Source organism: Streptomyces sp. NPDC034049 (assembly GCF_055575575.1).
Window position 1 is genome coordinate 57,672 of the sequence record NZ_JBVISJ010000005.1, and the last position, 115,343, is coordinate 173,014.

Below are 115,343 nucleotides of genomic sequence, written 5' to 3' on the forward strand. Positions count from 1 at the left end.
ACACGCCTCGCCACAGCACCGATCTACAGGCCCACATGGGGCACTGCCCGCACTGCACCGGCGCGTACGAGGAGTTGCGCGCCCTGCGCGACAGCCCGCGCGCGACCCTCGCGGAGGGGCTCCTTCCGTGGGGCGGCACGGCGTACACGCGGAGCGCGACGGGCACACGGGCCGAGGGCGCCGGATCCGAAGCCGCGTTCGGGGCCGCGTTCGGGGCCGGGACTGGAGGCGGCGGCGAGGGTGCGGGGAGCGGCTCCGACGCCGGGGGTTCGGAGCGTGCGGCGAGCGGCGCGCAGAGCACCGCGGGTTCGTCAGGCGGGGCGGAGGCGTGGGCCGCGCCTGGCCCCGGCGTGGGCGCGCGCATCGGCGCGGGAGCCGGGGCGGAGGCGTGGCCGGGGGCCGGCGCCGATGACCGGGCCCGTGCGCCGGCCGGAGCGGAGCCATGGGCGGGTCCCGGCTTCGGTGACCGGGGTGGCGAGGGGCCAGGGCACGGGATCGCGACGGGGGTCGGTGCCGGGGCGGGAGGACCGGCCGAGGCCGGGGTCCGGTCGGTGGGCCGGACCCGGTCGTCGCGCAGGGCCGGGGCCCCGGCCGACGGGGAGGGCGAGGCCGCGGTGTCGGGGGCCAAGTGGTCGTCGTCCCGTCGGCTCGCACTGACCTCGGTGGCTCTTGGCGTGGCGCTGGCTCCGCTGTTGGCGTTCCTGGTGTTCTCGGGCTCGGTCGGCTCGTCGTCCGACGACGAGGCGGGCTCCGGCGGTACGCCCGCCGCCCCTCCCTCGGGCGCGGCGACCCCGACCGTCCCGCCGAGCCCGACGCCGTCCCCCTCGGAGACCGCGAGCCCCTCGAAGCCGCCGCGGAAGGAGGAGCCGACGAAGAGCCCGAGTCCGTCGACGCCGGGTCCGCCGAAGCCGTCACTGCCGTACGGCCCTCCGCTGAACGGGTCCTACACCCAGGTGGTGAACGTGGCGTCGGGCCTGTGCCTGGACATCCGGGGCGAGTTGGAGAAGGGCACCGACGTCGTCACGGCCACCTGCTCCTCGCGCGCCACCCAGCGCTGGCGCGTCGACTCCCACGGGGACGCCCTCCAGTCGTTCGCCGATCCCGACCTGTGTCTGGACAGCCGGGGGGCGACCGACGACGGCGTGGGCATCTGGGACTGCGACTCGCTCGACGGGGACAACGGCGACAACCTGCGCTTCGACGTCGATTCCCGGGGGATGATCCGCCCGGCGGTCGCGCCGGGGTACGCCGTGACCCCGGACGCGCTCGGCTCCGTCTCCTTCGCCGAGGCGTCCGGACGCGACGGACAGCGATGGCGCGCGGGCGCGGGGCCGGTCCACGACTGACGCCGTCAGGCGCCCGGCGCCGACACTTGTCCGGCACCGGTCCGCGCCCGGCGGCGGGTCAGCGTACGCGTACGCCCCTGCGCCACACGCCTGTGACCAGGGGGACGCCCGGCCGGTAGGCGAGGTGGACGTGGCTGGGCGCGTCCAGCAGCGCGAGGTCGGCGTACGCGCCCGGCGTGAGACGGCCGATGTCGTCGCGGCGGAGCGCCCGCGCGCCCCCGGCCGTGGCCGACCAGACGGCCTCGTCCGGCGTCATCCCCATGTCCCGCACGGCGAGCGCGACGCAGAACGGGACGGACGAGGTGAACGACGACCCGGGGTTGCAGTCCGTGGAGAGGGCGACGGTGACGCCCGCGTCGAGGAGGCGGCGGGCGTCCGGCCACTCGGCGCGGGTGGAGAACTCGGCGCCGGGCAGGAGCGTGGCGACCGTACGGCTGTTCGCCAGGGCGTCCACGTCGGCGTCGGTGAGGTGGGTGCAGTGGTCCGCGCTGGCCGCGTCGAGTTCCACGGCGAGCTGGACGCCGGGGCCGTGGGAGAGCTGGTTGGCGTGGATGCGCGGGTGCAGGCCCCTCGCCTTGCCGGCCGTGAGGATCGCGCGGGCCTGGTCGCCGTCGAAGGCGCCCTTCTCGCAGAAGACGTCGATCCAACGGGCGTACGGGGCGCAGGCGTCGAGCATCTCTCCGGTGACGAGCGCGACGTAGGCGGCGGGGTCCTCGGCGTGGTCGGGCGAGACGATGTGGGCGCCGAGGTAGGTGACCTCGTCGGTGTGCCGGGCGGCGATGCGCAGCGCCCGTGCCTCGTCCTCGACGGTCAGGCCGTAGCCCGACTTCGTCTCGAAGGTGGTGGTGCCCTGGCCGAGGGCCTCGCGGAGGTAACGGGTGAGGTTGGCCTCCAGTTCCTCGTCGGTGGCGGCGCGGGTGGCGGCGACGGTCGTACGGATACCGCCCGCGCTGTAGGCGCGGCCGGACATGCGGGCGTTGAACTCGGCGGTCCGGTCGCCCGCGAAGACGAGGTGGGAGTGGGAGTCCACGAAGCCCGGGATCACCGCCCGCCCACCGGCGTCGACCCGATTGTCAGTGGCGGGTGCTTTGCTTTGATCACCGGTCCACGCGATGCGTTCACCGTCGATGACGACGGCCGCGTCCTGGATCAGTCCGAGGGGGGAACCGTCACCGAGGGAGGGGTCATTGGTGACCAGGGCAGCGATGTTGGTGATGAGCGTGCTGGCGGTGCTCGCCGAGTGGGCGGGGCTGTCGGTCGTCGGGCTGCTCATGGCGTCCTTGGTTGCCTGGTCGGCGGTCGGTTCGGGATCGGGGGCCGGGTCGGGGGCCGGGCGCGCGGGTTTCATCCGCGCAGTGCCGCGACGGCGTCGGCGAGGGCTCTCGGCACATCCGGTACGAGCGCGTGCGCCCCGTCCCGTACGACGTGCCGACCTCCCACCACCGTGTGCGACACGTCTGCTGCCGACGCGGCGAATACAGCCGTCTCCGCACCGAGCCGTGGAAGCGGCCCCGCTGTCCTGACGGAGTCGAGCGCGATCGTCGTGAAGTCGGCGAGGGCGCCCGTCTCCAGGGCACCGGCGTCGTCCCAGCCGATCGCCGCGTGACCGTCGGCGGAGGCCGCCCGCAGGAGGGCCGCCGCCGTCCAGTGGCCGCGCGTGCGGGTGCGCAGCCGCTCGTTCAGCTCCATCGCGCGCGCCTCTTCGAGCAGGTCGACGACGGCGTGGCTGTCGGAGCCGAGGGAGAGCGGGGAGCCCGCCCGTTGCAGGGCGGCGGCGGGTCCGATGCCGTCGGCGAGGTCCCGTTCGGTGGTGGGGCACATACAGGTGCCGGTGCCGCTGGCGCCGATGAGGGCGATGTCCTCGTCGGTGAGGTGGGTGTTGTGGACGCCGGTGGTGCGCGGGCCCAGCACGCCGTGGTCGGCGAGCAGCCGGGTGGGGGTGCACCCGTGCGCCTCGTGGCAGGCGTCGTTCTCCGCCGTCTGCTCCGACAGGTGCACATGCAGCGGGGCCCCCCGCTCCTCGGCCCAGCGCGCCACCGTCGCCAACTGCCCGGCGGGGACTGCCCGTACGGAGTGCACGGCAGCACCGATCCGCGCGTGATCCCGGTCCTTGAGAACTGAACAGCGTTCGGCCCAGGCCTCGGCCGTGCCGTCGGAGAAGCGGAGCTGGTGGGGGTCGGGCGCCTTGCCGAAGCCGGCGGAGAGGTAGGCCGTGTCGAGCAGGGTGATCCGGATGCCCGCGTCGGCGGCGGCCTGGACGAGCGCCTCGCCCATGGCGTTCGGGTCGGCGTAGGGGGTGCCGCCGGGGGCGTGGTGCACATAGTGGAACTCGCCGACGGCCGTGATGCCGGCCAGCGCCATCTCCGCGTACACGGCCCGCGCGAGGGCGTGGTAGGTGTCCGGGGTCAGCCGGTCCGCCACCCGGTACATGACCTCGCGCCAGGTCCAGAAGGTGCCCGAGCCGACCTGGACGGTGCCGCGCAGGGCCCGGTGGAAGGCGTGGCTGTGGGCGTTGGCGAGGCCGGGCAGGGTCAGCCCGCGCAGGACGACCGCGCCCGGGGGCGGGGTGGGCGTCCCGGTGCGCACGGCGGTGATGCGGCCGCCGGAGCCGCCGGTGGTCACCGTGAGGGTCACGCCCGGCTCGACGTTCGTGCCGAGCCAGGCGTGTTCGAGCCAGTAGGTCGTCTCCGTCACCTGCGGGCCAGCCCTTCCAGTACGTCGGCGAGCGCGGTCACCCCGGCCAGGCAGTCGTCCTCGGCGGCGTGCTCGGCCGGGGAGTGCGAGACGCCCGTCGGATTGCGTACGAACAGCATGGCGGTCGGGACGGTCCCGGAGAGGATCCCGGCGTCGTGTCCGGCGCCGGTCCCGAGCACCGGCACCTTCAGATCGGCGGTCTCCCGGCCCAGAATGCGGGCGATCTCGTCCCGCAGGGCGTGGTCGAACTCGACGACGGGGGTGAAGGACTCGCGGACGACGTCCAGTTCGATCCCGTGCGCCTGGGCGAAGTCCCGGGCGGCCTCCTCGATGGCGCCGACGACCGTGTCCAGCGTCGTCTGGTCCTCGGCGCGGGAGTCGAGCCAGCCGCGCACGAGGGAGGGGATGGCGTTGACGCCGTTGGGCTCGACGGCGATCTTGCCGAAGGTGGCGACGGCACCGGCGAGCCGTGCCTCCCGGCGGGCGGCGAGCACGGTCTCCGCGTACGACAGCATGGGGTCCCGGCGGTCCACGAGGCGGGTCGTGCCCGCGTGGTTGGCCTCGCCGCGGAAGTCGAACCGCCACCGTCCGTGCGGCCAGATGGAGCTGGCGATGCCGACGGCGTCGCCGGACAGGTCCAGGGCCCGCCCCTGCTCGACGTGGAGTTCGACGAACGCGCCGATCCGTGCGAGCCGCTCCGGGTCCGGCCCGATGCGCTCGGGGTCGTATCCGGCGGCCTCCATCGCCCGCGGCAGCGTGATGCCGTCGCCGTCGGTCAGCCGCCCGGCCTGTTCGACGGTGAGCTGCCCGGCGGCCAGGCGTGAGCCGACACAGGCCAGCCCGAACCGGGCGCCCTCCTCGTCGCCGAAGTTGACGACGGCGAGGGGCTTGTCGAACCGGGCGCCCCGGGCGCGGAGTTCGTCGAGCGCGGCGAAGGACGACACGACGCCGAGGGGTCCGTCGAAGGCACCGCCGTCGGGGACGGAGTCGAGATGGGACCCCGTGACGACGGCGTCCCCGGCGGCGGGGTCGCCGAGCCAGGCCCACTGGTTGCCGTTGCGGTCGACCTCGTAGACCAGTTGCCGGTCGCGGGCCTGTTCCTCGAACCAGGCCCGGCACTCGGCGTCGGCGCCGGTCCACGCGAACCGCCGGTACCCGCCGGAGTCGGTGTGCCGCCCGATGGGCTCGAGGTCCCGCCACATCTCGTGGAAGGAGGCGCCGCGTACGGGCTGCCGCCCGGTCCCGGGGGCGGCGGCCCGCCCGGCCGGTGTCGCGGACGGCGCCGGATCCCCGGCCCGCGCCGGGGAGTCGCCGTGGTGTCCGCTCCCGCTGGGGGTCACGCCTCGCCGCCTTCGCGCATCGGGACCCGTACGCCCCGCTCGTCGGCGACGGACTCCGCGATGTCGTATCCGGCGTCGACGTGGCGGATCACGCCCATGCCGGGGTCGTTGGTGAGGACCCGGCGGACCTTCTCGCCGCCCAGCTTCGTGCCGTCGGCGACCGTGACCTGCCCGGCGTGGAGGGAGCGGCCCATGCCGACGCCGCCACCGTGGTGGATCGACACCCAGGAGGCGCCGGAGGCGACGTTGACCATGGCGTTCAGCAGCGGCCAGTCGGCGATCGCGTCGGAGCCGTCGAGCATGGCCTCGGTCTCGCGGTAGGGGGAGGCGACGGAACCGGAGTCGAGGTGGTCGCGGCCGATGACCAGGGGGGCGGCGAGTTCGCCGGAGGCCACCATGTCGTTGAACCGCTCACCCGCCCTGTCCCGCTCGCCGTAGCCCAGCCAGCAGATGCGGGCCGGGAGGCCCTGGAAGTGGACGCGCTCGCCGGCCATCCTGATCCAGCGATGCAGCGACTCGTTCTCGGGGAACAGGTCGAGGATCGCCCTGTCGGTCTTGGCGATGTCGGCGGGGTCGCCGGAGAGGGCCGCCCACCGGAAGGGGCCCTTGCCCTCGCAGAACAGCGGCCTGATGTAGGCGGGGACGAAGCCGGGGAAGGCGAACGCCCGCTCGTATCCGGCGAGTTGGGCCTCGCCCCGGATGGAGTTGCCGTAGTCGAAGACCTCCGCTCCGGCGTCCAGGAAGCCGACCATGGCCTCGACGTGCCGGGCCATGGACTCGCGGGCGCGGGTCGTGAAGCCGGCCGGGTCCTTCGCCGCGTACGACGTCATGTCGTCGAAGTCGACGCCCACCGGGAGATAGGCCAGCGGGTCGTGGGCGGAGGTCTGGTCGGTGACGATGTCGACGGGGGCGCCCATGGCGAGGAGCTGGGGGACGAGGTCGGCGGCGTTGCCGAGGACGCCGATGGAGAGGGGGCGGCGGGCGTCGCGGGCCTCGACGGCCAGTTGGAGGGCGTGGTCGAGGGAGTCGGCCTTGACGTCGAGGTAGCGGTGCTTGATGCGGCGCTCGATGGCGCGGGGGTCGCAGTCGATGCAGATGGCGACGCCGTCGTTCATGGTCACGGCGAGGGGCTGGGCGCCGCCCATGCCGCCGAGGCCGGCGGTGAGGGTGATCGTCCCGGCGAGGGTGCCGCCGAACTTCTTGGCGGCGACGGCGGCGAAGGTCTCGTAGGTGCCCTGGAGGATGCCCTGGGTGCCGATGTAGATCCAGGAACCGGCCGTCATCTGCCCGTACATGGTCAGGCCGAGCTGTTCCAGGCGGCGGAACTCCTCCCAGTTGGCCCAGTCGCCGACGAGGTTGGAGTTGGCGATGAGGACGCGGGGGGCCCACTCGTGGGTCTGCATGACGCCGACGGGGCGGCCGGACTGGACGAGCATCGTCTCGTCCTGCTTGAGGGTCCGCAGGGTGCGGACCATGGCGTCGAAGGAGCGCCAGTCGCGGGCGGCCTTGCCCGTGCCGCCGTAGACGACGAGCTTGTCGGGGTGCTCGGCGACCTCGGGGTCGAGGTTGTTCTGGAGCATGCGCAGGGCGGCTTCCTGCTGCCAGCCCAGAGCGCTGAGTTCCGTACCGCGCGGGGCTCGTACGGGGCGGGGTCCTGACACGGGTCTGCCTCCTCGCTTTACAGCAACTATTCACATCCTGGCTTGATGAATAGAGCTAGTCAATACAGCCGTAGGGCCAGCGGTGGCGCGCCGTCGATGTTTGGCTGGACACACTGGCCGTATGGCTTCGGACGACGACACGACAACGGGGGAAGAGATGGGAGACGTGACGAACGGGACCGAAGGGGAGCGGCCCGGCGCCCCGCAGGAAGAGGCGGACGCCGAGCGCACGCTGCGACTGTTCGACACCGACGGCGAGCGGGCCGCGCGGCGCGACGAGGCGGTGCGGGCGGCGGTGGAGCAGGGGCTGCTGGGTCCCGGCGAGCCGGTCGTCGCGCTGCTCGACGTGACCGGGATCCGGGCCTCGGCGGGGGCGCTGCGCAGGGCGTTCGACGCGGTGACGGCGCCGGGGACGCCCGTGCTGCACGCGTTCGCGGTGAAGGCGACGCCGCTCGTGCCGGTGCTGCGGCTGCTGCGAGGGGCGGGGATCGGCGCGGAGGTGGCGAGCGCCGGGGAGCTGGCCCTGGCGCGGGCGGCCGGGGTGCCGCCGAGGCTGACCGTGCTCGACTCCCCCGCCAAGACCGCGGCCGAGCTGCGGGAGGCGCTGGCACTGGGCATCGCCGTCAACGCGGACAATCCGCAGGAGCTGGACCGCATCGACGCGCTCGTCCGGTCGGCCACCACCCGCTCCCCGATCGGCATCCGGGTGAACCCGCAGGTCGGTGGGGGCGCGATCGACGCGCTGTCCACGGCGACGGCCACCTCGAAGTTCGGGGTGGCGCTCCGGGACGAGGGCGCCCGGGAGTGGGTCGTCCAGGCGTATCTGGACCGGCCCTGGCTGAGCCGGCTGCACGCGCACACCGGGTCGCAGGGGATCCCGCTGTCGCTGATGACGCGGGGGATCACGGAGACGTACGAGCTGGCGGAGGAGATCAACCGGCGGATCGGGCGGCGGCAGATCGACACGATCGACATCGGCGGCGGGCTGCCGGTGAACTTCGCGTCGGAGGCGGCGACACCGACGTTCGAGCAGTACGCGCGGCTGCTGGCGGAGGCGGTGCCGGGGCTGTTCGACGGGCGGTACGGGCTGGTGACCGAGTTCGGCAGGTCGCTGCTGGCGAAGCACGGGACGGTCGTGGCGCGGGTGGAGTACACGAAGAGCGCGGGCGGGCGGGCCATCGCCGTCACCCATGCCGGGGTGCAGGTGGCGACCCGGACGGTGTACGCGCCGGACTCCTGGCCGCTGCGGATCGCCGCGTACGACGCGAAGGGGCGGGTGAAGGAGGGGCCGATGGTGACGCAGGACGTGGCGGGGCCCGCCTGCTTCGCCGGGGACCTGCTGGCGGAGGGCCGCCCGCTGCCGCTGTTCGAGCCCGGGGACTACGCGGCCGCGCTGGACACCGGCGCGTACTACTTCGCGCACCACTACGCGTACAACTCCCTGCCCCGGCCGGGGATCTACGGGTACGCGCCCGGGGACGGGGGGATGCGGTTCGCGGTGGTGCGGCGCGCGCAGACCGTGGAGGAACTCGTGGCGGAGGCGGGGGGAGCTGAGCGGGCGGGGTTGTCGGGGCTTTGACAGTCGCCTTCCGGTTCGTGGGGGACTGTCGTGTGGCGGCTACAGCTTGATCGTGGCTGGTCGCGCAGTTCCCCGCGCCTCTTAAGGGGCTTGGTGGCGCCCCACGGTGACTGGCCGCGCCCCTTCCTGCGCCCCTCGCGCCCCCCAGAATGGTTAGCGGTCGGCGTCCCGTCCGGGCCCCGGCATGCAGGGCGGCCGCATAGGCCCACCTCAGCGCGGTCGGCCCTCTTCCGGGCCCCAACAGCGCCGAAAAGCAGGCAAGTCGACCCACCTTAGTGGCCTGCCGCATGTTCCGCTGGAAAATGCCAGATTCCTCACCCCTCGCGCACACGTTGCGTAGCGTCTGCGTCACTCAGCCGAACCGCAGGCAGGAGGGGAGCCACGGTGCCCGGAATCGACGAGTGTCTGGTGGAGGCCATGAGGCTGCCCGGTGCCTTGGGCGCCGCGGTGGTCGACTGGACCAGCGGACTGGCGTTGGGCACGGTCGGGGAGGCACCCGGCGGTGACCACGAGACGACCGCGGCGGAGGCGGCGGAACTGGCACGGCTCGCGGCGGAGCACCGGGCGTTCGCGCCGGAGGAGGGTTCCGACTGGTCCGGGGCGGATCTGCCGGTCGAGGACCTGATCGTCAGCAACCGGGACACGTACCACGTGCTGCGGTTCGTGCGGACGACGTTCGACAGCAGCGTGTTCCTGCACCTGTGGCTGACCCGTACGGACGGCAACCTCGCGCTGGCTCGGATCCGGCTCGGCGAGATGGCGGGACGGCTGGTGCTGGCATGAGCGTGATCACCACACCGGCGCCCCCGCCGCCCGTGCGCGGGGAGCACTTCCGGCAGGCCGTCTCGCCGATGCTGAGCCGGCTCGTCGCCGAGCGCGCCACCGGCGTCCTGCTGCGCGAGAGCGGGTCGCTGTACCTGTCCGAGGGGAAGGTCGTGCACGCCGAGAGCCCCCGCTCCCCGGGCCTCGACGTGCTGCTCGCCACCGGCGGCATCCTGGACTCCGACGGCTGGCGGGAGGCGGTCGACACGGCCGGGGCCGGGCTGCGGGTCGGGCGGTTCCTGGTCGACAGCGGCCGGGTCGCCCGGGGCGCGCTGGAGCTGTGCCACGCGGGGGCGCTCTTCGACGCGGCGTACTTCGTCCTCGGCCCGAGCAGCGCGCCGGCCAGCTTCCGTTACGGGGCCGCGCACTGGCTGGGGCCGATCCGGCCGGTGCCGGTGGCCACCGTGGAACGCGAGGCCCGGCGCCGCCGCGACCTGCTGCACCGCATCTGGCCCGACCCGGCGACCGACGAGGCCCCGCTGGTCAGGGCGGCCGGCCTGGACGCACCGCCGGTCCCGGCCCGGCAGGGAGCCGTACTGGACCAGGTCAACGGCCTCCGTACGGCCGCCGAGATCTCGCTGACCCTGGGCCGCCCCGCCTTCCACACCCTGGTCGACGTGCGAAGACTGGCGGCAGCCGGCCTCGTATCCACGGCCCGGCACCGTCCGGTCCCGTCCCTTCCGCTCCCCACAGGTCCGGTCCCGGCCCCACCGGTCCTCCCAGGGCCGGACCCGACCGGGCCGGACGCCGCCCCCGCCGCCCCACGGGGTCACGCCCCCGCCACCCACCCGGGCCTCCCCTCGCCACCCGGCCCGGACCGCTCCCCACTGACCGGCCCGAGCCACCTGACGCCGGTCGCCGCGCGCCACCTCGCACCGGCCGACCCCAGCCACGTCGCACCGGCCGACCCGGGGCCCTGCACGCAGGCCCACCCGGCTCACCTCGCGCCGGCCGACCCGCACCACCTCGCGGCGTCCGACACCGGCCCCTGGCCGTCGGTCGGGCCCTCGGCCGGGCTCGTGGCCGGCCCCGTCGCCGGGATGGCGGCCGGGGTCGAGGCAGCACACCCCACCCCACCTTGGCCACTCACCACCCCCGACCCCGACGTGGCTCTACTGCAAAGGCTCAGGGATGCGCTGGAGGCCCTTTGAGCGGCAGCGGGAGCGTCCCGCCGAGAGGAGACTGCTCATGGCCGCGGAGGCCGAAGTCCTCGACGAACTGCACCGGTTGAGGGCCCGAGTACCCCAGTTGACCGGCGCGCTGGCGGCCAGCGTGGACGGGCTGGTCCTCGCCCACGACACCCCCGGTGTGGAACCCGAGGGCCTGGCGGCGCTCACCGCGGCCGCGCTCGGTGTCGCCGTGCGGATGACGGACGCCGCCGACCGGGGCGAGCTCCGCGAACTGCTGCTGCGCGGCGACCACGGCTATGTGGCGACGTACGCGGCGGGTTCCTCCGCCGTGCTGACGCTGCTGGCCCAGGACCGGGTCAACGTGGGCCGGCTGCACCTGGAGGGCCGCCGCGCGGGCGGCCGGATCGGTGAACTGATGGACGCCCTGCCCCGGCCGGACGACAGCGCCGCGGCGGGCGCCCGGGCGGCCACCAGGAACCTGGCCCGCTCGGTGGCCAGGACCACGAACGGGACCCAGAACGGCGCCACGAACGGCACCCCGGACGGCGCCCCGGCCGCGACCGCGCCCCAGACGCCGGCCAAGGCCACGGTCAGGTCGACCATGCCCCGCCGGACCCCCCGCGCCACCACCCCACGACCCACCCCCCGAACCACTCCCAACGCACCTACCACCAGTGAGAGTTGAAAGGACACCGCACACCATGACCAACACCGAGACCGCGTTGAAAGAGGCCCTCGCCTCCATCGAGGGCGCGACCGGCGCCGCGCTGGTCGACTACACCAGCGGCATGGCACTGGGCACGATCGGCGGCAGCAAGGGGTTCGACCTCACCGTCGCCGCCGCCGGGAACACGGACGTCGTCCGCGCCAAGCTGCGCACCATGGAACACCTCGGCCTCAAGGGCGAGATCGAGGACATCCTGATCACCCTGACCGACGCGTACCACCTGATCCGCCTGATCACCGGGCGCGGCGGCAACGGCCTCTTCCTCTACCTGGTGCTCGACGCCAAGCGGGCCAACCTGGCGATGGCCAGGCACCAGTTGAAGCGGATCGAGGCGGAGCTGGAGGTCTGACCACCCTGATACGACGGCTCCGGCGGCGCCCCCCACCCGGGGAGCGCCGCCCGCGCGCACCTCGGCTACCGTGTCCGACTCGAACAACAAGTCGAACGGCAAGGGTCGAACGACACAGGGGAGGGTGACCGTGGGAAGAGCGGTTCGGGGGGCGGTGCTGGCGCAACTGGCGCTGCTGGCAGGGGTTCTGACGGGATGTTCGGAGTCGGCGGGGGACGGAGACACGAAGCCCTCGGCGAGCAGCACCGGGGCGGCGACCGCCGACGGGAAGGACACCGCGGAGGACTCCGGGAAAGACTCCGGGAAGGACTCCGCCGTGGACGCCGCGAAGAGCGGCGGCAGTGTCGGCGCAGCCGGTTCCGCCTGCGAACTCCCGGTCACCTTCGACACGGCCGAGAAGTGGAAGGCGGAGGCCGTCGAGACCGGCCCGCCCGCCGACGGCGGCTCCGAGGAGGACGAGCTCGCGGCCGAGCTGGCCGAGGGACTGCTACGGCAGGGCCCGTTCAGCGCCGCGTGCGAGATCGACGCCAAGCCGGCCGGGAACATCGGCTTCATCCGGGTCTGGACCGGCGAGAAGGGCGCCGCGGAGGGTGACGCGGAGGCGCTGCTCAAGGAGTTCGTGGCGGCCGAGGGGAACACGAGCGAGGCGAAGTACAGCGCGTTCACCTCGGACTCCGACGTCTCCGGCACCGAGGTCGCGTACCTCTACACCAGCGAGGCCCTGGAGGAGACCAAGAAGGAGCGGGCCTTCGTCGCGGTCACCCCGCAGGGGCCCGTCGTCGTCCATCTCGGCGGCCTGGACACCCAGGAGCACGAGGAGATGCTCCCGGCGTACGAACTGGCCAAGCGCACGCTGAACAGGGCCTGACGCCACAAGCGGTCTCCTGGCCGGCCCGCCGGCCGACCGTCCGGCCGACGTGTACGTCCGCGCGGGCGTCCTCCTGGCCATCGGCATCGCCTCGGATGCGGAGAACAAGCTGGTCCTCCGCACCCGAGGCGAATGGCTCCCAGCCGACGGCGGAACCGGTGGGCGGCGGGGCTACGCCCGTCGTCCGCCTCCGGGGGCCGCGTCGCCCGCTCCGATGCCCGTGAGCCGGTAGTCGGGCACCCGGCTGCCCGTGGGGCGGCCGGCCCGCCGGGAGAGCCGGTCCACGCGGACCCAGAAGAGGTGCCCGGCGGCGAGTTCACGGCGGCCGAGCCAGCTCGCCTTGAGACGGAGGCCGGTGCCGAGGCCGGCGAGGAGCATCCCGCCCGCCGCGGGGAGCGCGAAGGACGAGCCCAGGGCGGCCGCGAAGCCGAACAGCAGCCACCAGCGGTGGCCCCGGCGCCAGGCGCGCAGGGTCACGGCACGGTCCTGGAGGACATCGTGCTTACCGGCGCGCACGGCTCCGCGCACCGGCGTGAGATACCGGCCGCGCCCCGCCCACGCCACCACGGCCGCCGCGACGATGAACAGCACCGCTCCCGCCAGCACCCCGATACGCCGCCCGGTCAGTCCCGACGGCACCGCACCGACCCCGGCCGCGACGACTCCCAGCCACCACAACGGCGCCGCCCCGGCCCGCACCACGACGGCCACCCGAGCCAGCCCCTGCCCTCCGCGCGCCACACTCCCCGCCTTCCGTCATCACCGGTCGTACGACAGTCGCGGGCACGGTAACCAGAAAACGTGAAACGCGCCTGAGAATCGCGGATCCGCGCGGACCGGCCCCCGGCTCTCTCCCCGTCCGGCACGGCCACCGGGCCCCTCCACGACGGCTACTCGACGAACAGTCCCCTGGTCGCGGCCTTCGCGTCGAACTCCTCCAGCCGCGCCTGGGCCTCCGGCAGGTCGTCGCACATGGCCTCCAGGAGCACCCGGCCCAGCAGCATCGGGGCGCACGCCGTGTCGAAGGCGAGCCCGGTCCCGACGGCGGCCGGCAGCAGCAGGTCGGAGACCTTGGCGACGGGCGCGAACGCGGAGTCGGCGACCGTGACGACGAAGAGCCCCGCCTCCTTGGCGTACGCCAGGGTCTCGACGACCTCGCGGGGGTGGCGCGGCAGCGCGAAACAGAGCAGTGCGGTCGCGCCCCCGCGCACGGCCGCGTCGATGCGGTCGTGGAGCATGCTGCCGCCCTCGTGCAGCAGCCGTACGTCGGGGTGGACCTTGGCGGCGAAGTAGGCGAACCCGTAGGCCTGGGAGGCCGCGGCCCGCAGCCCGAGCACCGGCAGCGGCCGGGACGCGGCCAGCAGCCGCCCGGCCCGCGCCACCGGGGCGGGGTCCGCGAGCACCTCGGCCAGGTGCCGCAGGTTCTCGATCTCGACCTCGACGGCCTGCTGGTACTCGTTGTAGGCGGTGGTGTCCGGGGCCGGCTCGGCGGGCCCGACGTCGCGCAGGTGCCGGCGCAGCGCCGGGTAGCCGTCGAAGCCGAGCGCCACCGCGAACCGTGTCACGGACGGCTGGCTCACCCCGGCCAGCTCCGCCAGCTCCACGCTCGACAGGAACGGCACGTCGGCCGCCCGCCGCACCATGCTGTGGGCGATGCGCCGCTGGGTGGGCGTCAGCCGGTGCCCCTCGAAGAGCGTCTGCAGCCGCGCGGCGGGACTGTCCGTCACGCCCGGGCCGTTGTCCGCGCTCATGACGCGCTCCCCCTCAGTGGATCCGCCTGGACGTCCGTCCAGATCTCGGTGAACCGATCGAGCAGTACGGCCGCCGCGCTCACGTCCTCGGTCAGCGGCCGGTCGGCCGGGTCCGGGTCGAGCACGGCCTCGGCCAGTTCCAGGGCGCGCCCGACGGGCAGTTCCGGATCCGGCCGCAGGTCCCGCTGGCGCAACGCCCGTACCGCGGCGACGAGTTCGCAGCCGACGACGAGCCGGTACGCGCGGCACGCCCGCAGCGTCTGCCGGGCGGCGAGCGAGGCGAAGCTGGCCTGTTCCTCGACGCCCCGGGAGAGTACAGCGTGGCCGAGCGACGCGGGCGCGGAGAAGGCCCGCAGGTCACCGAGAGCGGCTCCGGCGGCGTACTCCAGGATCATCACGCCCGAGGAGGCGGGCTCGTGGTCGGCGAGGAAGGGCCGCAGCCGGGTGTACGCGGGCTCGTTGAGCGAGGAGAGCCGGGAGGTCGACAGCCGGGCCACCTGGGTCGTGGCGAGTCGGAAGTGGTCGAGGGCGAGGGCCAGTTGGGCCTGGTAGAAGCCGCCGTGGTGGTAGGCGGCCATGTCCTCCGGGACGATCAGCGGGTTCTCCGCCGCCGCGTTGATCTCGATCTCCAGGACGCCCTCCAGCGCTTCCGCCGCGTCCAGGGCGGGCCCATGGATCTGCGGCAGGCACCGGAAGCCGTACGGGTCCTGGATGCGCCCCAGCGGGGGCGTGGGCCGCTCGGCCGCCCCGATCAGCTGCCGCATGCGCCGGGCCACCTCGCGCGACCCCCGGTGGGCGCGCGCGCTGTGCACGGGCGCCGCGTACGCCTCGTGCGAGCCGTCCACAGCGAGCAGCGAGAGCGCGGCGACGACCTGTGTGGCGGCGATCAGCCCCCGCAACTCGTGCAGCGCGAGCGCGGCCTGTCCGAGCGTGAGCGCGTTGCTGCTGATCAGCGCGAGCGCGTCGTTGTTGTCGAGCGCCTGCGCCGCGGGGACCCCGAAGCCCGCCCCGCTGCCGGGACCGGACCCGCCCCCCGACCCACCCCCGGGTCCGTCCGCGAACCCGGACCCCGCCCCCGGCACCCGCCACGGGTGCTCCCCCGCCAGCGCGAGCCCCACCTGGGCCAGCGCCGCGATGTCGCCCGTGCCCACCGAGCCGAACTCGTTGACCACGGGGTGCGCCCCGCTCTCCAGCGCCGCGCAGAGCGCGGTGACCACGGTCGGCCGGAGCCCCGCGCCGCCCGCGAGCACCTGGTTGGCGCGGACGGCGAGCATGGCCCGTACCTGACGGGCGGGCAGTTCCTCCCCGATGGCCCCGGCGTGACTGCGCAGCAGACGCAGGCCGTGCCCGGCGGCCGCCTCGGTGGGCACGTCCTCGGAGCGGTTGGCGCCGACGCCGGTGGAGCGGCCGTACACCCGTCCGGCCGCGGCGATCAGCCGGGCAGCCTCCCAGGACTCCTCGACCCGCCGTACGGCCGCCCCGTCGGCCACCGGCCGTACGACACCGTCGGCGAGCCGGACCACGTCGGCGACCCCGAGCCCCCGCCCGTCGAGCACGACGAGCCCGGCGGGCACGACAAGCCCGGCGGGCACGGCCGCCGCAGTCGCCGCAATCCGCGCGGTCGCCGCGGTCTGCGCGGCGGCAGGGGCGTCCGGCGCGCCCATGATCGGTGAGGACATCGACCACACCTCCTCGGCCCCGGTGGACACCACATATTCAGTCACCGAGAACTCTGCATGAGCCTATGCAGGCCGGGCAAGGGCTTCCCGGAGGGAAACAGCGGGGGGAGCCGGAGCGTCGCCTGGGGGGCTAACCCCAGTGCCAGGCGGCTTCCGGCTCCCTACCGTGAGAGGCATGACCGGTATGGATGCCCGTGACGCACAGCTCGGGGACACCGAGCTGAAGAAGGAACTCGCCGCCACCCTGAACGCCCGCAGAGATCTGGGCGAGGACTACGAGTCCGCGCTCGTCGACTCGTTCCTGGAGAAGGTGGACCAGCGCATCGACAGCGTGGTCGACCGCCGGGTCCGGCGTCAGGTCGCCGAGCAGCAGATGGTGGTGGCCCGAGGCAGCCGCTCCCCCGACAGGTCCAGCGACACCTGGGGCGAACGCTACGGCTTCGGCGTGGTCTCCCTCGTCGCCGCCATCCCCCTGTCCGGCATCGGCGGCGGCGTGGCCGACCTCCCCGGCCTGTTCGTCACCTGGGCGGGCATCGTCGGCGTGAACGTGGCGTGGGCACTGCGCAACTCACCGACCCTGGGCCGCCGCCGGGGCGGGAACGGGGAGTCGGAGTGAAGAGAGTGACCGGGAAAGATATGCGCGGGGACCGCCGCACCCCCGTGTGACGGGGGGCGGGACGACGGCGGTCCCCGCGAGGGACGCGGGCCGGGTCGGAACCGGGCTGGCGCGTCCGTGGCGTCCATGGAGGTCCGGGAGCCGCTCCGGAGGTCCTTGGCGCCGTTTCGTTGTCGGCCGGAGCGGGGAGCCGCTCCCGCCCTGCCGACATCCACCAATGTGCCGGACCCGTGTTAAGCGGGTGCTGCGCGGACGTGACGCGCTCGTACCACTTCTGCGAAGTCAAACCCCCGACTCGGGCAGATCTTCGACGGAGAGGGGCGCTTCCCGGGATTTTTCTCCCGAATCAGACGCCCCTCCCGTCGCACCGCACGGGTCGCTCCTACTTGGCGCCGCCCTTGGCGAGGAACGCGAGCAGGTCCTGCCGGCTGACCACACCGGTCGGCTTGCCCTCGACGAGCACGATGGCCGCGTCCGCCGAGCCGAGCACGGTCATCAGGTCACCGACGGGCTCACCGGAGCCGACCTGCGGCAGCGGCGCGGACATGTGCTTCTCCAGCGGGTCGTCCAGCGAGGCGCGCTGGGCGAAGAGGGCGTCCAGCAGCTCGCGCTCGACGACGGACCCGACCACCTCGGCGGCCATGACATCCGGGTGACCCGCGCCCGGCTTCACGATCGGCATCTGCGAGACGCCGTACTCGCGCAGCACCTCGATCGCCTGGCCGACCGTCTCGTCCGGGTGCATGTGGACGAGGGACGGGATCGCACCGTGTTCCTTGTGGCTGAGGACGGCGCCGACCCGCGCGCTCGGGCCCTCGTCCTCCAGGAAGCCGTAGTCGGCCATCCACTCGTCGTTGAAGATCTTGCTGAGGTAGCCGCGTCCGCTGTCGGGCAGCAGGACGACCACGATGTCGTCCGGGCCGAGCCGCTCGGCGACCCTCAGGGCGGCGACGACGGCCATGCCGCAGGAGCCGCCCACCAGCAGGCCCTCCTCCTTGGCCAGCCGACGGGTCATCTGGAAGGAGTCCTTGTCGGACACGGCGACGATCTCGTCGGCGACGGTCCGGTCGTACGCGGTGGGCCAGAAGTCCTCGCCGACGCCCTCGACCAGGTACGGCCGCCCGGAGCCGCCGGAGTACACGGAGCCCTCGGGGTCGGCGCCGATCACCTGGACACGGCCGTCACTGGCGTCCTTCAGGTAGCGGCCGGTGCCGGAGATGGTGCCGCCGGTCCCCACGCCCGCCACGAAGTGGGTGATCCGCCCCTCCGTCTGCTCCCACAGCTCAGGGCCGGTCGAGTGGTAGTGGGAGAGCGGATTGTTGGGGTTGGAGTACTGGTCCGGCTTCCAGGCGCCGGGCGTCTCGCGGACCAGCCGGTCGGACACGTTGTAGTACGAGTCGGGGTGCTCGGGGTCGACCGCCGTGGGGCAGACGACGACCTCGGCGCCGTACGCCCTGAGCACGTTGATCTTGTCGGTGCTCACCTTGTCGGGGCACACGAAGATGCACTTGTAGCCCTTCTGCTGGGCGACGATGGCGAGCCCCACACCGGTGTTTCCGCTGGTGGGCTCGACGATCGTGCCGCCGGGCTTGAGTTCCCCGCTCTTCTCGGCCGCCTCGATCATGCGCAGCGCGATGCGGTCCTTCACGGAACCGCCGGGATTGAAGTACTCGACCTTGGCCAGGACGGTCGCCTGGATGCCCTCGGTCACGCTGTTGAGCCTCAGCAGCGGGGTGTTGCCGACGAGGCTGATCATCGAGTCGTGGATTTGCACCGTTGTCTCCGGAGCCGCAAAAGGGATGGTCGTAATGTCCCGCCAGCCTAAGCCCCGTCCTCACTGTTCTCCTCCCTGTTCACCTTCCGCCGGGATTGGCCGAGGGCCGCTACGGGGCAAGGAGTGGGTGTACGGGTACGAGGAGGTGGCGGCGACGCATGACGAGCATGTCCAGAGCAAGGGTGGCCCGCCGCATCGCGGCGGGCGCGGCGTACGGCGGTGGCGGCATCGGTCTGCTGGGTGCGGCGGCCGTGGGGGTGGTGCTGGCCGAGGTGCGGTTGGCCAAGCGGATCGTGGGCAACGGGCACAGCCCGCACCCGCCGAGCGCGGAGGGCGTGTACGGCCACACGCACGGCAGCCGGTACGGGCGCGCGTACGGCTACGGCTCGTACGGCAGTTCGTACGACGTCCCTGACGATCCCCCGCTCCGGCTCGTCATGCTCGGCGACTCGACCGCCGCCGGCCAGGGCGTCCACCGGTCCCGGCAGACCCCGGGTGCGCTGATCGCCTCGGGGCTCGCGGCCGTCGCCGAGCGCCCGGTGCTGCTGCGGAACGTCGCGCTGCCGGGTGCCCAGTCGGACGACCTCGACCGGCAGGTCGCGCTGGTCCTGGAGGACCCGGCGCAGGTCCCCGACGTCTGCGTGATCATGATCGGCGCCAACGACGTGACCCACCGGATGCCGCCGACCCGTTCGGTCCGCCACCTCTCCGCGGCCGTACGGCGACTGCGGACCGCCGGGGCCGAGGTGGTGGTGGGCACCTGCCCCGACCTCGGCACGCTGGAGCCCGTGCAGCAGCCGTTGCGCTGGCTCGCCCGCCGGGCCTCGCGGCAGCTGGCGGCCGCCCAGACGATCGGAACCGTCGAACAGGGCGGCCGCACCGTGTCGCTGGGCGACCTGCTCGGCCCCGAGTTCGAACAGAACCCCCGCGAGCTGTTCGGCCCCGACAACTACCACCCCTCCGCCGAGGGCTACGCGACCGCCGCGATGGCCGTCCTGCCGACGGTGTGCGCGGCGCTGGGCCTGTGGCCGGCGGACGAGGAGCGGCCGGACGTCAGCCGCCGCGAGGGCTTCCTGCCGGTGGCCCGCGCGGCCGCGGAGGCCGCGTCGGAGGCGGGTACGGAGGTGACGGCCGCGATGCCTACGGGGCCGCGTGGGCCTTGGGCTCTGCTGAAGCGGCGGCGTCGGCGGAGGGTGCCGGCGACGGACCCCGCGCCGACCGCTGCCGCGGAGGCGCAGCCGGGCGCCTAGTAGCTCGGGGGTGACTGTTTCGTCGGCGGGTGCGGGTGCGTGGGGGCTGATCGCGCAGTTCCCCGCGCCCCTGAAAAGCCGGGGCTGCGCCCCGTGCTTTTCACCCCGCCCAGCCGTCACCTTCCAGGCCCGCCCCAGCCGTGGTCTTCCAGGCCCGCCCCAGCCGTGGTCTTCCAGGCCCGCAGGGCCTGGTCTTTCAGGGGCGCGGGGAACTGCGCGAGAAGCCGCACCGGGCCCGCACCCGACAACGCAGCCCCACCCCCGAGTCACCAGGCGCCCAATCCAAAAAGCAAGCGCTTAGAAAAGTGCGGTCGGAGTCACACCCTCATGCCCGTGACCCGGCCCATACGTACGGGTAACTTCCCCCACAGCCCCGCTTTCCGTAACGCATGCCAATGGAGCCGTGATGCCCGAAGCCGTGATCGTCTCAGCCGCCCGCTCCCCCATCGGCCGCGCTTTCAAGGGCTCGCTGAAGGACCTGCGCCCCGACGACCTGACCGCCACCATCGTCGCGGCCGCCCTCGCGAAGGTCCCGGAGCTGGACCCGAGGGACATCGACGACCTGATGCTCGGCTGCGGCCTCCCCGGCGGCGAGCAGGGCCACAACCTGGGCCGGATCGTGGCCGTACAGCTGGGCATGGACCACCTGCCGGGCTGCACGGTCACCCGTTACTGTTCCTCCTCGCTCCAGACCTCCCGCATGGCCCTGCACGCCATCAAGGCCGGCGAGGGCGACGTCTTCATCTCCGCCGGCGTCGAGGTCGTCAGCAGCAGCGCGCGCGGCACCAGCGACATCCACACCGCCCGCAACCCGCTCTTCGCCGAGGCCGAGGCCCGCACGGAGGCGGTCTCCAAGTCGGTCGGCGCCTCCTGGCACGACCCGCGCGAGGACGGCCTGCTCCCCGACCCGTACATCGCGATGGGGCAGACCGCCGAGAACCTGGCCCGCCAGTGGGGCGTGACCCGGCAGGAGATGGACGAGTTCGGCGTCCGCTCGCAGAACCTCGCCGAGGAGGCCATCGGCAAGGGCTTCTGGGAGCGCGAGATCACCCCGGTGACGCTGCCCGACGGCACGGTCGTCAGCAAGGACGACGGCCCGCGCGCCGGCGTCACCCTGGAGGCCGTGCAGGGCCTGAAGCCGGTCTTCCGCGAGGACGGCCTGGTCACGGCCGGCAACTGCTGCCCGCTCAACGACGGCGCCGCCGCCCTGGTGATCATGTCCGACACCAAGGCGCGGGACCTCGGGCTGACCCCGCTCGCCCGGATCGTCTCCACCGGCGTCTCCGGCCTCTCCCCCGAGATCATGGGCTACGGCCCGGTGGAGGCGTCGAAGCAGGCCCTGTCCCGCGCGGGCCTCACCGTCGACGACATCGACCTGTTCGAGATCAACGAGGCCTTCGCCGCCCAGGTGATCCCCTCCTACCGCGACCTGGACATCCCGCTGGACAAGCTGAACGTGAACGGCGGCGCCATCGCCGTCGGCCACCCGTTCGGCATGACCGGCGCCCGCATCACCGGCACGCTCATCAACTCCCTCCAGTTCCACGACAAGCAGTTCGGCCTGGAGACGATGTGCGTCGGCGGCGGCCAGGGCATGGCGATGGTCATCGAGCGCCTCAGCTGACCGACCACCCGCGCGGAGCCGTGACCGCGCGGACGCGCAGCGTGATGCTGTGGCCCGGAGTCCCGGAATCCGTGGGACTCCGGGCCGTTTTGTGATCCAATCTCCCCCAGGATGTGACCTATCTCCCCCCGGAGAGCGATTTACGCAGCTCAGAGCCGTTTCACCACCAAACATCGGGGAAAGATTCCTGCCCGATTCGTGACGTTACGCACTGACAGCTGGTTAGTCCGCCCTTCAAGCTGATGTAGGAAGTCGGGGGTCGACTTTGAACCGGGAGTACGTCAGTGAGCGCCATGCCGATCGCCTTGCTGCTCACCACGGCCGCCACCGCCGCCGTGGGCGTCGCCGTCCTGCGCACCCTCGTGGGTCTGCGCCGACAGGTCGCTGCCTTGCGCACCGAGCTGGCCGAGAGCCGGGCCGCCGGGCCGCGTGCCATGGTGCCGGCCGCCCGTCCGGCAGCCGACACGGAGGAGATACGCGCCGCCGTCGCCGAGGCCCTGGCCGAGGAGCGGGAGCGTGAGCTCGCCGAGGCACGGGCCTTCTGGGCCGCCCAGGAGTCCCGCGACGTGACCGACACGCCGCCGCTGCTGGGTCTGCCGGAGAGTGACCTGTTCCTGCCCCGGCAGTCCGACTTCGCGGGCCTGGAGCACCTGGAGCCGGTGATCGAGCCCGGTCTGGAGAGCGACGAGTTCGCCGGGGACTCCGCCGAGCTGGCCGCCGCCCGCCGCCGCCACCCCTCGCACCCCGATTTCGTGCCGGTGCAGTCACCCGTCACCAACGACCACGAGCGTACGGTCGCCTGCCTGGAGGACCTCGCGGCGTCCCGCACGGAGCTGGCCGACGTCCGCCCGGGCCCCCTGGGCACCCTCGACGTCTACGTCTTCGCCGACGGCACCACCCTGTGCATGACCCCCGGCCACCGCGAGACCGCCGAGCGCCTCGCGACCGCCCTCCAGAGCGGCGACGTCCCCGTCCTCCTGGGCGGCTCGGGCATCTCGGGCGCCTACACGCTCACCTTCGAGTGCGGCGACGACATGGTCTACATACTGGCGGACCGGGTCATCGCGTCCCTGTAGGCCGACCCTTCCCGGCTCTCCGGGGGGCCGTTTCCGTCGCCGAGCGGGGCCGCGCCCTGAAGGGGCGCGGGGAACCGCGCGAGAAGCCCCACCGAGCCCGCACCCACCGACGAACGCGCGCCCCCTCCCCCGTGGGCGTCGGCGCACCCCCGTGGGCGGGGAACTCACACCCCGGCCCGCCGCTGAGCCTCCTCCACCAGCGCCACGGCCTCCGTCAGCGCCTCCTCGTCCGCCAGCACCAGCGCGAGATCGTTCCCGGCGACCGTGACCTGATCGGCCGCCGCGAACATCCCCGCGTCCGGCATCTCGTGAAACGGCCCCTCGGGCGTCTCCAGCCGCTGGGCACGCAGTGCCAATTCCCTGGCCAGCCCCAGCGCCTCCGCGGCGGCGCTCCGCTGGAGCCGGCTCTGCGGGGCCGCCCGCAACCGGTCGGCGAAATGATCCACGGCACGGGTCAACGGCGTCGTATCAAGCACGCCGCGAGAGTACGCGCCCCAGCCGGACTGTTGCCAACAGGCCGCCACTCAGGCAACGTGACCTGAAGGACCGGCTTACATTCCCTTTCGTCCGGAGGCGCCGATGTCCCAAGTCTTCTCCGAGGAGACCCATCGCAACCTGCTCGCCCGCATCCCCCACTGCACCGGTCGTGAAGTCTCCGACTGGCTCCGCAAAGTCGACGAAGGCCCCGCTCTCTTCAATTTCGAGGAGAAGGTCAGCTGGCTCCGGCACGAGTACGACCTCGCGTACGGCCACGCCAAAGCGATCATTCACGAGTACGACCTGAGGAGGGCCGCGCGGAAGCTCCTGTGAAGCCGCCGAGAACCTACGAAGGGCCCCCGAACCGCGAGGTTCGGGGGCCCTTCATCAGTGGTCCTGCGGGATCCACCGGATCCGGCGGATCCGGCTGATCTAGTCGTCGCCGCTGAAGATGGCGACCAGACGGAGCATCTCGATGTAGATCCACACGAGGGTCATGGTCAGGCCGAACGCGGCCAGCCAGGCCTCCTCGCGCGGGGCACCGTAGGCGATGCCGTCCTCGATCTGCTTGAAGTCGAGGGTCAGGAAGAACGCGCCGAGCAGGATCGCGAGGATGCCGACGATCGCGCCGAGCGGGCCCATGCTGCGCAGTCCGCCGTCGGGAGCGAGCCCGAAGACGACGAGCAGCAGGTTGACCGCCATGACGAGGATGAAGGCGATCGCGATGGTCATGCCGATGCGGGCGTACCGCGCGGTGACCCGGATCCAGCCCGCCTTGTAGACCAGGAGGGTGGCTCCGGAGACGGCCATGGTGCCGAGCACCGCCTGGAAGGGCGCGCCGCTCCACTCAGAGTTGAACATCTCGCTGAGCACACCGAGGAAGACGCCCTCGAACGCGGCGTACGCCAGGATCAGCGCGGGCGAGGCCTTGCGCTTGAAGGACTGCACCATCGCCAGGACGAAGGCGATCAGCGCGGCGCCGATGGCCAGGCCGTAGCTCGTGGGCGACACCGGCAGGAGGGCCCAGGCGAGGACCGCGCCGACGACGACCGTGCCGAGCGTCATGGCCGAGCGCATGACGACGTCGTCCATGGTCATGGCGCCCGTGCGGGCCGGAGCCTGCGGCGGGGTGCCGGGCTGCACGCCCTGCTGGGCGTACGGGTTGGTCGCGTACGGGTTGCCGCCCTGCTGGGCGTAGGGGTTGCCCTGCGTGCCGACAGCTGCTCCCCCGGCCTGCGGCGCGGTGTTGAAGCCCGCGTAGCCGTTGTCGCGGCTGAACCCCCGTCGCGAGAAGACCGGGTTGCTGCTCCTCATTTCACTCCTCCATGGCCACCCTGCGTGGCCTTGGCTCAAGAGTAATAGGTAGGCAAAGGATTGACCCTAGTGCTTGGGGAGGATCTTTCCCCTGCCCTGACACCGAACACGCTACGCGTCTCCCTGATTCCCCGCCCCACCCGCCTCAACCCATGACCAACCCGGTACGCTCCCGCGATCTCCCGGAGATCACCCCGCCCCCACACCCGTCGTCCGACCCGCTCCCAGCGGCCCGAGCGTGTGGCAGGGGTGCGCGAGGCGCCCCCCGAAGGTGGGGGTGATGTGGGGGTGTGGGAAGGAATGTGCTGGTTTGATCGGAGGTGCCCGGAACCGGACTTGAACCGGTACGCCCGCGAGGGGCAGCGAGGTTTAAGCTCGCCGTGTCTGCATTCCACCATCCGGGCAGGCCATGGGCTCCGCGCTGAGGTCCCGAGCCTATCGGGACGCTTCCCCCGAACAGTCGAAGAGCGGACCGATGTTGTCTTATTTTATTGACGTCTGAGGGTGCATCAGCCCACGGAACACGCCATCCGCACTTGCCAATAGCCTTACGGACGGCACGACCGGCCGCGTGCGGAATGACGGAATTTCACCGTCCGAACGAGCGGTCCCCCACGGATCGCGCGCGGTGACGCGCTGACTCGTGTCGATCGCGCGCCCCACACTCCGGTCGGATCCCCTCGTCATCCCCAGGTATGACGGGCCCTCCGCCGGTCCGTCAGAAGTCTGCCCCCGGAACCGGAACAGCGGCTGACTACACGGCGCCCCTCCGCCGAGACCATGGAGCCATCCACAAACGACAGACGTACGGCCCCGGCATGCCCACGGCAGTTCCGCGGGACCCCTCGGTCGTTCTCGAACACCCCAAACGCCGTCGCCCCGACAGGAGTTCCCACCCGTGACCACCACTCCCCTCGCCGACCGGTCCACCGCCGTGGCCGCCCGCGCCACGGAACTGTCGAAGGTCTACGGACAGGGCGAGACCCGGGTGGTCGCGCTGGACCAGGTCACCGTCGACTTCCGGCAGGCCCAGTTCACCGCGATCATGGGCCCCTCGGGGTCCGGCAAGTCCACGCTGATGCACTGCGTGGCCGGCCTGGACACCTTCTCGACCGGCTCCGTCCGCATCGGCGACACCGAGCTGGGCTCGCTGAAGGACAAGCAGCTCACCAAGCTCCGCCGGGACAAGATCGGCTTCATCTTCCAGGCGTTCAACCTGCTGCCGACCCTGACCGCACTGGAGAACATCACCCTCCCGATGGACATCGCCGGCCGCAAGCCGGACAAGCAGTGGCTGGACACCGTGATCCGCATGGTGGGCCTCGCCGACCGGCTGAGCCACCGGCCCGCCCAGCTCTCCGGCGGCCAGCAGCAGCGCGTCGCCGTGGCGCGGGCGCTCGCCTCCCGGCCGGACATCATCTTCGGCGACGAGCCCACCGGAAACCTGGACTCGCGTTCGGGCGCCGAGGTGCTGGGCTTCCTGCGCAACTCCGTAAGGGAGTTGGGGCAGACCGTGGTGATGGTGACGCACGACCCCGTGGCCGCAGCCTACGCGGACCGGGTCGTCTTCCTCGCTGACGGACGCATCGTGGACGAGATGCACGAGCCGACGGCGGACCTGGTGCTGGACCGGATGAAGAGGTTCGACACCAAGGGGCGCACGAGCTGAGGGGGTTCACCACCCCACCCCTGCCTCCGCTCCCCCCTGCCCCGACGCGCACTCCGGCGCCTTGCCACCCTCTCCGCCCCGACCCCGAAACAGGGACCCCTTCATGTTCCGTACCGCCCTGCGCAACGTGCTCTCGCACAAGGCCAGGCTTCTCATGACCGTGCTCGCGGTGATGCTCGGCGTCGCCTTCGTGTCGGGCACGCTGGTCTTCACGAACACCATCTCGGACGCGCTCCAGAAGAGCTCGGCCAAGGGCTTCGACCACGTGGACGTCGCGATCCGGTCCGGTTACCGACCGGACGAGGGCGACACCGTCGCCGAGCAGCCGAAGCTCACCCCGGAGGTGCTGAAGAAGGTCGAGCGGGCGCCCGGCGCCGAGTCGGCGATCGGCGTGGTGAGCGGGTTCACCGCCCTCGCCGGCAAGGACGGCAAGCTGATCGGCGGCGGCTTCCAGTCGCAGGGCGGGAACTACTGGGGGACGGACGACCCCCGGTACCCCATCCAGGACGGCGGCCGCGCGCCTGAGGGCGCGGACGAGGTCGCGATCGACTCGGAGACCGCGAAGCGGTCCGGGTACGAGGTGGGCGACACCGTGCGACTGTCGGTGGACGGCCCGGTCCTCACCCCCACCGTCAGCGGGATCTTCACGACGGACGACGGCAATGTCGCCGCCGGCGGCAGCCTCACCCTGTTCGACACGGCGACCGCGCAGACGCTCTTCCACATGAAGGGCGAGTACGACACGATCAACGTGACGGCGGCGCCGGGCACCAGCCAGGCCCAGCTGCAGAAGGCCGTCGACGAGGTCCTGCCGAAGGACTCCGCGTACACCACCACCGGTCAGCAGCTCGCGGACGACCAGGCCACGCAGATCGCCGCCGAGATGAGCGGCCTGAAGAACGCGCTGCTGGTCTTCGCCGGGATCGCCCTGTTCGTGGGCACGTTCATCATCGCCAACACCTTCACGATGCTGGTGGCCCAGCGCACCAAGGAGCTGGCCCTGCTGCGCGCGGTCGGCGCCTCCCGCCGCCAGGTGACACGGTCCGTGCTGATCGAGGCGTTCGTGGTGGGCGCGGTCGCCGCCGTCACCGGTCTCGCCGCCGGTGTCGGCATCGGCGCCGGGATGCGGGCCCTGATCGGCACGCTCGGCGAGACCGTCCCCGCCGGTCCGCTGGTGGTCTCCCCCGGCACGGTCGCCACCGCCCTGCTCGTGGGCGTCCTGATCACGATGCTGGCCGCCTGGCTGCCGGGCCGCCGCGCGGCGAGGATCCCGCCGGTCGCGGCGATGAGCAGCGTGCACGCGAAGGCGACGACCAAGTCGCTCGTCGTGCGGAACACGATCGGCGCGCTGTTCGCCGGCGCGGGCGTGGCCACCGTGCTGTACGCCACCACGCTGGAGGGCTCGGACGGGCAGGCACCGATGGGCATCGGCGCGGTGGTGCTGATCATCGGTGTCTTCGTCCTCACCCCGCTGCTGTCCCGCCCGCTGATCGCGGCCGCCGCCCCCCTCATGCGGGTCTTCGGGATCTCCGGCAAGCTCGCCCGGCAGAACTCCGTACGCAATCCGCGCCGCACCGCCGCGACCGCGTCGGCGCTGATGATCGGACTGACGCTGATCACCGGCATGACGGTGATGGCGGGCAGCCTCCAGAAGTCCATCGGCAAGATGGCCGCCGACGCGATCAAGGCGGACTACGTCGTCTCGATGGCCAACGGCAACTTCCTCTCCCCCGACGTGGAGAAGAAGCTCTCCGCCGCCGAGGGCGTCACCGCCGTCTCGCCGCTGCGCAACGCCGAGTCCCGGATCGGGGGCGAGACCGAGTACCTCACGGGCGTCAACGGCGCGGCCATCGGCGAGCTCACCGACCTGCCCCTCGACAACGGGACGTTCGAGGTCGGCGGCGGCCAGGTCGTGGTGGACGCGGAGACCGCCGAGCGGCGCGGCTGGGAGGCCGGTTCGCAGTTCAGCGCCGGGTTCGAGGGGGGCCGGAAGCAGAAGCTGACGGTCGCCGGGGTGTACGAGAGCAACGAGCTGATCCGGGGCATCCTCCTGGACGACAGGACGCTCGACGCACGGCTGCCCGCCGACGTCGACCCGGCCGACATGATGGTCATGGTCAAGACCTCGTCCGGCGCCTCGGACGCCACCAAGGACCGGCTGGAGAAGGCCCTGGGCGAGAACCCGGCGATCAAGGTCCAGAGCGGACAGGACCTCTCCGACGACATCGCGAAGATGTTCACGCTGATGCTGAACATGCTCTACGGCCTGCTGGCCATGGCCGTGATCGTCGCCGTCCTCGGCGTCATCAACACCCTGGCCATGTCGGTGTTCGAGCGTTCGCAGGAGATCGGCATGCTCCGGGCGATCGGTCTCGACCGGCGGGGCATCAAGCGGATGGTCCGTCTGGAGTCCCTGGTCATCTCCCTCTTCGGCGGTGTCCTCGGCATCGGCCTGGGCGTCTTCTTCGGCTGGGCCGCCGGTGAACTCGTCGCCAGCCGGATGCCGACGTACGAACTGGTCGTCCCCTGGGCCCGGATGGCCGTCTTCCTCCTGCTCGCCGCCACCGTCGGCATCCTGGCCGCGCTGTGGCCGGCCCGCCGCGCGGCGAAGCTGAACATGCTGGCGGCGATCAAGTCGGAGTAGCCGCGCGGGAGGCACGGGGCCCACGGGACGGGGACGCGTACATGGCCGTACGCGTCCCCGTCCGTGCGTTCAGGCGCCCCAGGTCCGGGCCCTCAGTGGGAGGCCCGACGCACCCCCTTCCGGGGGCCGTACGGCCAGTACCTGGTTGACACCGAGGCGGTTGCGTTCGAAGCCGAGGGCGGAGGCGGCCATGTAGAGGCGCCAGACGCGGGCGCGGCCGGGGCCGACCAGGGCGACCGCGTGCGCCCAGTGGGCTTCGAGGTTGGTGACCCAGGCGCGCAGGGTGAGGGCGTAGTGCTCGCGCAGGGACTCCACGTCGCGGACCTCGAATCCCGCGCGTTCGAGCTGGGTGACGGTGGTGCCGATCGGGGCGAGTTCGCCGTCCGGGAAGACGTACGCGTCGATGAAGCCGTCGACGGAGTACGCGTTCTCGTCGCGTCGTGGGCGCCGGGAGATCTGGTGGTTGAGCAGCCGGCCGCCGGGGGCGAGCAGCCGGTACAGGTCCTCGGCGTACGCCAGGTACCGGTCCGCTCCGACGTGTTCGGCCATGCCGATGGAGGAGATCGCGTCGTAGGGCCCGTCGGTGACGTCGCGGTAGTCCTGGACGCGGATCTCGACGCGGTCGGTGAGGCCCTCCTCGGCGACGCGTTTGCGGGCGTGGACGGCCTGTTCCTGGGAGAGGGTGACGCCGACGACATGGACGCCGTACTCGCGGGCCGCGTGCACGGCCATGGAGCCCCAGCCGCAGCCGACGTCCAGGAGCCGCTGCCCCGGGGTCAGGCCGAGTTTGCGGCAGATGAGGTCGAGCTTGTCGTGCTGGGCGGCTTCGAGGGTGGTGGTGCCGTCGGCGGCGGACCAGTAGGCGCAGGAGTACACCATCGACGGGCCGAGGACGGCCTCGTAGAAGTCGTTGCCGACGTCGTAGTGGTGGCTGACCGCCCGTCTGTCGGTGCGTCTGGTGTGCCGGTGGCGGGTGCGGACCTCCTCGCGCGGCGGTTCGGGCGGGACGAGGACGGCGGGGCCGGCCAGCTTCAGCAGGCCCTTGACGGCCGCCCGGGCCCGTGGGTCGCGCAGGGTGTCGGCGAGGCTTCGGGCGTCCTCGTCCCGCTCCCACACCTGGTCGGCCACCAGGTCCAGTACGGCGTACAGATCGCCCTCGACACCGAGGTCACCGGCGACCCAGGCGCGGGCGAGGCCCAGTTCGCCCGGCTTCCACAGCAGTCGGCGCAGGGCCCTGCGGTTGCGTACCACCAGGGCGGGTGCCTCCGGCGGTCCGGCCGTCGAGCCGTCCCAGGCCCGCAGCCGGACCGGGAGCGGGGCCCCCGACAGTTGCTCGAACAGGGTCTTCAGCCGCGACGCGGCGTCCTGCATGGCGCACACCTCCGTGACAACAGATCCCGGAATGTCCAACGCCACGGTAATCACCTGCGGGGCTGTGCCGTATTCCCGTGGGGAGGTGTGTTCTTCGAGTGCGGCCCGGTGGGGCTTCTCGCGCAGTTCCCCGCGCCCCTAAGGGCATCAGGCCCTGCGGGCCTGAAGAGCTCGGGGCGCAGCCCCTGCTTTTCGGGGGCGCGGGGAACTGCGCGACCAGCCCCCACGCACCCGCACCCGCCCACGAACCGAACCCCCCGCCCCCTCCCGCGCACGCCGAAGGGCCCCCCGCACCACGGATGGCGGGAGGCCCTTCGGACGGGTCAACAGGTCAGGAGGCCTTGGCCTTTTCTCCGGTCTTGCTCGCGGCAGCGACCGGCGCCGGCTTCGCCGCCTCGTAGAACTCCTCGCGGGGAGTCTCGATGGCGCCGAGGGAGACGACCTCGCGCTTGAGGAACATCGCGAGCGTCCAGTCCGCGAAGACCCGGATCTTGCGGTTCCAGGTCGGCATCGCGAGACCGTGGTAGCCACGGTGCATGTACCACGCGAGGCGACCGCGCAGCTTGATCTTCATCTTGCCCATGACGATCATCGCGACGCCCTTGTGGAGGCCGAGACCCGCCACCGCGCCCTTGTTGGAGTGCGCGTACTCCTTCTGCGGGAAGCCCCGCATGCCGGAGACCACGTTGTCGCCGAGGACCTTGGCCTGACGCAGCGCGTGCTGCGCGTTCGGCGGGCACCAGGCGTTCTCGATGCCGGCCTTGCGGGCGGCGACGTCCGGGACCTGGGCGTTGTCGCCGGCGGCCCAGATGTAGTCGGTGCCGGTGACCTGGAGGGTCGGCGACGCGTCCACGTGGCCACGCGGGCCGAGAGGCAGGCCGTAGCGCGAGAGGACCGGGTTCGGCTTGACGCCGGCGGTCCAGACGATCGTGTTGGAGTCGACCTCCAGGCCGTTCTTCAGCACGACGTGGCCGTCGACGCAGGAGTCCATGGAGGTGTTGAGGTAGACCTCGACCCCACGGCCCTCCAGGTGCTCCTTGCCGTAGAGGCCGAGCTTCGGGCCGACCTCGGGGAGGATCTTGTCGGCGGCGTCGACGAGCACGAAGCGCATGTCCTCACGGGACACGTTCTTGTAGTACTTCGCGGCGTCGCGGGCCATGTCCTCGACCTCGCCGATGGTCTCCGCGCCGGCGAAGCCACCGCCCACGAAGACGAAGGTCAACGCCTTGCGGCGGACGTCCTCGTCGGTCGTGGAGTCGGCCTTGTCGAGCTGCTCGAGGACGTGGTTGCGCAGGCCGATGGCCTCCTCGATGCCCTTCATGCCGATGCCCTGTTCGGCGAGGCCGGGGATCGGGAAGGTGCGGGAGACCGCGCCGAGCGCGATCACCAGGTAGTCGAAGGGCAGCTCGTACGCCTCGCCGACCAGCGGGGCGATCGTGGCGACCTTGCGGTCCTGGTCGATGGTGGTGACCCGACCGGTGAGGACCTCCGCCTTCGGCAGCACGCGTCGCAGCGGGACGACGACGTGCCGGGGGGAGATGCTGCCGGCGGCGGCTTCGGGGAGGAAGGGCTGGTAGGTCATGTACGACCGGGGGTCGACGACCGTGACGGTCGCCTCTCCGTAGCGCATCTTCTTGAGGATGCGCCGAGCTGCGTACAGGCCTACGTACCCACCGCCTACTACGAGGATCCTGGGACGCTCCGTGGTGCTCATGCCATCGAGTATGTACCCGCCATACGGGGGTCGCTCGTGCGCCCCTTCACAAGCTTCCCCACCCCCTCTGATACACTGCGCGGCCCTCTTGGCCGGGGGCACGGTCCACCAGGGGACCGGCCGGGAGGTTTGACCGTTGTCAAGGCCGCGTGAACTGCCGTTCCGGTCTGTTGAGGGCCCTGGACCACTCTTCGGTTTCACACGGACGAGACCCCCGCGAAACCCCGCCGGGGACGCCCTGTTGACCCCCGGGAACCCCGGAACGCTCTGTGGAGCCTCAAAACATCGCTCAACAGGGGCGATTCTCTTGTGAAGAACTTCACGAAGTTTCTCGGCGCCGGGTCGACGAGGGGGGCGGAAGCACCCCTCGGACGCGCTCATACGTTATCCGAACAGCTCAAGCGAGGCTACCGGCGAGTAGTAAACACTCCCTCACAGACGCGGGCGGACCGCCGGGAGAACCCCCGGCGGTCCGCCCGCGAGCCCGTTCTCTAGGCCACGGACCAGGCGATGCCGTCCAGGATGTCGTGTTCGCTCACCACGACCTCCGTCGCGCCGATCCGTTCCATGATCGACAGCAGGACGAGGGCGCCCGCCGCGATCACGTCCACCCGGCCGGGATGCATCGACGGGACGGCCTCCCGCTCCGCGTGCGTGGAGCGCAGCAGCCACTCGGTGATCTCCCGGACCCGGTCGTACGGGATCCGGGAGTGGTGGATGGCCGCCGAGTCGTACGCGGGCAGGTCCTGGGCGATCGCGGACAGCGTCGTGACCGAACCGGCCAGCCCGACCAGGGTGTGCGCCTCGCGGAGCGGCACATCGCGCTCGGCGAGGTCGAGGGCCGCCTCGATGTCCGCGCGGATCGCCGCGATCTGCTCCGGCGCGGGCGGGTCGACGACCGCCCCGTCGCGGACGAGGTGCCGCTCGGTCAGCCGTACGCAGCCGATGTCCACGGAGCGGGCGCCGCGCACCTGGTCGTCGCCGACGACGAACTCGGTGGAGCCGCCGCCGATGTCCACGACCAGGTACGGCCGGGTGAGGTCGGTGCGCCCGGTCAGTTCCCTGGTCGCGCCGGTGAAGGAGAACTCGGCCTCCCGGTCGCCGGAGATCACCTCGGGCTCGACGCCGAGGATGTCGAACACCCCGCGCACGAACTCGTCCCGGTTCTCCGCGTCCCGCGAGGCGGAGGTGGCGACGAAGCGGATCCGCTCGGCGCCCAGTTCCTTGATGACGGCCGCGTACTCGCGGCAGGCCGCGAAGGTCCGCTCCAGCGCCTCGGGGGCCAGCCGGCCCGTGCGGTCGACGCCCTGGCCCAGCCGCACGATGATCATCCGCCGGTCCAGCTCGACGAGTTCACCGGTGGCCGGGTCGGCGTCGGCGACGAGGAGCCGGATGGAGTTCGTACCACAGTCGACGGCGGCGACCCGGGTCACTGGGCGTCCCCCTGCTCGCTCCGCCCGGCGTTCTCGGGCTTCTCGGGCGCCGACGCGGGCACCACGCACGGGCCCTTGGCCCACCACTCGGGAAGCATCGCGATCGCCTCGTCGCCGAGCGGGTTGACGCCGGGACCGGCGGCCAGCGAGTGGCCGACGAGGACGTGCAGGCACTTCACGCGGTCCGGCATGCCGCCCGCGCTGGGGAAGCCCTCCAGGACCTCGATCTCGTCGCGGCGGGCGATGTAGTCCTCGTGCGCGGCCCGGTAGGCGGCGGCCAGCTCGGGGTCCGTCGCCAGCCGCTCCGTCATCTCCTTCATCACGCCGTTCGCCTCCAGCGTGCCGATCGCGGAGGCCGCACGCGGGCACGTCAGGTAGTACGTCGTGGGGAAGGGCGTCCCGTCCGGCAGGCGCGGCGCCGTCTCGACGACGTCCGGCTGTCCGCAGGGGCAGCGGTGCGCGATGGCACGCAGGCCGCGCGGCGGGCGTCCGAGCTGCTGCTGGAAGGCCTCGACGTCGGCGTCGGTGGGCTCGGTGCGCGGGGTGGGCGGCGGAGGGGTCTGCATAACCTGCTACTCAAGTCCTCGGTGTGGCTCATCGGTTGACGGTCACGAAGGTGGCCGTTCAGCTGTCGGCGGCGTCGGCCTTGTCGACCCCGTCCCAGACATTGGTGTACCAGGGGCGGTCGGCCGCCCCCTGTGTCGTACGGGACTGCTTCGCCGCGTCCGGGTCGATCATCGTGTAACCGGTCTCGCCCGGCATCACATAGTGCAGCCGCTCCCGGATGCGCTGCTCGGCGTACGCGTCGTCCTGCCAGCGCGCCTTGAGGTCGCGCAACTCCTCGACCCGCTCGCGCGCCTCCTCGCGCTGCCGCTGCATGTCGGCGATGTCGGCGCGCTGGGAGACGTACTGCCTTATGGGATAGGCGAGCGCCACGATCAGCGAGCAGAGGACGAGGGCGAGCAGCGCGGCCCGGCCGGTCAGCCGGGAGCGGCGGGCCTGGCGCTTGGTCTGGGAGCGGTAGACCCGGGCGGCCGTCTGCTCACCGAGCACCTTCAGCCGGGTCGCGGTGGAGAAACGGTCCCGGTCCCGGTCCTTCACGGCCATGTCCCGCTTCCCCTTCCGCTTCTGTCTTCTCCTGTGCGCAACGCACGTACGTCCCCGCACACGGTACGGGACCGGTACGGGGACGTACGTACGACTGGCTAAGCCTTAACCCTGTACGGGTCAGCCCTTGAAGCGGGGGAAGGCCGAGCGACCGGCGTACACCGCGGCGTCGTCGAGGATCTCCTCGATGCGCAGCAGCTGGTTGTACTTGGCGACGCGGTCCGAGCGGGCCGGGGCGCCGGTCTTGATCTGACCGCAGTTCACGGCGACGGCGAGGTCGGCGATGGTGACGTCCTCGGTCTCGCCGGAGCGGTGGGACATCATGCACTTGAAGCCGTTGCGCTGGGCCAGCTCGACGGCGTCCAGGGTCTCGGTCAGCGAACCGATCTGGTTGACCTTGACGAGCAGGGCGTTGGCGGAGCCCTCCTCGATGCCGCGGGCGAGGCGCTCGGGGTTGGTGACGAAGAGGTCGTCGCCGACGATCTGGACCTTGTCGCCCAGCTTCGCGGTGATGGTGTTCCAGCCGTCCCAGTCGTCCTCGAACAGCGGGTCCTCGATGGAGACGAGCGGGTACGCCTCGACGAGGTCGGCGTAGTACTCGGTCATCTCGGCGGCGGAGCGCTCCTTGCCCTCGAAGACGTACACGCCGTCCTTGTAGAACTCGGAGGCGGCGACGTCGAGCGCCAGGGCGATCTGCTCGCCGGGGGTGTAACCGGCCTCCTTGATGGCCTCGATGATGAGGTCGAGGGCGGCGCGGTTGGACTCCAGGTTCGGGGCGAAGCCGCCCTCGTCGCCGAGGCCGGTGGACAGGCCCTTGGTCTTCAGCACCTTCTTGAGGGTGTGGTAGACCTCGGCGCCCCAGCGCAGCGCCTCGGAGAAGGACTCCGCGCCGATGGGGGCGATCATGAACTCCTGGATGTCCACGTTGGAGTCGGCGTGCGAGCCGCCGTTCAGGATGTTCATCATCGGGACGGGCAGCAGGTGCGCGTTCGGGCCGCCGAGGTAGCGGAAGAGCGGCAGGTCGCTGGCCTCGGAGGCGGCGTGGGCGACGGCGAGGGAGACGCCGAGGATGGCGTTGGCGCCGAGGGAGCCCTTGTTGTCGGTGGCGTCCAGGTCGAACATCGCCTGGTCGATCAGGCGCTGCTCGGTGGCGTCGTAGCCGACGAGCTCCGGGCCGATCTGCTCGATGACGGCGAGGACGGCCTTCTCGACGCCCTTGCCGAGGTAGCGGTTGGGGTCGCCGTCACGGAGCTCGATGGCTTCGAAGGCACCGGTGGAGGCGCCGGACGGAACGGCGGCACGACCGGTGCTGCCGTCGTCGAGGCCGACCTCGACCTCGACGGTGGGGTTGCCTCGCGAGTCGAGGATTTCCCGGGCTACGACGACGTCGATGGACGGCACGAGCATCTCCTTCATGGGATGTGACGCGGAAGTGCGGGGCCCGCGGGCCTTGCGACTAGAGCCTAACCGCCCCGGGCTCGTCGGCAGCCGACCGACCGTCCCGTGGACAGACAGACCGTACCCATTGTTCCAGTCCGGAACAAAGGGGGGTCGGCCAGAAAGTGAACAGAAAGAAGGAGCGGACATGAAAAAGCCCCGCCCCGGTGCGTACGGGGGAATGCGCACCGGGGCGGGGAGCCCGTGGGGGACGGGGGGACGGCCCTCACGAGGTCTTCACCATGGAGGACACGGATGTGAGCGGGCTGTGGTTCAGCTGGGAAGCGGCCCGATTTCTCGGCCCAGCCGAACCCGCCCCGCCTGCCCGGCCGTGGGGGCGGCCGTGGGGGACGGCAGACGCGTGGCGACCGTCGCCTTCGTCGCGGGTCAGCTCAGGTGGAGCTGCTGGCCCGGGTAGATGAAGTCGGCGTCGTCGATGATGTCCTTGTTCAGCTCGAAGAGCTTCTCCCAGCCACCCTTGACGTTCTTCTTCGCGGCGATGCCGCTGAGGGTGTCGCCGGTGACGACCTTGTACTCGCCGTCGCCCTTCTTGACCTTCTTGCCGGTCGGGGTCTCGACGGTGGCGCGCTCGGAGGAGCGGGAGGCGCGGGTGTCCTCGGTGCTCTTCTTGGTGCTCTCCTGCGTGCTCTGCTGCGAGGAGCCGGAGTTCGAGGAGGAGGCGGCGGCGCCGTCGTACGAGGCGCCGGACAGGCCCTTGCCGCAGACCGGCCAGGCACCCTTGCCCTGGCCCGCGAGGACCTTCTCGGCGATCGCGATCTGCTGGGCCTTGGTCGCCTGGTTCGCGGTGGAGGCGTACTGCGTACCACCGTAGGCGGCCCAGGTGGAGGCCGAGAACTGCAGACCGCCGTAGTAGCCGTTGCCCGTGTTGATGGACCAGTTGCCGCCGGACTCGCACTGGGCGACGGCGTCCCACTCGGAGGCGGTGGCGGCCGAGGCGCTGCCGGCGGCCATCAGCGGGGCTGCGATGGCGGCGGCGCCGGTGACGCCGGCGACGGCGATGGCACGAGCGGCCTTGGACGGACGGCGGTGCTTGCCCTTGCTGGAAAACAGCATGGAGAGATCCCCTCACCGACGCCTGCGAGGTGAGCTGTCGGGTTCGGGCCGGTTGAGTTGCCCGGCCGCGCCCGCTCGCCTCTCGGCTCACGTCGCGCGGCTTCACCCCGAGCCGGTTCCGGACGTACGCCCCCGAAGGGCCGCAACCACCGGACCCGGCACTTACCTTGGGTCCCCCGCTCCTGCCTACGGCGCTTGACGCGACGACTGTTCCTTGCGGCCGTTGGCAGGATTCGGCGTACCGACCGCAGGGGCCCGCTGTGGCGAGCGGTCACGACCGTAAACACGTGATTGCCCGGATTTCAAAGACGATCAGGGGGTCTGTGATTCATCTCCCACCTAGATCAAAACGGGCATTCAGGGGCGAAAAGTGACGCGAACTGTCGCTACTTTTCGCCCGTTTCGGCACCGACTTCAAGGGTCTGACCGGGAAGGATGAGGTCCGGGTCGGTTCCCACGGTGCTCTCGTTCTCGGAGTACAGCTCGCGCCACCCGCCGTTCAGGTCGAGCGAGTTCGCGATCCGCGTCAGACTGTCGCCCGCACGGACGGTGTAGGCGCCGTCCACGGCCTCCCGCGCCGCGTCGCCGCCGCGGGAGGCGTGACGGCCCGAGGGGGCGGGGTCGGCGGTGCGGGAGCCGTCGGCCGCGTCCGTGCCGGCCTCCGCGTCGGCGGTGTCCTCGTCGGCGCTGGCGCCACGATGGCGACCGGTACCGGCTTCGCTCCCCCCGGCCGAAGAGTCGTCACTCTGTGACGACTTGTCCGCATTCGCACCCTCGGAGTCCGTGGAATCGCCCGAGTCGGCGTCGGCCTTGGCCTTGGTGGACCCCTCGACGGCCTCGGGGGTCGAGTCGGCGGACTTGGCCGAGTCGGACCCGTCGACCTCTTCGGCGGAAGTGGAGGAATCGTACGAACCAGAAGAGTCAGAGGAATCGGATGAGTCCGAAGAGCCAGACCTATCGGATGAATCAGGAGAACCGGACGTTCCGGAGGAACCGCCCGCCTTCGTCGAGTCGTCCGCGACGCCCGTGTCCACGTCGGCGGAACCGGAGTCGCCGTCGAGGTTGTGGAGCAGGCCGCAGGTGGCCCAGACGCCTACGCCCTGGTCGGCGAGGACCTTCTCGGCGACGGCTATCTGCTGCGAGCGGCTGGCCTGGTCGGCGCTTGTCGCGTAGTCGAGGCCGCCGTACTTCTCCCAGTTCGCCTGGGTGAGCTGGAGGCCGCCGTAGCGTCCGTTCCCGGTGTCCGCGCTCCAGGAGCCACCGCTCTCGCACTCCGCCACCTGGTCCCAGGTGGTTCCGCTGGCCGCGCTCGCGCCGGTGGCGCCGAGCAGGGGGATCGCGATGGCCGAGCCGGTCACTCCGGCGGCGACGAGGAGAGCGGGAGCCTGACGGGGGCGACGGTGTCGACCGTTCCCGGAGAGCATGCGGTTGCCTTTCACGCGACAGCAGTGGCCGGTGCGAAGGGTGTGGGGTGACCCCTTCGCACTGACGTGTGAACGTAGCGGGAGTCGATCAGTTGTCACAAGTTAATGCAGCGCAGATCACGTGAAGATCACGGACTTGAGGGAGTGTCACTTTCCGTCGCGGAATGCGGTAGTGCTACGGGCTGCCCGGGTACTACTACGTACCGCTCATGACCCGGGTCACGAAATGCCCTCGGACCGCCCCTGCGGGGTGAATTGCACCGGAAGCGTGCGCAATCCGCGCATGATGAGCCCTCCCCGCCATCTCAGATCGGCCGGTTCCACCGCCAGTCGGAGGTCGGGGAGGCGGGTGAGGAGGGTGGCCAGGGCGGTCTGGCCTTCGAGGCGGGCGAGGGGGGCGCCGAGGCAATAGTGGATGCCGTGGCCGTAGCCGAGGTGCTGGTTGTCGCGGCGGGAGAGGTCGAGGGTGTCGGGGTCCTCGAAGCGGGCCGGGTCGCGGTCGGCGGCGGCGAGGACGACGAGGACGGGGTCGCCCTGGGCGATGTCCTGCCCGCCGATGGTGAGGGGGCGGGTCGCGAAGCGCCAGGTGGCCAGCTCGACGGGGCCGTCGTAGCGCAGGAGTTCCTCGACGCCGGTCTCGAGCAGCGCGCTCTCCCCGGCGGTGAGGGAGGTCTGGAGGCGGGTGCGCTGGTCGGGGTGGGTGAGCAGGGCGTAGGTGCCGTTCCCGATGAGGTTGACGGTGGTCTCGAAGCCGGCGAAGAGCAGGATGAAGGCCATGGCCGCGGCCTCGTTCTCGGTGAGGTGCTCGCCGTGGTCGGAGGCGCGGATGAGGCCGGAGATGAGGTCCTCGCCGGGGGCGGGGTGCTCGGTGAGGCCTTCGCGCTTGCGGTGGATGAGGTCGGCGAGGTAGCCGCGCATCTTCTTCACCGAGCGCGCGACGCCGCCCCTCGGGCCGCCGCCGTGACGGATCATCATGCCCGCCCAGTCCCGGAAGTTGTCCTGGTCCTCGCGGGGCACGCCGAGGAGGTCGCAGATCGCGTAGATGGGCAGGGGGAAGGCGAAGTCGTGGATGAGATCGGCTTCGCCGGTCTCCGCGAAGCGGTCGATGAGCTGATCGGTCAACTCCTGGACCCGGGGGGCGAACTCGGCGACCCTGCGGGGCGTGAACGCCTTCGACACGAGTCGGCGCAGCCGTGTGTGGTCCGGCGGATCGATGTTGAGCAGATGGGTCATCAGCTCGGCCTTGCGCTCACCGGGGATACCGGTCTTCCCCTTGGCGTGGGCGGGCTCGTCGTGATGTGCGGGGTTCTTCGACAGACGCGCGTCGGCGAGGGCCTGCTTGGCGTCGGCGTAACGGGTGACCAGCCAGGCCTCCACACCACTGGGCAGCCGGGTCCGGTGCACCGGGGCGTGCTCCCGGAGCCAGGCGTACGCCGGGTAGGGGTCGGTGGCGAACTCCCAGGTGAAGAGGGAGGGCGCGGGGCTGGGGGACGAGGGACGATCGCTCACCCGTCGACGGTAGCGGGCCCCCCGACGACCGCCGTCACGGCCCGGCCTCCCTCGCACCGGGGCGGGGGTCTTCTCGCTCCGGGGCTTGTCAGCGCTCGTCCAGGCCCTCCGCGGAGCGGATCGCGTCGCGGTAGGTGCGGGCCGCCGCTCTCAGGGCCGCTTCCGGGTCTGTGCCCTCCGCTTCGGCTCGGGCGGCGAGGGTGAGGAGTTCGTAGCCGATGCCGTGGCCCTGGGGTATCGGGACGGGGAGGCCGGCCGTGCGGACGCGGGAGGAGAGTTTGGCGGCCAGGGCGAGGCCGGGCTGTCCCAGGGGGACTCCGTCGGTCACGGACTCGCGGCGTTTCTCCACGGCCTTCGTGCGCAGCCAGTGCGCCTTGACCTCCTCCGGGGTGGTGGCCGTGGCGTCGCCGAAGACATGGGGGTGGCGGTGGATGAGCTTGGTGATGATGCCGGCGGCGACGTCGTCGACGGAGAAGGGGGTGTCGGGGTCGTCCTCGGCGATGCGGGCGTGGAAGACGACCTGGAGGAGGACGTCGCCCAGTTCCTCGCGGAGTTCGTCGCGGTCGCCCTCCTCGATGGCCTCGACGAGTTCGTACGCCTCCTCGATGCCGTACTTGGCGAGACCCTTGTGGGTCTGCTGCGAGGACCAGGGGCATTCGGCGCGGATGCGGTCCATGACCTGCACCAGGTCGAGGAGGCGGGCACCCGGGAGGTCGTACGACGCCGGGAGCAGCTCCAGGGACGGCATCCGGACGCGGCCCGAGCCGGCGAGGCGGGCGAGGCCGTCGGTGAGGTCCGGTTCGCCCTCGGCCGTGGCCACCACGACCACCGTGCGGTCGCCGGCGCAGGCGTCGACCAGTTCCTCGGCCGTCGGGGTCGCCCGCTCGACCGTGACGCCGGCCTCGCGCAGATACGGGAGCTGGGGGTGCGCCTCGTCCGCGCACAGGACACGGTCCGCCCCGTGCAGTGCCTGCCAGGCGGGCCAGGACAGCAGGCCGGGTGCCACGCGGTGGCTGGTGGTGAGCAGGACGACCCGGCCGGGGTCGGAGGACGACGTCTCGGGGGTCGTGGGGGCGGGGTCGCCGCCGGGGCGGTGTGCGTTCACCCCACGAACGTAACCCACGTCACCGACGACCCCCGAAGTTGTCCACAGCCCCTGCGGAAAGGGCGAGCAAGTCAGAGCGGACCGGCCCGGGGGGACCGGTGAGGGCGGGTCGGCCGGGGGCACCGGTGGCGGCGAAGCAGCACCGCTCCTGCGGCGCCGCCGCGCCGGCGAGACGGGAGGGTCTCGACCGTCCTGGCGCCGCACCGGTTCGGCCCGGCGCCCCGTCGGCTCCCTCGACCGCCGGGCCCGGCGCCACCCCGGCTGCCGTGCTCAGCGCCCGCCACCCCGGCTGCCGTGCTCAGCGCCCGCTACGTCGGCTCCTGGGCCCCCGCCCCCGTGACCTCCTTCAGCCAGGGGGTCTTGGCCTCCAGGAGTCCCACTCGGCCGGAGGCCTTGTCGACGCCCCAGCTGCCGTAGCGGGGGTTGAGGTCGACGTCCAGTTTCCTGGAGGCCTCCGAGAGGGCCTTCCAGAAGATCGCGCCGCCTTCCTGGCTGTTCAGGTCGGCGCCGAGGGCGGTGGCGAGTTTCTGGACCTCGACATCGCTGCGGAGGCTCTCCTCCAGCTGCTCGGGGGCGACGCTGTAACGCTGTAGATAGGCCGTTTCCAGGGCCTCGGCACCACCGGCGTCGGCCTCCAGGCCGGAACGGTACTGCTGGACCTCCTTGCGCGTGACGGTCACGCCCGCGTCCTCGAGCGCCTGGTCCAGGACCTTCTCCAGGACCATGCCGTTCAGGGTGTTGCGGGTGAGGGCGCTGCTCTGGGCGACGGCCTGCTCGTACTGGCGCTCGTCCGTGATGGCGGCGCGCTGGGCGGCACGCACCTCGTTCACCCGGTTCTCCAGCTGCGCGACGGTGATCCGGTCGTCGCCGACGACGGCCGCCGCGCCGGGATGGGCGTCGCCCCCGCAGGCGGTGAGGAGCGGGGCCGCGGCGGTGAGCGCGGCGGAGAGGAGGAGCGCGGTGCGACGGCGGCGGTGCAAGTGGGCCTCCCGAGGAGATTGTGCGGCGGTGCACAAAGTCTTGCGGTGATCGATGGTAGGCAGTGGCCCTGCTCTCGGCCAGCCATTCGACCAACGATTCACGCCGACTTCCGGCACTCCCGCGTGCCACGTCCGGCTCAGCCCCGTACCTGGCCCAGCCACTGGAGCGTGCGCCGGATCTCGCCCGCGAGGGGATGGCCCGGTCCTCGCAGCCGTTCCACGTCGAGCAGCAGTCGGCCCAGGGTCTCGTGGGCGGCGCCGCGGTCGCCGAGGGCGAGGAGCAGGTGGCCTATGCGGCGGCGGACGTCGAGGGAGAGTTCGGGGTCGCCGCCGACGTACTGGTTCTCGTAGTACGGCAGGAGGGATCGGTACTCGGCGAGGGCCGCGGCCGGTTCGCCGAGCTGTTCGAGGCACTGGGCGGAGTCGTAGCGGTAGCGCAGGGCCTGGGTGTCGGCCTGGCCCGCCTCGGCGGCGCGCTCGTCGGCGAGGCGGCGCAGCTCGGGCAGGGCGCGGCGGTACTGGCCGTCGTCCATGAGGGTGGCCGCGTACTGCTTGCGCAGGGTGCGGACGACGGGTGAGTGCTCGCCGTGCTGGGCGGCGGCGGCCGGGAGGATCGCGCCGAGGATGTCGACGGCCTGGGTGATGCGGCCCTCGCCGAGGAGCCGCTTGACCTCGTCGACGGCGCCGGCCACGTCGGGCTTGTCGACGGCGGGCGCGGGGTCGGGGGCGGCGGACGGCTGCGGCGCGGGGATGCGGGCGCGGTCCGGCCAGGGGGCGTGCGGGCGCAGGAAGGGACGTGTGGGGTCGAGCGGGGAGCCGGTGGGCATGCCGCGCGCGGGGAGCAGCGGGAGGAGCTGTTCGTAGGTCTCCTGCGCGGAGGACGGGCGGTGCTGCGGGTCCTTGGAGAGCAGCCGCAGGACCAGGGTCTCCAGGTTCTCGGGGACCTCGGGGCGCAGTCGGCGGACCGGGACCGGCGGCTCGTAGAGGTGGCGGTGGAGGACGCCGAGGGCCGTGGAGCCGGTGAACGGGACGTTCCCGCTGAGCAGTTCGTGCATCAGCACACCGAGGGCGTACAGGTCGGTGTACGGGCCGACCGCGCCGCCCATGGCCTGCTCGGGGGCCATGTAGGCGGGGCTGCCGATGGGTGAGCCGGTGTGGGTGAGGCGGGTGGTGTCGGTGTCCATGACGGAGGCGACACCGAGGTCGAGGACGGTGACCGTGCCGTCCTGCTTGACCATGACGTTCCGCGGCTTGAGGTCGCGGTGGATGATCGGCACCGCGTGCACGGCGGAGAGCACGGCGCACAGCTGGGCGGCGACCGAGACGGTCCACTGCCAGGGGTACGGGTCGTGCTCGGCGAGGTGGTCGGCGAGGTCGGCCCCGTCGACGTACTGCATGACGAGGAACAGCTCCTCTCCCTCGCTGCCGGCGTCGTGCACGGTCACCAGGCCGGGGTGGTCGACCTGGGCCGTGACGCGGCACTCGCGCACGAAGCGGCGGCGCAGTTCGTCGGCCTCCTGGCCCGCGACCTTGTCCGGGCGCAGCAGCTTGACCGCCACGCGCCGGTCGAGGCGCTGGTCGTAGGCCGTCCACACCTGGCCCATGCCGCCCTGTCCGATGAGCGTGGACAGTTCGTAGCGGCCGGTGATCAGGCGTCCGGGCCCCTGCCCCTGGGTCACCTGTCTCCCTCGTGGTTGCGGAGATAGTCACTCAGCTCGTCCAGCTCGGCGCGCACCTGGTCGATGCGGGCCGGACCGGGGCGCTGGGGGTCCGGGGTCTGCTGGTGCTGCGGCGGGGGCTGCTGCTGCACGGGCGGCTGCGGGACCGGCGGAGTGGGGGTGCTGGGGGTGTAGGGCTGGGGGACCTGGACCGGCGGGTAGCTGTACCCGGACTGCTGGGGGGTGTAGCCGGACGGCTGGGTGGAGTACCCGGTCTGCCCCGAGTACAGCGTGGTCTGGGCGTACGGCGACGGCGGGGCGGTCCGGGCGGCGCCGAAGTGACGTATGTCGGCGTACAGGTAGTACGCGACGATCGCCACGAGTCCGCCGAGGAGCAGCCCCATGCCGACGTCACCGCGCCAGGTGGTGAACTCGTCCTTGCCCGGGTCGGTGCCGATGATGTAGAGCGTCACGATGATGTGGATGATCGCCAGGGCGAACAGCCACCAGTCGCGGGGCCTGCGGGTCACCGAGGCGAGCCGCAGCAGGCAGGCCCAGGCGAGCAGACCGCAGCTCATGACCGCGACCACCACGAAGATCACACGGAGTGTGACCTGGCCCCCTTGATCGGGGCCGGGGGGCGGTGTCGGCGCGTAGCCGTGGCCTTGCATGGCTGCTCCTGAGGGCCTGGTGAGAGCGGATGTGCGATGTCGTCCCGAGGGTATCGGTCGACCACGACATGAGGTCCAGGGTTGTGGACAACCGTTGTAGTACCGCAGTGCTGGTCACGCCGCCTCCGGGCGGAGCGGTTCCGTCCGGTAGGCGTGAGGGCGGGGCGAGTTGGGGGCGGGGCCGTCGCCCGCGGGTCACTCCGGGGCGACCGTGCCGTCCGTCAGACCGTCGTACATGCCGCGCACCAGGCGTTCGCCGAGGCGGCCGGCCCGGCGCAGGGCGTCCTCGAAGGCGGCCAGGGCGCGGAACCGTTCGCCGTAGCGGCGCTGCTGGTCCAGGGGCAGACGGGGCAGTTGGAGGCGGCGGACGTCGAGCCGGGTCGCGGTGGAGGCGTAGCTGCTGGCCTGGCGGCTGTTGGCGGTGGAGCGCAGGAATCCGGCGATGAACCAGGGGTCGAGCGCGGCCGCGTCGGGGCGCAGCAGGGTCAGGTTGCGGCCGAGGGCGGCGCCCGCGGTCTCCTCGTCGACCACCCGTGCGATGCCGCCGCCGCCGAGGACGGGGACGACGACGTCGCCGGGCTCGACGAGCACGGGAGGCTCGCCGCCGGTGTCCGGCAGTGTGCCCGAGGGTGCCGTGCCGGCCAGGACGTCGTGGTCGGTGAGCACGCGCGCGTGCGGGCCGTTCCCGCCGGTGCGCAGCACCAGGGCTCCCCCGCGCGCGAGTTCACCGACCGTGGTGAGCGGCCAGCGCACGGGCCGGGCCTCCTCGGCGAGCGGGGGTGTGAGGTCGGCGGTCAGCCGGAGGGTCTCGCCGAGGCGTTCGCGTACGGCGGTCAGTTCCGCGGCGCCGCCGGCGGCGGGGGGCGGCAGATGCCGGGCGGGGGCGAGGTCCACGTCGTCGTCGAGCAGGTCGATGACCGGCAGCGCGCGGCTGAGTCCCGGCCGCTGGGCCGTCTCGCCCGAGCGGTCGAAGGGCCGCCAGGCGTCGAGCACGGCGGTGCGCACCGCCGCCCAGTCGAACCCGCCGCGCCCCTCGGGCCCCAGCCGCCCGGTGTCGACGAGCAGCAACCGCGGCGGCACGACCGCCTTGCCGGGCCTGCGCAGCACCCACAGGTGCAGCGGGATGTTGTACGGGGGTGCCGCGCCGACCGGCAGGGCGATCACGGCGCGCAGGGCGCCCCGCCGCAGCAGGTCGGCGCGGATGCGGCGCCCCGAGCGGCGGCTCGCGGCGGCCGGCGGCATCAGCAGCACGGCGGTGCCGCCGTCCTCCAGGCGGGCCAGCGCGTGCTGCACCCAGGCGAGTTCGGACTCCGTGCGGGCCGGGAAGCCGTACTCCCAGCGCGGGTCGTAGGCGAGTTCGTCGTGGCCCCAGTTGCGCTCGTTGAACGGCGGGTGACACAGGACGGCCTCGGCCCTGAGGTCCTCGTAGGCGTCCGCGCGGAGGCTGTCCCCCGGGGCGGTGCGGACGGTGCCGCCGGTGCGCAGGGCGAGGCGGAGCGCGGTGAGGGCGGCCAGTTCGCGGGAGCTGTCCTGGCCGTAGAGCTCCTGGTCGGGGCGGGGGGCGACGGCGCGCAGGAGGGCGCCGGTGCCGCAGGCGGGGTCGAGCACCGAGCGGGCGGGGCCGGCGAGTTCGGCCATCAGCTCGGCGAGTTCGCCCGGAGTGAGCGTGTACTGGCGCGGGTTGGCGTCGAGGTGCCGGGCGAGCAGGAACTCGAAGGTCTGCCGTGCGCCGAGGTCGGCCGCGAGTTCGGTGGCGCCGCGCAGCAGCGGGACGGTCGGCCGGATCTCGTCGGGCCGCGGCGCGGGCACGGCGGGCTCGCTCGCCGGGCCGAAGCGCGGGGCGAGGACCTCCCGCAGCGCCCCGGACAGCATGCGGGCCAGTTCGCCGTCGTCGGGGACGGCGCTCAACTCCAGCCAGGCCAGGGGCCGTTGATGGAGGAGGAGCAGGGCGCAGCCCGTGTGCACCAGGGCGGCGACGGGACCCTCCGGGTGGCCGGTGACCTGCTGCCAGACGCGCTCCTTCAGGGGCACCTCGGCGAGTTTGCCCTGGTCGCGCAGCCATGCCTCGACCTCGCCGAGCGCGAAGGCCGGGCTGGTCTCGGTGCCGCCGACCGGTTTGGGGAAGTCGGCGTGCCGACGGCGCCAGTTGCTGACGGCGGCCCGACCCACCCCGGCGAGCCGCGCGATGTCCGCGGCCGTGACCTCTGTCCCGTTCCCCTGCACGCGCCCGGCTCCCCTCGTACCTGGTGGTGTGACGTCGAGCATAACGCCGCACGCAAGATCTACCCCTTCACGCCGTGAACACACCAGGTTCCGTGAACCGTGTTGACTCGGTTCACAAGGTCTGCTGTCATTGACCCATCGAACGACGGGCCGCCCTAATCGGATGGCCACACGTCCGCTGCGCTGTGTACCGGCGCACGCCGACCGCACCACTCATCGATTCCCAGGGGGGAACTCCCATGCGTCGCACCGCTCTCGCCGCTCTCTGCATCGCCGCCGCGGCCACGTTCTCGCTCACCGGCTGCCTGCCCGGCGAGGACAAGGCCGACGGTCCCTTCCCGGGCCTGACCGGCGGTGAGATCGCCGACAAGGCCGTGAAGGCCACCTCGGACGCCGAATCGCTCCGGATGAAGGGCGAGATCCAGGACGAGGCCGCCGGCGGGACGGTCCAGATGGACATGGCGATGAACAAGAAGGGCGACTGCGCCGGCACCATGAGCATGGGCGGCGAGGGCCAGGCCGAGCTGATCAAGGTCGGCGACACCCTGTACATGAAGTACGACGAGGCCTTCCTGCGCGCCCAGTCGAAGGACTCCTCGAAGGAGGAGGCCGACATGGTCGTCGACATGCTCGCCGGCAAGTGGACCAAGACGTCCGCGAAGTCCGCGGACTCCAAGGACATCGCGAGCTTCTGCGACCTCGACACGGTCCTCGCCGACTTCGAGGACGTCGACTCCGACGCCACGCGCGGCAAGGCCGCCGAGGTCGACGGCACCCCCGCGCTCACCCTCGCGGAGAAGGACGGCAAGGACAGCTACACGCTGTACGTCGCCACCGAGGGCAAGCCGTACCTGCTGCGGGTCGTCAGCAAGTCCGCGAAGGAGCCCGGCGACCTCGTCTTCACCGACTTCGACAAGCCCGTGCCGGCCAAGGCCCCCAAGGGCAAGGTCATCGACCTCGACGAGGACTTCGGCTGACCCGCACGGCCGCCGCGCGGCGGCTAGGACGAGGCGTCAGTCCGCGTGGAAGCGGGAGGGCGCCTCGGTCGGGTTGCCGCCGGTGGGCAGCTTCTGGTCGGGGCAGGTGCTCAGGACGCGCTTCATGGCGTCCTGTTCGGCGGAGGTGACCCACAGGCCGTACTTCGTCTTCACGGCGACCTGGGCGGCCACGTACGTACAGCGGTAGGCCTTGTTGGGCGGCAGCCAGGTGGCCGTGTCACCGTCGCCCTTGCCGCGGTTGGTGCCGGAGTCGACCGCGAGCAGGTTGAGCGGGTCGTTGGCCAGGGCGATGCGCTTGCTGTCGTCCCACTGCTGGGCGCCCTTCTGCCAGGCGTCGGAGAGGGCCACGATGTGGTCCACGTCGATCTTGCTGCGGCCCCGGACGTACGGCACGTCCTCCCCGGTGTACGGGTCCGGGTCGAGCACACCGGAGACCACCGTGCAGTCGTCGGCCCGGAACTTCACCTTGTCCAGGTCGCGCTTGAGTATGTCGTCGCGGGTGTCGCAGCTGTTGGAGTCGGTGTCGGCCCAGGGACTGCCGAACTCACCACGGTCGTAATTGTTCTTGGGCGCCCGCCCCTTGACGGTCAGCGCCTCCGCCGCGGCGTACGCGGCACCGCCACCGCCGGGAGGCTCCACCGGCCCGGCCGCACCGCCCGCGTTGTCCAGTTCACAGCCGGTCGCGGCGACCAGCACCAGAGCGACGGTGGCTACCCCACCCCTCAGACGCACCACGCGACACCCCTCTCATCTGCTCGTGCTCGCACGCGGTCCTGCGTGGGTTCCCCGTCTCCCCTGCTCAACACCGTAGCCCCCAGGGACGGGAGAAGATCGAGGCGTGACGGCCGACTCGCGGATCGCCGGTCGGCACCCGCTCGCCGCAGAGGGCGCCGAGGCCAGGCCGAAACGCGACGCTGGGGAGCCGAAACTTCGAACAGAAATCGACTCGCCCAAACATTCCGCGAACCGGTCCTCCATGAGCATTCGACCTGCCAAACAGCCCCAGGTCGGCCAACTTGCCAGTACAGGCAGGACAATTCAGTACTTTGCGGCGCTTGGATGACATCCGCGCGATTCAACACGTTCACACTCTTGACACGCATCTACCGCAAGCATTCTCATGCTGCACGTTGGTTTCAGCCAGCTTTTGGTTGTTCTCGTGCTGTCCTGTCGTGAATGGAAACACCCGATGCGTCGTGTCTGGCTCTTCCTGCTTGCCGTGCTGATAGGTCTCCTCCCGCAAACCCTTCTGATGGGCACCGCGCACGCGGCCACCGTCACCATCCCCAACGCCACCCAGTTCACGGACACCACAGGTGCCGTCGTGCACGCGCACGGTGGTGGCGTCATCAAGGTCGGCTCGTACTACTACTGGTTCGGGGAGAACCGCAACGAGGACAACTCATTCCGGTACGTGTCCGCGTACCGCTCGACCGATCTGAAGACCTGGGAGTTCCGGCGCCATGTCCTGACCCAGGCCAGTGACCCTGAGCTCGCCTCGGCCAACATCGAGCGCCCCAAGGTCATGTACAACGCGTCCACCGGCAAGTTCGTCATGTGGATGCACAAGGAGCTGGCCACCGACTACACCCAGGCCCGCGCCGCCGTCGCCGTCTCCGACACCGTCGACGGCGACTACACCTACCAGGGCAGCTTCCGCCCGCTGGGCCACATGTCCCGCGACATCACCGTCTACACGGACGACGACGGCACCGGCTACATGATCTCGGCCGCGCGCGAGAACCGCGACCTGCACATCTACCGCCTCAGCCCCGACTACCTCACCGTCGAGACCCGTGTGCAGCTGCTCTGGCCCGGCCAGCTGCGCGAGGCCCCGGCCCTGTTCAAGCGCAACGGCGTCTACTTCCTGCTCACCTCCGGCGCCACCGGCTGGCGGCCCAACCAGCAGATGTACGCGACCGCCTCCAGCATCACCGGCACCTGGAGCGCCCTGCAGAACGTCGGAGACGCCACCGCGTACGGCTCGCAGACCACGTTCGTCCTTCCCGTCCAGGGCAGCACGGGCACCGAGTACCTCTACATGGGTGACCGTTGGGGCAACTCCTTCAACCAGAACGTCAACGCCTCGAAGTACGTCTGGCTGCCGCTGGAGTTCCCCACCGACACCACGATGACCATGGACTGGTTCGCGCAGATCAACATCGACACCGCGGCCGGGAAGGTCGACGGCGTCGGCGGACCCTGGGAGACGATCACCGCCCGCCACAGCAACAAGTGCCTCGACGTCCCCAGCCGGTCCCAGGACGACGGCACCCAGATCACCCAGTACACCTGCAACGGCGGCATGAACCAGGCATGGTGGTTCAAGGACATGGGCAGCGGATACGTCCAGGTCGTCGCCCGGCACAGCGGCAAGTGCCTCGACGTGGCCAACAACTCCACCGCCGACGGCAATCCGATCATCCAGTGGACCTGCGGCACCGGCAGCAACCAGCAGTGGCAGCTCCAGGACGCCGGCGACGGCTGGCTCCGCCTCGTCTCACGGCGCAGCGGCAAGTGCCTCGACGTGTTGGACAAGTCCACCGCCGACGGCGCCAAGCTCATCCAGTGGGGCTGTGGCAGCGGAACCAACCAGCAGTTCAAGCGCGGCGCCTGATCACGCGCGCAGCCCTCACGTTCCTGCCCGCGGCCCCGACCGGACTTCTCCGGCCGGGGCCGCGGCACGGGATACCGGGTCGTTCCGCGAGCGATCGACGCCGGACGCCCGGCGGCGCCCGGCGAACGCCCTCACGACCCCAGGATCGACGCCAGGAACTCCCCGGTCCAGCCCAGCAGATCCCGCCCGACCAGCGGCTTCCCGCCCACCTTCGCCGTCTTCGGGCGCGGCACCAGCACCTGGTGCGCGGCCGGCTTGATGACGGTGCCCGGGTACAGCCGCTTCAGGCGCAGCTCCTGCGACTCCCGCAACTCCACCGGCGCGAAGCGGATGTTGGTGCCCTGGAGGACGATCTCGCCGACGCCGCAGGCACGGGCGAGCATGCGCAGCCCGGCCACCAGCAGCAGGTTCTCCACCGGCTCGGGCAACTTGCCGTAGCGGTCGACGAGTTCCTCGCGCACGGAGGCGATGTCGGCCTCGGTGTTCACGGAGGCGATGGCCCGGTAGGCCTGGAGCCTCAGCCGCTCGCCCGGCGCGTAGTCGTGCGGGACGTGCGCGTCGACCGGCAGCTCGATCTTCACCTCGAGCGGCGGCTCCTCCTCGATCCCCCCGGTCTCCAGCTGGCGCCGGTAGTCCGCGACCGCCTCGCCGACCATCCGCACGTACAGGTCGAAGCCGACGCCCGCGATGTGCCCGGACTGCTCGCCGCCGAGGAGGTTGCCCGCGCCCCGGATCTCCAGGTCCTTCATCGCCACGTACATGCCCGCGCCCATCTCGGTGTGCTGGGCGATGGTCGCCAGACGCTCGTGGGCCGTCTCCGTCAGCGGCTTCTCCGGCGGGTACAGGAAGTAGGCGTAGCCCCGCTCCCGGCCTCGGCCGACCCGGCCCCTGAGTTGGTGCAGCTGCGACAGGCCGAAGGTGTCGCCGCGCTCCACGATCAGCGTGTTCGCGTTGGAGATGTCGATGCCCGACTCCACGATCGTGGTGGAGACCAGGACGTCGAACTTCTTCTCCCAGAAGTCGACGACGACCTGCTCCAGGGCCTGCTCCGACATCTGGCCGTGGGCGGTCGCGATCCGCGCCTCGGGCACGATCTCCCGCAGCCGGGCCGCCGCCCGGTCGATGGACTCCACCCGGTTGTGGATGTAGAAGACCTGGCCCTCGCGCAGGAGTTCACGGCGGATCGCCGCGCCGATCTGCTTCTCCTCGTAGGGACCGACGAAGGTCAGGACCGGGTGGCGCTCCTCCGGAGGCGTCGTGATCGTCGACATCTCGCGGATGCCCGTGACCGCCATCTCCAGCGTGCGCGGGATCGGGGTCGCGGACATCGTCAGCACGTCCACGTTGGCGCGCAGCTTCTTCAGCTGCTCCTTGTGCTCGACGCCGAAGCGCTGCTCCTCGTCGACGATGACCAGGCCCAGGTCCTTGAACTTGGTCTCGGAGGAGAACAGGCGGTGGGTGCCGATGACGATGTCGACCCCGCCCTCGCGCAGGCCCTCCAGGGTGCCCTTGGCCTCGGTGTCCGTCTGGAAGCGGGACAGGGCCCGGACGTTCACCGGAAACTGCGAGTACCGCTCGCTGAACGTGCCGAAGTGCTGCTGCACCAGCAGGGTCGTCGGCACCAGCACCGCCACCTGCTTGCCGTCCTGGACGGCCTTGAAGGCGGCCCGCACCGCGATCTCCGTCTTGCCGTAGCCGACGTCGCCGCAGATCAGGCGGTCCATCGGGACCGTCTTCTCCATGTCCTCCTTGACCTCGGCGATCGTCGTCAGCTGGTCGGGCGTCTCGGCGTACGGGAAGGCGTCCTCCAGCTCCCGCTGCCAGGGCGTGTCCGCGCCGAACGCGTGACCGGGCGCCGCCATCCGGGCGGAGTACAGCTTGATGAGGTCGGCGGCGATCTCCTTGACCGCCTTCTTCGCGCGCGCCTTGGTCTTCGTCCAGTCGGCGCCGCCGAGGCGGTGCAGCGTGGGCGCCTCGCCGCCGACGTACTTGGTGATCTGCTCCAGCTGGTCGGTGGGGATGTAGAGGCGGTCGCCGGGCTGGCCGCGCTTGGCGGGGGCGTACTCGACCACCAGGTACTCGCGGGTCGCGCCCTGCACGGTCCGCTGCACCATCTCGATGTAGCGGCCGACGCCGTGCTGCTCGTGGACGATGTAGTCGCCCGCCTCCAGGGTGAGCGGGTCGATGGTCTTGCGGCGGCGGGCGGGCATCCGGGCGCCGTCCTTGCCGGCCGCCTTCTGGCCGGACAGGTCGGTCTCGGTGAGGACCACGAGCTTCAGGGCGGGGTCGATGAAGCCGTACTCGATCGAGCCGCACGCCACATGCACGACCGACGGGGAGATCTCCCCCAGCTCGGCCTCCAGCCGGGCCGGGACGCCCTCGCCGCCGAGCACCTCCACCGTGCGGGCGGCCGGGCCGTGGGCCTCGGTCACGAACACCGTGCGCCAGCCGTCGGCCAGCCAGCCCTTGGTGTCGGCGAGCGCCTTCGCGGTGTCGCCGCGATAGCTCTCGGGGGCGTGCATGCCGAGCTTCAGGGTGTCCGCGTCGAGCTCTTCGTCGGCGGCGAACGGCGACACCGACCACCACATCATGTCCAGCTCACGGGCCCGGTCGCGGACGTCCGCGATGGACCACAGGGAGGCCGCGCCGACGTCGATGGGGGCCTCGCCGCCGCCGGCCGTGGCCGCCCAGGACGCCTGGAGGAACTCCTGCGAGGTGGCCACCAGGTCCGCCGCGCGCGTGCGCACCCGCTCCGGGTCGCACACGACCGCCATCGAGCCCTTCGGCAGGACGTCGATCAGCAGCTCCATGTCGTCTACGAGGACCGGGGCGAGCGACTCCATCCCCTCGACGGCGATGCCCTCGGCGATCTTGCCCAGCAGTTCGCCCAGCTCGGGGTGGCGTTCGGCGAGGTCGCGGGCGCGGGCGCGCACGTCGTCCGTGAGGAGGAGCTCACGGCAGGGCGGGGCCCACAGGCCGTGGTCGGCCACCTCCAGCGATCTCTGGTCGGCGACCTTGAAGTACCGGATCTCCTCGACGTCGTCACCCCAGAACTCCACCCGCAGGGGGTGCTCCTCGGTGGGCGGGAAGACGTCCAGGATGCCGCCGCGCACGGCGAACTCGCCGCGCTTCTCGACCAGCTCGACCCGGGAGTACGCGGCTGCCGCCAGCGCCTCGACCGTACGGTTCAGATCAGCCGTCTCGCCGGTGCGCAGGGCGACCGGCTCCAGGTCGCCCAGGCCCTTGACCTGCGGCTGGAGGACCGATCGGATCGGGGCGACCACCACCGACACCGGGCCCGTCTCCGGGTCGTCCGGACGGGGGTGCGTCAGCCGGCGCAGCACGGCCAGGCGGCGGCCGACGGTGTCGCTGCGCGGGCTGAGGCGCTCGTGCGGGAGGGTCTCCCAGGCCGGGTACTCCACGACGCCGTCCGGGGGCAGCAGGGAGCGCAGGGCCGCCGCCAGGTCCTCGGCCTCGCGGCCCGTCGCCGTCACGGCGAGTACGGGGCGGCCGGCGTCGCGGGCGAGGGCCGCCACGGCGAAGGGGCGGGCCGCCGGGGGGCCCACCAGGTCGATGTGGGTGCGGTGGCCGTCGGACGCCGCCCTGATCGCTTCCGCGAGGGGGGCGTCCTGGACTACGGCGTCTAGCAGGCCGTGGAGGCTCATTCGGGGCGTTTCCCGTCCGGGTGGGCAAGGTGGGAGGGCTGGTGGGTGCGGGTGGCTCGGGGCTGCTGGGGCAACACGAACGCCCGGACTCGTGTGAAAGGCCGGGGGTGTCCAGGGTACGACGAGCGGTGCGGGGGGTGCGGGCGGGTTTTGGTCTCGCCCCCGTCCCATCCTGAAGGGGCTGCGCCCCTTCGACCCCCAGGCGTCCGTCCGGTGGGGGCCGGTCGCGCAGTTCCCCGCGCCCCTGAAAAAAGCGGGGCTGCGCCCCGGCTTTTTTCAGGTCCGCCTAGTCTCTATGGGCATCCTCCGCCTCCATCCGAACGTGAGTCCCCATGCCCTCGTCGAGCACTCAGCCCCCGGCACTCGCACCGGCGCCTGTTCCGGCGGCGGCTTCGGTGCCGCCCCGTGGCCGGCGGATCTCCCTCGCGGGCCGGGAGCCGTATCTGATCGCGTTCGGGCTGTTCGTGGCGTACGCGGTGGTGTCCGTCGGGCGGTATCTGCGGCTGGGGACCCGGTCGTACGACCTGGGGATCTACGAGCAGGCGGTGCGGGCGTACGCGCACCTCCAGGCGCCGATCGTCGAGCTGAAGGGGCCCGGCTACAACGTGCTCGGGGATCACTTCAGTCCGGTCACCATGCTGCTGGCGCCCCTCTACCGGGTGTTCCCCACCCCCATCACGCTGCTCGTCGTCCAGGCGGCGCTGTTCGCGCTGTCGGCGGTGCCGGTGACGCGGGCGGCGGTCCGGGCGCTGGGGCGGGCCCGGGGGCTCGCGCTCGGGGTCGCGTACGGGCTGTCGTGGGGGCTGCAGAACGCCGTGGACTTCGACTTCCACGAGATCTGTTTCGCGGTCCCGCTGATCGCGTTCTCCCTGGAGGCGCTGCTCCGGCACCGATGGCGGGCGGCACTGCTCTGGGGCCTGCCGCTGGTGCTGGTCAAGGAGGACCAGGGGCTGACCCTGGCGGTCGTGGCGGCCGTCGTCGCGCTCCGGGCCCGGCGGCACGGCGCGTCCCGGGTGGTGCCGTACGCCGTCGCGGTCGCCTCGTTCGGCGCGGTCGCCACGCTGCTCGCCTTCACCCTGATCATCCCGTCCTTCAACACCGCCGGTGCCTCCGACTACCTCACCAAGGTCGGCGGCGCGAGTCCCCTCGACGGCCTGGACGTCAAGATCCGTACCGTCCTCTGGCTGCTGATACCGACCAGCGGACTGCTCGCCCTGCGCTCCCCGATCCTGCTCGCCGTGGGGCCCACGCTGGGCTGGCGGTTCGTCTCCGCCGACGACAACTACTGGGGCACGGCCTGGCACTACAGCGCCGTCCTGATGCCGATCATCACCCTCGCGCTCGTCGACGCGCTGCCGGCCGCCCGCCACAGCCCCAGGCCCTGGCTGCGCTCGTACGCGCTCCAGCTGCCCGCCGCCGTCCTCGCGGCCTCGCTCGCGCTGACGACGGCGCTGCCGATGGCCAACCTGACCAGGGCCGACGCCTATCGGGTGCCGGACCACGTCAAGGCCGTGGACCGGCTGATCGCCACGATCCCCGACGGGGCGACCGTCGAGGCCAACGTCGGCCCCATCGCCCGGCTGACCTCCCGCTGCCGGGTCTTCTGGATCGGCCGGACCAAGGGCCTCGCCCCCGACTACATCGTCTTCAACAACAACTCGCGCTGGGTGAAGGACGTCCCCGCCTTCGCCCGGCAGCTGCATCCGCACGACACGTACGTCCTGCGGGGTGTCATCCAGGGGTATGTGCTCCTGAAGCGCGCCGCTCCCGCCGCCGACGAGCCCGCGTCGCCTTGAGCACGGGTGGAGCCCGGCGCCCGGAAGCCTCCGCTTCCCGACGCCGGGCTCTCCCCCGTTCCCCCGTGTCCCCGTTCCCCCGTGTCCCCCGTGGTCGGTGGCGGCCGGTGGCCGGCTACTCGGTGGCGATCGCGTTCAGGACGTTCATACGGCCCGCCCGGAACGCCGGGACCAGCGCGGCGAACAGGCCCACGAAGGCCGAGCCGATGAAGACCCCGATGATCGTCGGCCACGGGATGTCGAGGACCTTCAGGCCCTCCAGGGCGAGGAGCTGCTGCGCGGTGGCGCCCCAGCCCATGCCCAGCCCCAGGCCGAGGAGCGCGCCGAAGAGGGCGATGACGACCGACTCCAGGCGGATCATGCGGCGCAGCTGACGGCGGGAGAGGCCGATGGCCCGCATGAGGCCGATCTCCCTGGTCCGCTCGACGACCGACAGGGCCAGCGTGTTCACCACTCCCAGGATCGCGACGATGATCGCGAGGGCGAGCAGGCCGTAGATCATGTTCAGGAGCTGGTCGATCTGTCCCTTCAGGGCCTCCTTGTAGTCCGTCTGGTCGCGGACCTCGTACTGCGGGTAGTCGTGCAGCGCGGTCTTGAGGGACGTGTACGCGGCCGCGTCCTGGCCCTCCTTCGCCGAGGCGAAGAGCAGCTGGTCCAGCGGCATCTTCTCGGCGGGGACGTACTTCGCCATCGTGTCGATGGAGGTGTACATGGCGCCGGCGTCGATGACGACGTCGCTGCTGGTGATGGCGCGGACGGTCAGGTCGGCCGTGCGGCCGTCCTTGAAGGCGACGGCGATCTTCGAGCCGAGCCGGATGTCGTGGTCCTCGGCGAACTTCTCGTGGACGGACATCGAGTCGGGCTTGTAGGCGTCCGGCAGCTTGCCCGCGACGACCTCGGTGGCGAGGTCGGTGGCGTAGCTCGGGTCGGCGGCGGTGATCGCCGTGTCCTTGAGCGTCCTGCCGTCGGGGGTGGTGAAGTCGGCCTGGGTGTACTTGTACTCGGTGACGCTCTTGATGCCGTCGGCGGAGCGCGCGGCCTCGACGGCCTGCGGGGTGATCAGCTGGCCCGTGTCGGACTGGATGATGAAGTCGGTGCCGACCGTCTTGTCGAGCTGGTCCGTGGCTGAGGCGACCATGGAGGAGCCGACGACGGAGAGGCAGGCGACCAGCGCGAGACCGATCATCAGGGCGGCGCCGGTGGCCCCCGTACGGCGGGGGTTGCGCAGCGCGTTGCGCTCGGCCATCCGGCCCACGGGTCCGAAGGCCCGTAGGACGACCGCCCCCAGCACCCGCACCACCGCGCCGGCCAGCAGCGGGCCGATGACGACGAAGCCGATGAGGGACAGGACGACCCCGCCGCCGAGCCACATCGAGCCCTCGCTCGCCTTGTCGGCGGCGGAGGCCAGGTACAGGCAGTAGCCGCCGGCGCCGGTCAGGAGCAGTCCGATCACGGCCCGGACGAGGCCGGCCTTGGCGTCCAGCGGGGCGCCGGCGTCGCGCAGGGCGGCCATCGGGGAGACCTTGCCGGCGCGCCGGGCCGGGACGTACGCGGCGAGGACGGTGACGACGATGCCGAGGAGCAGGCCGACCGCCGGGGTGGTCCAGGCGACGGTGAGGTCGTCGGTGGACAGGTTCATGCCGGTGGCGCTCATCAGCTTCATCAGGCCGATGGCGAGGCCGACACCGCCGGCGACGCCGAGGATCGAGCCGAACACCCCGAGGAGCAGGGCCTCGACGAGGACCGACCGGTTGACCTGGCCCCGGCTGGAGCCGATGGCCCGCATCAGGCCGATCTCTCGGGTCCGCTGGGCGACCAGCATCGAGAAGGTGTTGATGATCAGGAAGATGCCGACCAGGAAGGCGATCCCGGCGAAGCCGAGCATGGCGTACTTCATCACGCTCATGAACTCGCCGACGTCCTTGGCGTTGGCGTCCGCGACCTCCTTGGCGGTCTGCACCTTGTAGCCGGCGCCCAGGTCGGCGGCGACGTTCTTCTTCACCTGCGCGTCCGTGAAGCCGTTCGCGGCGGTGACGTTGACGTTGGTGTAGACGCCGGTCTCGCCGACGAGGGTCCGCTGCGCGGTCTCGGTGTCGAGGTAGAAGATCGCGGCGCCCGGGTTGGTGACCTGGAAGTCGGCGATGCCGGAGATCTTCGCCTCGTGCGTGCCGACGGCGCTGATCACACCGATCTCGTCGCCGAGCTTCAGCCCGTGCTTGTCGGCGGTGTCCGCGTCGACCATGATCTGGTCGGGCCCGCGCGGCGCGTTGCCGGAGGAGATCTTCATGGTGCGGGCGTCGTTGGCGTTCCAGTTGCCGACGATGGTCGGGGCGCCGCTGGTGGGCGAGAGGTTGTCCTTGTCGGCGTCGACGACCGTGACCGAGGTCGAGAAGACGGTGCCCTCGGCCGACTTCACGCCGTCCGCGCCGGCCACCTGGTCCACGACCGACGCGGGCATGACCGGGGGCTTGCCGTTGTCGGACTGGGTCTCCCCGCTGTCCGAGGCGCCCTTGGCGCTGACCGTGACATCGGAGGAGGTGGCCGCGAACAGCTTGTCGAACGTGGTGCCCATCGTGTCGGTGAAGACCAGGGTCCCCGTCACGAACGCCACCGACAGCATGACCGCGATGGCGGAGAGCGCCATCCGTCCCTTGTGCGCGAAGAAGTTGCGCATCGAGGTCTTCATGACACTCATGACGTACGCCCCCGCGCGTCGAAGTCCTTCATGCGGTCCAGCACGGCCTCGGCGGTCGGCTTCAGCATCTCGTCGACGATGCGGCCGTCGGCCAGGTACAGCACCCGGTCCGCGTACGAGGCGGCCACCGGGTCGTGGGTGACCATCACGATGGTCTGGCCCAGCTCGTCGACCGACCTGCGCAGGAAGCCCAGCACCTCGGCGCCGGCCCGCGAGTCCAGGTTGCCCGTCGGCTCGTCACCGAAGATGATCTCCGGCCGGGCGGCGAGGGCGCGGGCCACGGCGACGCGCTGCTGCTGGCCGCCGGAGAGCTGCGTGGGCCGGTGCCTGAGGCGGTCGGAGAGCCCGACGGTGTCGACGACCCGCCCCAGCCACTCCTTGTTCGGCTTCCGTCCCGCGATGTCCATGGGGAGGGTGATGTTCTCTATCGCGTTCAGCGTGGGCAGCAGGTTGAACGCCTGGAAGATGAACCCGATCCGGTCCCGGCGCAGCTGCGTGAGCTTCTTGTCCTTGAGGCCGGTGATCTCGGTGTCGTCGAGGTGGATCTGGCCCGAGGTCACGGTGTCGAGTCCGGCGAGGCAGTGCATGAGGGTGGACTTGCCGGACCCCGACGGGCCCATGATCGCGGTGAACTGGCCCCGCGCGATGTCCACGTCCACGTGGTCGAGGGCGACGACGCGGGTCTCACCGGACCCGTACGCCTTGACGACCTGCCGCGCCCGCGCGGCAACGGCCGTAGTCCCTCCAGTACCCCCGTGCCTGGTGATGGTCACAGCCGATGTCACGGTATGTCTCCTAAGTCGGGCAGCGGATGCTGCTGGGTCGCCCTGTGCGTAGCGGCGTGCCGTGCGGTACGCGGCGTGCCGTGCGGTACGTCGATGAGTCTGGTCCCCGGAGGGGGTCCGGCGCGCTGGTGCCCAGCGCAGTCTTCTGCTGGGGAAAACCCCACCCCCACCGCTCCGGTGCACCGCCCCCCAGCGGCGTAAAGCCAGGTTAAGGACGGGAGGCCCGCCGTCTCGTCCTCCGGCGGTACGAACCCGCCCCCGGCCGTAGTACGGAGGTACCCCTAGGGGATCTCGCCCACCGGGAGGAGACGGCCTCGGGGTTCCCCTCCTCCTTCCGGTGCGACCAGGCTGCACCCTGCCGTGGCGTCAGGGTCAATGGCATGGTGGTCGGCGGCGGATAGGTGCAAGGGGAAGGCATCCGGTGGAGGACAGACGAGCCGAGGGCGGTCCGGCGGAGAGTGCGAGAGCCGTCGCACCGGACTCCGTGCCGCGCACCGGGTCCGGCCGCCGGCGAGCCGTCACCGCCGCGCTGATGCTGGCCATGGGGCTGGCCGCGCTGGACGCCACGATCGTCTCGATCGCCGTACCGCAGATCGTCGCCGACCTCGGTGGTTTCTCCGTCTTCTCCTGGCTCTTCTCCGGCTATCTGCTCGCCGTCACCGTCACCCTCCCCGTCTACGGCAGGCTCTCCGACACCTTCGGCCGCAAACCGGTCCTCGTCGTGGGCGCGGCCCTGTTCCTGCTGGGCTCGCTGCTGTGCGCGCTGGCCTGGAACATGGCCGCCCTGATCGCCTTCCGGGTCGTCCAGGGCCTGGGCGGCGGCGCCCTCGCGGGCACGGTGCAGACGCTGGCGGCGGATCTGTATCCGCTCGAGGAACGGCCCCGGATCCAGTCCCGGCTGTCCACGGTGTGGGCGGTGTCGGCGGTGGCGGGCCCCGGAGTGGGCGGGGTCCTCGCCGCGTACGCGGACTGGCGCTGGATCTTCCTCATCAACCTGCCGCTCGGCGCGGTGGCGTTGTGGCTGCTGGTCCGTCATCTGCACGAGCCGCCGAGGGAGTCGACGGGCGGCCGGCCCCGGATCGACTGGGCGGGCGCGGGGACGATCCTCGCCTGCGGCGGGGCCCTGCTGACGGCGCTGGTGCAGGGCGGGGTGGCCTGGCCCTGGCTGTCCTGGCCGTCGATCACCCTGCTGGGTACGGGACTCGCCCTGATCGGCGTGCTGGTGCTGATCGAACGCCGGGCCGCCGAGCCGATCATCCCGGGCTGGGTGTGGCGCCGGCGCACGATCGTGGCGGTGAACCTGGCGCTCGGCGCGCTGGGTCTGCTGATGGTGGCGCCCACGGTCTTCCTGGCGACGTACGCGCAGTCGGTGCTGGGGCTGGCGCCGGTGGCCGCCGGTTTCCTCGTCTCCGTCTGGACGCTGACCTGGCCGCTGTCGGCGGCGCTCAGCCAGCACGTCTACCGCCGTATCGGCTTCCGGAACACGTCGATCCTCGGCATCACGGGTGCGGCGCTCGTGCTCTTCGCGTTCGCCTTCCTCCTCCCGTACCCCGGCGAACCCTGGCAGCCGACGCTGTTGATGCTGTTGCTGGGTGCCGCGCTGGGGCTGTTCCAGCTGCCGCTGATCATCGGTGTGCAGGCGTCGGTGCAGTGGGAGGAGCGGGGGACCGCCACGGCCTCCATCCTCTTCTGCCGCCAGACGGGCCAGACGCTGGGCGCGGCGGTGTTCGGCGCGGTCGCGAACGGGGTGCTGGCGTCGCGCCTGGGCGGCTCGGGAAACCTCGACGCCGTGACTCACGACCTGGGTTCCGGCCCGGCCCCCGAGCCGGTCCGCGAAGCGATCGCGGACGCGGTCCACACGGTGTACCTGGGAGCGGGCTGCGCGGCGGTGACGGCCCTGCTGGTGCTGCTGGTGGTGGCGCCTCGGAGGTTTCCGGTGCTGAAGGGCTGAGCGGACGAAGAAGCGGGCCCTGCCAGGAATCCGGCAGGGCCCGCTTCTTTCCGCTGCGACCGGTCAGTTGCGCGGCTCGGTCGGCACGATTTCCCAGGTCACCGCTTCACCCGACCTGATCGTCATCCGTCCTGAGGGAAACTGAAGCACGGCTCCAGAGGTCTCCGCCATCTCGTTCGTTGTCTCCGAGAAGGCGACGATCTCATCGAGACCGGGAGCCCCGATCTCGTCGATCCGCTCGTACCGCCACGACTCGGCGGGCCAGCACCAGTCCGGCAGGTCGGGCCACCGGCCCGTCGAGACCTTCAGCGTCCAGTCCGTGCCGCTGGAGAGCACCACGGAGCCACCGTCGGCAAGCAGCAGTTCGATGCCCTCGGCAGAGGGAACACCAGTGGGCCCTGCGGCGGCCCCGCCCCCCGCCGCATCTTCCTCAGCGACATAGCGGATCGCCCGCGCGGACGTCACCCGCTGTCCGGCGTGTGGTGTCGCCATCTCTCGTCCGTCCACAATCATTCCTTGCACTTGCACGAATAGGGCTTGGCGTCCTGGAACCAGCCGTTGGGTTTCCCGTCCATGGGGAACATGGTGACGAACTGCCCGTCGCCCTTGGTCACCAGCAGGTCCTTCCCTCTCCGGTAGAAGAAGTAGTCGTTGCCTCCGCCGTTGTTGGGGTTCCAGGGACCTTGCCGTACCTCGTCATGGGAGCCGCGCACCTCCGAGATCTTGTCCCGGAACCACTTCCGGGCCGAGGCGTCGCCAGGGTTGAGCCCGTAGTCCTGCGCGTGCTTGCCCCACTTCTTACCGAACTGACCTTCGTTGATGTTCAGTTCCGGCCCGCAGTCGCTGTTGTGGACCAGAACGGGGGTCTTCCCGGCCAGCACGTAATACGTGTGCAGTTCCGCGACCGTGAAGTTGTACGTGCGGGCGTGCCGCTCGAAGGCGCGGTTGGCGGTGACGGCGACCGTGTCGCCCTCGTCGGTCCGCAGGGTCATGCCCGGCCGGAGGTCGCGTGCCTCGATCCAGTCCCGCTCGGACGGCGACCAGAAGGGGTGCTCGTGGGTCGCCGTGAGCTTCTCGACGCCGTCCTCCGTGGCGATGGACAGCTCGTTGAAGTGCTTGTCGTCCTCCGTGACGATGAGCCGGGTGACCTCACGGGCGCCTGTCTCGCCCGTCTCCGGGTCGGTGGCCAGAACCTCGTCACCGACCTCGACATCCTCGATGTCCTTGGTGGACCCATCGGCCATGAGGACATCGGTGCCGGCGAGGAAGCACTGGGTGCAGCCGATCTTCGGCGCGTCCGCTTCCTTGGCCGCCTTCTTGCTGGTGTTCTTCACCAGCTTCTTGGCCAGTGACTTGAACACGCCTCCGAAGCCGGTGAGCCAGCCCAGCACCTCGGCCGTGTCGTCGCCCGCGTCGTACGCCTGGGAGTCTTCGTCGACGCCCTTGCCCTCGACGAAGTCGTCGTACATGTCGGTGGCGCCGCTGCAGTCCTCGAACCAGCAGCCGGGGCTGAACTCTGACATGGCCTCGATGCCGGAGAGGACGTTGTGGCCCGCGCCCGCCAGGAAGTCCTTGAAGGATCCCTCGGCTCTCGGGTCCTCCGGCTCCTTGTTGTCGCAGATGCCGTAGTTCCGCTGGATCAGCGAACAGTTGCCGCCCCCGCCCGACGAGGAGGCGTAGTTGGCGCTGCCCATCGTGGACATGCCGCCGGAGCCGCTGGAGCCGGAGGACCTGTTGCTGACGTAGTTGCTGTACGCCACGATCAGCGGGACGACGGCCACGATCAGCGCGATCAGGGCGAAGAAGAACTTGCCGTCCGGGTCCGCGAAGGTGACCGGGTTGTTGTTGCTGTAGGCGTAGCCGTTGATCTGCTGCGGGTCCTTGAGGTCCGCGACCGGGTCGACGCTGAGGAACCGGCCCGTGGTCGGGTCGTAGTCGCGGGCGCCGAGGTGGGTGAGGCCGGTCGGGTCCTTGATACCGCCCACGAAACCGCGTTCGCCGACCCACGCGGGGGCAGCGGTGCCCCGGTCCTCGCCGAACGGCTTCGTCTGCCGCCGGGTGACCCGCTGCGTGGCCGCGTCGACCTGGACGTTGGCCGTGCCGTTGTGGTCACCGGCGATCCAGGACAGACCCGCCGTGGTGCGCACCGCGACGCTCTCGGCGCCGTGGGTGTAGTAGCGGGTGGCGGACACGGCGCCACTGGTCCTGTCGAGCCGCAGCTCGGTCTCGCCCAGGTAGAGGGTCGTGCCGGTGGCGTCGCGGCGGATGAGCCGGTTGCCGTCGGCGTCGTTGAGGAATTCCGTGGTGGCCTTGTCCGCCCCGGTGACCTTCTCCAGGCTGCCCTCGGCGTTGAAGTCGAGGTCCTGGGTCTTGCCGCCGACGGTCCTGAGGTCGGTGTTGCCCGCCTTGTCGTAGGTGTAGCCGGTGGTGGCGGTGACCTTGCCGTCCTTCTTGGTCTCGGTGGAGGCCAGGGCGTGCGGGCGGGTCTGGTCGGCCGTCTTGTAGACGTACGACGTGGTCTCGGCAGTCAGGTGGTCGGTGGCCGTCTTGCGGTTGCCGGCGCTGTCGTAGGTGAACGACTGCCAGTACTTGCCGGGGCCGCCCACGTCGGCCGTGGCCGGCGTGGTGGCACAGTCGGCCGTGGCCGTCCAGGCGGACTTCAGACGGCGGTGGCCGTCGTAGGTGAAACACTGCCGGTCGCTGGGGCTGGTGGCCTTGTCCTCGATCTCGACGGGGTTGCCGGCGGGGTCGTAGCGGTAGTACACGTCCGCGTCGGTGCCGGTGTGGGTCTCGGAGACCACGTTCTGGCGGGCCAGCCGCTTGGTGCCGGTCTCGTAGGACCGGTTGATCTCGGTCCAGTCGGCCGCCGAGGAGACGCCCAGCGTGGTGCGGATCTGCTCACCGGCGGGGAGGTAGTCCGTGTTCTGGACGATGCCGGTGAGGCCCTCCAGGGTGTCCGGCATCCGCTGCTCGGTGTAGCCGTACTTCAGGACCTCCTGCCCGAGGCCGCCCATCGCGGGGATGGTGCGCTTCTGGAGGGTGCCGTCGAGGTTGTAGGCGTTGGCGATGGTCCAGGTGCCGTTGGCACCGGACAGGGCACCTTCGCTCTTGCTGATCGTGTACTGCTCGTTCAGGACCCGGTAGACCTTGTCGTACTTGGCGTTGGTGAGCGCGTACACGCTGCCCGCCTTGCCGCCGACGTACCGGATGGCCGAGGTGAGCCGGCCCTTGGCGATCGAGTCGTACGTCCAGCGCGCGAGGTACTTGGCGTCCTCCGGCGCGGGCGCGCCGTTCACCACCGGGACCTTGCCGTCGAGCTTGCCGGTGGTCCGGCCGAGCAGGTCGTAGGTGAATCCGATGGACTTCTGCCGGGCGTCGGTGGCCGCCACGACCTGGTCGAGGTCGTTGTACTCGGACGTGCTGGCGCCCGCGTCGGGGTCCGAGGTGCTGGTCTGCCGGCCCAGCAGGTCGAAGCCGTACGACCAGGCGTTGCCGTCGTCGTCCTTGACGGAGGTGAGCCGGTCGGCGTGGTCGTAGCCGTAGGAGAGGCGGCTGAAGGAGCCGGTGGCCTTGTTGCCGTCGTACTCCAGCTTCTCGGTCAGCCGGCCCCGGGCGTCGACCTTCTCGCGTACGGCGGGGGCACCGGTGGGCGGCTCCACGGTGGTGGTGTCGCCGGTGTAAGTGTGCGTGGTGCGGGAGAACTCCTTCTCGTTGGTGAGGATCTTCTCGATCACCGGCCGCCCGGCGCCGTCGTACACCGTCTCCGTACCGGCCGGGGCCGCCGTCAGCAGGTCGGCGAGCTTGCCGGAGGGCGCGGTGGTGTCGATGTAGTCGGCCGACGAGGACACGGCGAGGCCGCGGGTGTCGTACTTGGTCTCGGTGATGACCCGGCCGGTGCCCGAGGCGGCGGGTGTCTGGGTCTGGCGCGGCCGCAGCAGCGCGTCGTAGATGGCGTACTCGGTGCGGTAGGTGGTGCCGTCGTTGTTCAGCGACTTGGTGGCGACCCAGGACGCGTCCGTGTTCTGGATCTTGTACTCGAACTTGTGCGTGGGCGACTGGTCGGCGCCCCGGTCACGGTCGGCGAGCCACACGTCGGTGAGCCGGCCGAAGGCGTCGTACGCCAGTTCCGTACGGTTGCCGTTCGGGTCGACGGTCGCGGTCCGCACACCCCAGTCGGGCGCGTACTCGGTGGTGGTGGCGTGGTCGAGGGCGTTGATCTCCGTGAGCTTGGTCAGCGGGCCGCCCGCGGCCGGGGTGTACTCGGCGTGGTTGGTCCGGGTGCCCTTGGTGTCCCAGCTGTCGGTGAGCCGGCCCAGCGCGTCGTACTTGGCGGTGGTGACGGTCTGGAGCTGGGCGGTGCCGTCGGCGGCGTAGCCGGTGACGCGCTCCTGTCGGGTCGAGTCGCCCTTCGTCGGCGCCTTCCCGTACGCCTGCCCGTCGTACGACACCCGGACGTCCGAGATCACGTCGGTCGTCTTCGGGTCGTTCGTTCGTTTCGGGGTGGCGTCGCAGCCGGTGGACACACTCTCCACCCGCTTGGGCAGGGACAGGATCCATGCCGTCTCGTTGACGGCGTACTCCGTGACGACGCAGTCCTTCTCGCCCGCCGCGTCGGTCTCCTCCTTCAGGGCGAGACCGCTGGTCGGGTCGTACGTCGTGGACTTGGTGGAGGTCAGCGTGGTGCCGCCGGCCACCGGGGTGCGGGTGACCGTGGAGGCGGTGCGGACCAGGTACGCGTTGACCGTGCCGTAGGAGTGCTTGTCCGTGGCGGTCGTGCGGGACCAGGGGGTGTTGATCGTGCCGCTGGTCTCGGCGCCGTCGACGCCGTTGTACGTGATCTGCTCACGGGCCTGGCCGGCGAACTGCTCGGAGTCCGTGACCTCCTTGCCCGTGGAGTCGGTGACCGTCTCCTTGCGGGTGGTGTCGCCGGACTGCTTGTCGCCGTCCATGCCCCGGTAGTAGAGGGTCGTCGACTTCGAGCGGGTGCCGGAGGGCTCGCCGGTGGTCGTGGTGACCTTCTGGTAGCCGCGCCAGATGCCCCAGGTGCGGTATTTCGCCTGGGTGATGGGCGACTCGTCGTCGTACGCCCACGCGCCGCCGCCGCTGTAGGTGTAGTCCGTCTGCTTCAGCGGGGCGCCGCCGTAGGGGTCGGACTCGGTGACCTGGGTGACGACGTACTTGTGGAAGAAGTCCGTGCGCGGCTTGGGGTCGGTGCCCGGCGTCGGGTTGGACGGCGGGATCCACTTGACCGGGTAGCAGCGGCGGGTGTTGGAGTCCAGGTCGGAGGGGACGTCCGAGCCGGCGACGCAGTCCTCCTTGGAGTAGTTCACCGTCAGCTTGGAGCCGGTCTCCGAAGTGACCGTACGCACGCGCCACTTGATGAAGGGGGCGACGTCGTCGCCGGTGCGGTCGACGCGGTTGTGCAGCTGGACGCCGCTGAAGGTGACCGAGGGCAGGGAGGCGTCCCCGCCGACCTTGCCGGTGCGCTTGATGGAGTCCAGCCACAGGCCGGCGTCCGAGCCGTCGCCCGGGTCGGGGAAGGTCTGCCCCAGGTGCCAGGCGTTGACCGCGCGGTAGTCGCTCTCGGCGCTGCCCGCGCCGTCGTACACCTGGGTGGTGACGTCGGTCAGGCGCTTGCGGGTGAAGAACGACGGGCTGGGCTGGTCGGTGCAGGGCTTGTCGGCGGCGCAGATCTGGTCGAACGGCACGTCCGGCCAGGCATTGCGGTTGGACGAGGTCAGCGAGCCGCAGCTCTCGCCGCCGGAGACGGGCAGACAGCGCTCGGCGACGGTGAACTTCACCCGGGCCGCGGCGGGCTGGGTGGTGGAGAAGACCGTGTCGGTGCGCTGGCCGTAGTCGATGCGCTTGAGCCAGCCGCCGCGCACGTACTCGGTGCCGTTGCCGGTGGTGCCGTTCTTGGCGTAGTGGTTGAGCTCCTTGTCGTACCAGTACGTCATGACGTTGCCGTGCGGGTCCACGACGTAGTCGAGATTCCACCGCCAGGCCTGCGTCTTGGCGCGCCCGGAGAAGGAGTCACCGGAGGAGTACCCGGGCTCGCCGGAGTCGTCACCGAAGACCGGCAGCGTCCACACCGAGTTGGTCTCCGCCTTGCCCGAACTCCAGCCGGGCAGGCGGTTCTTGCCGAAGACGTACTGGGTGCCGTCGGTCGCGGTGACCGTCCAGAACTCGCCCTTGTCGCCGCTCTCCCCGGCGTCACCGTCGTCGCCGTTGACCGCGCCGGTGTCATGGACGACCCGCTCGCCGTCGTCGCTCTTGGGCCGCCACTTGCCGCCCTCCTTCACCAGGGGCGTGGACTTGCCGTTGAGGACGAGGGAGGCGTTGTCCTCCTTCCAGCACTGGTCGTACTTCTTGTCCTGGCCGTCGTCCTCACAACTGCCGTACGCCCGCTCGACGTACGAGGTCGACAGGTCGAAGCCCTCACCGATCCACGACGGCTGCGCGCTGGTGGAGGAGGTACGGCCGTCCACGCTCTGCGCGGAGTAGCCGATGGACAGGTTCGGCGCCGGGCCCGCCGGGGCCGGCGGGGTCTCCAGGGGGTAGTTCCAGGTGAAGTCACCGTTGGAACCGCCGGCCGACCAGGTCGACGAGGCCGCCAGCGGCGTCGCCTCGTAGGTGCCCTGGTCCGAGCCGGCCGCGGCGGACAGCGCCAGCACCATCGCGGCGGGCCTCGCGGCCTGCGCCGTCCTGGTCTTCGAACCGGCCGCGGCCGACTTCGGGGTCGTGAGCTGCGCGGTGACCGTCTCGGCCTCACCGTCGTTCTCCGACGCCACCGGAGTGGTCTTACGACACTCCGCCTTCTCCGGCGTCGTCAGCGCGCACGCGGGAAGCTGCACGAGACGCAGCCGGGAGGACCAGTTGCCGCTGTAGGCGTCGGCGAAGGAGCTGTAGTCGATGGTGGCGCCGATGCTCGCGGCCCCGGTCCCGCCGTCGGCACGGGCGACCGTGAAGACGAGGCCGTCGATGCCGAGTCGGCCGGTGGTCTTCCGGTCGAGGACGCGGACCCTGGCCTCGTCCGGGGCCTCGGCGGCCTTCGCGGACCCGGCGGCGGCCTTCGCGGCCTTCACCGCCTTGGCACTGGGCTGGGCGAGCGTGATGGGCAGCCCGGCGGCCTTGACCGACTTCTCGCTGTTCTCCGGCGGCAGATCGACCGTCACCGCCGACGCCCCCGGCCACGTCACCTTCGCGCGGGCCTTGGCGAGCGTCTCGCGCGCGGCGGCCTCCGTCGGGTCCTTGACCCTGGTGACCTTCGGGTCGAACGGCCGGGCCTTGCCGTACTTCGCCTTCTGCAGGGCGGTGTGGTCGCGCTCGTCGTCGGCGGCGAGGGCCGGTGCGGCGCTGAGCAGTGTGGCGACGATCGCCGTGGACACGGGCAGAACGACGGACGCCAGTCGGCGTCGGCCCGCCCTGCTCCATGCCCAGCTTTTGGGCAGCAGTGAGCTGTTCCTGGACAACACGTGGGGAGTTCTCCCGGATCGTGGGACGAGGGTGTGCCGGGCCGGTGGCCCGGCACACCGCTGGAAGAGGAAGGAGGCGGTCGGCTACTCGATCGGCACCGGCGGCTCGTCGACCGTCGCCAGCTGGGTGATCTCCGCGTCGGAGAGCACGCCCGCGTAGACGCGCAGGTCGTCGAGGCGGCCGGGCAGCGGGTTGCCCCACTCGCCGTTGTCGTGGCGGCGCGAACCGCCGACCATCAGGGGACCGGCGGGCTGGTAGGTGTCCTCGCTGAGCACACCGTCCTCGTCGCCCTGCCGCTGCCCGGAGACATACAGCTTGATGGAGCTGTTCACCGAGTCGAAGACGGCGACGACGTGCACCCAGCCGCCGGGCGCGTTGACCTCGTCGGAGGTGACCGTGGCGGCCGGGCCGAGCAGGACGTCCGTCTCGTAGCGCCCGAAGTTCCAGTCGCCGACGCTCTGGCCCTCCGGCTGCCGGTACCAGAGGCGGAAGGAGTTCCGCTCGGCGCCCGGGTGGGAGAAGACGGTCGGCGAGTGCGCGATGGAGGTGTTCTCCAGCCGCGACTGGGCGGCCAGGTCGACCCAGCCGGCCAGGGTGTAGCTGCCGGACTCGTCCAGGGACACGGGCGAGGTGGCCCGCGAGTACTGGGCGGCGTCGAGCTCCAGGACGCTGCCGTGGGCGGGATCGTCGGTGGTGGCGAAGGCCGCGCCCTGTTCGAGGGTCAGGCCGTGCCCCCGGCCGGTGGCGTCGGCGGCGACGGTGCCGGAGGTCTCGTCGAAGCCCCAGTTGGCGAGCAGCGCGGGCTGCGTGTGCCCGGTGGCCGGGTTCTCGGCGTTGGCGACGGCGCCCATCTCGTTGTCGAAGACGACCCGGTTCCAGACCTGGATGTGGTCGAGGTCGCCCTCGAACCACGAGGAGTACCGGCCGCTCGCCTTCATCCGGCCGACCTCGAAGGTGCCCTTGGCCGCCCACGGGGTGGTGAACTCGGTGGCCGCCTGGAGCTGTCCGTTGACGTAGAGCCGGATCTGCTTCTTGTTGTGGTCGTAGACGCCCATGACATGGGTCCACGCACCCACCACGGGCGGCTTCTTGGACTGGGCGCGCACGATCACCGGCTCGTCGGCGTCGGTCGCGTACCGGTTGAAGACCCAGCGGTCCAGCGACTGCGAGAAGTACAGCTGGAAGGCGCCCGCACGGGTGCCGCTCTGGGTGGCCACGGTGGAGATGTGGTCCTTGGAGGTCAGCCGCACCCAGCCGCCGACGGCGAAGCTGTTGGTGGTGTCGAGCACGGAGGCCGCGGTGACCCCGCCCTGTCCGCTGACGTTGGCGGTGCGCAGCGCGCCGCCGAGGCGGGCCTTGTCCGTCCAGGTCGTCGACGTGAGGGTGAGCGTGCGGTTGTTGCCGGAGGAGTCCGCGGCGGTGGTGCCGCCGCCCTCGTCGAACTTCCAGCTCGCGACCGGGTCGGAGCCCTTGGCCACGCGGAACTGGTAGTCGGCGTGCGGGCTGGCGTTGCCCGCCCCGTCGTAGGTCTGCACGCGCAGGGTGTTGGTGAGCCGCTTGTCGGGCGCGGCCTCGATCTCGTACGTGGGGGTGTTGGCGGTGAACGACTTGCTGCCGAGCTTCACGCCGTTGAGCCACCAGTCGTAGCGGCGGACGTCGCCCGCGCCGCCCTCGATCTTGAAGCCGGCGGTCATGCCGACGCTGCCCAGCTCCGGGTCGGCGGCGTCACAACTGGTGCCCGCGCACTCCCGGTAGACGGTCGAGGAGACCTTCGGCAGCAGTGGGCCCTTGGAGTCCACCGTGAAGTAGCAGTAGCCCGACCACGGCCCGTAGAGGGAGTGGGTGTCGCCCTTCCAGGTGTACTTGTACTCGGTGCGGGCCCGGAACTTGTACGTGACCTTCTCGTCCAGGGTCGCGGTGACGGAGGTGCCGGCCGTGCCGCTGTCCGTCCAGGTGGTCGGCTTCAGCGAGGTCGCCGTCGTCGAAGTGCCCTTGTACAGCTCGAAGTTGGGGCGCAGCGAGGCGTTGGAGGCATCGCTCGACGTGGGCGTCGCGGTCAGCCGGGGCGTGGCGTCCCGGATCTGCGCGGGTGCCGAGGAGGCGGAGCAGGCGATCTTCGGGTCGGACATCTTCACCGAGGACGGCTTGCTGTCCGGCGGGGTGACGTAGGTGATGGACAGCCGGGGCTTGCGCGCGGAGGTGGCCTCCGGGTCCAGCGGCGACATGAACTGCTTCCAGGCGATCGGGTCGCCCTCGTCGGCCCGCAGACCGAGCGTGGTCAGCGTGTCCTTCGCCTTCGCGGTGTGCGCGACGGCCGCGGTGGCGTCGAACTCGATGTCACCGTCCTTGCAGTCCGCGGAGTGGCCCTTGGCGGCGGAGACCGTGTCGACCTTCGCGTGCCACTTGAGCGACCTCTCCTGCGAGTTCCAGGTGGTGGACGAGGAGATCTGGCTGGTGCGGTACAGGTCGACGTCGCGCTTGTCGCAGTTGGCCGACCAGATCGCGTACGCCGTGAAGGTGGCGTCGATGATCTTCTTGCCGGCCACCCTGCGGGTGTCGAACTGGAACAGCGAGCGGGACTTCTTGTTGTCCACGTACGCGTCGTAGCCCACACCGAGGGCGTGCTTGGTCTTCCAGAAGCTGGTGCCGGGCGAGTCCGACCACAGCGCGGTCCAGCCCGTCAGGGTCGCCTTGACCGCGGGCGGGTCGATGACCACCGGGTAGGTGGTGGCGGTGTCGGTCAGGAAGTCCCGGTCCGGGACTACGGTCAGGGTGTCGTCGGTGAACGCCGTGTCCATGACGGCCGTACGGGAGGTGGCGTCGACGCCGAGGGAGTCGGCGACGGCCTCGACGGTGGCCGAGGGCGACGCGGGCGCGGACTTCCTCCCGGTGGCCGGCACCGACGACGAGGCCTTCCTGGCCGCGGTGTTCGCGGAGGGCGCGGCCCCGGTGCCCGCGTCCCACATCAGTGCCGAGCCGCTGGAGACGACCGCGTGTCCCGAGGCGTCCACGAACGAGGCCGCGCCGGAGTCGTCCGTGCGCACGGAGAGCCCCTCGGTCTCGACGGGGAAGGTCACCTTCCGCAGGGCCGGGTCGGCGGCGGCCTCGCGGCTGTGGACGACCAGGTGGTACGTGAAGCCGTCGGGGTGGGCCTGCACGGCGAGGTCCACGTCCGGGAGCACCGAGCGGTACACGGCCGACGAGCCGTCGACCTCCGGTTCCGGCAGCGCCCACGGGGACGACACCGCGTACTCCTTGCCCGCCAGCACCATCCGGGCCAGCGGTTCGTCGGTGCCGCCGCCGGAGAAGCGGATGTCCTCGGCGGCGCGCGGCGCGAGGCCGCCGTCCGGCCCGGCGACGAGGGTCGTGTCGATGTCCGTCCACGCGCCGTCCTTGCGGACGCGTTCGGGCGACGTCGCCGTCTCGGCGGTGAACGTGCCGTCGGGATTGGCGACGACCCTGCTGGTCGACGACGTCAACTCGTCGACAGCGACGGGCTTTCCGGATGCGACGGCCCGCTCGGAGGCGCGCGCCTCGGCCGTGGCGGCCGGCAGCTCGTCGTCCTCCCAGAAGTCCTTGCCCCGTGCCCCGTCGTCGGCCGTGCGGCCGGTGTTCCCCGTGTCCTGATCCGTGCCCGCCGCCTGCACCGGCGCGGCCTGTACGCCGGCGGCCAGCACGAGCACCGCGGCAGCGACGGTCATCGCTCCGCGCATGGCTCGACTGCGACTGTGTGGTCGCACTCTTCCCCCCGCTTTTTTATTTTTTGGTTATTCGTTGGTCGAAGGGAGGGTAACCAGTGCCGTTTTGTTGACCAAGTGGCGATCGGTGAGGCACATCTCACACACTGCACACAGCAAGCCCACAACTCCCTTCTGACCCTCGTTCAAAAAACCTGAGTTAATCCCGGTAACACCCCAGGTCAGCGGCAGATCCTCCAAGTAAGCGCATACCGACCGATCAGTTTGCGGAAAGCCTCGCGCTTCGCCGAACCCACGAGTAGCGTTCACGCCCGCCCCCCTCCCTGCGGTCCGCACCCGGACCCGAGCCGCGCAAGGAGACCAAGGGATGACCGACCCGTACTCGTCACCCCCGCACCGATCGCCGTACCCGCCGCCCACCTCGTCCCCCTCGTACCAGACCTACCCCTGGGCCCCCCGGGAACCAGAACCTCAGCCGACGTCAGACACCCCCCGACATCCCTCCCTCGGTCACCACAGCGACCTGCGGGTGCTGCGCGGCGCCTACCGCTGGCAGCGGCGGGTGGCGACACTGACGGCCCTCGGCTACTTCGTGCTGTTCCTCCTGCTGTCCGCCTTCTCCCCCTCGTTCATGACGGGCGAGGTCAGCGGCGGACTCTCCGCGGGCCTGCTGCTCGGCCTCCTCCAGGTACCGGTGACCTGCCTCGCCATCTGGCTCTACGAGCACACCGCCCGTCTGCGCGTCGACCCACTGGCCGACCGCATGCGCGACCTGGCCGCGGTCGACGCGAGGCGGGGGACCGTCCGATGAACCTCGGCACCACCATCGTCCTCACCGCCGGCGCCCCCTCGACCACGGCCGCGGGCGGACTCGCCGAGTTCAGCGGCTCGGCACGGGCCATGTCGCTCGTCGGCTTCACGGCGGTCGCCACCATCACGCTCCTGCTGTGCGTGATGACGGGCCCCGACCGGGACGACCTCGACGAGTTCTACACCGGCTACGGCTCGCTCTCCCCCATGCGCAACGGCCTCGCCATCGCCGGCGACTACATCTCGGCGGCGACCGTGCTGGGCACCGGTGGAGTGATCGCCCTCTTCGGCTACGACGGTGTCGTCCTCGCCCTGAGCACCGCCCTGTCCCTGATGCTGCTGATGTTCCTGCTGGCCGAACCCCTGCGCAACGCGGGCCGGTTCACGATGGGCGACGCGCTCGCCCGGCGGATGCCCGGCCGCTCCGTACGCATCGTCGCCTGCGTGGTCACGATCGCCGCGCTGATGCCGATGATGCTGGTCCAACTCGCCGGTACCGGTGACCTGTTGGCGTTCATCCTCGGCTTCTCCAACGCCAGCCTGAAGACCGGTGTCGTGGTGGTCGTCGGCGCCCTGATGATCGGCTACGCGGCGATCGGCGGCATGAAGGGCACCGCCCTCATCCAGATCCTCAAGATCGTGATGCTGCTCGGCTCGGGCGCGCTCGTCGCCGTGCTGATCCTGCACAAGTTCGACTGGGACCCCGGCCTGCTGCTCGGCGCGGCGGCGGAGAAGAGCGGCGTCGGCACCGGCTACCTCAGCTCCGGCCTCCAGTTCTCCGGCGGCCCGTACCCCGAACTCGACATGATCAGCGCCCAGTTGACGGTCGTCCTCGGCGGTGCCTGCCTCCCGCACGTCACCATGCGCATGTACACCGCGAACAGCGCCCGCCAGGTCCGCCGCTCACTGTCCTGGGCGGTCCCCTCCGTGGCCCTCTTCGTCGTGATCATCTCGGTGATCGGCTTCGGCGCGACGGCCCTGATCGGCCGTGAGGTGATCGCGGCGGTCGACCCCCAGGGCAACACGGCCTATCTGCTGGGCTCGATGGCGGCGTTCGGCACGGAGGTGTCCACGGCGGAGACACTGCTCCTCACGACGGTGACGACGGCGGTCTTCCTGACGCTGCTCGCCTCCGTGGCCGGCATGATCCTCGCCTGCGCCAACTCCCTCGCCCACGACGTCTTCGCGGCCCACGCGACCAGGCCGCTCACGCCCCGCCGCGAGATGACGATCGCCCGGCTGTCGGCGGGCGCGGTCGGCGTCACGGCGATCGTCCTCGCCACGATGGTCCAGCACCGCAACCTCCAGCCCCTGGTCACGCTCTCCTTCTGCCTGGGCGCCTCCGCCATCGCGCCCGCCCTGGTCTACGGCCTCTTCTGGCGCCGCTACACCCGGCGGGGCCTGATGTACACCCTCGTCGGCGGCACCCTCTCCGTCCTCGTCCTCATGACCGGCACCAACCTGGTCTCCGGCTCCCCCCACTCCGCCTTCCCCGGGGCCGACTTCAACTGGTTCCCCTTCACCACCACGGGCCTGCTCTCCATCCCCCTCGGCTTCGCCTTCGGCTGGCTGGGCACGGCCCTCTCCGGCCGCACCGAGGCGGAGGAACACCGCAGGCAGTACGAGGCGGTGGAGGGCTGGATCCTGGCAGGCGCGACAAGAAGGGGCGACTGACACGTCGTGGCCGGGGGCCCGGGACCGCCGAAGCGGCACCCGGGCCCCCGGCCACGCTGCATCCGCTGGGCACCGGGGCTTTTCAGCAGCGCGGGGAACTGCGCGAGAAGCCCCACCGGACCCGCTCCCGACAACGCACCGACCAGACCCCTCGCGCCCCTGTCTCCCCCACTCACCCCTACTCGGTCAGCGCCGACAGACTCTCCCGGATGCAGTCCATGTGCGCCCGCACGTCGTCCCACCGCTCCCCGTGCTCCCGCAGCACCCGCTCGGTCTCCCGGGCCACCCACTCCTCCCGCCGCTGCGCCTCCGCCAACGCCTCGGCGGCCCGCTCCTCCGCCTCCTCCTGCATCCGGGCCGCATCGGCCTCCGCGTCGGCGAAGGCGCGCTCGGCAGCCAGCAGTTCCGCCTCCGCGCGAGCGACCCGTTCGGCCAGCCCCTCGTCGAACGCGGCCTCCCGTTCGGCGACCTCCCGCTCGATCCCGGCCACCCGCTCGTCGTACTCCTTCTGGAGTTCCGCGAGCATGCCCTCCGTCCGCTCCCGCGTCTCCCGCAGTGCGGCCAGCGCCTCGCCCCGCCCCTCCTTCACCCCGCGCCGGGCCTCGATCCGCAGCTCGTCCGCCTCGGCCTGGGCCGCCAGCACCACCTGCCGGGCCCGCTCCTCGGCCTCGCCGCGCAGCTTGTCGGCGTACGCCTGCGCGGCCCCCCGCAGCCGCTGCCCGGCCTCCTCCGCGTCCGCGACGATCCGCCGGGCGTCCTCGCGCCCGCCCTCGCGGACGGCCTCGGCCTCCTCCACGCCGAGCTCGAACAGCTCCCGGGCGCGCCCGCCGAGCGCCTCGTACGTCTGCGGGGTGAGCCCGGCGACCGTCTCGCGCAGCAGGGCCAGGTCCGCGCCCATCTCCCGGGCCAGCACGGTCAGCCGGGCGGCGCGCTCCCAGGCGGCGTCCCGGTCCCTGGAGAGGGCCGCCGCGTGGGCGTCGACCTCCTCGGGACGGTAGCCACGCCGTACGACGTCGAACTCGAAGTCATGGGGTGCCGTCGGTGCGCTGCTCATGCTGGGCCCTCTCCGCCGGACGCACACGAAATGATGATTTCGCGCCACATCTTGATGGATCGGACCAAAGGGTTCATAACGCGACACTCCGTGCGAGGTCACGGGAGCGAGCGGCCGGACACCCGCAGGGCGCACCCGCACCCGTTTCGGGCCTCGACCCAGACACACGCGAGGGCCCGGCCCGGATCACTCGCGTGTCCGGGCCGGGCCCTCGCGTCCTGCGTAGACGGGCGGCCGACGTGGAGGTCAGCCGCGACGGGTCACAGCAACCCGTCCCACATCTGCTCCAGCAGCACCGACCACCAGCTCTCCGGCGAGGCGAGCGCCGCCGGGTCGAGCCCGGCGAGCTGCGCCTGGAAGTCGACGGTCCAGCGGCCCGCCTGCTCCTGGTTGAGGCCGAAGCGCAGTCGCCACATCCTGCCGAGCAGCGCCAGGCAGCGCGCGAACTCGGGCAGCCCCGTGTTCACGAACTGCGGCGGTACGGGCGCACCGCCCGGCCCCGCCTCCACCGGCACGGCCACGATGTTCGCCGTGCCGTACTGCACACAGAGCGCCTTGCCGAAGTCGCTGCCCATCACCAGGTACGAGCCCGCGTCGGCCGCCGGCTGCACCCCGCGCTCCTGCGCCAGCTCCGCCAGCGTCGGCACCGGACGGCCCGGCTGGGCCTGCGCCCAGAAGAAGGGACCCATGTCCACCGGCAGTCCGGCGACGACCAGGGTGTGCGCCACGATCGGCGGAACGCCCTGCCGCGACACGGCCTGCTGGTCGAACCGGAACACCCCCGGCCCGAACGCCGCCGCCAGCTCCTGCCCGATCAACTCCGGCGGGACCGGCGGCGCCGGCTGCGCCGGCTGCAACGGCGCACGCACCGGCGCGGGCCGCGCCGGACCGTCCGCCACCTGGTGCAACTCGCCCTGGTGGGCGAGGAGCTGGGCCATGCCCTGCTGCCGGCTCGCGTGGTCCTTGCCGTAGGGGGCGATGGAGGTGATGCGCGCGTTCGGCCACTGCTCACGGATCATCCGCGCGCAGTACGCACCCGGCAGCTCGCACGACTCCAACTCGGTGTGCAGCTCCAGCACGGCCTCCGGCGGGATGTTCATCCCGCGCAGCTCGTGGAAGATCTGCCACTCCGGGTGCGGCGTCCCCGGCGCCGAACGCCGGATCACCTGCTGCTCGGACCCGTCCGGCGCCCGGAAGCGCAGCACGGCCTGGTAGCCGGGGCCCACGGTCGGCTGCCCGGCGGGCGGCTGCGGATAGCCGTACGCCGGCGGAGCCCCCATCGGCGGCCCCGGCTGACCGGGCATCGGCTGACCGGGCATCCCGTGCGGAGCCCCCGGCGGCATCCCGGGCGGCCCGGGCGGCTGCGGGGCCCCGGGCGCACCGGGACCACCGAGCGGCGGCCCGGCCAGCATCGTCTCCGCGTGGTGCACGGGACCGGGGGCACCGGGCGGCGCACCCGGAGCACCGGGCGCACCGGGGCCGCCCACGGCCGGGCCGGCCAGCATCGTCGCCGCATGGTGCACCCCACCGGCGGGCGTACCCCCCGGCGGATTCGGCCCACCAGGAGCACCGGGAGCACCCGGGGCGCCGGGGGCCTGCGGTCCGCCCGGCTGGCCCGGAGCCCCAGGAGGCCCCGGAGGCAGCGGCGCACCCGGGCCGCCCACGGCCGGGCCGGCCAGCATCGTCGCCGCATGGTGCACCCCACCGGCGGGCGTACCCCCCGGCGGATTCGGCCCACCAGGAGCACCGGGCGCACCCGGGCCCCCCGGACCGTCCGGCCCGAGGGAGGAGACCAGTTGGGTCGGCACATACCCGCCCGCCGGGGTGCCCGGAGCGCCGGGACCGGACGGCGGCGGAGGCGTGGCGCCCGGCCGGGCGCCCGGCGTCCCCGGGGCCCCGGGCGGAGCCGGAGGCGGCGGCGTACCGGCCCCACCGCCCCGGCGCGGCGGCGGCGCGGCCTTGCTCGTGGCGGCGTCCGCGATGTCGCCGGCGTGGGGCGCCGGCGGAGCCCCCGGAGGCGGCGTACCCAGGCCCTGCGGACCACCCGGGCCCTGCGGGTAGCCGTACGACTGCGGCGCGCCGGGCGGCGGCGTGCCGGGGCCCTGCGGTCCACCGGGGCCCTGCGGATACCCGTACGACTGCGCGCCCGGCGGCGGGGTCCCCGGGCCGGACGGAGGCTGCTGCTGCGGCTGCGCGGGGCCGCCCGGTGCGCCCGAGTCGGGGCCGGGGGCGCCCAGGGCGGGCGCCACCGCCGTACGCGGGAGCTGGCTGCCGCCGGAGATCAGCGCCGTCTTGGCCTCCGGCAGCGCGCTGGGCGAGGGGGCGTCGTCGGTGTCGCTCGCCTCGGACAGCTGGGGCGCGAACACCGTGTCCGGCAGCGGCACCGAACGGTCGTCCTCGGCCTCGGCGTTGGTGTCCGTCCCGGCCCACGGGGTCGCCCCGGCGGGCACCACGTCGTGCGGTTCGGCGTCCCGCGGCGGCGGCACCGCGTCCCGCACCTCGTCGTCCGCGGCGGCGGCCGGCCACGGCGTGGCGTCGGCCGGGGCGTCGGGCACCCCACGGCCGGCCGACGGCGACTGCCCGACCGGCCCCGCCATCGTCTCGGGCAGCGAACCGCCGCCCCCGGACGCCCCGTTGACACCCGGAGAACCGGAACCACCCGTACCGCCACCGGAACCGGCATCGGCGGCAGTGGCAGCAGCAGCGGGACGGGACCCGGCACCGTCGGACGCACCGGCACCGGCACCGGAGCCGGACCCGGCCCCCGCACCCGTGCGGTGGTCCGGAATGCCCATCCGGTCCGCCGCGTCCTGCAACCACTCCGGCGGAGTCAGCAGGAACGACGTCTGGTTCAGGTCCACCCGGGCCGGAGGCGCCGGCGCGGCGGCCGGAGCCGCCTCCGTACGGCCGTACTCCTCCTCGAACCGGCGGATCACCTCACCCACCGGCAGCGACGGCCACAACGTGGCCTCCCCGCTGTCCCGGGCGATCACCAGCCGCTGCGCGCCACCGTCGGAACGCGGACCGTCCGCCCGGTCCTCCGCCCACACCACGAACCCGAGCTCGAACTCCCGCACCCGCACCTCACGGTGCTGATAGCCCGGCAGATCGCCGTTGATCCACTCCTCGGCGCGCTCCTGCGCCTGAGCGAACGTCACCATCGAAAACTCACTCCCCCACCGAGGACGCCGAGGACGCCGAAGACGCCGCGACCGGCACGGCACGCGCGAAGCCACCGTCCACCATCAGGTTGGCCACCGTCTCCAGTTCCGGCGGATTGCCCGCCAGCCGGGACAGGAACGCGTCGAAGTCCTCACCGGCGGGGAGCAACAACCGCTCCACCCGCTCGGCCGGCGGCCACGACGGATCGACGTCACGGGCGTCGTCGTACGCGCAGAACCACACCGACCCGATCCGGTCGCCCTTCACCTTCACCGCGAGGATCCCGCCCTGCGCGAACGCCACCGCGAGATAGTCCTTGGTGAGGTGGTCCCGCAGACACTTGTTGACGTACACCAGGTCGTTCACCGCGGCCTCGTCGCGCACCGTGAAGAACGGCTGGTCGACCAGCAGCCCCAGCTCCGCGTCCAGCGCCGCCCCCACGGGGGCGCACCCGCCCGCCGCCTTCAAAAACGACCGGTACGCGCCCGGCAACCGGTACCCGAGGTCCTCCTCGACCCCCTGCACCTGCGTCTCCGTCACCGCCACCGCCGACGACTTCGGCAGCCCGAAGTGCGCAGGCCGGGTCTCCTGCAACGGCCGCGTGCCCCGCTTGTGCTGGTCCACGCGCGCCGTCGCGATCCCACCGTGGTGCCGCAGCAGCGCCTTCACCTCGACCGGCACCAGCTCCAGCCGCCGACCGCCCGGCGCGTGGTGCCACGTCCAGCCGTGCGGCGTCGCCACCGGCGGGATCGTGTCCCACAGCTCGTGACCGGACGCCGCCAGCGCCGCGTTCGCGGACACGTAGTCCGTCAACCGCAGCTCGTCCACCCCGAACCCCTCCGGGGGATCGGCGATCTCCGCCGCGGCACGCGCATAGGGCGAGAAGTCCGGATAGCCGTGCGCGTCAACACGGACACCCCTCGGGTGACGCGCCGCCCGGACCGGGTCCGGAAACTGCACGACCTGCCCGGCGTAGGCCGCGTTCGGCGGCGCGGCTTGCTGCCCGAGCCGACCTGTCGTCATGGCGGTAGCCCCCTGCGGCGTTCTGTGAGACCTGTTTCTGGCTGCGTTGTTGCTGTGTCGACTGCTCTCCGACAGCAGAAAAGGCCCTGGTACGGCCTGTTCTGTCCGCCCTCGATCGCAAGACCGAACGGATCGCGGTTGTCGACAGCCTATGCGGTACGGCGACACCGGTCATCGGGCCTCCGCTTCCGTGACCAGCCGTCACACCACCCTCACGCAACGCCGAAGCCCGGGCGTGTCGTACCGCCCCAGCTTCCGCACCGGCCACGCCGTTTGGCACTCTGTGTCCCCTGGCGGGGGATGCAACAGGAGGGGATCACGACCATGAGCGCGACGCAGGCGGGTCCTTCGGGCGACCCTCGCATCGGCTGGAGCACCGCGGAGCAGCCGCACGCCCCCGCCCTCCTCCACCGCCGCGACGGCATCCTGCCGACCGTGGCCGCCGCCCTCTCCGTACGCGGCGAGACCCTCACCGGCACCGCCGCCCGCGGCGACCAGGCACCGCCCCTGCACCCGCTGGTCCAGGAGTTCCTCGACTCCCTCGCCACCGACCGGCGCGACCGGTTCACCGGACGCTGCGCCGAGGCCATCCTCATCTCCCGCCACATCACCGGCGCCGACGCGGCCCGCAGCAAGCGCGCCGCCCGCAGACCCATGTCCAACGGCGAGGCCCGCAAGGCCCTCAAGCAGGCCAAGCTCACCACCCGCCACATCCGCGAGGACGGCGACCCCCTGCACGGCGCGTTCGCCACGCCCTGCCGCTCCTGCACGGCCCTCAGCACCCACTTCGGCGTACGCATCGTGGACCCGACCCAGGAGAACTAGGAACCCCGGCGCCCGGAGAACACGTCAGTCAGGTCGGGCCCCGCGGAGGACGACCCGCGGAACACGACCCAGGCTCGGCCGGGCGCCACCGACGCACACCTACGAACCACCGACGAACAAAGGGCAGATGCACACAGACCGCACCTCCACCACGCGCTTCTCCGTTCCCGTCGACGCCGCCCTGCGCGCCGCCGGGTGGCAGCCGGGCCGCTGGGACATAAAGCAGGCCGAGATCTGGGCCGACGCCCTGCGCGAGCACACCTCCCCCGCCGGACACCGCCACGCGGTCTTCCCGGCCGCCGTCGAGGCCTGGGCCGAGTTCGGCGGCCTGCGCCTCACCGCCCAGGGCCCCGGCCGCCGGCTCGCCCCCGCCGACCTGCACCTCGACCCGCTGCACGGCCTCCACATGGCCCGCACCCTCGGCGACCTCGGCCGCGCCCTCGACACCGAGGTCTGCCCCCTCGGCCACGAGATCGCCACCCGGGCCCTCATCGCCATCGACACCGAGGGCCGTACGTACGCCCTCGACCACACCGGGGACTGGTACCTGGGCCCCACCATCGACAGCGCCCTCACGACGCTGCTCACGGGTTCGGCGCCGGTGCGCCTGACGGCGGGCTGAGCGGGTCACTCCATGGGTTCGGCCGGTGAGGCCCGGCCGGGGTGGGGGTTCGACCGGTGAGGCTCGGCCGGGGTGGGGGTTCGGCCGTGGGGGCTTCGGCCGTCGGCCGCCATCCGCGTCGCGTCCTGGGCCGTTCCACCGTAGGGCCGCACGGAGGGGACGGTCGTCCGTCGTGTGGGGCTGCTCGCGCACTTCCCCGCGCCCCTGAAGGGGCTGCGCCCCTTACGGCGCGGCCGGAAGCACCGCCGACACCCGGAAACCCCCGGCGTCCGTGGGCCCGGACACGAAGACACCCCCCAGCTCCGCCACCCGCTCCTTCATCCCGAGCAGACCGTTGCCTCCGCTCGGCAACCGCGCGGCCGCCGCCGCACCCGGCTCCGGCGGGGGGCCGTTCTCCACCTGCATCGCGATCTCCGCCTCCCGATGCGCGAGCCGCACCCGCGTCTTCGCCCCCGCCGCATGCTTGTGGACGTTGGTCAACGCCTCCTGCACCACCCGGTACGCCGTCTGCTCCACCTCGGCCGCATACACCCGCACCTCCCCCTCCACCGACAGCTCGACGATCATCCCCGCGGCCGCCGACTGCCCCACCAACACCTCCAGCTCGGCCAGACAAGGCCCCTCCGCCGCCTCGTCCTCGGCCCGCGAAGCCGCCGCCGCGGCCGCCGCCCCCACCGCCGCCAACGGCACCGGCGCGGGCGCGGGCGCGGACACCGACCCCGGCCGCGCCGACGCCATCGACGAGAACCCCTCCCCCGACCGCAACACCCCGAGCATCTCCCGCAACTCGGTCAACGCCTGGCGCCCCATGTCCCCCACCAACGCCGCGTTCCGCACGGCCTTCTCCGGATCCTTCCGGGCCACGGCCTGAAGAGCGGCCGCGTGCACGACCATCAACGACACCCGGTGCGCGACCACGTCATGCATCTCCCGCGCGATCCGGGTCCGCTCCTCCCCCCGAGCCCACTCGGCCCGCTCCTCCGCCCGCTCCGCGAGCAGTTGCAGCTCCCGCTCCAGCGAATCCGCCCGCTCCCGCAGACTCTCCATCAGCCGCCGCCGCGCCCCGACGTACAGCCCCAGCAGCACCGGCGGCGCGGTCAGCCCGATCGCCATCGTGGACGCGAGGAACACGGCGAACACGTCCCCGCCGCCGACCGCCCCGTCCCCCTGGAGATTGCTCCGGGTCGCCTCCACGAACCACACGATGAACACACCGGCGAACGCCATCCCCGACAGCGCCCCGATGATCCGTCTCGGCGCCTCCGAGGCCGCGAGCGTATAGAGGCCGACGAGCCCCATCAGATACCCCATCTGGGCGGGCGCGACGGCGATGAAGACCAGCACGACGGCGACGGGCCACATCCGCCGCACCAGCAGCACGGACCCGGCGAGCACCCCGAAGACGACCCCCACGGCCTCCGGCAGCGCTGCGTTCCGGGCGAACTCGACGCCCTCGATCGAACACTCGACGGCCGACACCAGCGCCAGCCCGCCGTCGAGGGCGGCGCTCCGCCACCGCTCCCACCACCACGGTCCGGCCCCGTCCCCCGTCCCGGCCGCGGTGTGGTCTTCCCCCGTCGTGGTCATACACCCAAGCCTACGTTCGAGCGCCCCCGCTTTTCCGGCGAGTTTCCCGTACCGCCCGACACCACACGGCACATTCGAACAGAAGCGAAACCGCCCGGTATCCCTCGAACAGCTGAATCGCCCACCGTTCGACCCCGGAACGGCCCATTCCGCCCGGACGGTATGCCCATGGCACATCCACACAGCAAGTACGCCGACTTCGAGGGGCTGCGAGAGCGGGCGGTCGCGCTGCGCCGCGAGGGCTACAGCCTCCGGCAGATCCGCGACGAGCTTCAGGTCCACAACAAGGAGATCCTTCAGCGCCTGGTCGAGGGCGAGCCACCCCCGGAGTGGACGAAGCGCCCCAGGGCCAAAGATGACCTCCGCGAGAGAGCACGAGACCTACGACAACAGGGCTGGACGTACAACCAGATCCAGGCCGAGCCGGGCTGCTCGAAGAGCTCAGTCTCGCTCTGGGTGCGGGATCTCCCGGCTCCGACGCCACAGTGCACGCCCGATGAGCAGCGCGCACGCATGAACGCGGGACTCGCACGACTGCGAGCCGCACAGAACCTTGAACGCGAGGAAGCCAAGCGGGCTGCAGCAGCCGCGGTCGGTGCCCTTTCCGACCGCGAGTTGTTCCTTGCGGGAGTCGGCTTGTACTGGGCCGAGGGCACGAAGGACAAGCCGCACACCCGCCGCGAATCCGTGGAGTTCGTGAACAGCGACCCCAATATGATCGCCATGTTCCTCGCCTGGCTGGACCTCGTCGGCGTCGAGCGCGATCGCCTCCACGTCCGCGTCATGATCCACGAGACCGCCGACGTGGAAGCCGCCGAGCGCTACTGGGCCCACCTCGTCGGCATCGACAGATCCCTTCTCGGCAAGACGGTGCTCAAGAAGCACAACCCGACGACGCATCGCAAGAACGTGGGCGAGGCCTATCGAGGCTGCTTGGGGATCAAGGTTCGCCGGAGCGCAGAGTTGTACCGTCGCATCGAAGGGTCTTGGTACGGCATAGTGTGTAGTGCCACTCGGCGAGCCGACTAAATGTCCGGTTTAGGCGAGTTTGATCCCCTGTGGTGTAATTGGCAGCACTGTGGCTTTTGGTGCCATATGTCCGGGTTCGAGTCCTGGCGGGGGAGCCAAGCTCAGTTCGGGTCCTGACCCCAGCAACACGGGTCAGGACCCGCTCACATTTCCCCCTCACAACGCCCCGGTATCCTGCGGATGTCAACCCCCACCGCACCCACAGCCGAAGGGCATCCCCGTGAGCGCAACCCGCCCGGCAGCCGTCGTCGTCCTAGCAGCGGGTGAGGGCACCCGTATGAAGTCGGCCACACCCAAGGTTCTGCACAGCATCTGTGGCCGCTCCCTGGTGGGCCACGTCCTCGCCGCCGCGCGCGAGTTGGAGCCCGAGAACCTGGTCGTCGTCGTGGGGCACGCCCGCGAGAAGGTCACCGCGCACCTCGCCGAGGTCGACCCCGGCGTGCGTACGGCGGTCCAGGCGGAGCAGAACGGCACGGGCCACGCCGTACGGATGGGCCTGGAGGAGCTGGGCGGCGTCGTCGACGGGACCGTGGTCGTCGTCTGCGGCGACACCCCGCTGCTCACCGGCGCCACCCTCCAGGCGCTCGCGGCCACCCACTCGGCCGACGGCAACGCCGTGACCGTGCTGACCGCCGAGGTCCCGGACGCCACCGGCTACGGCCGCATCGTGCGGGACGGCGCCTCCGGTGCGGTGACGGCCATCGTGGAGCACAAGGACGCCACCGAGTCGCAGCGCGCGATCCGTGAGATCAACTCCGGGGTGTTCGCGTTCGACGGCCAGCTGCTCGCGGACGCCCTCGGGAAGGTGCGGACCGACAACAGCCAGGGCGAGGAGTACCTGACGGACGTGCTCGGGATCCTGCGGGAGGCGGGGCACCGGGTCGGCGCCTCCGTCGCGGGCGACCACCGGGAGATCGCCGGGATCAACAATCGTGTGCAGCTCTCCGAGGCCCGCCGCATCCTGAACGACCGGCTGCTCACCGAGGCCATGCTCGCCGGGGTGACCGTGGTCGACCCCGCCACCACCTGGGTCGACGTCACCGTGACGTTCGAGCAGGACGCCGTCGTCCACCCGGGCACCCAGCTCCTCGGGGCCACGCATCTCGCCGAGGGCGCGGAGGTCGGTCCGAACAGCCGGCTGAAGGACACCACGGTCGGGGCCGGCGCGCGCGTCGACAACACCGTGGCGGACGGCGCCGAGGTGGGGCCGCAGGCGACCGTGGGGCCGTACGCGTACCTGCGTCCCGGCACGCGGCTCGGGCTGAAGTCGAAGATCGGCACGTACGTCGAGACCAAGAACGCGACCATCGGCGAGGGGACGAAGGTCCCGCACCTGTCGTACGTCGGTGATGCGACGATCGGCGAGTACTCGAACATCGGTGCGGCGAGCGTGTTCGTGAACTACGACGGTGAGAACAAGCACCACACGACCGTCGGCTCGCACTGCAAGACGGGCTCGGACAACATGTTTGTGGCGCCTGTCACGGTCGGGGACGGCGCGTACACCGCCGCCGGGTCCGTGATCACGAAGGATGTGCCGCCCGGTTCGCTGGCCGTCGCCCGTGGCCAGCAAAGGAATATCGAGGGTTGGGTGGCCCGTAAGCGGCCGGGGAGCGCGTCGGCGAAGGCTGCCGAGGCGGCGTCCCGGGAGGGCGAGAGCGAAAGCTGACTGGAAACAGGTGCGCCAAGGACGTCGTACCGTGATAAGTGCACACCCGCACCCCAGCTGAGCGGCTTTTCCGTGCCCGGCTGAGAAACCTCTGAGGAGACAGTGCTGTGACCGGGATCAAGACGACCGGCGAGAAGAAGATGATGTTCTTCTCCGGCCGCGCCCACCCCGAGCTTGCCGAGGAGATCGCCCAGCAGCTGGGTGTCGGGGTCGTCCCGACGAAGGCCTTCGACTTCGCCAACGGCGAGATCTATGTCCGCTACCAGGAGTCGGCGCGAGGTGCGGACTGCTTCCTGATCCAGAGCCACACGGCTCCGATCAACAAGTGGGTCATGGAGCAGTTGATCATGATCGACGCGCTGAAGCGTGCCTCCGCCCGCTCGATCACCGTCATCGTGCCGTTCTACGGTTACGCGCGGCAGGACAAGAAGCACCGTGGTCGTGAACCGATCTCGGCGCGTCTGATCGCGGATCTGATGAAGACGGCGGGTGCGGACCGGATCCTGGCCGTGGATCTGCACACGGACCAGATCCAGGGTTTCTTCGACGGGCCCGTCGACCATCTGTTCGCGCTGCCGCTGCTGGCGGACTACGTGGGCGCGAAGGTGGACCGGAACAAGCTCACGGTGGTCTCGCCGGACGCGGGTCGCGTGCGGGTGGCGGACCGTTGGTGCGACCGTCTGGGTGCGCCGCTGGCCATCGTGCACAAGCGGCGTGACAAGGACGTGGCGAACCAGGTGACCGTCCACGAGGTCGTGGGTGAGGTCGAGGGCCGGGTGTGTGTCCTGGTGGACGACATGATCGACACCGGTGGCACCATCTGTGCGGCGGCGGACGCGCTGTTCGCGCACGGTGCGGAGGACGTCATCGTGACGGCGACGCACGGTGTGCTCTCGGGTCCGGCCGCTGATCGGCTGAAGAACTCGAAGGTGAGTGAGTTCGTGTTCACCAACTCGCTGCCGACGCCGAGCGAGCTGGAGCTGGACAAGATCACGGTGCTGTCGATCGCGCCGACGATCGCGAGCGCGGTGCGTGAGGTGTTCGAGGACGGTTCGGTGACGAGCCTCTTCGACGAGCAGTGACGGCGTTGCTCTAGCTTCGTCTAGATCGATTTCTTGTACGGCCTTCCCGCTGCGTAAGCTGTCACAGTTGCTCGGCGAGGGAGGCCGTACCTGCGGGTACGGCGGTCCGTTATCGACGCGCTCTTCGTAGCAGGCCGATGGTTTGGCCGGGTGACCACGTTTCCCCAGTTCTCTACGAGGAGTGATCATGTCCGAGGTGAAGCTCGCCGCGTCGACGCGTACCGAGTTCGGCAAGGGTGCCGCCCGTCGTATCCGCCGTGACTCCAAGGTTCCCGGTGTTCTGTACGGTCACGGTTCCGACCCGATCCACCTGACGCTTCCGGGCCACGAGCTGCTGCTCGCGCTGCGTACGCCGAACGTCCTGATCTCCCTGGACATCGACGGCAAGTCCAACGAGCTGGCGATCCCGAAGTCCGTGCAGCGCGACCCGATCAAGGGCTTCCTGGAGCACGTCGACCTTCAGCTCGTCAAGCGCGGCGAGCAGGTCAACGTCGAGATCTACGTCCACACCGAGGGTGACCTGGCCCCGGGTGCCTTCCTGCTGGAGCACGTCCTGAACGCGCTTCCGGTCGAGGCCGAGGCCACCCACATCCCCGAGTCCGTCACCGTCTCCATCGAGGGTCTGGCGGCCGGCGACTCCATCCTCGCCAAGGACATCCCGCTGCCGAAGGGCACCAAGCTGGCTGTCGAGGAGGACACCGTCGTCCTGCAGGTCCTGGCCGCGCAGGCGGAGGAGCCGTCGGAGGAGTCCGCCGAGGGTGACGAGGCCGCGGAGGCCTGAGCCCCGGCTCTGTCATCGGTTCGTCAGCCGCTGCTTCCCTCCGGGGGGCGGCGGCTGGCGCGTATCCGGGCATCCGCCCGCGTATCAAGGAGACATGCACGTGACGACCGATCCGAGCGCCCCCTGGCTGATCGCCGGGCTCGGCAATCCCGGGCCCGAGTACGCGGCGAACCGGCACAACGTGGGGTTCATGGTGGCCGATCTGCTGGCCGAGCGGATCGGGGGGAGGTTCAAGCGGGCCGGGAAGGCGCAGGCGCAGGTCGTCGAGGGGCGGATCGGGCCGCCGGGGCCGGGGAACCGTCGGGTGATCCTGGCCAAGCCGATGTCGTACATGAATCTGTCGGGCGGGCCGGTGACCGCGCTGCGGGACTTCTACAAGGTGCCGGTGGCGAACATCGTGGCGATCCATGACGAGTTGGACATCGACTACGGCACGTTGCGGCTGAAGCTCGGTGGTGGTGACAACGGTCACAACGGGTTGAAGTCGATGACGAAGGCGATGGGGTCGGAGTACCACCGGGTGCGGTTCGGGATCGGTCGTCCGCCGGGCCGGATGCAGGTCGCGGACTTCGTGTTGAAGGACTTTTCCTCCACGGAGCGCAAGGAGTTGGACTACTTCGTGGACCGGGCGGCGGACGCGGTGGAGTGTCTGGTGATCGAGGGGTTGGAGCGGGCACAGGGGACGTACAACTCCTGAGCTTTTTCCCGTGAATGTTCCGTTTGGTCCGCTGTCGTGCGCCGGCCAGGGGGAGTTGACCGACCGCAGTGTCATGGCCAATGATCCCCGCCATGCCTGACAGCAAAGCCCCCGCTCACCGTTCGCGGCGCCGTGCGCGCCCGAGCGGCGTCGGCGCGTCGGCCGCGCTGCGGTACGGGCGGCTGGCGGCCATGGGTGCGATCGCGGTGGTGATCCTGATCGCCGGGGTGTGGGGGTCCTGGGGCTGCGCCCAGCACGTGATGCTGAGCAAGGGGCGCGAGCAGGGCACGATGACGGTGTCCCGGTGCCAGGGCGAGACCTGCTGGGGTCCCTACGAGCCGGTGTCGACGGGGTCGCGGGCCCGGGACCGGGTCGACATCGAGCGGTCGGTGGCCGTGGAGACCGGTGAGACGTACACCGTGGTGGTGAAGCCGGGCAGCGGCGATGTCGTACGGACGGGTCCGGCGGGCCTGCTGCACGCGTGGGTGCCGTTGGGCGGCGCGCTGCTGCTCGCCGCGGTGGTCGTGGCCGGGGGGTTGCGGATGGTGCGGTCGGCGTGGGTGCTGGGCGGGTTGGGGTTCGCGCTGATCACGGCGGCGTGGGTCGCGCTGTGAGCCGGTTTTCGGCTGACGGCCGGTGGGGCTTCTCGCGCAGTTCCCCGCGCCCCTGAAAAGCAGGGGCTGCGCCCCGTGCTTTTCAGGCCCGCAGCCCCGCCGCTTTCCAGGCCCGCAGGGCCGTGGTTTTTCAGGCCCGCAGGGCCTGGTCTTTCAGGTGCGCGGGGAACTGCGCGAGAAGCCCCACCGGGCCGTCAGCCGCCATCGAAGCCCACGAAGTCAGCCCGTATTGCGCAGACCCGCCGCCACCCCGTTGACCGTGAGCAGCAACGCCCGCGCCAGCAGCGGATCCGCCGCCTCCCCCGCAGCGGCAGCGTCCCGCTGGCGCTTCAGCAGCGCGACCTGGAGGTAGGAGATCGGGTCGAGATAGGCGTCGCGGATGGAGAAGGTCTGCTGCAGGACGGGGTTGGCGTCCAGCAGCTTGTCCTCGCCGGTGATGCGGAGCACCTCGCGGACGGTCAGCTCGTGTTCCGCCCTGATCCTGTCGAAGACGTGCTTGAGCTCGTCGGGGACGAGCGTGTCGACGTAGTGCTGGGCGATCCGCAGGTCCGTCTTGGCCAGCGTCATCTCGACGTTGGAGAGGAAGTTGCGGAAGAAGTGCCACTGCTCGTGCATCTCGTCGAGCACGGTGTCCAGGCCCGCTTCGCGCAGCGCCTTCAGGCCGGAGCCCACGCCGAACCAGCCGGGCACGATCTGCCGTGACTGGGTCCAGCCGAAGACCCAGGGGATGGCGCGCAGGCCGTCGAGCGAGACGCCCGAGCCGGGGCGGCGGGAGGGCCGCGAGCCGAGGTGCAGGTCGGCGAGCTGGTCGACCGGCGTGGAGGCGAGGAAGTACGTCGGCAGGTCGGGGTCCTCGACGAGCTTGCGGTAGGCGGCGTGGGCGGCGTCGGAGACGACGTCCATCGCGGCGTCCCAGCGGGCGAGGGCGTCCTCGGACTGGCGGGGGGCGGTGTGCAGGGCGGAGGCCTGGAGCGTGGCGGCGACCGTCAGTTCCAGGTTCTCCCTGGCCAGGGAGGGGACGAGGTACTTGTCGGAGATGACCTCGCCCTGCTCGGTCACCTTGATCTCGCCCTCCAGGGTGCCCCAGGGCTGCGCGAGGATCGCGTCGTGCGAGGGGCCGCCGCCGCGGCCGACGGTGCCGCCGCGGCCGTGGAAGAGGCGCAGACGCACGCCGTAGCGGTGGGCGACGTCGCGCAGACGGCGCTGGGCGCGGTGGATCTCCCACTGCGAGGTGGTGATGCCGCCGAACTTGGAGGAGTCCGAGTAGCCGAGCATGACCTCCTGGACGTCGCCGCGCAGGGCGACGAGTCGCCGGTAGGAGGGGTCGGCGAGCATCTCCTCGAGGATGGTGTCGGCGGCCTTGAGTTCGTCGGTCGTCTCCAGCAGCGGGACGATGCCGATCTTGGCCCAGCCGGCGTGGAGGTCGATGAGGCCGGCCTCGCGGGCGAGGACGGTGGCGGCGAAGACGTCGTCGGCGCCCTGGCACATCGAGATGATGTACGACTCGATGACCTCGGGGCCGAAGACGGCGAGCGCCTTCTTGACGGTTTCGAACACGCCGAGGGTCTTGGCGCCGGCGGCGTCCAGCGGCGCGGGCGTCGGGGCGAGGGGACGCCGGGAGCGCAGTTCGCGGGCGAGCAGCTTGTGGCGGTACTCGCGGGGCATGTCCTCGTACCGCCAGGACTCCTCGCCGAGGCGGTCGAAGAGCTGGCCGAGGGCGTGGTGGTGGGCGTCGGCGTGTTCGCGGACGTCCATGGTGGCGAGCTGGAGGCCGAAGGCGGAGAGGGTGCGGATGGTGCGGTTCATCCGGCCGTCGGCGAAGAGGCCGCCGCGGTGCTCGCGCAGGGAGGTCTGGATGAGGGTGAGGTCGTGGAGCAGTTCGGCGGTGCCGAGGTAGTCGCGGCCGTCCTCGTGGGGGGTGCCCTTGGCGAGGCGCTGCTTGGTGTTCTCCAGCTTCTGCCGGATGCAGGTGGCCTTGAGCCGGTAGGGCTCCTCGGCGTTGAGGCGCTTGTAGCGGGGGCTGATCTCGGGCAGCGCCTCCAGGTCGGCCTGGAGCGAGGTGAGCAGTTCCTCCGTGGCACCCGTGTAGCGGATGGAGTTGGAGAGGAAGCCGCGCAGTTCGTCGATGAGTTCGAGGGCGTCGTTGATGCCGTGCTCGTGCTGGAGGATCAGGACGTCCCAGGTCACCTGGGGGGTGACGTTGGGGTTGCCGTCGCGGTCGCCGCCGATCCAGGTGCCGAAGGTGAGGGGGCGGGTGGCGTCGGGGATCGTCACGCCGACGCGCTCCAGCTCGGCGGTGAGGTCCTCCAGGACGTCGCCGACGGCGTTCGCGTGCAGCTCGTCGAGGTAGTAGATGGCGTTGCGGGCCTCGTCGGCGGGCTCGGGGCGGACGACGCGGAGTTCGTCCGTCTGCCACACCAGGTCGATGTTCTCGGCCAGCCGGATGTCGTAGCGGCGGCGGTCGGACTCGATGACCGGGGTCTCCAGCAGCGCGGCGATGCGCCGGAGCTTGTTGAGGACCGAGCGGCGCGCGGCCTCGGTGGGGTGGGCGGTGAAGACGGGGCGGACGTTGAGGTTCGCGACCGTCTCGCGCAGGTGTTCGGGGTCGGCGTCCTTCAGGCGATCGGCCGTACGGGCGAGGAGGCCGCCCTCGGCGGCACGGCGTGCCCTCAGCTCGCGGCCGCGGTGCACCTGTTCGGTGACGTTGGCCAGGTGGAAGTAGGTGGAGAAGGCGCGGACCAGCTTGGCCGCGGTCTCCAGTTCGGTGCCGCGCAGCAGGTCGGCGGCGGCTTCACCGTCCTCGCGGGTCAGGTGGCGGACACGCTCGACCAGCTCCAGGAGTTCGGGGCCCTCCTGGCGTACGAGGGTCTCGCCCAGTAGGTCACCCAGGCGCCGGATGTCGGCGCGCAGCTCGCTGCTGACCGTGGTGGTCTGGTCGTCGGCACTGCTCACAGGTGCGGCTCCTTGCAGTGTTGAAGCTCGGCTGAGGGGAACCCGGGTGGGGGCCCGGCGGTCTGGGCCGCGGTGTGTGGCCCGGCGGCCGGGCAGGATTCAGAGCGGACCGCGCTGTCCGAACGAGTCCAGGATAGGCGTCCACCTGGGCGCCCCCCGCGACAGGTGCCACTTTCGCGGCACTGAGTGCCACCTGTCCACCGTGCCCGCCCGCTACACCTGGACGCGCTGAACAGGGGGACCCTTGCCGCCCGGCACCGCGCTGCCATACTTACGATGCCGTAGGTTACGGAACCGTAGGGAGTGCCGACAGGTGACCCCCGCACGCTGTCGCCGTAGGCACCTCCCCCTCTCCTCACCCTCGACCCCCCAGGGGACGCCCCATGAGCTCAAGGTCCGATGTGATCGAAGACGCACCGAATGCGACCGGCCATCCCGACTCCGCAGCGACCGACTCCTCCGCCCCGTCGGCCACGCTGGGCGGCGAGCAGAAGCGTTCGATCGAGCAGATCACCCTGCTCCTCTTCATCACCGTCCCGTTCCTCGCGGTCCTCGCGGCGGTGCCGCTGGCCTGGGGCTGGGGCGTGAGCTGGCTGGATCTCGGCCTGCTGGTGTTCTTCTACTACCTGGGCTGCCACGGCATCACGATCGGTTTCCACCGGCACTTCACGCACGGTTCGTTCAAGGCCAAGCGGCCGCTGAAGCTCGCCCTGGCGATCGCCGGTTCGATGGCGGTCGAGGGTCCGCTGGTGCGCTGGGTGGCCGACCACCGCAAACACCACAAGTTCTCCGACGCCGAGGGCGACCCCCACTCGCCGTGGCGCTACGGCGAGACGGTCCCCGCGCTGATGAAGGGCCTGTGGTGGGCCCACATCGGCTGGATGTTCGACGAGGAGCAGACCTCGCAGGAGAAGTACGCGCCGGACCTGATCAAGGACCCGGCGCTCCGGGCGATCTCCCGCCAGTTCATCTTCTGGACGATGCTCTCCCTCGCCCTGCCGCCGCTGATCGGCGGTCTGGTGACGATGTCCTGGTGGGGCGCGTTCACCGCGTTCTTCTGGGGCTCCCTCGTCCGGGTGGCCCTGCTGCACCACGTGACCTGGTCGATCAACTCGATCTGCCACGCCGTCGGCAAGCGCCCCTTCAAGTCCCGCGACCGCTCGGGCAACGTGTGGTGGCTGGCGGTCCTCTCCTGCGGCGAGTCGTGGCACAACCTCCACCACGCCGACCCCACCTCGGCCCGGCACGGAGTGGAGCGCGGCCAGTTGGACTCCTCCGCTCGGCTGATCCGGTGGTTCGAGGTGTTCGGCTGGGCGTACGACGTCCGCTGGCCGTCACGCTCGCGTATCGATTCCAGGCGCAAGACGGGTGAGGACGGCTCCGGACACCGGAAGGCGCCCGCCGAGGCGGCATGATTGACGCCGTGGCGACCGACTCCAGCAGCACCCCGAGCAATGACAAGCCGCGGCGTGTTCGCCGCACCCGGATGACGGGCGCCGAGCGCCGGGCGCAGCTGCTGGAGGTCGGGCGGGCCCTCTTCGCCGCGAAGGGCTTCGAGGCCACGTCGGTGGAGGAGATCGCGGCGAAGGCCGGGGTGTCGAAGCCGGTGGTGTACGAGCACTTCGGCGGCAAGGAGGGGCTGTACGCGGTGGTGGTGGACCGTGAGATGAGCCGGCTGCTGGACATGGTGACCAGTTCGCTGACGGCCGGGCACCCGCGTGAACTCCTCGAACAGGCCGCGTTCGCGCTGCTGGACTTCATCGAGGACCACACGGACGGTTTCCGCATCCTGGTCCGTGACTCCCCGATCCCGCAGTCCACGGGTTCCTTCGCGTCCCTCATCTCCGACATCGCCACGCAGGTGGAGGACATCCTCGGCCGTGAGTTCAAGAGCCGCGGCTTCGACCCGAAGCTCGCGCCGCTGTACGCGCAGGCGCTGGTGGGGATGGTCGCCCTGACCGGTCAGTGGTGGCTGGATGTGCGCCGGCCGAAGAAGGCGGAGGTGGCGGCGCATCTGGTGAACCTGGCGTGGCACGGTCTGGACGGGCTCAACCAGAAGCCGCGCCTCATCGGCCACCGGAAGTTCTGAGCCGGGGGGTGCGTGGCGGGGTGCCGGTTTCGTCGCCGGGTGCGGCCCGGCGGGGCTTCTCGCGCAGTTCCCCGCGCCCCTGAAAAGCAGGGGCTGCGCCCCGTGCTTTTCGTCTTTTAGGGGCGCGGGGAACTGCGCGAGCAACCACGAAGCACCCGCACCCGCCGACGAAACAGGCACCCCCACCCCCTAGGCGTCCTCCCCCTACGCGCCCTCGCCCACATCCTTCGCACTGAGCGCCAGTTCGTTGTTCACGGTGAAGTACGGCCGCACCCGCGTCCACCCCCGCTCCCCGTGCTCGAACTCCTGCCCAGGCACCAGATCGGTCTTCCGCCGCTCCACCACGTCACCCCCGATCCGGCCCACCGGCACCTCGCCCAGCCGCAGATCCCACAGATCGTGCTCGACACTCCGCCGAGCCATGAGCTCGCCGTACGGCACGGTGAACCGGAACCCCCGCTCCCCCACAGCCGACGCGGCCACGGTGAAGTCGTACGCGCTGTCGGCCCGGGACACCACCCGCACCACGGCCCCGGTGGCGACGGACTCGGCGCCCCCGAGGAGCGTGCCGGTCACGGTCACCGCCCCCTCCCCCACCTCGACGGCGTCGATCTCCGCGTGCGCGGGCCGCAGCCACGTCCGCAGGGCGAGGAACCCGTCGACGGTCGGGTACGGGATCCACGCCCCGACCCCCCGTTCGTCCACCCGCGGCGCCTGTCCGACCAGCGCGGCCTGCTCCACCAGCCGTGCGCGCAACCGCATCCGCTTGTTCGAGCCGCGCGGCGCGACGTAGCAGTCCCAGCGCCCCTCGGCGAGGGTGTGCTCGCCGGGGTTCACGGTCGCCCGCAGCACGCCGCCCGGCGCGCCGGCGCTCGGCAGCGCCGGCACCCTGACCTGCCGCTTGCCGGGATCGCGGCGCAGCCGGGCGACGAAGTCGAGGTCCCCGGAGGGCAGCTCGGCCGGGTCGAGGAGGACGGTGAGGCCGCCGTCGCCGGTGGCACGGGCGTGCGCGGCCGCCGTGGGAGCGCTCCCGTCGGCCTCGGCGGCGGGGGTGACGGCGGCCTTCGTGGGGCGGGGCCGGACGGCACGGGCGGCGAGCCGCTTCAGCCGGGCGGCGCCGTCCCAGCCCCGGCGCCGGGATGCGGTCAGCTCCTCGAAGAGGCTCTCGTAGCGCCGCGCGATGACGGCGGGGGCGTAGGTCTCGGCCTTGATGAGGGCCTGCTTGCCGAGCCGGGCGCGCAGGGCCTCGTCGCCGACGACACGGTTCAGCGCGTCGGCGTAGGCGTCGACGTCCCCGTCGAGCGGGACGAGGATGCCGTCCTCGCCATGGGTGATGATCTCGCCGGGGCCGTGGGGGCAGTCCGTGGCGACGACCGGGACGCCGCAGTGCATGGCCTCGACGATGGTCATGCCGAAGGACTCCATGTCGGAGGAGACGGCGGCGACGGCGCCCTTGGCCCATTCCGTCTCGATCGGGGAGACCGCCCCCATGAGGAACACCCGGTCGTGCAGCCCGAGCCGGTCGATCAGCTGGCGCAGGTTCTCCTTCTGCGGGCCGCGTCCGTAGATCCGCAGGGTCCAGCCGGGGTGGTCGGCGGCGACCTTGGCGAAGGCGTTCACCAGTCGGTCGTACCGCTTGATGGGGATGAGCCGGCCGGCGGCGACGATGACCCGGGAGTCGAGGGTGGAGCGTTCGACGGCGGGGGCCTGGACCCCGTTGGGGACGCAGACGATGGTGGTGGTGACGTCGGGCAGGGCGGCGCGGTACTGGGCGGCGTCGGCCTCGGAGACGGTGACGTAGGCGTCGAGTCCGCCGATCGCGCGGTTCTGGTCGCCGCGCAGCGGTTCCCGGTACTGGTCGAGGCTGAGGTGCTCCTGGCCGATCCGCAGGTAGCGGCGTCGGCCGTCGCGGGCGAGGTAGCCGTTGAGGTCGGGGCGGGTGGCGATGACGACGTCGGCCTCGGTGTCGGTGAGGAAGCCGCCGATGCGTTCGTCCTGGAGCCCGGTGTAGGGCAGGTTCCCGGTGGCCCCGGTGTACGGGAACATCGTGCCGGGCCGCTGGGTCAGCGGGTGGTCGCCCTCGAATCCGGGGCTGTCCTCGCGCAGGTCGATCAGCGAGGTCAGACGCACGCGCGGGTCGAACGGGAGGGCCGGTTCGTCGCGGGAGCGGTGGACGCTGACGACCTCCACGTCGTGCCGGTCGGCGAACGCGGCGGACAGGTTGGCGGTCGATCGGATGGTGCCTCCGATACCGAAGGCATTGTTGATCAGGAACGCGATCTTCATATGTTTTTCCCCCTGGTGACCCGCCCGCGGGCGGGCGGCATCGCACCCGCACCCCCTGGCGGTCAGGCATGGGGTGCGCGCGGGCGCGGCTATATACGCGATATGCGGTCGACAATCAAGAAATGAATGATTCGGCGCAGCGGAAATCGGCCGACCGGGGAATCCGCGCGGAGATACGCGGGAAGAAATCCCGACCGGGACGACAAAAAGCCTATGTGGCGCGCGTCACAAACCCCGTCAAGCGCGCCGAGTGGCTCAGCAAGTACTCACTGGCCCAGATCCCCCCTGGTCACAGCACGAACTCCCGCTTCCCCGAACTGCCGGCGGGAGACATCAAAAGTGAACCGAGAATATATCCTTAACAAAGGAAAGACAAAGAACAATATCGGCCACACCTGCACCAGAAGCACCGCCGAGGGCCCCGGAAGCGCCGGGGAGCGGCGAGTGGGCGCGGAATGCAGAAATCCGTTTCGGCTACGGCATTTCGTCTGCGACGGGACGCAGCGGGATCGTTTCCAGTACGTCCGCGGCCATCCGTCCGGCCGGTCCCGCCGTCTGCTCGGCGAGGCGCCGGAACGTGTCCTGGGCCTGCCGCGCGGGCCAGTCGGCCGGCAGGTGCTGCACGGGCAGGCGCGGGTCGGTACGGATGATGCGCAGCCACTCGGCGACCAGGCGCAGCCGGGTGGCGATCGGGTCGGCCTCGGCGACCTCTGCGGTGGTCCACCGCTTGTCGAAGGTGACGTAGCGCGCGGCGAGGGTCTCCAGGTCCCAGCTCTCGCGGATCATCAGGCCGACGTCGGTGAAGGCGTCGGCCCGGGCGTGGAACACCTTCACATGCGCGTCCAGCCCCAACTCCGAGACGATCTCCCGGACGTCCACCCGCCCCGGGGCGATCCACAGCCCGCTGTAGAGGGCGCCGAAACCGGACCAGGTGAGCCGGGAGCGCAGGTCGTGCCGCTGGCGCTGCCAGGACTCGGGGAGGGAGAAGCCGAGGAGGGTCCAGGTGCCGTCCCAGTCCTCGTTCACGGCGCCGTCGCGCCAGATGCGCTGGCCGCCGTCACGCAGGATGTCCTCCGCGTGCGGGGTGAGGGCGAAGAACATCCGCCGGCCCTCGCGCTGGCGGCGCAGCAGCCCCCGGTTGACCATGCGGGTGAGCGTCGACCGCACGGCCTGCTCGCCCGTGCCGACCCGCCCGAGCACGTCGATGATGCTCCCCGAGTACACCCCGAGGCCGCGCTCGCCCCGGTCCAGCACGTGATTCCCGAAGAAGGAGAGCACCAGCGACTGCGGCCGCGGCTGCGGCACGCCGACCACCTCGACACCCAGGATCTCGTCCTCCACAGCGCAAGAGTACGGGCGCGGCCGCGGCCCGTCAGGGGCGCGGGGAACTGCGCGAGAACCCCCACCGACCCGCGGCCGGGACACAACCCCGCAGCCCCCACCCCCCACCCGACGGCCCCCCGACCGGAGGTCACCGCTAGGACGCCACTTCCTCCTTCGCGGCCCCCTCGGCCCCCTCGGGGACAACCGCCTCTCCCAGCGACTCCCGATGGGTCTCCCGTACGAACCACACGGTCACGGCGGTGATCACCGCGCCCGCGCAGATCAGCAGCGAGACCGGCGTACCGGACCCCCCGTTCGCGGCGACCAGGCTCCCGGCGATCATCGGGGAGAACCCGGCCCCGATCAGCGTGGCGAGCTGGTAGCCCAGCGAGGCCCCGGTGTAGCGGACCCGCGTGCCGAACATCTCGGTCAGCAGCGCCCCCAGCGGCCCGTACATCACCGACTGGGCGATGCCGTGTCCCAGCACGACCGCGAGGATCAGCAGCCCCGGCGAGCGGGAGTCCACCAGCGCCAGCACGGGGAAGGCCAGGACGGCGGAGGCGACGGCACCGGCCAGGACCACCGGGCGGCGCCCGACGCGGTCGGAGAGCGCCGACGCGCACGGCAGCACCACCAGCGCCACCGCCGCGGAGACCGTCAGCGCGGTCAGCACCTGCGGCCGGGGATACCCGATCCCGGTGGCGTACGCGATCAGATAGCTGGTCAGCAGCGACTGCGCGGTGAACGCGCCGATGCCCACGCACGCCGCCAGCACCAGCGCGCGCGGCCTGCGCACCACCTCCAGCAGCGGCAGCCGGGCCTGCGCGCGGTCCTTGCTGACGCGGGTGAACAGCGGGCTCTCCACGACCTTCAGCCGCACGAACAGGCCCACACCCAGCAGCACCACGCTCAGCAGGAACGGCACCCGCCACCCCCACGCGGCGAACTGCTCACGCGGCATCGCCACGACCATCGTGACGACCAGCGAGGAGAGCAGGGAGCCCAGCGGCGCTCCCATCTGCGTGAAGCTGGACCACAGGCCGCGCCGCCGCTCGCCCGCGTGTTCGACGACCATCAGCGTGGCGCCGCCCCACTCACCGCCGATGGCGATGCCCTGCACCACCCGCAGGGTGATCAGCAGTACGGGCGCCCACACGCCGATGGTGTCGTAGGTGGGCAGCAGGCCGATGAGGAAGCTGGCGCCGCCCATCAGTCCCATGGTCAGCAGCAGCATCGACTTGCGGCCCAGCCGGTCGCCGAAGTGCCCGAACACGATTCCGCCCAGCGGGCGGGCGAGGTACCCGGCGGCGAACGTGCCGAACGCGGCGATCGTGCCGACCGCCGGATCCGCGCCGGGGAAGAACAACTCGCCGAACACCAGTGCGGCGACCGTGCCGTAGACGAGGAAGTCGTAGAACTCGACGGCGGTACCGAGCAGCCCGGACAGCGCCACACGACGCAACTGCCTGGTCCGCCGGGCCTGGTCGGCCTGCTCGGCGGGGTCGGGGAGGGGGGACGACGGTGACATACGGCTCTCCCTGGAGCTTCGGGGGACGAGGGAGGAACACCGCGAAGGTAGGCGTCTATCTATCCGCAGTCAATATTCTGCACAACATCAAACCTCGCTCGGCCGTAGGCCCCCCGAGGCCCCTCAGCCCGGCTCCAGGAACTCCAACCGGTTCCCCACCGGATCCTCGGAGTAGAACCGCCGACACCCCGGCAGGCCGTCGTCCCACGTCACGAGGGCCCCGCGCCCGGCCAGCCGGCCGGCGAACGCGTCGATGTCCCGCACGCGCAGGCCGGGGTGGGCCTTCCTCTGCGGCCGGAAATCCGCCTCCACCCCCAGGTGCAGCAGCACCGCCCCCGCCGCGAACCAGCAGCCTCCCCGGACGGCGAGTGCGGGCGGCTTCTGGATCTTCGCCATGCCGAGGACACCGGCGTAGTACGCCCGCAGCCGGTCCTCCCGTCCCGGGTGGGGCGGCGAGCAGGACGTGGTCGACGGCGGTGATCACCGGGCGGTCTCCGGCTTGTGTGCGACGACGAAGATGCGGCGGAACGGGAACGGTGTGCCGTGCGCGGTGGGCGGATACGCCTCGCGGAGTGCGGCGCGGTACTCGGCGACGAAGGGGTCCGCGTCCGGCCCCAGTTCGCCGAGGACCGGACGCAGCCCCGTCCCCTTGACCCAGTCGAGCACCGGGTCCTCGCCCTGGAGGAGGTGGACGTACGTCGTCTCCCACGCGTCGACCTCGCAGCCCAGGTCGGCGAGGGCCGCGTGGTAGCCGACGGGCGTGTGGACCGCGTCGTCGTGGCGGAGGGTGTCGCCGAGGCGGTCCTTCCAGCGGGCGGAGTGCGCCAGTTCGCGCATCAGGCGGTGGCTGGGCGAGTCGAAGTTCCCCGGGACCTGGAAGGCGAAGGTGCCGCCGGGTGCCAGGGCGTCGACCCAGGCGGCGAAGCGGTCGAGATGCCCCGGGACCCACTGGAACGTGGCGTTGCTGACGATCAGGTCGTACGGCTCCGGGGGCACCCAGGTACGGACGTCCGCCGCGGCGAAGTCGATGCGGCCGCCGCCCGGGGTGGGCCCCTCGTGGTCGGTGCGGGCCCGGTCGAGCATCTCGGGCGAGTTGTCGTACCCGGTGACGCGCGCGGTGGGCCAGCGGTCGGCGAGGAGGCGGGTGACGTTGCCGGGGCCGCAGCCGAGGTCGGCGACGCGGGGGTGGGCGGCGGGTGGGTCGGGGATGTGGGCGAGCAGGTCCACGAAGGCACGGGCGCGGTGACCGGCGTGCCGCAGGTATTGCTGGGGGTCCCAGGTATGTCCGGTGGGGCTGGTGGGGCTGGTGGGGCTGGTGGGAGTCATGGGGGACGTCCTCCTCGTCGTCGCTCGGTCGCCCCTGCCGCGGTCGCCGTCACTGCCGCCGTAGCCGTCATCGTCGCCGTCGCCGTCGCAGGGCACTCCCACTCTCGGACGGCATTATCTCGATGTCAAGAGACTTGCCTCTAATCATCTTGATCTCAAGAGACTTCACATCGACACAACCACTACACTGATCGCCATGGAGGACGAGGTCGATCGGCTGGTCGCAGCGTGGCGCCGGGAGCGCCCCGACCTCGACGTGGAGCCGCTGGAAGTACTCAGCCGGGTGAGCAGACTGGCCCGGCACCTGGACCGCGCGCGCCGGCTGGCGTTCGCGGAGCACCAGCTGGAGCCGTGGGAGTTCGACGTGCTGACGGCGCTGCGCCGGGCCGGCAACCCGTACCAGCTCTCGCCCGGTCAGCTGCTGACGCAGACGCTGGTGACCTCGGGCACGATGACCAACCGGATCGACCGGCTCACGAAGAAGGGCCTGGTCGAGCGGTTGCCCGACCCCAGTGACCGCCGGGGCGTGCTCGTCCGGCTCACGGACGAGGGCCGGGACCGGGCGGACCAGGCGCTCGCCGGACTCCTCGACCAGGAACGCGCGATCCTGGCCGAGCTGTCCCGCGCCCAGCGGGGCGAACTGGCGGGCCTGCTACGCCAGTTGACCGCCCCGTTCGACAACATCCCCGGCTAGGGGCCGGCCCAGGTCGACGGGCCCCACACCCGCCCGGCGGGCGAGGGCCACGGCGGCCAGGGTGGAGTGGACGCCTAGCTTTCCGAGGACGTTCTGCATATGGGTGCGGACGGTGTGCGGGGAGAGGAACAGGCGCTCGGCGACGGCCTTGCGCCCCAGCCCCGCGACCATGCACCGGAGCACTTCGCGCTCACGCGGGGTGAGGGACTCGACGAGCCGCTCACTCTCCGTGCGGTGCTTGCGGGCGGCGGTCAGCTCGCGCAGGACGCCGGTGAGCAGCGCGGGCGGCAGATGCGTCTCCTCGCGCAGCACGCCCCGGATGACGGTGAGCAGCCGGGAGAGCGAGCAGTCCTTGGCGACCCAGCCGGACGCGCCCGCCTGGAGGGCCAGCGCGGCCCTGCGCGGATCGTCCTTCTCGGCGAGGACGACGATCCGTACGCTCGGCTGTCCCGAACGCACACCCGCGACGAGCGATATCCCGTCCACGAGCCCGTCCTCGTTGCCGTCCGGCACGGGTACGGCGGTCGGCCGCGCGCCGGGGACCTGGGCGTGACCCCCCAGGTCGGCGTCGACCAGAAGCACGTCGAACTTGCGGCCCTCCGCCGCCGCGCGGTCCAGACAGCGCAGCGCGGCGGGGCCGCTGCCGGCCGCGGACACGTCGACATCGGGCTCGGCGGCCAGTGCCGCCGCGAGCGACTCGGCGAAGATGCGGTGGTCGTCGACGACCAGGACTCGGATGCGAACCACTGAAACCCCCACTGGTCGGGGGACGACCGGCGCGAGCACGACGCCCGGAGCGTGCCCCGGTTTACACCTGGGACGGGGCGTCGCAGCCGCACGGCCGCCGCCGTGCTGAACCGCTACCCCCACTCCGGGCGTCGTACCCGACTGTCTCGCCCCCTGATCAGCACCGGCCCCCACCGGCGCTGTTCATCAGAGTAAGGCCGGGGGGCAGGAGCGGAAGCTCATTTGCAGAACTGGTTGTCCAGCGCGTTTATGGTGTGCCGCATGTTTCGTATGGAGACAGAAGTCGACAGGGAACGAAGCCAATTGCTGCTTTCGCGACTGCGCGCCAGCAATACCGCCGCGTCGCCGGTCCTGCGTGACCTGCGGGGAACCCCGGACGCGCGAGAGGTCCCGCTGCATGTGTGGGCCCTGGACGAGGCGGGCGAACTGGCCGGGGGCCTGGTCGGTCACACCTGGGCCACCTGGCTGCACGTCGTCCACCTCTGGGTCGACGAACGCCACCGGGGGGCGGGCCTGGGCTCGCGCATCCTCTCCCGGGCCGAACACCTGGCCGCCCGCGAACGCGCCTGCCGCTCGGTCCGGTTGGAGACCTGGGACTTCCAGGCGCCGGAGTTCTACAAGCGCCTGGGCTACGAGGTGGTGTGCGTGATCCCCGACTATCCGCCGGGGATCACCGAGTACACCCTGACCAAACGGCTCGGTTAGGGCCGCGGGGATCCATCAGGAGGGCCCCGGTCAGACGACCCGTCGTGCTCCGGCCGACGGGACCGCCACGAAGACGCGCGGGGCCGTGAAGGCGGCCTCGGTGAAGGCCTCCTCCACCGCCTTGGTGACCGCGTCCGCGTCGGCCGCGTCGACGAGGACGATCGCGGAGCCGCCGAAGCCGCCGCCGGTCATCCGGGCGCCGAGGGCGCCGGCGGCGAGGGCGGTGTCGACGACGAGGTCCAGCTCGGGGCAGGAGATGCGGAAGTCGTCGCGGAGCGAGGCGTGGCCCTCGACCAGGACGGGACCGATCGCGCGGGTCTCGCCCGATTCGAGGAGGGAGACCACGCGCTCGACGCGCTGGTCCTCGGTGACCACGTGGCGGACCAGACGGCGGACCTCCTCGTCGTCGCCGAGGCGGTCGAGGGCCGCGTCCAGCTCGTCGTAGGCGACGTCGCGCAGCGCGTCGACGCCGAGCAGGGCCGCGCCCTTCTCGCAGCCGGCCCGGCGCTTGCCGTACTCGCCCTCGCTGTGGGAGTGCTTGACCTGGGTGTCGACGACCAGCAGCTGCATGCCCTCGGCGGCCAGGTCGAAGGGGATCTGCCGCTGGGACAGGTCCCGGGTGTCGAGGAACAGGGCGTGGCCGGTCTCGCAGCACGCGGAGGCCGTCTGGTCCATGATCCCGGTCGGGGCGCCGACGTAGACGTTCTCCGCGCGCTGGCACAGGCGGGCCAGCTGCCAGCCCTTGAGGCCCAGGTCGTAGAGGTCGTTGAGGGCGAGGGCCACGACCACTTCCAGGGCCGCCGAGGAGGAGAGGCCGGCGCCCGTGGGGACCGTGGAGGTCAGATGGACGTCCGCGCCGGTCACCGCCGTGTGGCCCGCCTCGCGCAGGGCCCAGAGGACGCCCGCCGGGTACGCCGTCCAGGCGCGGTCGGCCTCCGGGGTCAGCGCGTCGAGGGACAGCTCGACCACACCGCCCTCGACGTCGTCGGAGTGCAGGCGCAGAACGCCGTCCGTGCGGCGGGAGACGGCCGCGACGGTGGTGTGCGGGAGGGCGAAGGGCATGACGAAGCCGTCGTTGTAGTCGGTGTGCTCGCCGATGAGGTTCACCCGGCCCGGCGCGGCCCACACTCCCTCCGGCGCCGCCCCGTAGAGCTCCTCGAACCGCTCGGCGACGACGACAGCCTCGCTCATCCCCTGCCCTGACCTTTCCGTACTCGACCGACGAACCGGCTCGGCCGACGAACTGGCCGAGCCGGCACACTACTGGGCGCGAACGGGCGCGAACCCGCGCCCCTGGGACCTGCGCGCCCTACGACGCGCTACCGCGCGCTGCTGAGCCCTACTGCGCCCGCTCCTGGGTGAAGCGCCACGCGTCCGCCACGATCTCCGCGAGGTCCGCGCGCGACGGGTTCCAGCCGAGCCGTTCGCGGGCCGTGGCGGCGGAGGCCACCAGGGTGGCGGGGTCGCCGGCCCGGCGCGGGGCGACGACCTCGGGGATCGGGTGGCCGGTGACCTGGCGGACGGTCTCGATCACTTCGCGCACCGAGAAGCCGTTGCCGTTGCCCAGGTTGCAGATGAGGTGCTCGCCCGGCCGCGCGGCGTCCAGTGCCAGCAGGTGGGCGTCGGCGAGGTCGGCGACGTGGATGTAGTCGCGGACGCAGGTGCCGTCGGGGGTCGGGTAGTCCTCGCCGAAGACGGAGATCGCGTCCCGCCTGCCCTGCGCGACCTGGAGCACCAGCGGGATGAGGTGCGACTCGGGGTCGTGGCGCTCGCCGCAGGAGCCGTACGCCCCGGCGACGTTGAAGTAGCGCAGCGAGACGGCGCCCAGACCGTGGGCGGCGGCCTCGCCGGTGATCATGTGGTCGACGGCCAGCTTGGAGGCGCCGTACGGGCTGGTCGGCCTCGTCGGCGCGGACTCCACGATGGGGGTGGTCTCCGGCTCGCCGTAGGTGGCGGCCGTGGAGGAGAACACCAGCCTGCGGACGTTCGCCTCGCGCATCGCGGCGAGCAGCGCCATGGTGCCGCCGACGTTGTTGTCCCAGTACTTCTCGGGCTTCACGACGGACTCGCCGACCTGCGAGAACGCGGCGAAGTGCAGGACGGCGTCGAAGGAGTCGTCGAGCCACTTGCCGGCGTCGCGGATGTCGCCCTCGATGAAGGTGGCGCCGGCCGGGACGCCCTCGCGGAAGCCGGTCGAGAGGTTGTCGAGGACGACGACCTCGTGGCCCGCCTCCAGCAGGTGCTGGGCGACCACGCTGCCGACATACCCCGCGCCACCGGTGACCAGGTACTTACCGCTCATGAACTCGCTACCTCTCGCAGTCGCTCGGCCGCGCGCTCCGGCGGCACGTCGTTGATGAACACGTTCATGCCGGATTCGGAACCCGCGAGAAACTTCAGCTTGCCGGTGGTGCGGCGAATGGTGAAGAGCTCCAGATGCAGCGCGAAGTCCTCGCGCTGGACACCCTCGAACTCCTCCAGCGTGCCGAACGGGGCCTGGTGCCAGGCCGCGATGTACGGCGTCGGGGGCTCACCCTCGCCGAAGATCCGGTCGAAGCGCCTCAAGAGTTCCAGATAGACCTGGGGGAATTCTGTGCGGGCGTCCTCGTCGAGCGCGAGCAGGTCGGGGACCCGGCGCTTCGGGTAGAGGTGCACCTCGTACGGCCAGTGCGCCGCGAACGGCACGAAGGCGGCCCAGTGGTCGGTCTCCAGGACCATCCGCTCGCCCGCGAGCTCGCTCTGCAAAACGGCGTCGAAGAGGTTCTCGCCGCCGGTGGCGTCCTTGTGGGCGGCCAGCGAGCGCAGCATCAGCGCGGTACGGGGTGTGGTGAAGGGGTACGCGTAGATCTGCCCGTGCGGGTGCCCCAGGGTCACGCCTATCTCGGCACCGCGGTTCTCGAAGCAGAACACCTGCTCGACGGAGGGGAGATGCGACAGCTCCGCCGTGCGGTCGGTCCACGCCTCCAGGACGAGGCGGGCCTGCTCCTCGGTCAGGTCGGCGAAGGACGCGTTGTGGTCCGAGGTGAAGCAGACGACCTCGCAGCGGCCGGAGTCGCCGGCGAGCGAGGGGAAGCGGTTCTCGAACACCACGGCGTCGTACGACGAGTCCGGGATCTCGCTCAGCCGGTCGCCCTCGGAGGGGCAGAGCGGGCATTCGTTCGCCGGGGGGTGGTAGGTGCGGCCCTGGCGGTGCGAGGCGATCGCCACGGAGTCGCCGAGCAGCGGGTCCCGGCGTACCTCCGAAGTGGTGACGGTGCGCTCCAGGGGCCGCCTGTCCACCGCGTCACGCACGGTGTCGTCGCGCAGGTCGTAGTAGATCAGCTCACGACCGTCGGCCAGCCGGGTCGAGGTCTTCTTCACGCCGGACTCCCCATCCCACCCATCAAACAGAACCAAACACATCAAAGCACAAGTTCCGACGTTCGTCACCATCACAATCAAACAAAGATCACCAGATGCCAACTGAAGTGAGCTGCGCATGGAGAATCTCGCGGATGCCTCCGGCACCGCCGCCTCCGCTGTGGCTGGCTGTGGCTACGGCCGGTGGCTCCGCCGGCGGAGGGGGAGCGGTCGAGGGAGGAGCGGTCGAGGGAGGAGCGGGACTCCGGATGACGCCGGGCGTGAGGGCCGGGGGCGCTCCGGCCCTTGCGCCTTGCCCGCCCGCGGCTAGGGTCGTGGCTGGTGACGGTCGCCGAGGAGGGGGATCCGAGGGTGTACGGGACAGTGACGGCGGTCAGCAGCAACGGTGAGTACTCGTTGACCAAGCCGAACCAGGACAGCATCACGCTGCTCGCCGGACTCGGGGTGGAGGGTGATGTGCACGCCGGTGTGACGGTCAAGCACCGTTCGCGGGTGGCACAGGACCCCACACAACCGAACCTGCGCCAGGTCCACTTGATCCATGAAGAACTCTTCGCGGAGGTCGGGGCGGAGGGGTTCGCGGTGGCTCCCGGTGACCTCGGCGAGAACATCACCACCACCGGCATCGATCTGCTCGGGCTGTCGGTGGGCACGCTGCTGCGCATCGGGGACGAGGCGGTCCTGGAGGTGACCGGCCTGCGCAATCCCTGCTTGCAGATCGACAACTTCCAGGCCGGGTTGCTGAAGCGGGTGGTCGGCCGCGACGCGGCCGGGAACGTCGTGCTCAAGGCGGGAATCATGAGCATCGTGAAGGAGGGTGGCACGGTGCGGCCGGGCGACACGATCAAGGCGGTGCTTCCGAGCGGTCCGCACCGCCCCTTGGAACGGGTCTGACGTCCCACCGCGCTCCCGGTGGGACGCCCTGGTCAGTCCTCGAACAACTCGGCCGCGTCGGTGACGTCGTAGGCCCGGTCCACCCAGATCTGGAGGATGTCAGGGTCGGTGCAGGCGCGTACCCGCCGACGGACCGCGTCGGGCACGTCGATGTGGCGGCGGTCCAGGGTACGCAGGACGCTCGCGATCCGCTCCGCGATCCGTTCCTCCACACGCCCTTCCTCTCGCAGCTTCACCGCGACCGGGTTCTTGAAGAAGTAGTTGACCGGCATCATCAGTTCCTTCCACGTCTTCTTCGCCTGGGCGTCCACCAAGCCCGACTGCGGATCATGCCCTCGGTGCCCTTCTGGCAGATCTGATGCAGCGCCTCGTGCGGCGAGCCGACCATCGGACCTCCTTTCTTTCGGGATGGTCAACGAGCTACGCGGCCATCAGTTCGCACCACACGTATTTGCCGCGACGGCCGAAGCGGGACGACGGCTGCCAGCCCCAGATGTCCGTGCAGGCGCGCACGAGGGCGAGCCCTCGGCCCGTTTCGGTGTCGGGCTTCGCCAAGTGGTCTGGGGGCTCTGGGGGTTCGGGGTCGGCGTCCCAGGCTCCGATCCAGAGCGTGCCGTTCGACCAGCGGACGCGCAGGGCCGCCGGGCCCTTGGTGTGCAGCACGGCGTTCGCGATCAGTTCCGTGGCGAGGAGTTCGGCGGGGTCGAGGAGGGCGGCCAGGCCGTGGGCGGTGAGGATCAGGCGGAGGGTGCGGCGGGAGACGGTGACAGCTCGGGGGTCGTGGGGGATGTGGAGGACGTACTCCCAGGGTTCGGAAGCCACTTCGGGCATGGGTGAACTCCGTTCGGTGTGGGGGTCGGGGCGATCCGGTGGCATTGCCTCAGCCGTCAGGGCGTGACGGAGTGGTGCACTTCCGGGGGCCCGGAACTCCGCAGGGTGCGCGGTGCGTCACTGACAGTAGGGTAGAAATTCATACCCTCGCAACAGGCTGCCGTAATCTGACACCCGTAAGAGGCGTCAGGGAGAGGCAGTTACTCGGATGACCATGCGGAACCAGCCCACAGCACGACAGGTGCGCCTGGGGTCCGAGCTGCGCAGGCTGCGGGAAGCAGCAGACAAGCCCGCCAAGGAGATCGCCGGGCTCCTCGGAGCGAGTTCGGCCCACATGAGTCAGATCGAGGCCGGGAGTTCGGCGATCAGCGAGGAGCGGCTCCGGAGGCTGGCGGCTCACTGCGCCTGCACAGACGCGGAACTCATCGAGGCACTCGTGGCGATCGCGACCGACCGCACGCGCGGCTGGTGGGACGACTATCGAGGCGTCCTGCCCCAGGTGAACCTGGACGTCGCCGAGGCCGAGCACCATGCGAGGTTCCTGGACGAGGTTGCCATCGCCTATGTGCCTGGACTGCTCCAAACCGCCGACTACGCACGAGCGGTCTTCAGTTACACGCGCCCCGAGCTTCCCGAGAGCGAGCTGACTCCTCGGGTGGAGTACCGGATGCGGCGGCGCACGGTCATCGAAGGCGACCATCCGCTGCCGTACGAGACGATCGTCCACGAGTTCACCCTGCGGATCCGAGTGGGCGACCGGCAGACCTCGCTCGCCCAACTCCGCCGCATCTTGGACGAGATCGAGCGCGGACACGTGACGGTGCGTGTCATCCCCACCGACCAGGACGGATTCGCCGGCGCCGCCGCCTCGATGATGTACCTGGGCGGTCCGGTGCCCCGACTGGACACCGGGCTTCGCGATTCGCCGACCGGCGTCCTGTTCATCGACGCCGAGGCTCAGCTGAAGCAACTCCGAACGCTCTTTTGTAAGGTGAAGGAGGCGTCGCTGGAACCCACAACATCACGGGACTTCATTCACCGTCTGACGAAGGAGCTGTGAGGACACAATGGACCGCGCTCCGCACTGGCAGAAGTCCACGTACTCCGGCGGCGGCGAAGGCGACACCTGCATAGAACTCTGCGCAGCCGCCGGAGGCATAAGCCTCCGCGAATCCACCACCCCCGCCACCCACCTCCGCACCACCCCCACCCCCCTCGCCGGCCTCCTCCACCACATCAAGGCCCGCGGGGTTCGTGCAGCGAGCTGAGGAAAGCCCCCGGTGGCATACGGGGGCGTGCCGCATGGCTGGTGGGGGCGGGCGTTTCTACGGTGGCTCCATGCGTACCCCCCACAGCCGCCGCACCGCCTCGGCCACCGTCGTCGCCCTTGCTCTCGCCCTCCTCGCTCCCCTCTCCCCGGCCCGCGCCCACGCCGCGGCGGACCCCCTCCAGCGGGACGCCGACGCCCTGCGGGACACCGGGGTGACCGGTGTCTCCGTGCGGGTCGACCGGCCTCGCGGGGCGCGGACCGTCCGTAGTGGGGTCGGCGATCTGCGGACCGGTGTGCCCGTGCCGCACGGTGAGAACATCCGGATCGGCAGCACCACCAAGGCCTACGTCGCCACCGTTCTCCTCCAACTCGTCGGTGAGGGGCGGCTGTCGCTGGAGGACCGGGTGGAGCGGTGGCTGCCGGGGGTGGTGGAGGGGAACGGGAACGACGGCCGACGGGTCACCGTGCGGCAGCTCCTCCAGCACACCAGTGGGCTGCCGGACTACATCGGCGACGTCGTCCCGGAGCTGAGCGCCGCCGGGTATCTGAAGCACCGGTCGACCACGTACACCTCGCGGCAGCGCGTCGCCTTCGCCATGACTCATCCTCCCGTCTTCGAGCCGGGCGCCCGCTGGGAGTACTCCAACACCAACTACATCCTCGCCGGGATGGTGATCGAGGCGGTCAGCGGGAGGACATGGGATCAGGAGGTGCGGGAGAGGATTCTGCGGCCGTTGAGGCTCACGCGGACCTTCACTCCGGGCAACGATCCCGGTCTCCCCCGGCCCCACGCCCGTAACTACCAGCAGTTCGAGCCGGGTGGCGAGGGTCCGATGACCGACACCACCCTCGCCTATCTCCCCTTCGACGGGGACGCCGACGGATCCATGATCAGCACCACCGCCGACACCAACCGCTTCTTCTCCGCGCTGCTCGGCGGCAGCCTCCTCGCCCCCGCCCAGCTCGCCGAGATGCTGCGTACCGTCGCCGTGCCCGACACCCCCGGTGAGGTGCCGGGCTCGCGCTACGGGCTGGGCATCGGCTGGACGCCCCTGACCTGCGGCGGCGGCTACTGGGGCCACAGCGGCAGCGGCTTCGGCTTTCTGGCGTGGCCGGGGACGACACGGGACGGCCGTACCTCCGTCACCGTCGCCGTGCACAGCCGGCCGGGCGACGAGCGGACCGCCGTACGGCAGATCGGGGCCCTCACGGACCTGGTCGACCACGCCCTGTGCGCGCGGCCGGGGCAGTAGCCACCCGGGCCGCGCAGCGGCCCTACCCCTCAGCCCCGGACGCCCCCGGCAACCCCGACGGCCCCTGCTGGACCGGCCCCGCCCGGTCCAGCAAACCCGTGCGGGCCGCGAGCGCCGCCGCCTCCAGGCGGGAGCCGACGCCCAGCTTCATCAGGACCCGTTGGACGTGGGTGCGGGCCGTCGACGGGGCGATGCCCATGCCCGCCGCGATGAGGCGGGTGTCCTCGCCGTCCGCGACGCGGACCAGGACCTCGACCTCGCGCGGAGTCAGCATCTGGAGCAGACGCTGCCCCTCGTCGTCCGGCTGGGCGGCGGGGTTCAGCAGTTCAGCGAAGGCGCTCTGGAGGAGTTGGGGCGCCACCGCCGCCTCGCCCGCTCGGGCCTTCATGATGGCGCGTTCGACGCCTTCGATGCGTTCGTCGTGGCGGACGTAGCCGGACGCCCCGGCTGCGAACGCCGCCGCGATGCCGCGCGGGTTGGGCACCGGTCCGAGGACCAGTACCGCCACCTGCGGGCGTTCGCGCTTGATCTTCACCACCGGGTCGAAGATCCCCGGCTCGGCCGGTGCCGCCGTGCCGATCAGGCACACCTCCGGTGCCCTGGAGATCACCAGCTCGGCCGCGCCCGCGGCGGGCGCCGCCGCCGCCAGCACCCGGTGTCCTCGCAGCTTCAAGGCCGAGGCCAACGCCTCGGCCAGCAGTCGGTGGTCGTCGACCACCATGAGCCGCACTCCCATCGAGCCACCCCACCCCCCAGTCCCCCACAGTCCCCCAGATGGTTGCCCACTATGGCTGCCCACCGGACCTCGCGGACAGAAGCCCCCCGACTTCCCGTCGACTCACCCGTCGACGCCCGCTCTTCATGCCCCCGGAAGCTACACGCTTGTTCGACGTTGCGCTCCCCCTACGGGAGAGAAGTGCCCCGGATTACCGAAATTCCCTCCGATTCGAGCGTGATGAGGGATACGTCCACGGCCCCGCCCCTGAGCTGGGGCGGGGCCGTGGAACGAGGCCGAGGGGGCGCGTGGGGTTACTTCGCCCCGAAGCCGAGCGCCGTGTACTCCTTCTCGTCGTCCGAGTACGGCTTGCTGACGAGTTCCGAACCGATGAACCAGCGTCCGTCGGTGTAGAGCATCTCGCTCATCGTCGGCGTCATGGCGCTGATCGCGCGGAGCACCGACTCGGAGGCCGGGGTCTCCAGGAGCTTGGTCTGCTTCAGCGTCTTGCCGTCGATGGAGACGATCTGGGCGCCCTTGTCGTACGGGCCGTCCTTGTAGGCGATGATGTTCGGCCCGTCCATCCGGATCGGGAACAGCTCGTGGTCGTCGCCCGCGTCCACGCGGTCACCGGTGGGCTTCCCCGTGGCCAGGGAGAAGGAGACGATCTCGTTGGTGGAGCTATAGGAGCCGGTGCCGTCGTGGCTCTTGGTCGGCATGTACACCTTGTCGTTGCCGACGTAGATGCCCCGGCAGGCCCAGACACCGCGGACCGGGCACTCGTAGTCGTACTTCTCGTCCGGGATGGAGATCTTGGCGCGCAGCTTGCCCTTCTCGTCGAGGGAGAAGATGTCGGTCGTGCCGGTCAGCGGGACGTCGCTGCCCGTCACCACGCCGAAGACGACCGGGTTGGTGGAGATGACCTTGGCGCGCTGGATGCCGGAGGGGACCTTGTACGTCCACTTCACGCTGCCCGACCTGGGGTCGAGCAGCTGGATCTCGAAGGTCTCGCTGCCGTAGTCGCCGCACTTGCGGACCGCGATCAGCTGGGCGCCGCCCGCGTAGCCCTCGTCGGTGCACGCGCCGGCCTTCGGCGACCACAGCACCTTGCCGGAGTTGACGTCGAACGCGGCGCCGCCGGAGTAGCCGCCGGCCGCGGCGACCGTCGTACCGGAGATGGTGACCTCGCCGAACGGCACCTTGCTGCCGCTGAGGTCGGCGCTCTTGGTCCACACCTCCTTGCCGGTCTCGACGTTGAACGCGGTGACCTCGGTGCAGGGCTGGCGGTCGTCGTTGTTCTTGCGCTTGGCCGACTCGGTCACCACGACGGCGATGCCCTCGGTGGTGATCTCACGGGAGCCCGCGCAGGTCTGGCCGGCCAGGTCCAGCGTCCACTTGGTCTTCCCGCTGTCCGGCTCGTAGCCGACGATCTTGTTGAGCGCGGACTTGGCGTACGTGGTCTTCGTCAGCCAGGAGCCCTTGACGCTGTCGATCTGGAGCTTTTCCTTGACCTCGTGCGCGGGCACCTGGAAGAGGATCTTCGCACTGGGGCTGGCCGGGGCCTTCTCCTGCGCCGTGGTCGGGATCTCCACGCCACCGGACGACGAACCGCCGGACGAGGAGCCGCCGTCGTCGTCGCCCTTGGTGTCGTCCTTGCCGCCGGAGGTGCCCTCCGAACTGGCGGTGTCCTTCTTGCCGTTGTCGTCGTCGCCGCTGGAGGTGGCGATGTAGACGCCGCCGCCGACGATGAGCGCGATGGCCGCGACCGCCGCGGTGATGATGATCGCCGCGGAGTTCACCTTCTTCTTGCCGCCGGGACCGCCGGGGCCGCCGGGGGCGTGCCCCACCTGCGGCTGCATCGGCATGGTCTGCGGCTGATAGCCGTACGGCTGCTGCCCGTAGGGGCCGGGCTGCTGCGGCTGGCCGTACGGGCCGGGCTGCGGCTGGCCGTAGGCACCCGGCTGGCCGGGCTGGCCGGGCTGGCCGGGGTAGCCGTAACCGGGCTGCGCCGGCGGGGGCGTCTGCGGGTAGCCGTAGCCCGGGGCCTGCGCGGGCGGGCCCTGCGGCGGGGGCGTCGGGGCGCCGAAGCCGCCGGCCGGCGGGGGCGTGGGCGCGCCGAAACCACCCTGCGGCGGCGGGCTCTGCGGGGGCTGCTGCCCCGGGGCGGGCGGCTGGGCGGGCGGCTGGCCCTGCGCCGGGGGCTGGTCCTTGGACAGCGACGGGGCGGGCGGCTGGTTCGGGGGCGGGCCCGGCGGCTGGTTCGGCGGGGGCGGCGGCTGCGTCATGACGTGGATACCTCGGAGCGGATGTCGGTGGTCGGGTGGAGGACGAGCGGGGCTGTCACTTGCCGTAGGCCAGCATCAACTTCTCCTTCGCGTCGTCGGCACCGTTCAGCAGGGTCGAGGAGATGTAGAAGCGTCCGTCCACGTAGTCGATGGCCCTCGAGTAGAAGGAGCTCTCGATCTCCGCGGCGCTCGCCGGCATCCGCAGCAGCTCGGTGGCCGCGGGGCTGCCGCCCGTGGTCGGGAACGACACGATCCGGCCGCCCGCGTCGGACGACGGCTCCACGTACGCGATCAGCTTGCCGCCCTCGGTCCGCACCGGCTCCATCGTCGCGTCGGCGGAGGGCGACTTGACGCGCCACTTCTCCTTGCCGGTGGCGAGGTTCAGCGCCACGATCTGGTTCGTGCCGTCCTTGTCCTCGGTCGGCAGGTAGAGCGTGTTCGCGTCGCTCGCCACGCCGGTGCAGCCGGCGAGATTCCCGGTGAGGATCCCGCCGTCGCACTCGGGTGCGAACGAGGCGTCGGAGTCGACCTGCGAACGGGTCGATCCGTCGGCCTTGAAGGTGGAGATGTTCCAGGTGTTCTCTTCCTCGTTGGTGAGGTAGAGGACGAGCGGGTCCACGGAGTACGCGTTCTCGACCTCCCAGCCCTTGGGGATCTTCCGCGTCCACTTGGCCTTGCCGGTCTTCGCGTCCAGCTCCTGGACCTCGTCGTGCTCCTTGTCGGTGGTCACCGCGCAGGAGGAGACGACGACCAGCCTCGCACCGCCCGCGAACCCCGACGGGTAGCAGGACTGGCCGTAGGTCTTCTTGTCGAACAGCTTCTTGCCGCTGTCGATGTCGTACGCCGTCCCGGACTGCGAGCGGCCCACCATGAGCGTGTCACCGGCGACGGCGAGGGAGACGCTGCTCGCGCTGTCGAAGAGATCGCCCTTCTCCAGCTGGGCGGACCACCCCTTCTCACCGGTGTTCAGGTCGATCTGCTGGAGCTGGTCGCACTCGGCGTTCTTCGAGGTGCTCTTCTGGTACGCGACGACGGCCCGGTCGCCTGCGGTCTTCGGGGTGACCGAGCAGATCTTGCCGGGGAACTCGATCGGGTCCCACGCCGGGTCGCCGTCACCCACGTTGTACGCGAACAGCTGCTTGTACGCCGGCTTCACGGCGACCTTGTCCGTGACCCACAGGCCGGGGGCGGACGCGCCCGAACCGGGGGCGTCGGGCGCGCTCTTGTACCAGAGGACCTTCGCCTCGCCGTCCTTGCGGTCGGCGTTGAGGTCGGAGATGTCGAGGTCCTCGCCGCCGTCGCCGCTGCCGTCGCCCGGGTTGACGGGCGCGGAGGGCGCGTCGGACGGCTTGTCGTCCTCGGACGGGCCGGTGCTCTCCTTGGCGACCGGCTTCTTCTCGCCGTCGTCCCCGAGGGTCGTCACGGCGAACACGGCACCGCCCACCACGAGCAGCGCGGCCACGGCCGCGCCGACGACCATCGCGGGCCTGCCCTTGAACGGGTTCTTCGACCCGCCGCCACCGCCGCCGACGGGCGGGGGCGTGGGCGCGCCCGCGTACTGCGACTGCGGGTAGCCGTAACCGGCCTGCGACGCCGGGTTGTACGGGCCGGGCTGCGCGTACGGGCCGGGCTGCTGCGGCTGGCCGTACGGGCCGGGCTGCTGCGGCTGGCCGTACGGTCCGGGCTGGGTGTACGGGCCCGGCTGCGCGGGTGGCTGCTGCTGAGGGGGGTAGCCGTAGCCGGGGCCCGGTGCGGGCGGGCCCTGCGGCGGGGGCGTCTGCGGGTAGCCGTACGGCTGCTGCGGCTGTTGCGGCTGCGACGGCGGTGGTGGATTCCGCGGATCTCCGTAACCGCCGTACGGCGGTTGATCGGGCGGCTGAACCATCAGCGCTTTCCCCCTGTTCGCTGCTTTCGAGCCACCCGTGACCACGCGTGGTGTCGCTTCTCAGACTGTTCTCAGACGGCTCTTTCTATCACTGCGACGCAGTCATGCACGGGGCCGGTCGCTCCCCTGTTCCCAAGGGAGAACCGGCCCGTGATGCGCCCGTTACGCTCCTTCACGCCCCCTTCACGGGACGTGCGCGCGGGCTCGATACGCCCATCAGAGAGCTGGGCAGCGCCCCGAAGGGGAGCGGGGTGCCGCCCTCTGCGGCTCAACCGCTACGCGTCATCCGCCAGTTCGAGCCACCGCATCTCCAGCTCTTCCTTCTCGCCGAGCAACGCCCGCAACTCGGCGTCCAGCTCCCCCACCTTCGAGAAGTTCGTCGCGTTCTCGGCGATCCGCGCGTGCAACGTCGCCTCCTTCTGGGAGACCTTGTCCAACTGCCGCTCGATCTTCTGGAGTTCCTTCTTCGCGGCACGGACGTCGGCGGCGCTCTTCTGCGACGCGGTCTCGGCGGCGGGCTTCACGGCGACCCCGGCGGACGCCGCCGCGGCCTCCTCCATCGTGTGGCGCCGCTCGATGTACTCGTCGATCCCGCGCGGCAGCATCCGCAGCGTCGCGTCACCGAGCAGCGCGAACACCTTGTCCGTGGTCCGCTCGATGAAGAACCGGTCGTGGGAGATCACGATCATCGACCCGGGCCACCCGTCGAGCAGGTCCTCCAGCTGGGTGAGGGTCTCGATGTCGAGGTCGTTCGTCGGCTCGTCGAGGAAGAGGACGTTGGGCTCGTCCATCAG

At 71.4% G+C, this 115,343-nt stretch carries 86 protein-coding genes, 2 tRNA genes, 2 pseudogenes and 1 riboswitch (2 of these 91 cut by a window edge); of the genes and pseudogenes, 38 read left to right on the forward strand and 52 right to left on the reverse strand.

Annotated features, from left to right (window positions below; translation table 11 throughout):
* On the forward strand, positions 1–1,346 hold the 3' portion of the coding sequence (locus ACZ52C_RS16535) for a ricin-type beta-trefoil lectin domain protein (protein WP_469075389.1). It extends 703 nt beyond the left edge of the window; only the last 1,346 of its 2,049 coding nucleotides appear in the window; its start codon lies off the left edge, out of view; its stop codon occupies positions 1,344–1,346.
* 58 nt (positions 1,347–1,404) lie between these two features.
* On the opposite strand, the gene hutI is transcribed toward ACZ52C_RS16535, so the two are convergent.
* The 4 genes from hutI to hutU form a co-directional block, all read right to left on the reverse strand.
* A complete protein-coding gene (gene hutI / locus ACZ52C_RS16540; RefSeq protein ID WP_469075390.1) occupies positions 1,405–2,694 on the reverse strand; it encodes an imidazolonepropionase in 1,290 nt (429 codons plus the stop codon).
* Positions 2,691–4,040 (reverse strand): formimidoylglutamate deiminase, encoded by a 1,350-nt coding sequence (locus tag ACZ52C_RS16545; RefSeq protein ID WP_469075391.1) that lies wholly within the window; start codon positions 4,038–4,040, stop codon positions 2,691–2,693. Before ACZ52C_RS16545 ends, hutI begins: the two co-directional genes overlap by 4 nt.
* Entirely contained in the window at positions 4,037–5,242 is a 1,206-nt protein-coding gene (locus ACZ52C_RS16550) for an allantoate amidohydrolase (RefSeq protein WP_469075744.1), read from the reverse strand. Before ACZ52C_RS16550 ends, ACZ52C_RS16545 begins: the two co-directional genes overlap by 4 nt.
* 134 nt (positions 5,243–5,376) lie before the next feature.
* Positions 5,377–7,041 carry a urocanate hydratase gene (hutU, locus tag ACZ52C_RS16555; RefSeq protein WP_469075392.1) on the reverse strand — a complete coding sequence of 555 codons (1,665 nt, stop codon included), beginning with the start codon at positions 7,039–7,041 and terminating at the stop codon, positions 5,377–5,379.
* Positions 7,042–7,198: 157 nt separating this feature from the next.
* Here hutU and ACZ52C_RS16560 point away from each other — a divergent pair, with 157 nt between their 5' ends.
* The 7 genes and pseudogenes from ACZ52C_RS16560 to ACZ52C_RS16590 form a co-directional block, all read left to right on the forward strand.
* On the forward strand, positions 7,199–8,620 hold the full coding sequence (locus ACZ52C_RS16560) for a type III PLP-dependent enzyme domain-containing protein (protein WP_469075745.1): 1,422 nt from the start codon (positions 7,199–7,201) through the stop codon (positions 8,618–8,620).
* A gap of 384 nt (positions 8,621–9,004) precedes the next feature.
* Entirely contained in the window at positions 9,005–9,403 is a 399-nt protein-coding gene (locus tag ACZ52C_RS16565) for a hypothetical protein (protein WP_045556318.1), read from the forward strand.
* Complete coding sequence (locus tag ACZ52C_RS16570) at positions 9,400–10,593, forward strand: hypothetical protein (protein ID WP_469075393.1); 1,194 nt, start codon at positions 9,400–9,402, stop codon at positions 10,591–10,593. The genes ACZ52C_RS16565 and ACZ52C_RS16570 overlap by 4 nt, the downstream gene beginning before the upstream one ends.
* Before the next feature lie 37 nt (positions 10,594–10,630).
* Positions 10,631–11,257: a roadblock/LC7 domain-containing protein gene (locus tag ACZ52C_RS16575; RefSeq protein ID WP_469075394.1), complete on the forward strand. Its 627-nt coding sequence runs from the start codon at positions 10,631–10,633 to the stop codon at positions 11,255–11,257.
* A gap of 16 nt (positions 11,258–11,273) precedes the next feature.
* A complete protein-coding gene (locus ACZ52C_RS16580) occupies positions 11,274–11,648 on the forward strand; it encodes a roadblock/LC7 domain-containing protein (RefSeq protein ID WP_045556315.1) in 375 nt (124 codons plus the stop codon).
* Positions 11,649–11,778: 130 nt separating this feature from the next.
* Positions 11,779–12,516, forward strand: coding sequence for a lipoprotein (locus ACZ52C_RS16585; RefSeq protein WP_469075395.1), 738 nt, complete (start codon positions 11,779–11,781; stop codon positions 12,514–12,516).
* 4 nt (positions 12,517–12,520) lie between these two features.
* Positions 12,521–12,643 (forward strand): annotated as a pseudogene (locus tag ACZ52C_RS16590) (amino acid permease); the annotation flags it as partial.
* A 44-nt stretch (positions 12,644–12,687) separates the two neighbouring features.
* On the opposite strand, the gene ACZ52C_RS16595 reads toward ACZ52C_RS16590, so the two are convergent.
* The 3 genes from ACZ52C_RS16595 to ACZ52C_RS16605 all read right to left on the reverse strand — a co-directional run bounded on the left by ACZ52C_RS16595 (position 12,688) and on the right by ACZ52C_RS16605 (position 15,946).
* Complete coding sequence (locus ACZ52C_RS16595; protein ID WP_469075396.1) at positions 12,688–13,257, reverse strand: hypothetical protein; 570 nt, start codon at positions 13,255–13,257, stop codon at positions 12,688–12,690.
* 149 nt (positions 13,258–13,406) lie between these two features.
* Positions 13,407–14,267: a MurR/RpiR family transcriptional regulator gene (locus ACZ52C_RS16600; RefSeq protein ID WP_469075397.1), complete on the reverse strand. Its 861-nt coding sequence runs from the start codon at positions 14,265–14,267 to the stop codon at positions 13,407–13,409.
* Positions 14,264–15,946 carry an aromatic amino acid ammonia-lyase gene (locus tag ACZ52C_RS16605; protein ID WP_469075398.1) on the reverse strand — a complete coding sequence of 561 codons (1,683 nt, stop codon included), beginning with the start codon at positions 15,944–15,946 and terminating at the stop codon, positions 14,264–14,266. Before ACZ52C_RS16605 ends, ACZ52C_RS16600 begins: the two co-directional genes overlap by 4 nt.
* Positions 15,947–16,130: 184 nt before the next feature.
* Here ACZ52C_RS16605 and ACZ52C_RS16610 point away from each other — a divergent pair, with 184 nt between their 5' ends.
* A complete protein-coding gene (locus ACZ52C_RS16610; protein WP_469075746.1) occupies positions 16,131–16,562 on the forward strand; it encodes a hypothetical protein in 432 nt (143 codons plus the stop codon).
* A gap of 382 nt (positions 16,563–16,944) precedes the next feature.
* Here the strand turns inward: ACZ52C_RS16610 and ACZ52C_RS16615 are convergent, their stop codons facing one another.
* Positions 16,945–18,336: a cystathionine beta-synthase gene (locus ACZ52C_RS16615; RefSeq protein ID WP_045556311.1), complete on the reverse strand. Its 1,392-nt coding sequence runs from the start codon at positions 18,334–18,336 to the stop codon at positions 16,945–16,947.
* Positions 18,337–18,494: 158 nt separating this feature from the next.
* Between ACZ52C_RS16615 and ACZ52C_RS16620 the strand changes: the two genes are divergently transcribed.
* The 3 genes from ACZ52C_RS16620 to ACZ52C_RS16630 all read left to right on the forward strand — a co-directional run bounded on the left by ACZ52C_RS16620 (position 18,495) and on the right by ACZ52C_RS16630 (position 22,286).
* A complete protein-coding gene (locus ACZ52C_RS16620) occupies positions 18,495–19,586 on the forward strand; it encodes an SGNH/GDSL hydrolase family protein (protein WP_469075399.1) in 1,092 nt (363 codons plus the stop codon).
* 406 nt (positions 19,587–19,992) lie between these two features.
* Positions 19,993–21,210, forward strand: a complete 1,218-nt coding sequence (locus tag ACZ52C_RS16625) for an acetyl-CoA C-acetyltransferase (protein ID WP_469075400.1) — start codon at positions 19,993–19,995, stop codon at positions 21,208–21,210.
* Positions 21,211–21,503: 293 nt separating this feature from the next.
* A complete protein-coding gene (locus tag ACZ52C_RS16630; protein WP_469075747.1) occupies positions 21,504–22,286 on the forward strand; it encodes a hypothetical protein in 783 nt (260 codons plus the stop codon).
* A 164-nt stretch (positions 22,287–22,450) separates the two neighbouring features.
* Here the strand turns inward: ACZ52C_RS16630 and ACZ52C_RS16635 are convergent, their stop codons facing one another.
* Entirely contained in the window at positions 22,451–22,762 is a 312-nt protein-coding gene (locus tag ACZ52C_RS16635; RefSeq protein ID WP_469075401.1) for a hypothetical protein, read from the reverse strand.
* Between the two features lie 103 nt (positions 22,763–22,865).
* Between ACZ52C_RS16635 and ACZ52C_RS16640 the strand changes: the two genes are divergently transcribed.
* The gene (locus ACZ52C_RS16640; RefSeq protein ID WP_045556307.1) at positions 22,866–23,096 is read left to right on the forward strand and encodes a DUF4287 domain-containing protein; all 231 of its coding nucleotides are present in this window, start codon (positions 22,866–22,868) and stop codon (positions 23,094–23,096) included.
* A 99-nt stretch (positions 23,097–23,195) separates the two neighbouring features.
* Here ACZ52C_RS16640 and ACZ52C_RS16645 read toward each other — a convergent pair whose 3' ends face one another.
* Positions 23,196–24,077, reverse strand: coding sequence for a Bax inhibitor-1/YccA family protein (locus tag ACZ52C_RS16645; protein WP_469075402.1), 882 nt, complete (start codon positions 24,075–24,077; stop codon positions 23,196–23,198).
* 321 nt (positions 24,078–24,398) lie between these two features.
* Positions 24,399–24,481: transfer RNA gene (locus tag ACZ52C_RS16650), tRNA-Leu, on the reverse strand.
* A 494-nt stretch (positions 24,482–24,975) separates the two neighbouring features.
* On the opposite strand from ACZ52C_RS16650, the gene ACZ52C_RS16655 reads away from it, so the two are divergent.
* Positions 24,976–25,746 (forward strand): ABC transporter ATP-binding protein, encoded by a 771-nt coding sequence (locus ACZ52C_RS16655; protein WP_469075403.1) that lies wholly within the window; start codon positions 24,976–24,978, stop codon positions 25,744–25,746.
* A 103-nt stretch (positions 25,747–25,849) separates the two neighbouring features.
* Positions 25,850–28,390, forward strand: coding sequence for an ABC transporter permease (locus tag ACZ52C_RS16660; protein WP_469075404.1), 2,541 nt, complete (start codon positions 25,850–25,852; stop codon positions 28,388–28,390).
* Positions 28,391–28,459: 69 nt separating this feature from the next.
* Here ACZ52C_RS16660 and ACZ52C_RS16665 read toward each other — a convergent pair whose 3' ends face one another.
* The 14 genes from ACZ52C_RS16665 to ACZ52C_RS16730 all read right to left on the reverse strand — a co-directional run bounded on the left by ACZ52C_RS16665 (position 28,460) and on the right by ACZ52C_RS16730 (position 46,096).
* Positions 28,460–29,761 carry a class I SAM-dependent methyltransferase gene (locus ACZ52C_RS16665; RefSeq protein WP_469075405.1) on the reverse strand — a complete coding sequence of 434 codons (1,302 nt, stop codon included), beginning with the start codon at positions 29,759–29,761 and terminating at the stop codon, positions 28,460–28,462.
* A 331-nt stretch (positions 29,762–30,092) separates the two neighbouring features.
* A complete protein-coding gene (locus ACZ52C_RS16670) occupies positions 30,093–31,475 on the reverse strand; it encodes an NAD(P)/FAD-dependent oxidoreductase (RefSeq protein ID WP_469075406.1) in 1,383 nt (460 codons plus the stop codon).
* Between the two features lie 491 nt (positions 31,476–31,966).
* Complete coding sequence (locus ACZ52C_RS16675) at positions 31,967–32,908, reverse strand: Ppx/GppA phosphatase family protein (protein ID WP_469075407.1); 942 nt, start codon at positions 32,906–32,908, stop codon at positions 31,967–31,969.
* Positions 32,905–33,474, reverse strand: coding sequence for a DUF501 domain-containing protein (locus tag ACZ52C_RS16680; RefSeq protein WP_469075408.1), 570 nt, complete (start codon positions 33,472–33,474; stop codon positions 32,905–32,907). Before ACZ52C_RS16680 ends, ACZ52C_RS16675 begins: the two co-directional genes overlap by 4 nt.
* 58 nt (positions 33,475–33,532) lie before the next feature.
* Positions 33,533–34,015 carry an FtsB family cell division protein gene (locus tag ACZ52C_RS16685; RefSeq protein ID WP_469075409.1) on the reverse strand — a complete coding sequence of 161 codons (483 nt, stop codon included), beginning with the start codon at positions 34,013–34,015 and terminating at the stop codon, positions 33,533–33,535.
* A 120-nt stretch (positions 34,016–34,135) separates the two neighbouring features.
* The gene (gene eno / locus ACZ52C_RS16690) at positions 34,136–35,416 is read right to left on the reverse strand and encodes a phosphopyruvate hydratase (RefSeq protein ID WP_469075410.1); all 1,281 of its coding nucleotides are present in this window, start codon (positions 35,414–35,416) and stop codon (positions 34,136–34,138) included.
* A 423-nt stretch (positions 35,417–35,839) separates the two neighbouring features.
* Positions 35,840–36,526 (reverse strand): transglycosylase family protein, encoded by a 687-nt coding sequence (locus ACZ52C_RS16695; protein WP_469075411.1) that lies wholly within the window; start codon positions 36,524–36,526, stop codon positions 35,840–35,842.
* Positions 36,527–36,530: 4 nt separating this feature from the next.
* A riboswitch (cyclic di-AMP (ydaO/yuaA leader) is annotated at positions 36,531–36,730 on the reverse strand.
* A gap of 182 nt (positions 36,731–36,912) precedes the next feature.
* A complete protein-coding gene (locus ACZ52C_RS16700; protein ID WP_469075412.1) occupies positions 36,913–37,950 on the reverse strand; it encodes a transglycosylase family protein in 1,038 nt (345 codons plus the stop codon).
* Positions 37,951–38,169: 219 nt separating this feature from the next.
* Positions 38,170–39,459 (reverse strand): cytochrome P450 family protein, encoded by a 1,290-nt coding sequence (locus ACZ52C_RS16705; protein WP_469075413.1) that lies wholly within the window; start codon positions 39,457–39,459, stop codon positions 38,170–38,172.
* 88 nt (positions 39,460–39,547) lie between these two features.
* On the reverse strand, positions 39,548–40,564 hold the full coding sequence (locus ACZ52C_RS16710) for a nucleoside triphosphate pyrophosphohydrolase (protein ID WP_469075414.1): 1,017 nt from the start codon (positions 40,562–40,564) through the stop codon (positions 39,548–39,550).
* Between the two features lie 308 nt (positions 40,565–40,872).
* Entirely contained in the window at positions 40,873–41,544 is a 672-nt protein-coding gene (locus ACZ52C_RS16715) for a SurA N-terminal domain-containing protein (RefSeq protein ID WP_469075415.1), read from the reverse strand.
* A gap of 137 nt (positions 41,545–41,681) precedes the next feature.
* Positions 41,682–43,175: a protein kinase domain-containing protein gene (locus tag ACZ52C_RS16720; RefSeq protein WP_469075748.1), complete on the reverse strand. Its 1,494-nt coding sequence runs from the start codon at positions 43,173–43,175 to the stop codon at positions 41,682–41,684.
* 44 nt (positions 43,176–43,219) lie between these two features.
* Positions 43,220–43,873: a hypothetical protein gene (locus ACZ52C_RS16725; RefSeq protein ID WP_469075416.1), complete on the reverse strand. Its 654-nt coding sequence runs from the start codon at positions 43,871–43,873 to the stop codon at positions 43,220–43,222.
* A 195-nt stretch (positions 43,874–44,068) separates the two neighbouring features.
* Entirely contained in the window at positions 44,069–46,096 is a 2,028-nt protein-coding gene (locus ACZ52C_RS16730; RefSeq protein ID WP_469075417.1) for an N-6 DNA methylase, read from the reverse strand.
* Between the two features lie 239 nt (positions 46,097–46,335).
* On the opposite strand from ACZ52C_RS16730, the gene ACZ52C_RS16735 reads away from it, so the two are divergent.
* A complete protein-coding gene (locus tag ACZ52C_RS16735; protein WP_469075418.1) occupies positions 46,336–47,073 on the forward strand; it encodes a hypothetical protein in 738 nt (245 codons plus the stop codon).
* Between the two features lie 36 nt (positions 47,074–47,109).
* Here ACZ52C_RS16735 and ACZ52C_RS16740 read toward each other — a convergent pair whose 3' ends face one another.
* Positions 47,110–47,829, reverse strand: coding sequence for an HNH endonuclease family protein (locus ACZ52C_RS16740; RefSeq protein WP_469075419.1), 720 nt, complete (start codon positions 47,827–47,829; stop codon positions 47,110–47,112).
* A 454-nt stretch (positions 47,830–48,283) separates the two neighbouring features.
* Here ACZ52C_RS16740 and ACZ52C_RS16745 point away from each other — a divergent pair, with 454 nt between their 5' ends.
* Complete coding sequence (locus tag ACZ52C_RS16745; protein ID WP_329895476.1) at positions 48,284–49,711, forward strand: RICIN domain-containing protein; 1,428 nt, start codon at positions 48,284–48,286, stop codon at positions 49,709–49,711.
* A 131-nt stretch (positions 49,712–49,842) separates the two neighbouring features.
* On the opposite strand, the gene mfd is transcribed toward ACZ52C_RS16745, so the two are convergent.
* Entirely contained in the window at positions 49,843–53,376 is a 3,534-nt protein-coding gene (mfd, locus tag ACZ52C_RS16750) for a transcription-repair coupling factor (RefSeq protein WP_469075420.1), read from the reverse strand.
* Between the two features lie 332 nt (positions 53,377–53,708).
* On the opposite strand from mfd, the gene ACZ52C_RS16755 reads away from it, so the two are divergent.
* Positions 53,709–55,172, forward strand: coding sequence for a DUF2079 domain-containing protein (locus ACZ52C_RS16755; RefSeq protein WP_469075421.1), 1,464 nt, complete (start codon positions 53,709–53,711; stop codon positions 55,170–55,172).
* 115 nt (positions 55,173–55,287) lie between these two features.
* On the opposite strand, the gene ACZ52C_RS16760 is transcribed toward ACZ52C_RS16755, so the two are convergent.
* Positions 55,288–57,867 carry an ABC transporter permease gene (locus tag ACZ52C_RS16760; protein ID WP_469075422.1) on the reverse strand — a complete coding sequence of 860 codons (2,580 nt, stop codon included), beginning with the start codon at positions 57,865–57,867 and terminating at the stop codon, positions 55,288–55,290.
* Positions 57,864–58,652, reverse strand: a complete 789-nt coding sequence (locus ACZ52C_RS16765; protein ID WP_086802756.1) for an ABC transporter ATP-binding protein — start codon at positions 58,650–58,652, stop codon at positions 57,864–57,866. The genes ACZ52C_RS16760 and ACZ52C_RS16765 overlap by 4 nt, the downstream gene beginning before the upstream one ends.
* A 484-nt stretch (positions 58,653–59,136) precedes the next feature.
* Between ACZ52C_RS16765 and ACZ52C_RS16770 the strand changes: the two genes are divergently transcribed.
* Positions 59,137–60,603, forward strand: coding sequence for an MFS transporter (locus ACZ52C_RS16770; RefSeq protein WP_469075749.1), 1,467 nt, complete (start codon positions 59,137–59,139; stop codon positions 60,601–60,603).
* Between the two features lie 63 nt (positions 60,604–60,666).
* On the opposite strand, the gene ACZ52C_RS16775 is transcribed toward ACZ52C_RS16770, so the two are convergent.
* From ACZ52C_RS16775 to ACZ52C_RS16785, 3 genes are all read right to left on the reverse strand, one after another.
* The gene (locus tag ACZ52C_RS16775; RefSeq protein WP_469075423.1) at positions 60,667–61,068 is read right to left on the reverse strand and encodes a hypothetical protein; all 402 of its coding nucleotides are present in this window, start codon (positions 61,066–61,068) and stop codon (positions 60,667–60,669) included.
* 44 nt (positions 61,069–61,112) lie between these two features.
* Positions 61,113–67,991 (reverse strand): polymorphic toxin-type HINT domain-containing protein, encoded by a 6,879-nt coding sequence (locus ACZ52C_RS16780; RefSeq protein WP_469075424.1) that lies wholly within the window; start codon positions 67,989–67,991, stop codon positions 61,113–61,115.
* Between the two features lie 171 nt (positions 67,992–68,162).
* Complete coding sequence (locus tag ACZ52C_RS16785; protein WP_469075425.1) at positions 68,163–71,780, reverse strand: LamG-like jellyroll fold domain-containing protein; 3,618 nt, start codon at positions 71,778–71,780, stop codon at positions 68,163–68,165.
* Positions 71,781–72,144: 364 nt separating this feature from the next.
* On the opposite strand from ACZ52C_RS16785, the gene ACZ52C_RS16790 reads away from it, so the two are divergent.
* Both ACZ52C_RS16790 and ACZ52C_RS16795 read left to right on the forward strand, forming a co-directional pair.
* Positions 72,145–72,588 (forward strand): DUF485 domain-containing protein, encoded by a 444-nt coding sequence (locus ACZ52C_RS16790; RefSeq protein WP_469075426.1) that lies wholly within the window; start codon positions 72,145–72,147, stop codon positions 72,586–72,588.
* An 89-nt stretch (positions 72,589–72,677) separates the two neighbouring features.
* Positions 72,678–74,261 (forward strand): sodium/solute symporter, encoded by a 1,584-nt coding sequence (locus tag ACZ52C_RS16795; protein ID WP_469075750.1) that lies wholly within the window; start codon positions 72,678–72,680, stop codon positions 74,259–74,261.
* Positions 74,262–74,439: 178 nt separating this feature from the next.
* Here the strand turns inward: ACZ52C_RS16795 and ACZ52C_RS16800 are convergent, their stop codons facing one another.
* The 3 genes from ACZ52C_RS16800 to ACZ52C_RS16810 form a co-directional block, all read right to left on the reverse strand.
* Entirely contained in the window at positions 74,440–75,315 is an 876-nt protein-coding gene (locus ACZ52C_RS16800) for a cellulose-binding protein (protein ID WP_469075427.1), read from the reverse strand.
* A 260-nt stretch (positions 75,316–75,575) separates the two neighbouring features.
* A complete protein-coding gene (locus tag ACZ52C_RS16805) occupies positions 75,576–78,476 on the reverse strand; it encodes an SUKH-4 family immunity protein (protein ID WP_469075428.1) in 2,901 nt (966 codons plus the stop codon).
* Positions 78,477–78,483: 7 nt separating this feature from the next.
* Complete coding sequence (locus tag ACZ52C_RS16810; RefSeq protein WP_469075429.1) at positions 78,484–79,500, reverse strand: SMI1/KNR4 family protein; 1,017 nt, start codon at positions 79,498–79,500, stop codon at positions 78,484–78,486.
* A gap of 324 nt (positions 79,501–79,824) precedes the next feature.
* Between ACZ52C_RS16810 and ACZ52C_RS16815 the strand changes: the two genes are divergently transcribed.
* Both ACZ52C_RS16815 and ACZ52C_RS16820 read left to right on the forward strand, forming a co-directional pair.
* On the forward strand, positions 79,825–80,325 hold the full coding sequence (locus tag ACZ52C_RS16815; protein ID WP_469075430.1) for a YwqJ-related putative deaminase: 501 nt from the start codon (positions 79,825–79,827) through the stop codon (positions 80,323–80,325).
* A gap of 127 nt (positions 80,326–80,452) precedes the next feature.
* Positions 80,453–80,947 carry an SUKH-3 domain-containing protein gene (locus ACZ52C_RS16820; RefSeq protein WP_469075431.1) on the forward strand — a complete coding sequence of 165 codons (495 nt, stop codon included), beginning with the start codon at positions 80,453–80,455 and terminating at the stop codon, positions 80,945–80,947.
* Between the two features lie 222 nt (positions 80,948–81,169).
* Here ACZ52C_RS16820 and ACZ52C_RS16825 read toward each other — a convergent pair whose 3' ends face one another.
* Positions 81,170–82,534: a sensor histidine kinase gene (locus tag ACZ52C_RS16825; protein ID WP_469075432.1), complete on the reverse strand. Its 1,365-nt coding sequence runs from the start codon at positions 82,532–82,534 to the stop codon at positions 81,170–81,172.
* 168 nt (positions 82,535–82,702) lie between these two features.
* On the opposite strand from ACZ52C_RS16825, the gene ACZ52C_RS16830 reads away from it, so the two are divergent.
* The 7 genes from ACZ52C_RS16830 to ACZ52C_RS16860 all read left to right on the forward strand — a co-directional run bounded on the left by ACZ52C_RS16830 (position 82,703) and on the right by ACZ52C_RS16860 (position 88,406).
* A complete protein-coding gene (locus tag ACZ52C_RS16830; protein ID WP_469075433.1) occupies positions 82,703–83,563 on the forward strand; it encodes a hypothetical protein in 861 nt (286 codons plus the stop codon).
* Positions 83,564–83,586: 23 nt separating this feature from the next.
* Positions 83,587–83,661, forward strand: a tRNA-Gln gene (locus ACZ52C_RS16835).
* A gap of 122 nt (positions 83,662–83,783) precedes the next feature.
* Positions 83,784–85,232, forward strand: a complete 1,449-nt coding sequence (gene glmU, locus ACZ52C_RS16840; protein WP_469075434.1) for a bifunctional UDP-N-acetylglucosamine diphosphorylase/glucosamine-1-phosphate N-acetyltransferase GlmU — start codon at positions 83,784–83,786, stop codon at positions 85,230–85,232.
* 107 nt (positions 85,233–85,339) lie between these two features.
* Complete coding sequence (locus ACZ52C_RS16845; RefSeq protein ID WP_045556270.1) at positions 85,340–86,314, forward strand: ribose-phosphate diphosphokinase; 975 nt, start codon at positions 85,340–85,342, stop codon at positions 86,312–86,314.
* A gap of 187 nt (positions 86,315–86,501) precedes the next feature.
* Positions 86,502–87,095, forward strand: a complete 594-nt coding sequence (locus tag ACZ52C_RS16850) for a 50S ribosomal protein L25/general stress protein Ctc (protein WP_469075435.1) — start codon at positions 86,502–86,504, stop codon at positions 87,093–87,095.
* A 94-nt stretch (positions 87,096–87,189) separates the two neighbouring features.
* A complete protein-coding gene (gene pth / locus ACZ52C_RS16855) occupies positions 87,190–87,792 on the forward strand; it encodes an aminoacyl-tRNA hydrolase (RefSeq protein ID WP_469075436.1) in 603 nt (200 codons plus the stop codon).
* An 80-nt stretch (positions 87,793–87,872) separates the two neighbouring features.
* The gene (locus ACZ52C_RS16860) at positions 87,873–88,406 is read left to right on the forward strand and encodes a hypothetical protein (protein ID WP_469075437.1); all 534 of its coding nucleotides are present in this window, start codon (positions 87,873–87,875) and stop codon (positions 88,404–88,406) included.
* Positions 88,407–88,625: 219 nt separating this feature from the next.
* On the opposite strand, the gene ppc is transcribed toward ACZ52C_RS16860, so the two are convergent.
* The gene (ppc, locus tag ACZ52C_RS16865; RefSeq protein WP_469075438.1) at positions 88,626–91,358 is read right to left on the reverse strand and encodes a phosphoenolpyruvate carboxylase; all 2,733 of its coding nucleotides are present in this window, start codon (positions 91,356–91,358) and stop codon (positions 88,626–88,628) included.
* A gap of 383 nt (positions 91,359–91,741) precedes the next feature.
* Here ppc and ACZ52C_RS16870 point away from each other — a divergent pair, with 383 nt between their 5' ends.
* Both ACZ52C_RS16870 and ACZ52C_RS16875 read left to right on the forward strand, forming a co-directional pair.
* Positions 91,742–92,773, forward strand: coding sequence for an acyl-CoA desaturase (locus ACZ52C_RS16870; RefSeq protein WP_469075439.1), 1,032 nt, complete (start codon positions 91,742–91,744; stop codon positions 92,771–92,773).
* Positions 92,770–93,447, forward strand: coding sequence for a TetR/AcrR family transcriptional regulator (locus ACZ52C_RS16875; protein ID WP_086799083.1), 678 nt, complete (start codon positions 92,770–92,772; stop codon positions 93,445–93,447). Before ACZ52C_RS16870 ends, ACZ52C_RS16875 begins: the two co-directional genes overlap by 4 nt.
* A gap of 204 nt (positions 93,448–93,651) precedes the next feature.
* On the opposite strand, the gene ACZ52C_RS16880 is transcribed toward ACZ52C_RS16875, so the two are convergent.
* From ACZ52C_RS16880 to ACZ52C_RS16900, 5 genes and pseudogenes are all read right to left on the reverse strand, one after another.
* Complete coding sequence (locus ACZ52C_RS16880; protein ID WP_469075440.1) at positions 93,652–95,733, reverse strand: glycosyltransferase family 4 protein; 2,082 nt, start codon at positions 95,731–95,733, stop codon at positions 93,652–93,654.
* A gap of 474 nt (positions 95,734–96,207) precedes the next feature.
* Entirely contained in the window at positions 96,208–97,074 is an 867-nt protein-coding gene (locus ACZ52C_RS16885; protein WP_469075441.1) for a PaaX family transcriptional regulator, read from the reverse strand.
* Positions 97,075–97,210: 136 nt separating this feature from the next.
* Positions 97,211–98,584, reverse strand: a complete 1,374-nt coding sequence (locus tag ACZ52C_RS16890) for an MFS transporter (RefSeq protein WP_469075442.1) — start codon at positions 98,582–98,584, stop codon at positions 97,211–97,213.
* 123 nt (positions 98,585–98,707) lie between these two features.
* Positions 98,708–99,068, reverse strand: a pseudogene (locus ACZ52C_RS16895) (VOC family protein).
* Entirely contained in the window at positions 99,065–99,910 is an 846-nt protein-coding gene (locus ACZ52C_RS16900; RefSeq protein WP_469075443.1) for a trans-aconitate 2-methyltransferase, read from the reverse strand. Before ACZ52C_RS16900 ends, ACZ52C_RS16895 begins: the two are co-directional and overlap by 4 nt.
* Before the next feature lie 196 nt (positions 99,911–100,106).
* On the opposite strand from ACZ52C_RS16900, the gene tamR reads away from it, so the two are divergent.
* Positions 100,107–100,604, forward strand: a complete 498-nt coding sequence (tamR, locus tag ACZ52C_RS16905; RefSeq protein ID WP_045556258.1) for a MarR family transcriptional regulator TamR — start codon at positions 100,107–100,109, stop codon at positions 100,602–100,604.
* Here the strand turns inward: tamR and ACZ52C_RS16910 are convergent.
* A complete protein-coding gene (locus ACZ52C_RS16910; protein WP_469075444.1) occupies positions 100,563–101,351 on the reverse strand; it encodes a LuxR C-terminal-related transcriptional regulator in 789 nt (262 codons plus the stop codon). The genes tamR and ACZ52C_RS16910 overlap by 42 nt on opposite strands.
* A 249-nt stretch (positions 101,352–101,600) precedes the next feature.
* Here ACZ52C_RS16910 and ACZ52C_RS16915 point away from each other — a divergent pair, with 249 nt between their 5' ends.
* Positions 101,601–102,056 carry a GNAT family N-acetyltransferase gene (locus ACZ52C_RS16915; RefSeq protein WP_469075751.1) on the forward strand — a complete coding sequence of 152 codons (456 nt, stop codon included), beginning with the start codon at positions 101,601–101,603 and terminating at the stop codon, positions 102,054–102,056.
* Between the two features lie 30 nt (positions 102,057–102,086).
* On the opposite strand, the gene galK is transcribed toward ACZ52C_RS16915, so the two are convergent.
* The 3 genes from galK to galT all read right to left on the reverse strand — a co-directional run bounded on the left by galK (position 102,087) and on the right by galT (position 105,416).
* Complete coding sequence (galK, locus tag ACZ52C_RS16920) at positions 102,087–103,247, reverse strand: galactokinase (protein ID WP_469075445.1); 1,161 nt, start codon at positions 103,245–103,247, stop codon at positions 102,087–102,089.
* Positions 103,248–103,395: 148 nt separating this feature from the next.
* Positions 103,396–104,358, reverse strand: coding sequence for a UDP-glucose 4-epimerase GalE (galE, locus tag ACZ52C_RS16925; RefSeq protein ID WP_469075446.1), 963 nt, complete (start codon positions 104,356–104,358; stop codon positions 103,396–103,398).
* The gene (gene galT, locus ACZ52C_RS16930) at positions 104,355–105,416 is read right to left on the reverse strand and encodes a galactose-1-phosphate uridylyltransferase (RefSeq protein ID WP_469075447.1); all 1,062 of its coding nucleotides are present in this window, start codon (positions 105,414–105,416) and stop codon (positions 104,355–104,357) included. Before galT ends, galE begins: the two co-directional genes overlap by 4 nt.
* Positions 105,417–105,779: 363 nt before the next feature.
* Between galT and ACZ52C_RS16935 the strand changes: the two genes are divergently transcribed.
* On the forward strand, positions 105,780–106,310 hold the full coding sequence (locus ACZ52C_RS16935) for an MOSC domain-containing protein (RefSeq protein WP_469075752.1): 531 nt from the start codon (positions 105,780–105,782) through the stop codon (positions 106,308–106,310).
* A gap of 32 nt (positions 106,311–106,342) precedes the next feature.
* Here ACZ52C_RS16935 and ACZ52C_RS16940 read toward each other — a convergent pair whose 3' ends face one another.
* Together ACZ52C_RS16940 and ACZ52C_RS16945 are read right to left on the reverse strand one after the other, a co-directional pair.
* The gene (locus tag ACZ52C_RS16940) at positions 106,343–106,624 is read right to left on the reverse strand and encodes a hypothetical protein (RefSeq protein WP_469075448.1); all 282 of its coding nucleotides are present in this window, start codon (positions 106,622–106,624) and stop codon (positions 106,343–106,345) included.
* Between the two features lie 106 nt (positions 106,625–106,730).
* Positions 106,731–107,141: an ATP-binding protein gene (locus ACZ52C_RS16945; protein WP_469075449.1), complete on the reverse strand. Its 411-nt coding sequence runs from the start codon at positions 107,139–107,141 to the stop codon at positions 106,731–106,733.
* 208 nt (positions 107,142–107,349) lie between these two features.
* On the opposite strand from ACZ52C_RS16945, the gene ACZ52C_RS16950 reads away from it, so the two are divergent.
* From ACZ52C_RS16950 to ACZ52C_RS16960, 3 genes are all read left to right on the forward strand, one after another.
* Positions 107,350–108,201, forward strand: coding sequence for a helix-turn-helix domain-containing protein (locus tag ACZ52C_RS16950; protein ID WP_469075450.1), 852 nt, complete (start codon positions 107,350–107,352; stop codon positions 108,199–108,201).
* A 7-nt stretch (positions 108,202–108,208) separates the two neighbouring features.
* Positions 108,209–108,409, forward strand: a complete 201-nt coding sequence (locus tag ACZ52C_RS16955) for a DUF397 domain-containing protein (protein WP_469075451.1) — start codon at positions 108,209–108,211, stop codon at positions 108,407–108,409.
* Positions 108,410–108,479: 70 nt separating this feature from the next.
* Positions 108,480–109,664 carry a serine hydrolase domain-containing protein gene (locus ACZ52C_RS16960; RefSeq protein WP_469075452.1) on the forward strand — a complete coding sequence of 395 codons (1,185 nt, stop codon included), beginning with the start codon at positions 108,480–108,482 and terminating at the stop codon, positions 109,662–109,664.
* 22 nt (positions 109,665–109,686) lie between these two features.
* On the opposite strand, the gene ACZ52C_RS16965 is transcribed toward ACZ52C_RS16960, so the two are convergent.
* From ACZ52C_RS16965 to ACZ52C_RS16980, 4 genes are all read right to left on the reverse strand, one after another.
* Entirely contained in the window at positions 109,687–110,400 is a 714-nt protein-coding gene (locus ACZ52C_RS16965; RefSeq protein WP_469075453.1) for a helix-turn-helix transcriptional regulator, read from the reverse strand.
* A 293-nt stretch (positions 110,401–110,693) separates the two neighbouring features.
* The gene (locus ACZ52C_RS16970; RefSeq protein ID WP_469075454.1) at positions 110,694–112,664 is read right to left on the reverse strand and encodes an outer membrane protein assembly factor BamB family protein; all 1,971 of its coding nucleotides are present in this window, start codon (positions 112,662–112,664) and stop codon (positions 110,694–110,696) included.
* Between the two features lie 55 nt (positions 112,665–112,719).
* Positions 112,720–114,549 (reverse strand): outer membrane protein assembly factor BamB family protein, encoded by a 1,830-nt coding sequence (locus ACZ52C_RS16975; RefSeq protein ID WP_469075455.1) that lies wholly within the window; start codon positions 114,547–114,549, stop codon positions 112,720–112,722.
* 275 nt (positions 114,550–114,824) lie between these two features.
* Positions 114,825–115,343 carry the final stretch of an ABC-F family ATP-binding cassette domain-containing protein gene (locus ACZ52C_RS16980; protein WP_469075456.1) on the reverse strand. It continues 1,296 nt past the right edge of the window, so the window shows 519 of its 1,815 coding nt (coding positions 1,297–1,815); its start codon lies beyond the right edge, outside the window; it ends in the stop codon at positions 114,825–114,827.

Excerpts from the sequence above, each read along its gene's own strand:
- ACZ52C_RS16645 (WP_469075402.1), bottom strand. The coding sequence starts at position 24,077 with ATGAGGAGCAGCAACCCGGTCTTCTCGCGACGGGGGTTCAGCCGCGAC.
- ACZ52C_RS16950 (WP_469075450.1), top strand. The coding sequence starts at position 107,350 with ATGACCATGCGGAACCAGCCCACAGCACGACAGGTGCGCCTGGGGTCC.
- ACZ52C_RS16605 (WP_469075398.1), bottom strand. The coding sequence starts at position 15,946 with ATGTCCTCACCGATCATGGGCGCGCCGGACGCCCCTGCCGCCGCGCAG.
- ACZ52C_RS16870 (WP_469075439.1), top strand. The coding sequence starts at position 91,742 with ATGAGCTCAAGGTCCGATGTGATCGAAGACGCACCGAATGCGACCGGC.
- ACZ52C_RS16790 (WP_469075426.1), top strand. The coding sequence starts at position 72,145 with ATGACCGACCCGTACTCGTCACCCCCGCACCGATCGCCGTACCCGCCG.
- galE (WP_469075446.1), bottom strand. The coding sequence starts at position 104,358 with ATGAGCGGTAAGTACCTGGTCACCGGTGGCGCGGGGTATGTCGGCAGC.
- ACZ52C_RS16755 (WP_469075421.1), top strand. The coding sequence starts at position 53,709 with ATGCCCTCGTCGAGCACTCAGCCCCCGGCACTCGCACCGGCGCCTGTT.
- ACZ52C_RS16960 (WP_469075452.1), top strand. The coding sequence starts at position 108,480 with ATGCGTACCCCCCACAGCCGCCGCACCGCCTCGGCCACCGTCGTCGCC.
- ACZ52C_RS16700 (WP_469075412.1), bottom strand. The coding sequence starts at position 37,950 with ATGCTCTCCGGGAACGGTCGACACCGTCGCCCCCGTCAGGCTCCCGCT.
- pth (WP_469075436.1), top strand. The coding sequence starts at position 87,190 with ATGCACGTGACGACCGATCCGAGCGCCCCCTGGCTGATCGCCGGGCTC.
- ACZ52C_RS16560 (WP_469075745.1), top strand. The coding sequence starts at position 7,199 with ATGGGAGACGTGACGAACGGGACCGAAGGGGAGCGGCCCGGCGCCCCG.
- ACZ52C_RS16970 (WP_469075454.1), bottom strand. The coding sequence starts at position 112,664 with ATGACGCAGCCGCCGCCCCCGCCGAACCAGCCGCCGGGCCCGCCCCCG.
- ACZ52C_RS16805 (WP_469075428.1), bottom strand. The coding sequence starts at position 78,476 with ATGGTGACGTTCGCTCAGGCGCAGGAGCGCGCCGAGGAGTGGATCAAC.
- ACZ52C_RS16880 (WP_469075440.1), bottom strand. The coding sequence starts at position 95,733 with ATGAAGATCGCGTTCCTGATCAACAATGCCTTCGGTATCGGAGGCACC.
- ACZ52C_RS16695 (WP_469075411.1), bottom strand. The coding sequence starts at position 36,526 with ATGCTGTTTTCCAGCAAGGGCAAGCACCGCCGTCCGTCCAAGGCCGCT.
- ACZ52C_RS16600 (WP_469075397.1), bottom strand. The coding sequence starts at position 14,267 with ATGAGCGCGGACAACGGCCCGGGCGTGACGGACAGTCCCGCCGCGCGG.
- hutI (WP_469075390.1), bottom strand. The coding sequence starts at position 2,694 with ATGAAACCCGCGCGCCCGGCCCCCGACCCGGCCCCCGATCCCGAACCG.
- ACZ52C_RS16630 (WP_469075747.1), top strand. The coding sequence starts at position 21,504 with ATGCCGATCGCCTTGCTGCTCACCACGGCCGCCACCGCCGCCGTGGGC.
- ACZ52C_RS16625 (WP_469075400.1), top strand. The coding sequence starts at position 19,993 with ATGCCCGAAGCCGTGATCGTCTCAGCCGCCCGCTCCCCCATCGGCCGC.
- ACZ52C_RS16760 (WP_469075422.1), bottom strand. The coding sequence starts at position 57,867 with ATGAGTGTCATGAAGACCTCGATGCGCAACTTCTTCGCGCACAAGGGA.
- ACZ52C_RS16785 (WP_469075425.1), bottom strand. The coding sequence starts at position 71,780 with ATGACCGTCGCTGCCGCGGTGCTCGTGCTGGCCGCCGGCGTACAGGCC.
- mfd (WP_469075420.1), bottom strand. The coding sequence starts at position 53,376 with ATGAGCCTCCACGGCCTGCTAGACGCCGTAGTCCAGGACGCCCCCCTC.
- ACZ52C_RS16890 (WP_469075442.1), bottom strand. The coding sequence starts at position 98,584 with ATGTCACCGTCGTCCCCCCTCCCCGACCCCGCCGAGCAGGCCGACCAG.
- ACZ52C_RS16825 (WP_469075432.1), bottom strand. The coding sequence starts at position 82,534 with ATGACCACGACGGGGGAAGACCACACCGCGGCCGGGACGGGGGACGGG.
- ACZ52C_RS16610 (WP_469075746.1), top strand. The coding sequence starts at position 16,131 with ATGGATGCCCGTGACGCACAGCTCGGGGACACCGAGCTGAAGAAGGAA.
- ACZ52C_RS16620 (WP_469075399.1), top strand. The coding sequence starts at position 18,495 with ATGACGAGCATGTCCAGAGCAAGGGTGGCCCGCCGCATCGCGGCGGGC.
- ACZ52C_RS16640 (WP_045556307.1), top strand. The coding sequence starts at position 22,866 with ATGTCCCAAGTCTTCTCCGAGGAGACCCATCGCAACCTGCTCGCCCGC.
- ACZ52C_RS16810 (WP_469075429.1), bottom strand. The coding sequence starts at position 79,500 with ATGACGACAGGTCGGCTCGGGCAGCAAGCCGCGCCGCCGAACGCGGCC.
- ACZ52C_RS16580 (WP_045556315.1), top strand. The coding sequence starts at position 11,274 with ATGACCAACACCGAGACCGCGTTGAAAGAGGCCCTCGCCTCCATCGAG.
- ACZ52C_RS16570 (WP_469075393.1), top strand. The coding sequence starts at position 9,400 with ATGAGCGTGATCACCACACCGGCGCCCCCGCCGCCCGTGCGCGGGGAG.
- ACZ52C_RS16680 (WP_469075408.1), bottom strand. The coding sequence starts at position 33,474 with ATGCAGACCCCTCCGCCGCCCACCCCGCGCACCGAGCCCACCGACGCC.
- ACZ52C_RS16945 (WP_469075449.1), bottom strand. The coding sequence starts at position 107,141 with ATGCCCGAAGTGGCTTCCGAACCCTGGGAGTACGTCCTCCACATCCCC.
- ACZ52C_RS16685 (WP_469075409.1), bottom strand. The coding sequence starts at position 34,015 with ATGGCCGTGAAGGACCGGGACCGGGACCGTTTCTCCACCGCGACCCGG.
- tamR (WP_045556258.1), top strand. The coding sequence starts at position 100,107 with ATGGAGGACGAGGTCGATCGGCTGGTCGCAGCGTGGCGCCGGGAGCGC.
- galK (WP_469075445.1), bottom strand. The coding sequence starts at position 103,247 with ATGAGCGAGGCTGTCGTCGTCGCCGAGCGGTTCGAGGAGCTCTACGGG.
- ACZ52C_RS16550 (WP_469075744.1), bottom strand. The coding sequence starts at position 5,242 with ATGTGGCGGGACCTCGAGCCCATCGGGCGGCACACCGACTCCGGCGGG.
- ACZ52C_RS16850 (WP_469075435.1), top strand. The coding sequence starts at position 86,502 with ATGTCCGAGGTGAAGCTCGCCGCGTCGACGCGTACCGAGTTCGGCAAG.
- ACZ52C_RS16795 (WP_469075750.1), top strand. The coding sequence starts at position 72,678 with ATGTCGCTCGTCGGCTTCACGGCGGTCGCCACCATCACGCTCCTGCTG.
- ACZ52C_RS16955 (WP_469075451.1), top strand. The coding sequence starts at position 108,209 with ATGGACCGCGCTCCGCACTGGCAGAAGTCCACGTACTCCGGCGGCGGC.
- ACZ52C_RS16915 (WP_469075751.1), top strand. The coding sequence starts at position 101,601 with ATGGTGTGCCGCATGTTTCGTATGGAGACAGAAGTCGACAGGGAACGA.
- ACZ52C_RS16975 (WP_469075455.1), bottom strand. The coding sequence starts at position 114,549 with ATGGTTCAGCCGCCCGATCAACCGCCGTACGGCGGTTACGGAGATCCG.
- ACZ52C_RS16830 (WP_469075433.1), top strand. The coding sequence starts at position 82,703 with ATGGCACATCCACACAGCAAGTACGCCGACTTCGAGGGGCTGCGAGAG.
- ACZ52C_RS16745 (WP_329895476.1), top strand. The coding sequence starts at position 48,284 with ATGCGTCGTGTCTGGCTCTTCCTGCTTGCCGTGCTGATAGGTCTCCTC.
- ACZ52C_RS16965 (WP_469075453.1), bottom strand. The coding sequence starts at position 110,400 with ATGGGAGTGCGGCTCATGGTGGTCGACGACCACCGACTGCTGGCCGAG.
- ACZ52C_RS16815 (WP_469075430.1), top strand. The coding sequence starts at position 79,825 with ATGAGCGCGACGCAGGCGGGTCCTTCGGGCGACCCTCGCATCGGCTGG.
- ACZ52C_RS16860 (WP_469075437.1), top strand. The coding sequence starts at position 87,873 with ATGATCCCCGCCATGCCTGACAGCAAAGCCCCCGCTCACCGTTCGCGG.
- ACZ52C_RS16820 (WP_469075431.1), top strand. The coding sequence starts at position 80,453 with ATGCACACAGACCGCACCTCCACCACGCGCTTCTCCGTTCCCGTCGAC.
- ACZ52C_RS16575 (WP_469075394.1), top strand. The coding sequence starts at position 10,631 with ATGGCCGCGGAGGCCGAAGTCCTCGACGAACTGCACCGGTTGAGGGCC.
- ACZ52C_RS16660 (WP_469075404.1), top strand. The coding sequence starts at position 25,850 with ATGTTCCGTACCGCCCTGCGCAACGTGCTCTCGCACAAGGCCAGGCTT.
- ACZ52C_RS16875 (WP_086799083.1), top strand. The coding sequence starts at position 92,770 with ATGATTGACGCCGTGGCGACCGACTCCAGCAGCACCCCGAGCAATGAC.
- ACZ52C_RS16900 (WP_469075443.1), bottom strand. The coding sequence starts at position 99,910 with ATGACTCCCACCAGCCCCACCAGCCCCACCAGCCCCACCGGACATACC.
- ACZ52C_RS16725 (WP_469075416.1), bottom strand. The coding sequence starts at position 43,873 with ATGCAAGGCCACGGCTACGCGCCGACACCGCCCCCCGGCCCCGATCAA.
- ACZ52C_RS16735 (WP_469075418.1), top strand. The coding sequence starts at position 46,336 with ATGCGTCGCACCGCTCTCGCCGCTCTCTGCATCGCCGCCGCGGCCACG.
- ACZ52C_RS16665 (WP_469075405.1), bottom strand. The coding sequence starts at position 29,761 with ATGCAGGACGCCGCGTCGCGGCTGAAGACCCTGTTCGAGCAACTGTCG.
- ACZ52C_RS16670 (WP_469075406.1), bottom strand. The coding sequence starts at position 31,475 with ATGAGCACCACGGAGCGTCCCAGGATCCTCGTAGTAGGCGGTGGGTAC.
- ACZ52C_RS16800 (WP_469075427.1), bottom strand. The coding sequence starts at position 75,315 with ATGAGCAGCGCACCGACGGCACCCCATGACTTCGAGTTCGACGTCGTA.